Genomic DNA, 81,705 nt, shown 5'->3' on the forward strand with positions numbered 1-81,705 from the left:
CAACGTCGGAGGAAGCAAAGGGCCAGAGGCCGGTCTCTTTCTCATCACCGGGCCTGATTACCATGGCATGGTCCCGGCAGGCATGAAGCAGATCAAGGTCGGGACGAGACTCGCCGTGGTCGCCAACCGCGTGTTCGTCAACGGAGACGCCGACCTGCCGAGCGCCCGCGCCGTACAGGAAGGGTTCAATTTGCTCCCGCTGTCGGTATTCCAGAAGAACGGACTGAATTTCAAGCTTCCTGAGAAGGTCGACTACGAGCGTTTCGTGTTCACACCAACGGCTCCCGAGGCTTTGCAGCTATATGATCAGATCGGCTTTGGTATGCGCACGTTTCTCTCGGCGAGCGACGACTTCTCCGATTCCGATGTCGGAGCGGCGCAGCAAATCGGTCTGAGCGTCGCCAACGGTTTCGAGTGGCAAAACCTGGATGAACCTACCAAGCGGGGACTAGCCAGAGCGGCGCTGGCTGCGGACGCCATCATCGCGAACACCTATGCGAATGCGGCTGAAACCGCCAATGGCTGGAGGTATACGATGGGCGGAGGCAGAGCGGGCTTCAACTACGCCGTGAGGGCCGCATTCTCCGCCAATCTCACCGGAGCCAACGTGCCGGAGGAAATCCTCTATCCGAATACCCGTGTCGATGGAGCGGGCGCTTCGCTCACGGGCGAGCACAAATACGTCTTGCACTTCGATAAGGACAATCTTCCGCCTGTCTCGGTGTTCTGGAATATGAGCATGTACGATGACAAGGAGTTCTTCATCGAGAACGACTTCAAGCGCTACAGCATTGGCAGCACCACCGAGGGCCTGAAGATCGAGCCGGATGGTTCCGTGACAATTCTCATCCAGAACGAGCGTCCGGCCGACACGTCTAACTGGCTGCCCGCGCCAAAGGGGCCGTTCAATCTCACGATGCGGCTCTATGGATCGCAAACGCCAATCCTCAATGGCTCATATCGGTTGCCTGGTATCAAGCGAGTGGACTGATCGGATCGGCCCGAGCGGGAAATCCGTGAAGGAATTTCGGGTATGCAACGTTGGAGATATCCCATGCGAGCTTGGTTTCCTGCACTCATCGTCCTGCCGTTCCTCGTGTCCACAGCGGGGGCGGTGGATTTCACGCCAGACCAACTGCATGACAGAACGGTCGAACGCCGCGCCATCGAGGCCGTGAACTGGGGGATGCCCGTCGTCAATTTCGACCGGATGTTCCAGGCGTTCAAGGACAAGGGTGGCGACTTCAACCAGGTCGTCTACTGGTCGGGGCTTCCGGACTGGAAGAACCAGATGCTGACACCCAACCCGGATACGATCTATCTGCTGCCGTTCTACGACACCAAGAATGTCGGGCCGGTGGTCATCGAGATACCGCCTGCAGGGGATGCGGGATCGATTACCGGAACGCTAATGGATGTTTGGCAGGCTGCGCTGGAGGATGTGGGACCTGCGGGTGCTGACAAGGGCGAAGGTGGCAAATACCTCATCCTGCCGCCGGACTACAAGGAGGCCGTGCCGAAGGGATATATTGTCCTGCCATCATCGACTTACGAAGGCTACGGTCTTTTCCGTTCGACCGTGAAAGGTATCGGCCACGAAGCCATCAACAAGGCGGTGGACTACGGCCAGAGGATCAAGCTCTATCCCCTGTCGCAGGCCGCCAAACCAGACAGGACGACGTTCGTCGACGTGTTGGGTGTCGAGTTCGACTCGACGATTCGTTACGATCTGAGCCTCTATCGTTCGCTCGACCGCGTTGTGCAGTACGAGCCATGGCTTCCACGCGACAAGGTCATGGTCGATATGCTTCGCTCAATAGGCATTGAGAAAGGCAAGAAATTCGATCCGGATCAGAAGACCACGGACATTCTCGAAGCAGCGGTAGCGGAGGCCCACGCCTGGATCGACAGCCGTTACGAAACGGCGTTTGAACCGTATTTTGACAATGCGCATTGGTCGGTTCCTGCACCGCTGGACATGGTCAAGACGTCGGCGACATTTTACGAGACGTCAGACACCTATCCCGTTGATTCCAGGGGGCTGACCAACTTTTGGGGGTTTTCCACCGTCAAACACCTTGGGACCGGTCAGTTCTATCTGATGTCGACGCAGGACAAGGCAGGGCAGCCACTTGACGGAAGCAAAAACTACAAATTAACAGTGCCTGCCCATGTTCCCGCGAGCCAGTATTGGTCTGCCGTTGTCTATGACAGGGCAACTCAGTCCCTCGTCAGAGACGTCCCATCTCCAGGCAAATCGTCCATGAGTGAGCGGCTAGCAGTAAATGCAGACGGCACAGTCGATCTCTTCTTTGGTCCTGCATCGCCAGCAGGCAAGGAAACGAACTGGACGCCGACCAAGCCAGGAGATCGGTTCGAAGTGCTGTTTCGGTTTTATGGGCCTCAGAAGCCGCTGTTTGAAAAAACCTGGAGCCTCCCGGATATCGAGCATGCAGAGTGAACGATTTGTTTATTGTGAATAGGCTGTGATCCCGTCGTGGCGGCAGTCCTTCGAACGACATAAGTCATGGCCAAGGTGCTGGTATGCCATCGCTTACCTTCCGTCAACGAAATGGTCATGTAATGTGGCGCGCGGCAGCAGCAATTGGCCGGAGACCTTATGACCGTCCCCAAGTTTGAGAAGCAAAACCATCACTATGTACCGCAACACTGGCAGCGGGGATTTAGATCGAGTGGTGGACATCTCTTCTGTCGGTGTGGGGACGACGTCTCAATCGTGTCGACACGTACGACGATGCAGGAGGACTATCTCTACACTGTCTTCGACCAGCAATGGCGACCATCGGATGCGCTGGAGGATACGTTTTCTGTCGTCGAAGGGAAGGATGCGTTACTCTTCAAGAGGTTGATGACCCCTGGGTATACGCTGACATCTGATGATCATGAGCATCTTTGCACGGTGCTCGCCATGCAGGCATCTCGTCATCCCGATATCCTTAAGCGCGGAAACACTCTAAGCCGTGAATTTGGCACCGTGTTGGCAAGCGTCCACAAGTATTCGGAAGCAGAATTCGTGCAGACTTTGGTTGATTACGGCTTCCCTGAGGAGGAGTCGGGCAATTTCTACATTGCTCTCAGCAGAGTGCCAGCGGAACAACTCGCCAATGAACTAGCTGAACTCCGTAGTCTCTCACCGCAGTCGCCCGATCTGCCGATGCAGGAAGCAGTCAAGGCGTGGGTGGAAATCAGAAAGGTTATCCTCACGATGGAGATGTCCCTTATCGATGCGATCTCTCCACTTGCATTCGTGCTGGGCGACACTCCGATCCCTCAGGACAATCTAGGGCAAGGGTTTACCGTGCCGCTGTCGCAGACACTGGCCGTTAGGGTCACGCCATCTCAAACCGGCTGTCATCCGTCGATCACTCGACGTCTCGCGACGCAAAATGACGTCGACGAGATCAACAGATGGCAATGGGAAAATTCTGCCCAGATCATCGTCGGATCATCCGTCAAGCTTTTGAAGAGCTTTTGACGATTTCGACCTCCAACGCGAGACGACTATTTGATGCCGTTCGCCTCCGACAGAAAGTTTGCACCGTCCAGAATGTCGTAGAATCGAGCCAATCTCAGACGAGGGTAGGAAATACGCTCTGTTTTGACCGCGAACGAGCTAAGTGGGAGCACTTCGATATCTCAGCCGAACGGGCAGAGTCCGAGCCATCGCAAACAGCAGGCTTACATGTAGTCCTACTTCCTCCCTGAATGGGAGGTGAAAAGATCACCCTGCTCAATGTCTGAAGCAATATAGCCGCCCAGAATTGCCTCTAGCGCATTTTCGTTTAATGCTTCTGACAGAAGATCGCCGTTGAATTCGAGGACGCGCAAGACCCTGATGTTCTTTGGCGATGTTGCTTTCCCTTGGAACGCCCACTGTACCTTGATCGTATCCATAATGTGGATATTCAAACGTTCCGCCTTCACCAATCCCCAAAACTGTTCGTCTTCAATGCGGAAAAGTCGCTCGCGGCCCTTCAAATCCTTGCCTTTCCAGGAACGTTGACGATCTTCTCTGTCCCAGTTTGGGGACGTTACCTTAAGATCGACAATCCCAGTCGACCAAGGCTCATCGTCTTCGTCTTCTCGGGGTGGAAGCGAAACCTGTAGACGGAGGAAATCGCTTCGGCCGACTGGGAAAACAGGCTCGTCTTCAAATCCCACTCCCCATATTTCGGGTGTGTCAGCACAAGCTTCGTAAAACTCATTCCGCGCGGCAAAGCCATCCCGGAAACGCGTCGTGGTTATCCCGACAGACTCTAATTCAGAGACATCCGTTTGCAGGAAGGATTTTGTCGTTTCGACAAGGAATTCAGCAGCGGCACGGCTCTTCACTTCGCCATCCGCTGGCGCTTCGTCGGAATCCTCGATAGCCTCATTATCGTCATCGGAAACCATCTGCTCCCTGATTGCCGCACCTGCTTGCTCCGCCCAATGCGCCGGGTCCTGCAGTGTCAAGCCACGGATGAATGCCTGACCGACATCACTTTCTGTAAATGACCAAACGGCAAGCCACCCCCCAACCAGATAGACACCTATCCTGCTTTTGAAGGAGCCCTCCTGTGGGGCAAGCACCAGGATTTCATATTTCAGTTTTCCATCGAACAGCTCACTATTCAGTGACGCGATGATGGCTTCCGCCTGTTCGGCGGTGCGAACAAACGTATCGAGGGGTATGGCGTGTGCTGGCAAATCAAAATGAATCGGCAGGATGGCGAGTGCGCCATCCTCACTTGATTTCAACTGACCCATCCCTGCGCCCCTCCCGACGTAGCAAACGACGGCCGCCTACATTTGCATTGGCCTTAGCATCGACACATGAGCCGCCCTAGGTTTACCTGAGGCCGTTTCGTTTAGTCACGCTACCATGTCTGGATGCTTCCAAAAGGGATAGGTTTCGAAACACATTTCAGCAATTTATGTATGAGCGGCGTATCGGTCCTATCTCCGATGAAGGTAGGCGCTACGTGCTTTCTTTGAACTTGAATGAGCCGTTGACACTGGGTACCCGCAAGGGATCCGTCCTGTGTCTAAAGTTATGTCATCGAAGGTATCCATCGGCGACCTATGATCGCCCCCAGAATGCCTGGTAGCGAGGGCCATGAGACTCGGGCTGCTGCCCCTTCTCAGGGCGGTCAACCAAAATAGGTAGCGGAGCGGGTAACTCGGGTCCGACGATGATCGCCTCGCCCTGAGCAAGCGATGGGATGAATGCTGCGGCGTCGCGGTCCAGATCGCCGCATGCTCGCTCGATGGTCTCGCGATCACGGTCGTTGGTCAGTCGGTGGACGAAGAGAGTACCGAGCTGGCTTAGAACGTCTGGAGGCACATCTCTGGGGCGTTGCGTGGCTATAGCTGTTGTCAGTCCGTACTTTCGACCTTCCTTCGCGATAAGACCAAAGGCATCCAGCAACACATGATTTGTATCATCACCTATGGAGCGACCGATAAATTGATGAGCTTCATCGAGGAAACAGACGAGCGGGCATTGCTGAAACACGTTCTGCCGCGCCAAGCCGAGCAGGTAACGGCCAAGTGTGTTCAATAACAGTTCTCGGGTGTTGTACTTGAAGCTGACATGCTCGAACGAAAGAACGAGAGCGTGTTGGTTAGGGTCTGAAATGAAATCTTGGATCTCCATGCAGATGTCCGTCCCTTCGTCGGAGAAGAGGCATCTCATTTCTGGAGAAGAAAGATAATTCTCAATGCGAACGTTCAACGAGTTGCAGGTCCCTAACGCAAAATCGTCGTGTAGCCCGTAAGAACCCATGCCGTCGTTTGTATGCTGCTTAACGCACTCTTCTTTGATCTGGTCGGAGAGGAGGTGGATGTCGAAATCGCAAAGGTGCGAATCTAGTTCGCTCGACAATTCGATGAGCGCCAATGACAGCGCATGACGACTGTTTCCGGCCTTTCTCACAACCCCGCTTGGGCGAAGCTCGACAAAACCACGCTGCCCAACCGCATAGCGTTCACTGCCATCTTCCATGGCTTTGATCGTGTACCGTAAGGGTTTTCGCCGCAGTGCCGTTGCCAACCTAAGGCTTTTGATCGCGCTACGGAGATTTGGCCCCTGCATCTGCACCGATGGCGTCAAAAGAGCATACAGATCGATCTCTGACAATTGTCGGTAAGGAAATCTCGCAAGCGGTTGCTTCTTGTTTGCTTTGGAGAACGAAAACTCCTTCGCACCAGACACCCTGCCTGCAAATTCCCCGGTTGGATCGAAGAGTATGCACTTGCCGCCCAGCCGGACTACTTCATTCAGAAGCTTTGACAACGTCCAACTTTTACCGCCTCCGGTAGCCCCGAATATTCCACAGTGCCGCCCAAACAATTTTTCCGGCGGCATGGCAATCGAAGCATCCGTAATGCCGGACAGCGTGCCGAGGTTCACTAACAAACGCTCGTCTTTTCCTTGCTCGATCTCTCCCTGAAGGGCGTCTCGAATAGCGGCCGCGAGTGCTCCACCATCAGCCAGATAAATTCCGTCGCCTACACGCGGCTTTACGTTGATTCCACGCGTCACCTTGTGCGTGGCCTTGTTGACTGTCGCAAGAAGCTGGGCCCGACCTTGTGGTTCGACACTCGCATCACGTTCCATCTGGCGCTCGAGCACAGCACGCTGGCGCTCTGGGACGAAGACGTCTGTTATCCGGCCAAGGATCGTCTCATGATCGCAATCGACGAACACGAAGTCTCCGGTTGCGCCTCTCGCCAAGCCTCGTTGCCCGCTGGCAGCTAACGCCTTTGGAATAGTCAGCTCAATCGAAGACGCGCTCACCCTCGTCACGGTGCCAACACGCTTATCTGGATCGATCAGCGCGATTATTCGGTCGGTCATACCGCGTCGCCTCTAATCTGATCCAGGCGCATCTGGAGGCGTTGCCGATCTGACTCGCCGGGAATCGCGGGAACAGCATCCACCAAATCTTCAAACCGACCATTCAGCAGGGTGACACGCGGATCACCTTCCACGACTAGGCGCGCTATCTTGTTTTGGTATTTCCTTGTCGGCAGCCCGACGTCGAGGAGGTGTTGGGGCGCTGGATGCGCATCCAGCTTCCAAGCGGGAATGAATGATGGGTCGACCAAGATTAGTCGGAGGGAGAGGTTTGATTCCAACGCAGACCAAATCGGAGCGCTGATATGGTCGTCGGCGAACCCGAAGCCTGCAACCAAAAGTGCGGTGTCAGGTTCACGAAGAGCTGCTTGAAATGCCGCGAACATGTCAAGGTATGGAGTTTCGAAAGCTTCCTGATATTTGGTCGACCTTGGATAGATCAGTACGGGTTTCAGGGCCGGATCGTTGGCTTGGGAACGTATGACGACGCCATCGGAGCGGCGTCGCCAGTCAATCGAGCCGTGAAGCTTGTAAAGGTGAAAGACGCCATCGATGTAATCGGCCTTCGTACCGGACGTCTGCCGCCGTACAATATCATGCTGGAAGTAGTCTCGATTGAAACGCTGTTCTGCGCTATGTGAAAAGCCATCTACGAGTACGACACCCAGTCGAGATGCAGCCTCTTCGACGCAGAGATCGTAGTTGGTCGTGAAGACCTTTACGCGAGGCTTATCTATAGCGCGCTTCGCGAATTTCTGGATTAACCCTCTGTGGGCGAGCAAATCGGTCGTCTGATCCACAAAATCGACCTTCTCAAGGATTGCACCTTCGGCTTCCTTGATGAAGGTCTTCAATTTTCTGATCGGACCTTCGGGATCGGATTTCTCGCTCTCCTGGGCCCGAGCCTCCATCAATTCAAGTTTCATCTTGCAGAGGCTTAGGAGATTTTCGATGTCGCCAGCTCGTTGCTTACCATTTTCCTCCTGCGGTAAGGTGCCGATGACATCCAGGACGACATTGTCGAAATCTGAGTGGTCTACTAAATTCTCCTCGCAGACCTTTGATCTGGCCGCGTGCCACAGATCGCTCATGCCGGGCGCTTGCTGTGGGCCAGCGTTTTTCGCGCAGAAGGAAGCACCTGCCCCAAGGAGGGTCAAAACGTTGGTCGCGTGGACAGCCTGGGTAAGGACCTCGTTTACGCGCCCTTTTGCGCCCGCGATCCTTTTACTATTGGCGTCGTCAGGATCAGCCTCCTGATCTTCCCAAGCGAGCCATTTTCCTTCCCGAGTTAAGAGGCGGAGATTCTCCGCCGCGCCGGGCTTATCCGTCCAAAAGTCGCTCAAGCTTTACTCCCGACGCCAAAATCAACATACAACTGGAAGAACTAGCAACGTATTGTCGGGCGACGCAACAATGCTTCATTAAAATCCGGGATCGAACATCTAGCGGCAGTCACGCAGATAGCTGCTGTTCTGCAGCCGACCCCAAGTCAGTCGTTCACGCTGGACTGCGGAGTGCTCGAAACCTGCCGTTCGTTGAGCGCTTGCATCAGCCATCCAAACGCTCAGCATAGCAAACGCCACTTCTATCGATTGGCCGCCGCGTGTCCTCATATCTCACGTCAACGATGATGTTGCACTTCAGCATGAGCCTACGATCTCGACAAAGTGCGGGTTCTTGGAGCACGGTTCCTCGCGACCATGCCATCGCAGAAGCATCCTTTGTCACTGGCTTTTGCAGTACGCCGAAATCGTGACCCACAAGGAGGTCGCTGGCAACGAAAGTTAGAAACGACGTTCTGTTTCTGATCATGTGTGGCTGCTATGAAGCAGCGCATGACACCGACCCGCAAAGCATACGATCTTTCTGCCATCGTCGATAAGCTCGAAGCAGGGCGATACAAGCCGCTGGTAAGAGCCATCAAGGCATTTCACGCGGCTGAGTCGGTCGGAATCGACCTCGCGGCTGCGGCGGAGTCCGTCAAACTTCTGAAGGGTCTCGACAAGGCAATTTCAGACGAGACATCTCACATGGGAAGCGCCTTGCTCGTCCACGCTGTTGTTGTCTACTCGCGCGCTACCCACTCGAAGGCAATCTCCCGGTTCAACGTTGGAGTCACGAGCGCGTACGACAACTTGCTGAAAGCGAAACACCGAGAAGTCGTGGATCTGCGCGACAAGTGCATTGCGCATTTTGGGCCTGGCAAGGACGGATGGCATGTGGAGCATGTCATTTACCTAGAAACCCCGAAAGGGAATGGCCTGACGATGACGCATCGGCGAACAAATTTTAGTTTGAGGACAATTGAAGACCTTGATGCCCTGCTGAGCGTCGCAATTCCGCATGTGACTAAGCTACAGCGGGATCGCGCGAACGACCTCAACGCTGCCTTGAACGGGAATGACAAAGAGCTTTGGAAGCTTATCGACGGGCACGGATTCGATTTGGATGGATTCCTTGCGCCTGCGGGAACGTCCGACAAAGCCTGGGACGACGGCGCGTTTTCGCAGAACCTCTGGGAACGCAAAAGCAGCTAGCGAGCTACACGGCGCAGCTATGATCCTTCCAACGTTTAGTGTTTGCGAAGGAGAACCATCAGCATGGGTCGCATCAAGCGCCAGGGTCTGGCGTCGCTACGGATGGCAAATCCGCAGCGGCCTTTCTCCGACCCTCGACGTACGCCCTGCGACGTCGCCTCTTCGAGGCACCAACACGCCAAGTTGTCGACTTTACGATATCACGATAAGTCTCAAACGCTTCTATCGCGGCTTCGCTACGCTCTTCTGCATAAAACTCGTCAACACGTCCGGGGAGGACTGCGGTAGCTCCGTTCTCCAGAGAGCAGTTGAAGATGTCGATCTCACCTGCAGGCTCGCGGGTCTTGTCGGCATTGAGCGTAAAACCAGCTTCGGCAACTGCCGCAACCAGACCGTCAAACGCCACCTTCAGCTCAGCCTGATCGTTTCCGGACAGGCAGAGATCGTCCATGTAGACCGAGCATGAAATCGATGCCGGCAAGCTCCGTAGGAATGTGCCGACAGGCGACTCCGCCAGAACCAGAGTTGCGAGAATGGGCGACTGGACAAACCCATAGGGCAGGACGTAGCCGCCGCCCTCGAAAGGGTTCTTCACGCACGACCACTTCGCATAATGCTCAGGTTTCGGAACGCCGATAGCTTTCAGAACACGTTTCACGCGGTTTCTTCTGACGCTGTAGAAGAAGCGATTTATGTCAACGCGACAGAAAAATCCGTTCTTGCGGTGGAGATGAAGGGCCGCGACGTGGGAGCCCTCCTTGAAGTGATAGATGTAGCGGTCGAACTTATACTTCTTGGCTACCTTCCGTTTGAGCTTGTTTCCAAGCTCAATGCTAAATTCGTTAGGCGCGAAGATCGGTTTGCCGTTCTTCCAATACGAATGCAGGAAATTTTCGAATGCCCCGGGCATAGTTGACAACCTTGCTGACCAGCTCAATCAGGATATTCACATTCTTCAGGAGAAGAAGCGATACCGTCAAGGCCGATGCAGCAAGGTTCAGGCGCTTATGAATGTTCTTCATATGCCTCTCCATTGCTATCCTTCGGCACGCCAGCAACCTCATCTTCACGATGGAGTTGTCAACTGAGAGAACGGGAGTTCCCGAAGCCCAAGACTCGAGGTGCTTCCATCAGGTCGCCCCAAGAACCAAGGACCAGCGCGAGGTGCAGCCTAACGCCGAAGTCAACGCACATATACGATTGCCGTCGCGACTCTTCAATGCCTTCGCCCCAACCGCGCGCCATCATGTTACCCGCCCAACCTCACGTTACCGTCGGGACGGACCGGTCGACTGGAACGGCCGCTTGCGTCTACACGGCGGCTACTAGTTGCCATGCCGCTTTCCACCCCATTGCCGCCAGGCGCATCATGCCATCGCAGTCCGTTGCGGATCACGAAGTTGATGCCGCTGATAATCCGACGATTATCGACCCGCGGCACGCCGTGCGACAGTGGAAACACCTAGATCGGTGATCTTGACCCCAAACCTTCGAAGACCGATTTCAGCAACTCGCCTTCCAGCGTGCCATTAGTTAGCAGCGTATCCACGACTATCTCAATCTCAGCATTATTGCGCGATATCAGGTTCCGCGCTTCCATCTCGGCGTCACAGAGTCTAGCGTTTACCCGCTGCGCGAGTTCTTTGTGTGAAAGGAGCGTCCAGGCGATGTCCTTGACGTCCAAGTAAACCAACGACAAGTCGCCACCAAAGCCGAACTTGGTCTCCATGTCGACCGCCAGTCGGGTAGCCATGGCCAGATCGCTCCGTGCATCTCCGCCAGAACCGGCAACCACATTGCCTAGGATTTGCTCTTCCGCCACCCGACCAGCAAGGTAGATCACAAGCATTTTTTCGAGGTGATCTTCGGTGGCCTCCTGTTCCAGCGGCTGCTCCATTCTCATCCAGCCTCCGCCGCCCATCGTCTCGATGGATATTGCGGAGATGCGCCCAACTCCCAATGTCAGATGCGCAACGAAATGCCCTGCCTCATGGATTGCCAATCGTCTGCGAACATGAGCGGGGAGAGGCGGCTTGGCTTGCCCCAATGCCTGAAGCAGATCATTGAACTCAAGAGTGCGATCAGCGCGGCGAGCCGCTTGCCTGCTTTCGCGCACAATGCGTTCGACATCTGCTGGGCTTAGCCCAGCTGCGCGGCGTCCGAGTTCGCGCAGAACCTGATCTGTATGTGACTGTGTATTCATGGTATCTCCGATCAATTCAGCCATGAACGGAAAGGTTTCCCTGTCGAGCTGCTGTGGTCATACATATCTCCGCTTTTCGTCTCATTTGCCGACAGGATCGGCAGTGCCGACATGACGACGCGGCTGATGTCCTGCCCCAGGTGAGTGCGGAAAATTCCCGAAAGGGCCTCGATATCGGGAAGCGGGATGTCGAACCGCTTTTCCAATCGGCCCGAGCGCAGCAGAGCCGCATCGATGTTGTCTACGCGATTTGTGGCCCCCAGCACGATGACCCCTTCTGTTTTGGCGATGCCGTCGAGAAGCTCCAAAGCCCTGTTGACGACGTTGTTCCAGTAGTCGCTGTATTCTCCGCGTGCGTGCCGATGTCCGAGACCGTCAGTCTCGTCAATGAACAGGATGCAGGGTGCGAGATCACGGGCTTCCTCGAAGACGTTAGACATCCTTTCCAACACATCCCCGAGATGACCGCGCTGGAGCCAGGTGGCCGCAGAAGTGGCCACCAATGGGATTTGTAGCGTGTTGGACAGCGCCCTGGCGAACGTGGTTTTGCCCGTTCCGGGCCGGCCGACGAGCAGGACCTTGCTCTGCACATCACGCCATGCAATTCGATGTTCCTTGTAGTGGCCCAGATCGATTTGCAGATCGAGACCCCAGTCTCGTGCTTTGCCGTAGCCACTCAGGGTCGACAGATCATCGGCGAACACGCCCAATGCCTGGCGATCTTCCGGCTTTGCGGGCATGATTATGTCGCTTCCGGTAGGCTTACCTTTCTTCGTTTTACGGTCCTTGAGCGCGTCCCGCTGCTTGTCGACCGGACCTGCCCGCTCGACTTGTCGCTGTTTCTTGAAAAAGCTGATCTCCGAGATCTTGTACGCCATCTGCTTCGCAGAGAGATCAGGCCTGATTGCTATCGCAATGTCCGATAAGGATACAGCCGACAGGTCGAGAGCCCCGTCCAGGTCGGGAAGCTCCACGCTGGTCGCGTTCCGTGCTACCAGCCTGATCATTTCGTAATCCAGTGGACCACAGTCCAGCATCAAATGCGCCGCAGCACCCAGCTCTTCCGGAAACTGGTCGATTGTCCCGGCCAGCCCAAACATCGGATATCCCGTCATCAGCGAATACCCGATTTGCGATGATGTTTCGGAACGCTTCTGGTGACGGGAGAATAGAATGATTTTCCAATCGGTGGCTGGAAGTCTGGCGAAGGTGGGATGCTCCTTCGGGCCGTCAAGTGCATAACCATCGGCGAATTTCGCCATTCTCCCGAACAGGAGACCCTCTTCAAATAGCTGCTGGAAAATCCGGTCAAACTCCAGTGCCTGGCAAGCTATGGCGATGATCGGCTGGTCCTTTTTGAAGATGTCGAGCAACTGCCTTGCTGAGAGGCCCGACCTTTGCGCAGCGCGTTCCAACAGGAATATCGCCGCCAAATGGACCGGGCTGAGAGCTTCGGTCAGTTGGCAAAGAAGACGACGCGCTTTCGGATCTGAGGCCGACCAGATTTCTCTACGCTCGATCTCAGACCTTTGCAGATACGGCGTTGGATCTGAAGACTGGGCGTCGTCGAGTGCATCGAACCTATACTCACCTGGACGGTCCAGTTCGGTTGCACGAAGCACATTCTTCATTTTCCTGACCGTAAGCACCTGGTCACCCCACCGGACAAGACGTTGCACGTCTCGGCCATTGACAGCCGTCGAGGACACTTCAAACATGCCAGCCAGGATGGCTTTTTGAATAGCGGCATCACGCGCGGCGCGCTTCGCCTGGCGGATAAGGAACCTTGAAAGTACGGATATCATGGCGACGCACATCAATTGGATGACATGATGTGTGCTCTTTGACCCAGGCGATACCACCTCGACCGCGTACGCGCCCAGCTGAGCTCTTCGCTAAAAGCAACTATGTCGGATGTTACGATCTCACGTCGGTCGCCATGCAGAATTGGATGGCCAGATGAGAGCCCTGTTAGACAAGAGGTTCGGCGAAACCCTAAACCCCAGAATTCAAGAACTGGTGCCTCGTTAGGGAAAAGGGCGTCCGAGGGTCCGAGTTTTTCACGCCTGGCTATCTCAGCCAAATCCGCCGCTAATGCAAATAATCGTGCTGCCTCGAATTTCAGGATATTTCGAACCCGCTCATCAGTCTCCGGACCAAATACCAGCATGTTTCCTCCTCTGATTCGCATTTGTGAAAGGGAGGCTGCAAAGGCTTCGCCCCTGGCCCGCGCATACAGAATGCATTCACGTGCATTTAAAATGCACCACAATGCATTTCAAGTGCATTTTTAGGAAAATTTGGCGGAAAAAGATCGATTGGAATAAACATGAAAAAATGGAAGTTCCCGCCGAATTGTTACGCGCTTCAAGGATCGCGCTTGGCATGAGCCAGGCAGAGCTAGCTCAGGAAGCTGGGGTGGCGCTGAGAACTGTTGCAAAAATGGAAACCAGCGGCACGGTCCGATGGGAAACCCTCCGGAAAATCCAAAAAGCATTGGAAGCGAAAGGCATAAGATTCTTGGATCGCGATGAGAAAAATGGCTTCGGATTAAGGTTGCCATCGGATTGGCCCAAGGCTCCCTGAGCATAAATCACGGAGACCATCCGACCAACACCGAGATTGAAGATTTCTTATCGCAACCGAAGGCCAAAACGGCCGATACCACTACCCTCAAAGCCCCTCCCTGGCGGTCGGGGTCCGAGGCGGCTAACGCCGATAATGACGGCCTTCGGCCGCCTTCCTTTGAATAAAGGCTGGGCCTTGGCTTTAGTTTGATGCAACGCCAGGCCAGCCTTTATTCATCAAACGGAATTCGCCTATCGGCGAATGAGTTTGTGCCAGCATTCACTCGGTCCACAACTCTAGGTCTAGAACGGATATCGAATTTGTGAATGTGGCAGAAGCAGCCACTACGACCTGCCCATCGCCCTTGGACTGATGGCCGCTCTCGGTGCCGTGCCGGGCGATGCGCTCGCCGCCTATGTCGTGCTCGGCGAGCTCTCGCTTGACGGCACCATAACGGCCGTGGCCGGCGCGCTTCCCGCGGCAATCGGGGCGAATGCCGAAGGCAAGGGGTTGATCTGTCCGGCGGCCAGCGGGCCGGAGGCCGCTTGGGCCGGCGCCGACATCGACATTCTCGCACCACGCAGCCTGATCGCCATCGCCAACCACTTCCGTGGCACCCAGGTTCTGTCGCGGCCCGAGCCCGGCATTCGTGCCACGGCGCGCGACCTGCCCGACCTTGCCGACATCAAGGGCCAGGAAAGCGCCAAGCGCGCGCTCGAGGTGGCTGCTGCCGGCGGCCACAACCTGATGATGGTCGGGCCCCCGGGTGCCGGCAAATCGATGCTGGCGGCGCGCCTGCCCTCGATCCTGCCGCCACTTTCGCCCAAGGAACTGCTCGAAGTCTCGATGATCGCCTCGGTCGCCGGCGAACTGGCCGAGGGCAAGCTCACCGACAGGCGGCCGTTCCGTGCGCCGCATCATTCGGCTTCCATGGCCGCGATGGTCGGAGGTGGCCTCAGGGCGCGGCCTGGCGAAGTGTCGCTCGCCCATCATGGCGTGCTGTTTCTCGACGAACTTCCGGAGTTCACGCCTCAGGTGCTCGATTCCCTGCGCCAGCCGCTCGAAACCGGTGAATGCATGATCGCTCGTGTCAATCACCGCATTACCTATCCCGCGCGCATCCAGCTCGTCGCGGCGATGAACCCGTGCCGCTGCGGTATGGCCGGCGAGCCCGGCTATCGCTGCCTGCGCGGCACGCGCTGCCAGAGCGACTACCAGGCGCGCATCTCGGGCCCGCTGCTCGACCGTATCGACCTGCGCATCGAGGTGCCGGCGGTGTCGGCGGCGGACCTGATCCGAACCGGCAAGTCGGAGGCAAGTGCCGATGTCGCCGCGCGTGTCGCGCGGGCGCGCACCATCCAGCGCGAGCGGCTGGAGCGCCATGGCGTCACTGGCGCGACCACCAATGCGCAATGCGCGGCCGGTTTGATCGAAGACATCGCCACGCCCGATGCAGCGGGGCTCTCGCTGCTGAAAGATGCCAGCGAAAAGCTCAACTTTTCCGCCCGCGCCTATCACCGCGTGCTCAAGGTGGCGCGTACGCTTGCCGATCTCGACGGCAGTGACACCGTCGGCCGCATCCATCTTGCCGAGGCGATTTCGTACCGCATCAGCGCGGAGCGCGTGGCGCAGGCAGCGTAAGGGGGGCTGACACACGGCAGGGGCACGGATCGCCGGACTGCGGCGGCGGGCAAAGTCCAAGGGCAGGAGGGAAGACCGCCCCTAACCAGGCGCGGCCTAAGTCGTCGCGCCGGTACTGCAAGCCAGTTGGCCAAGGAACAATCGGACGAACCAAATCACGCGCTTTGGCGCGCCTGTTTGCCAACACTCATGCCGGGAGCGGCGACGCCAGGCATTGCGGCCGGGGAAACCTTACTTGACCGAGCCGACCAGCGTTGTCTGGCCTTCGCGGATGGTCACCCAGCGGCCGGTGTTTTCAGCCGACTGACGCTTCAGGTAATTGTAGCCGGTTTCGTCCCACTGGCGCACGGCGTCGGTCAGGTTGTCGAGGATGAAATCACCCTTGGAAGTGCGCACGGTCAGCACGGCGTGGCCTTCGCCGTCGGGCTTGCGCACCACGGTTATCAGCAGGTCGGACAGCGGCAGGCCTTCGCGGTTCAGCATACGGCGCTTTTCGAGCACATAGTCCTCGCAGTCGCCTTCGCCATTGGCCGGGTAGGTCCAGACCTCTTCGCGGCCATAGATGTCGATATCGTTCATCGGCTTGATCGCCGCGTTGACGGAGACATTGACGGCAACGATCTTGCGCCACAGCGCACCAGTCAGCTGTTCCGGCCCCGCGTCGCGCGACTTGATCGAGCATTCAGCCGGGTTGAGGCGGCAGAAATCATAATGGCCGATCGGCTGCGAGGTCAGACCGCCGGTGACCATCGGCTCGGACGCCATTGCGGCTCCAGCAGACAATACAACGCCTGCCATCAGCCCGAAAAACAAACCAGCACGCCCCGCCGCGCACCGTACGCCTGCTGCGGAAATCATTTGCCCCGCTCGCCCCTTTACATCGTTAACAAAACGTTAAGGTCGAGAGGCGTGCGGAGTCAATCAAAGCTCGCGGGAGATTGCAGACATGGTTACCGCGAGCGTCGAGGAGCGATAATTGTGCAACAAAACAAGGAAGGCCCGGCGTTTCGCGCCGGGCCTCTTGTGGAAAAGTCAGATGCCGATGCCGAACGGGTCAGGCTTCGCGCACCAGCCTCGGCTTTGTTGCCTTGCGCGCGGTGGCGCCATAGCTGGCCATGAAGTCGACGATGCGCGGCACGATCTCGGCGCGGAAGCGCGAGCCGTTGAAGACGCCGTAATGGCCGACCGCCGGCTGCATGTAATGCGCTTTCATGTCGTCGGGTAGGTTGACGCAAAGATCGTGCGCGGCCTGGGTCTGGCCAAGGCCCGAAATATCGTCGTTTTCACCCTCGACGGTGAATAGCGCGACGTTGCGGATCGCCGAGGTGTCGACCGGCTGGCCGCGATGGGTCATCTCGCCCTTGGGCAAGGCGTGGCGCACGAACACCGTGTCGACGGTTTGCAGGTAGAACTCGGCCGTCAGGTCCATCACCGCCAGATACTCGTCGTAGAAGTCGCGATGCTTCTCGGCGCCGTCGCCATCGTTCTTCACCAGCTGCATGAAGAAGTCCTTGTGAGCGATGATGTGGCGGTCGAGGTTCATGCTCATGAAGCCCGACAGCTGCAGGAAGCCTGGATAGACATCGCGGGTGAAGCCGGGTGCGGGCCACGGCACCTGCATGATGACGTTGTCGCGGAACCAGTCGATGCTTTTTTGTTCGGCGAGTTCGTTGACGGCGGTCGGATTGCGGCGCGTATCGATCGGCCCGCCCATCAGCGTCATGGTCGCAGGCGCAAAACGGTCGCCGCGCGCTTCCATGACTGCCACTGCCGCCAATACCGGCACCGAGGGCTGGCAAACCGCCATCACATGGGTATCCGGCCCAAGGGCATGGAACATGTCGATGACATAGTCGATGTAGTCGTCGAGGTCGAACTTGCCTTCGGTCACCGGAACCATGCGGGCGTCGGCCCAGTCGGTGATGTAGACGTCCGCATGCGGCAGCATCGCCTCGACAGTGCCGCGCAGCAGTGTCGCATAATGTCCCGACATCGGTGCGACGATCAAAAGCTTGGGGTCGGGGCGGCGTCCCGTAGGCAGCGCGCGTTCGAAGCGGATCAGGTTGCAAAATGGCCGCGACCAGGCGACTTTTTCGGTAACCGCCACCGGCTGGAAGTCGATTGTTGTCTTTTCCAGACCGAATTGCGGCTTGCCATAGCGGCGAGTGGTGCGCTCGAACAGTTCGGCCATCGCCGCCACGGAGCGGCCCAGCGGCATGTGCGAAAACGGGTTCAGGGGGTTGGAGTAGAAAAGTTTGACCGCGTCGGCATAGGCGCGTGCCGGCTGGAAAGCGGCGTGGGTCGATTCATAAAGCTGGTAAAACATGAAGTCCTCATACGGCCATGCGGGAAGGCGAGCCGGCCGGAGGCCCGTCATGCGATGCAGCGAAGGTAACAAACATCTGCTGCGATGCAATATCTCACTTGGCGTGAAACAGGGTCATTCTTTAGTCCAAGCTGTTGAAAAACCGTTTCCATCAGCGCCGCCGGCTCAGCATTGGCCAGCCTTGACGTTGTGCGCCGCGGTAGTTCGGCGAGTCGGTCCTTCCGGACGCGTGCAAGCCCGCATCCGGGCCAAAGTGGCCCGGAGTTCTTGCAACATCAGACGTGTCGGATTGGGCTAGATACCCTCGACCAGCATGATCTCGCCGTCGGCGAATTGCTGGCGGATTGACTTGGCGTGCTGGTATTCCGGCGAGAAATAGCAGTTGCGCGCGTCCTTCATCGAGGCGAACTCGATGATGACGTTGCGGGCGCGGCCCGGACCCTCGACCGCTTCATGGGCGCCGCCGCGGGCGATGAACTTCGCGCCGAAGCGCTCGAAGGCAGGCTTTGCGGCGGCAACGTAACCCTTGTAGCCCTCGGGGTCGCGGACATCGACGCGCGCGATCCAGTATGCCTTGGTCATGATTTTCTCCCCGACACCAGGTTTTCAGGCCGAAGCCATTTCTTCGAGGATAGCCTGTGCGGCGGCCCGCCTGTCAACCGCGCCGACGATCGGGCGGGCGACAACGAGGTGGCTCGAGCCGTTGCGGATGGCGTCGGCGGGGGTGACGACGCGCTTCTGGTCGCCATGGTCGCTGCCAGCCGGACGGATACCCGGCGTGACCACGGCCATGTTGTGCCCAACGATACGGCGCACGGCGGACGCTTCGCTGGCCGAACAGACGATGCCGCCCATGCCGGCGTTGAGCGCTTGCTCGGCGCGGTGCAGCACCAGCGTATGCGGGTCGAACTCGTAACCCGCCTCGATCATGTCCTTGTCGTCCATCGAGGTCAGCACCGTCACCGCGAGCAGGCGCAGTTCGCTGCCCTCGGCAGCCTTGACCGCCGCCTTCATTGCCTTGGGATAGGCGTGCAGGGTCAGCATGGTCATGCCCATCTTGACGATGTTTTCGACGCCCTTGGCCACCGTGTTGTCGATGTCCAGAAGCTTCATGTCGAGGAAGACTTTCGTGCCCCCGCTCGCCAGTTCACGCGCGAAATCGAGCCCGCCGGCAAAGGCGAGCTGGTAGCCGATCTTGTAGAAATTGGCTGTGCCTTCGAGGTCGCGCACTGCCTTTTCCGCTTCCTTCACGGTCGGCAGGTCGAGCCCGACGATCAGCCGGTCGCGCATCGCTTCGATTGTCATGGTTCGTGTCTCCTCGACAGCAGTGCCGCCCGTTCGATCAGGGGCCGGCACGGCCGTCCCGTGCCCTCTTGCAGGCTGTCGCACCCTCACAGGGTGCGCCAACATCGTGGCGACGGGTATAGGGGCGATCAGCCTGTCAAATCAAGCACGCCGCTCAGTGCTTTGCGCGGCGATAGACCCAGAGCTGCGTCGGCGGAATATTGCGGATGATGAAGTCGAAATGCTCGACCGTGTAGTTGCCCAGCCCCGGGGGGATTGGCGATTTCGGTCCATAAGTAAGCTGTATCACCGGCCTGCCTGCCGGAATGCGCCTGAGCAGGCCTTCGAGATAGGCCACGCGGCTGGCGACAGGAAAATTGAGCAGCGGCACGCCCGATATGACTGAGTCGAAGACTACGTCGCTCTTGTCGCCGAGCGTCTTGTCGAGGTCGAAGGCATCGCCCTCGATGACGTTGACGCGCGGATACAGGCGACGCAGGTGCTGGACGAAATCAGATGAATATTCAACGGTGTAGAGATGCTCAGGCTTCACGCCGTGAGCCAGGATCGCCTTGGTGATGACGCCGGTGCCGGGGCCGACCTCCAGCACTGGCAAGCCCGACTTGGTGTCGATGACCGAAGCCATGCGCTTTGCGGTGACCGAACTCGTCGGCACGATCGAACCAACGGCCTTCGGCTTGTCGATCCAGCCCTTGAAGAACTTCAGTTCGTCGTCGAACTTGGCCGCAAGGGTTTTACGCAATCCGGAACCGCGTGGCATCGCTTCGATCTCCTCACCGTTGCTGCGGGAGAAATAACAGCAACCCAGCCCAGCGCAAGCGGAAAGCTAACTCAATTTCCGTTACGGCAGAAACAATTCTCACTTATCCCCGAAGGACTCGAAAAAGTCCTTCATGCGCGAGAAGAAGCCGCTCGATTGCGGCGAATTCTCGGTCGAGGACAGCTTCTCGAACTCTTCGAGCAATTCACGCTGGCGCCTAGTCAGGCTTTGCGGCGTCTCGACCGCGGTCTGGATGTAGAGATCGCCGACCTGCGGCTGGCGCAGGATCGGCATGCCCTTGCCCTTGAGGCGGAACTGGCGCCCGTTCTGGGTGCCTTCGGGTACCTTGACGCGTGTCTGGGTGCCATCGAGCGTCGCCACCTCGAACGAGCCGCCAAGGGCTGCCGTGGTCATCGAGATCGGCACCTTGCAGTAGAGGTCGGCACCGTCGCGCTGGAAGAATTCATGCGGCTTGACCGACAAGAAGATGTAGAGGTCGCCCGAAGGGCCGCCGCGCAGCCCGGCTTCGCCTTCGTTGGCTAGGCGGATGCGGGTGCCGTCCTCGATGCCCGAGGGAATGTTGACCGACAGCGAGCGCTCTTCGGTGACGCGGCCCTGGCCAGCGCACTTGCCGCACGGATCCTTGATGGTCTGGCCGCGGCCCTGGCACTGAGGGCAGGTGCGTTCGATCGAGAAGAAGCCCTGGCTCGCGCGCACCTTGCCGTGGCCCTGGCACATCGAGCAGGTCACTGGCTGCGTGCCGGCCTTGGCGCCGGAACCGGCGCATTCGGTGCACAGGATCGAGGTTGGCACGCGGATCTGCGCGGTCTTGCCGGCGAAGGCTTCCTCGAGCGTGATTTCCATGTTGTAGCGCAGGTCGGCACCGCGCTCGCGCCCGCCTGACGAGCGGCGGCGGCCGCCGCCCATCATGTCGCCGAAGATATCCTCGAATATGTCGGCGAAGCCGCCGGCGCCAAAGCCCTGGCCACCGCCATTGCCCATGCCGCCATTTTCGAAGGCGGCATGGCCGAATCGATCATAGGCGGCGCGCTTCTGGGGGTCCTTCAGCGTCTCGTAGGCTTCGTTGATTTCCTTGAACTTGTGCTCGCACGCATCGTCGCCCGGATTGCGGTCGGGATGGAACTGCATGGCGAGCTTGCGGAAGGCCGACTTGAGCTCCTTGTCGTCAGCACCCTTCTGGACGCCCAGCGTTTCGTAGAAATCAGCTTTCATGTTTTCTCGCTGCCCGGCTGCTCAATGTCTCTGCGTGGTCTTGCATGGCATTGCTTTGCCGGTTCTTTTCTCGGCGACAGGCCTTCGATTTAGTAAGTCGAAGCCCGCTACGCCAGAGTTGGTGCGGCCTGGGCCGCATTTTTTCGGTTCGGGTTGCAAAAAAGCCCGGCCAAACCGCCGGGCTTTTTTGTCAGAGCCTTGAAATGGGCACTTAGGCCGACTTCTTCTTGTCGTCGTTGTCGTCGATTTCTTCGAAATCGGCATCGACCACGTCGCTGTCCTTGGCCGCGTCAGCTGCGGCATCGGATTCGGCCGCTTCCTTCTGCGAAGCCTCGTACATCGCCTGGCCGAGCTTCATCGAAGCTTCGGCGAGTGCCTGCGCCTTGGCGTTGATCGCCTCGGCATCGTCGCCTTCGGTCGCGGTCTTGAGCGCTGCGATCGCATCGGAAATCGCGGTGCGGTCGGCTTCCGTGACCTTGTCGCCATACTCCTTCAGCGACTTCTCGCTGCTGTTGAGCAGGCTTTCGGCCTGGTTGCGCGCCTCGACCAGCGCCTTGCGCTTCTTGTCGGCCTCGGCATTCACCTCGGCGTCCTTGACCATCTTTTCGATGTCGGCGTCGGAGAGACCGCCAGATGCCTGGATGCGGATCTGGTGCTCCTTGCCGGTGCCCTTGTCCTTGGCCGAGACGTTGACGATGCCGTTGGCGTCGATGTCGAAGGTCACTTCGATCTGCGGCACGCCGCGCGGTGCCGGCGGAATGCCGACAAGATCGAACTGGCCGAGCATCTTGTTGTCCTGCGCCATTTCACGCTCGCCCTGGAAGACGCGGATGGTCACCGCCGACTGGGAATCCTCAGCCGTCGAGAAGACCTGGCTCTTCTTGGTCGGGATCGTGGTGTTGCGCTCGATCAGGCGGGTGAACACGCCGCCCAGCGTCTCGATGCCCAGCGACAGCGGGGTCACGTCGAGCAGCAGCACGTCCTTGACGTCGCCCTGCAGCACGCCGGCCTGGATGGCGGCACCGAGAGCAACCACCTCATCGGGGTTGACGCCCTTGTGCGGCTCCTTGCCGAAGAACTGCTTCACGATCTCCTGGATCTTGGGCATGCGGGTCATGCCGCCGACAAGAACCACTTCGTCGATCTCGCCTGCCTTGAGGCCGGCATCCTTGAGCGCTGCCTTGCACGGCTCGATCGTGCGCTGGACAAGGTCGTCGACCAGCTGCTCGAACTTGGCGCGCGAAAGCTTCAGCGTCAGGTGCTTGGGACCGGTCGCGTCCGCGGTGATGAAGGGCAGGTTGATCTCGGTCTGGGTCGTCGACGACAGCTCGATCTTGGCCTTTTCCGCAGCTTCCTTGAGGCGCTGCAGGGCAAGCTTGTCGTTCTTCAGGTCGATGCCCTGTTCCTTCTTGAACTCAGCAGCCAGGTATTCGACGAGACGCATGTCGAAGTCTTCGCCGCCGAGGAAGGTGTCGCCGTTCGTCGACTTCACCTCGAACACGCCGTCGCCGATTTCAAGCACGGAAATGTCGAACGTACCGCCGCCAAGGTCATAGACCGCAATGGTCTTGCCTTCGGTCTTGTCGAGACCGTAGGCGAGGGCGGCCGCAGTCGGCTCGTTGATGATGCGCAGCACTTCCAGGCCGGCGATCTTGCCGGCATCCTTGGTGGCCTGGCGCTGGGCGTCGTTGAAATAGGCCGGAACGGTGATGACGGCCTTTTCGACCTTCTCGCCGAGATAGGCTTCCGCCGTTTCCTTCATCTTCTGCAGGATCATCGCCGAGATCTGGCTGGGCGACTGCTTCTTGCCGCCGGCCTCGACCCAGGCGTCGCCATTGTCGCCATTGACGATCTCGTAGGGGACAAGCTTCTTGTCCTTTGCGGTGACCGGATCGTCATAGCGGCGGCCGATCAGGCGCTTGACCGCAAAGACCGTATTTTCAGGATTGGTGACCGCCTGGCGCTTGGCCGGCTGGCCGACGAGACGCTCGCCGTCACCGGAAAAGGCGACGATGGAAGGGGTCGTGCGCGCACCCTCCGCGTTCTCGATGACTTTCGCGTCCTTGCCGTCCATGACGGCGACGCAGGAATTGGTCGTTCCCAGGTCGATGCCGATAACTTTTGCCATTTTTGTATCTTCTCTCCGCTAAGCAGGCTCTCTGGACCCATGAAGGCGTTCCGACGAAAGCCCCTGTTCACTCGAAATACCGCTCCGGACACCGGTTTTCCGGGCCGAAGCGGTGTTGCGGCGTATATAAGAACAGGCTTCTGGCAGCGCAAGCGTTCTGCAACTTTCCTTGCGCAGGACTCGGCAAAAGCCTGTGGCAAGCTCATATTCCATACATGAGTGAGCCGCATTCCATCAATCTCCTCGAGCACCGGCGCAATCATGCGGTCAATGCGCTGCAGACATGGCTGCTCGGTGCCGGCAGCCTGCTTTTGCTCGGCGTCACCGCCTGGGCCTTCGCCGGTAGCACCGGCATCCTGTATGCCATTGTCTTTGGCGCGCTCTCCATGTGGGCGGTCCGGCGCATTAGCCCGCAAATGGTCCTGTCGATGTACAAGGCACGACAGGTCACCCCGGCAGATTTTCCGGCCGGCTTCCGCATCGTCGAGGAACTTGCCCGCCGCGCCGAACTGCCGGCCACGCCGAAACTCTACGTCATACCGTCCAAGATGATGAACGCCTTCGCCGTCGGTCGCCGCAACGACGCGGCGATCGCCGTCACCGATGCGCTCGCCCGCACGCTGACGCCGCGCGAACTGGCCGGCGTTCTCGCCCATGAGATCAGCCACATCGCCCATGAGGACGTGAAGGTGATGGCCTTTGCCGACATGGTGTCGCGCTTCACCTCCTTCATGTCGACGGTCGGACTGGTGTCGTTGTTCTTCAATCTGTTCGGTTTTGCCGGGGGCTTCCGCACCCAGGTACCGTGGCTGGCTGTTGTGGTGCTGCTTGCCGCGCCAACTGTCGGCGGCCTGCTGCAGATGGCGCTTTCGCGCACCCGTGAATTCGAAGCCGATCTCGGTGCGGCAGCCCTCACCGGCGACCCCGACGGTCTAGCCTCGGCGCTGACCAAGCTCGAGCGCGCTCAGGGCCGATTGTGGGAAAACATCCTTCTGCCGAGCGGGCGCATTCCCGATCCCTCGGTGCTGCGCCCCCATCCGCTGACGGCGACACGCATAGCCCGGCTCAGGGCGCTCAGAACCGCCGAGATACCCGACGAGTTGGTGGCAGGTAGCACTGCCGGGCGGCGACATGTTCCGCGACCTTCGATAATCCCGAAAATCCGCGCGCATCCCGGTACCTATCTCCCGCGTGGCGCGCGCGGTTTCATCAATGCCGCCAACACCGATTTCGCCGACGACACCCGACCAGCCAGCGACGCCCCGCTCAACCCGCCTGCCAGCGCACCACGTATCCGCGTGACGCGCGGCGGGGTGTGGTGGTGATTTTGTGAGGTCGAGCGTGAATAGATTTTCCACGGGTTGGCAAGTTTTTTGTTGGGGCGCGTTGCCCCGGCTGTGATGATTGCGGCTGTTGCGACCACGGTTGCCGTTTCGAGGCATCCAGAGATCTGGGCCATCGATGTAGCTTCGTCGTCGAGGCAGCTGCCGCCGGGGTCCAAAGCTACCACGTCCAGGAGCTGTCACCCTCTGTCAGTTACCAGCGTGGATAGCCGAGCCCCTTCCACCACGCCCTCCGGAGCCATCGTATAATCATGCCAGTTCCTCCCATGGGAACGCCGGTCGCGACGGTGATCTGTGGGGAGGAACCGGCGCCTCCGGTGACGAGCCAACGTAGCTCGCTACCCGGCGAGGTTCCGTCCAATGGTTCCCCTCCTGGGACTACGCCCGGGGTGCGCTGGACGAGCGCTAGTGGGGCCGACGATGGGCGAAAATGCCTGGAGACGGCCTGCGGAAGCGGAACGGGCGGGAACAGAAATCGCCGGCGGGACGCGAGGTTCGCGCCACATAATTGTTATCGGAAGGCACGGCCTCGCGCCCCGCTTCCCGAACCACCTCCCTTTGACGGGAGTGCTCTTTGACAATGGCCAGGCGCAAAAGCGAGCGTGGCGGTGAAGAAGTGTGTTGGCCGAAGCGGGAACCTGCTCCGAAAAAGCTGGGTGATGGCCTTGCTTACAGAAACTCCATGAGTCCGCGCCGCACAAGATCGAGCGCCAGTACGGTAATCGCGATCTTGAACCACTTGCGAAAACTTTCCTCCGGCATGCGTTCGAGCAGCTTGGTGCCGTAGACGGTGCCGAAATAGCCGGAGACGATCATCGCGGCTATCAGCGGCAGCCAATCCCAGAAGGCGAAGCCGGCGAGACCGAAGACGATGATCTTGAGACCGTGCTGGGCCACCATGCCGGCGGCATGGGTTGCCACCAGGGCCTTGCGGTCGTTGGCGAAGAATTGCGCGAACAGCACCGAAACCAGCGGCCCGGTGGCACCGACCAGCATTCCCACGAGGGCCACCGCGACGCTCGCCACGGCAAGGCCGGCGCGGGTCAGCTTTTCGATGCCGGGAATCTTGGCCCACGTAATGGAGATGACGAAGGCGCCGAGCACCAGTTTAAGCAGAGCGTCGGGCAGCTGGATGACGACAAATGCGCCGATGACGGCACCCACCATGCTGCCCGCGATGAAGGGCGCTGCGACATCCATGCGCACATTGACGCGCTGGTGCCAGGCGCGGCCGGTATTGGAGCCGAGCTGGACAGCACCATGGACCGGGATGAGCGCGGCCACGGGCACGAACAGCCCCATCAGCGTCAGCATGGCAATGCCCCCGCCGACGCCGAAAGCTGCGGTCAGCGCCGAGGTGAAGGCGCTGGCGACGACGAGTGTTGCCGCGACAAGCGGCTCGAGTCCCTGGGGCAGGAGAGTGGCGAGGGCGTCCATGCGCCCTCGGTCCGCGCTCAGGCCTCCCGGCGCGTGAACTGGCCGGCGTAGCGGTAGCGCCAGAGGTAGCTCGGCAGGATCGAGGCGGTGGACTTGGGCGAAATGCCGATAGCAGCGATGGCGCGGCCCTCGTCCTGCGCGGCCTTCGACACGACATTGTCGGAGCGCAGCAGCATGACCTGGTCCTTGGTCAGCAGCGGGTTGGGCAGCAGGCCGAGCACGGAGGCCTGCAGGTTCGCGGCCCACCACGACATCGGCAACAGTATGCGCTTGCGGTCGATGACCTCGAGCATTTCTTCCATGCACTGCTTGAAGCTCAGGACCTGCGGACCGCCAAGCTCATAGACCGAACCGCCCTTGACCTTGCCGTCTACTGCGCGGGCAACGGCCTCGGCGACGTCGCCGACATAGATCGGCTGGAAGCGGGTTTCCCCGCCGCCGATGAGCGGCAGAACCGGCGAGAAACGGGCCATGTTGGCGAAGCGGTTGAAGAAGCCATCCTCAGGTCCGAAGACGATCGACGGCCGATAGATGACGGCATCGGGCATGGTGTCCAGGACGGCCTTTTCGCCACGCGCCTTGGTCTGGGCGTATACGGACTCGGAGTGCGCATTGGCGCCGAGTGCCGAGACGTGGGTCAGCGAAGCACCGACAGCGCGGGCGGCTTCGGCAACGGCGCGGGCGCCGAATTCATGCACCGTCGAGAATCGCTGGCGTCCGCTTTCATGCAGGATGCCGACGAGATTGATGACATGCGATGCGCCCTGTACCGCGCGGTCGACCGACCAGCGCACGCGCAGATTGGCCTGAACCGGTTGGATCTGGCCGACATTGCCCAGCGGCTGCAGGTGGAAAGCGAGATCGGGGCGGCGGCAGGCGACGCGTACCAGATACCCGCGCTGCGCCAGCGCCCGCACGACATGGCGGCCGAGGAAGCCGGATCCGCCAAATACGGTCACGAGTTGCGGGGTCTGCAGTATTTCGGTCATCGCTGGCTCCGGTCGCCAAAAGGGGCATGCCAAAAAGGGCACGGATGTAGCGTTTCTTAGCCCGTTTCGCGAAAAAGGCAATCATCGACAGACTGCGCGGAGCGGCCCGCGCCGATGTGGCGCGGGCTTGTGGTTTGCCTTGGGAGGCGAGCTCTAGAATTCGCGGCCGAGACGCGCGTCGACCGAGTGTCGGTTGCCGCCGCGCACGGCGAAGAACAGGAAGATCGCGGCCCAGATGATCGACTTTTCCGCGCCCTGGTAGCCCTGGCCCATGGTGATCCAGTGGAACCAGACGGTGACGAGAAGAACGAACATGGCGGCGAATGCGGCCGGGCGCGTGAACAGGCCGATGACGATCAGAGTGCCGCCGAAGAACTCGGTGCAGGACAACAGCAGCGACCAGAAGGCGCCGGGGTAGAAGCCGAGGCCTTCGACCATGCCGGCAGCGCCGAACGGGTCGGAGATCTTGCCGAGGCCGTGGGTGACAAGGGCTGCGCCGGCGACGACGCGCAGGATCGTCTCGGCGGCATCATGCAGGTTTGAATAGAGGCCACGAAGTGCGGGAATGAAGAGTCGGCGGCCGGAATTTTCGGTCGTCAGGGTCAAGGACATGTCTCCGTTTGCGGGGCTACGCATGATCGAATGTTGCAACGCACCAACGCAGCAAAGGTTACGTCACGGTCAAGTCAACAAGGTTTGATATAAATATGATTGACAAAGTCAACTTTGAAAAATGTTGGAACCTGTCGGCAGCGGGAGGCGTTCACCCCTCAGTGCGGCGGACCTGTCGTGCCTATTCCAAAAGGAGAAATGCAATGAATTGGAACCAGATCGAAGGCAATTGGGAGCAGTTCAAGGGCAAGATTCAGAGCCAGTGGGGCAAGCTCACCGATGACGATCTCGACGTCATCAAGGGCAAGCGCAAGGAACTCGCCGGCCGTCTCCAGGCACGCTACGGCAAGGCCCAGGAAGATGCCGAGAAAGACATCGACACCTGGCTGTCGCGCCACTGAACCGTTACTTGCAACATCGCTTGTTCAAAGCCCCGCCGCGTGCGGGGCTTTCTCGTTCACCCGGACTGCCGCGCTGAGAACTCGGCAATGCGCGCATGCACCGGCGCCGGCACGGTGATGCCTTCGGCTTCCGATCGGGCGCGTGCGGCGGCTTTTGCCGGGCCGGGAATGTGGACGCCGTAACGGCCCGACAGCCGATCGAGCTGGACGCGCATGCGGATATCGAACCCGGGGTCAAAAAGCTTGGGGTCGAGCGCCACAATAAACAGGCCTGTATCAGGCGACTGGTGACCCTCGGTGATCGAGGGAGCGTCGAGCGACCAGTTGGCGCCCGATACGCCGGCGGCAAGCACCTCGACCATCAACGCGATGTTGGCGCCGCGTGCGCCGCCGAAAGCCAGCAGCACGCCCTTCATCGCCTTCTTGGCGTCGGTCGTCGGTTTGCCCCTTGCATCGAGCGCCCAGCCCTCGGGAATGGGCTCGCCGTCATGGGCTGCCTTGCGGACATTGACGAACGCCGTGGCGCTCGACGACTGGTCGATGATGAGCGGCGGGCCGTCGACGACCGGGGCCGCCAGCGATATCGGATTGGTGCAAAAGACCGGCTTGGTCGATCCGGAGCCGGCGACCAATGCCGGCCCGTTGGTTGCGGCCAGCGCCACCAGGCCCGCTTCGGCGAGGCGGCCGGTGAAATAGCCGAGCGCGCCGCAGGTATAGGTATTCTTTTGCGAGAAGATGGTGACGCCGAACAGGTGCGCCGCCTTGGCGATGTCGTTGAAGCTGCGGTCGAAGCCGGTATGCGCTGCGCCGCCTTGCCCGTCGGACAGGTAGATGGCGAGAGCGGGCCGATGGATGACCGGTTCTGCCTTGCCATCGATACGCCCGGCCTGAAGGGCCTCGAGATAATCGATGTAGTGGGCAAGTCCGACGCTCGGCTGGCCGTCGGCCTCGGCGGCGACGGCGGCAAGCGCGATGGAACGCGCCGTTTCTTCGCTGGCGCCGGCACCGATGGCTGCCGAGATGCACAGCGAACGTGCCTCGTCGAGGCTGAGTGTGACAGTCTTGGTATGCGGCATGGGCGTTATCCCAGTCTGGCCGGAATCCGCGCCTCCAGTTTTCGGAAGGCGAAGACGAGAATGCCGGTGATGATCAGATAGATAAGCGCGAGCAGCAAGAGCGGCTCGTAGACGATGAAGGTGTCCTGGCGAACGCGTGAAGCGACGGCATAGATGTCGATCACCGTGATGGTGGCGACCAGCGGTGTCGCCTTGAGCTGGAGTACGGTTTCGCCGGCCAATGTAGGCAGCGCGCGGCTGACCGCCTGCGGCAGCCAGATCCGGCGGAAACGCTTCCAAGGGCTCATGCCGAACGCGCGGGCAGCCTCCAATTGACCCCGTGGCACGCCGGCAAAGGCACCGCGCATGACCTCGCCCTCATAGGCGGCATAAGACAAGGTCAGCGCCACGACTGCATAGGGCCAAGCTTGCCGCAGGATCGGCCATAGATCGGACTGCCTTATCCATGGATATTGCGGAAACAGCGATCCGAGGCCGTAGTAGAGCAACCAGAGCTGGAGCAGCAGCGGGGTGCCGCGGATGACCGTGCAGAACGCCTTCGCCGGCCAGGCGAGCCAGAACGGGCCGGCGGCCTGGGCAAGTCCGAGCGGGATGGCGAGCATGAAGCCGAGCGTGCAGGTCACCACCAGGATCCAGATGGTGCGCCAGATGCCGAGCAGCGCGAGGTCGAAATAGTTGGGCAGCCAGTCCCAGCGCATGAAGAAGATGGCCGAGAGTACCAGTGCAACGGCGATAGCGATCAGCACGATCCGGTGCGGCTGCAGCCATTCGGACCGCCCCGTGGAAGTTGATTCTGCTCGGGCTGCGGCGCTCATTGGCCGCTCTCCGTCACCGGAGGCATGCCGCGCCGGGCCCAGCGTTCGATGCGGCCGATGATGACGTTGGAAAACAGCGTCAGCAGCAGATAGAGCACGCCCGCGGCGACGAAGAAGGTAAAATAGGCCTTGGTCGTGGCGCCGGCCTGGCGGGTTTCCTGGGTCAGCTCATTGAAGCCGACGACGGCCAGAAGCGCGGTGTCCTTGGTGGCGATGAGCCAGAGATTGGCGAGGCCGGGAATGGCGAAGGGCAGCATCGCCGGCAAGGTGATGCGGCGCAGCATCTTGCCGGGCGGCATGCCATAGGCGCGGGCAGCCTCGATCTGGCCTTGCGGGATGGCAAGGATGGCACCGCGGATGACTTCTGTGGCATAGGCGCCCTGGACGACGCCGAGCACGCAGATGCCGGCGACAAGGCCGGATATGTCGATGGGCGCATAGCCGAAGCTGTCGAGCGCGCGGTTGATGAGGTCGGTGCCGGCATAATAGAGCAAGAGGATCAGCACCAGTTCCGGCACGGCGCGCACGACCGTGGTGTAGATCTCCATCAGGTCGCGCACCATCGGGCTGCCATAAAGTTTGCCCCAGGCGCCGGCGATTCCGATCGCGAGACCTAGGCCGAAGGCCCCGACAGCGATCTGGATGGAGTTGGCGAGCCCGCGCAAGAGATTGGCGCCCCAGCCGGGCGGCGAGATCGACAGCAGCTCGATGGTGGCTGATTGCAGCATCGGGTTCAGGAGGTTCTCGATCGGCATGCTCCTCGATGGCGCCTCAGGAAAACGATGAGCGGCGGTGACAAAAAACCTCGCCCCGGCTTGCGGGGCGAGGGTGGCTATGTGGCGTCAGCGGACGTCACTTGCCGTAAATGTCGAAGTCGAAATATTTCTTGGTGATCTCGGCATATTTGCCATTGTCGCGCAGGGCCTTGATGGCGGCGTTGAACTTTGCCTTCAGCGCCTCGTCGCCCTTGCGCAGGCCAACGCCGACGCCAGGTCCGAGCACTTCGAGGTCTTCGGCGACGTCCCCCTTCATGTCGCAGCAGGCCTTGCCCGCGTCGGTGTCAAGGTAGGTCTTGAGCGACAGCGAATCCGCTTGCACCGCGTCGATGCGGCCGGCGGCGAGGTCCGCCTGTGCCTCATCCTGCGTCTGGTAGATCTTGATCTCGGCGGCGCCTTCGCCGAAGTGCTTCTTGGCGTATGCCTCATGCACGGTCGACACCTGCACGCCGATGATCTTGCCCTTCAGCCCTTCCGGCGTGGCGTCGAACTTGGCGTCCTTGGCGCCGATAATGCCGGTGGGTGTGTTGTAATATTTGTCGGAGAAGTCGATCGACTTCTTGCGCTCGTCGGTGATCGACATCGAGTTGATGATGGCGTCGATCTTTTTGGAATTGAGCGCCGGAATGAGGCCGTCCCACGCTGTCATGGTGATGGTGCATTCAAGCTTGGCCTCGGCGCAGAGCGCTTCGATCATGTCGATCTCCCAGCCGCCCCATTTACCGGAAGCGTCGGGCGATTCGAAGGGCGGGTAGGGTTCGGGCGCCATGCCGACCTTGATCGCCTCGGCGCTGGCGCCTCCCGCGCTCAAGCCAAGAACCAAGGCCAGGGCCGCTGTAGCAAGCAGTGCTTTCATGCTGTCACTCCCGTTTGTCGTCGTTTCGGATGTTCCCCTGATTTCGTCCGCGCTATCCGATGCTGCGGATGAATTGCTTGAGGCGCTCCGATTTCGGAGCGCCGAATATCTGTTCGGGCGGGCCTTCTTCCTCGACCACGCCGTTCCAGAGATAGATCACATGTGTCGCAACCTCGCGGGCGAACTTCATCTCATGGGTTACCAACACCATGGTGCGGCCCTCGCGGGCGAGGTCGCCGATGACCTTGAGCACTTCGCCGACCAGTTCAGGATCGAGTGCAGAGGTCGGTTCGTCGAACAGCATGACGCGCGGCTGGACGGCAAGCGCTCGCGCGATCGCCGCGCGCTGCTGCTGGCCACCTGAGAGATAGGCGGGATAAACATCGCGCTTTTCGGCGAGGCCGACACGGGCCAGGAGCTTTTCGGCTTCGACGATGGCGTCACTGCGCTTGACGCCCAAAACATGCACCGGCACCTCGATGACGTTTTCGATCAGCGTCATGTGGCTCCACAGATTGAAGCTCTGGAACACCATGCCAAGCCGCGAGCGGATGCGCTCGATCTGGCGCCGGTCGGCCGGCACGCTGTCGCCCAGGCTGTTGGGCTTGAGCCGGATCTGCTCGCCATTGACGCGGATGATGCCGCTGGTGGGGTTTTCCAGGCAGTTGATGCAGCGCAGCAGCGTCGACTTGCCCGAGCCCGAGCCGCCGATGATCGCCACCACCTCGCCGTCGCGGGCAGACAGCGAAACGCCCTTCAGCACATGCAACTGGCCGAACTTCTTGTGCAGGTTTTCGACATGGATGGCTTCGGCGGCGACGCCGTCTGTGGGGGCAGGGCGTTGGGCTGCAACAACTGCAGCCATCAGCGATGGCCCCAGTGCGTGAACGTTTTCCCGTCAGCGTGCAATCGGCTGCTCATGGTTCGCGTCGCGATGTCCCCGGGCGGTGAGGATGGACCTTCAAGCCTTGCGGCGTCAACGGCACCATTCCCGCTTCTTGTCGCCATTACGGCACTTGCGACGTTGTTATGCAAGTGTATAAATATTGGTACGATCAAACTTTCTCCGGAAGATGCGAAGGTGATGGCACACGGCTCACTGCCCATGGCGCCGTCGCGCCAGGTAATTGCGCGATGACGGTCGCTGGCCGGCGAAAATTCCGTCGCGAAGGCGAGGAGCGCCGGCGGCAGGATCTGATCGAGGCGACCCTCGATTGTGTCGCTGAACACGGGCTGCAGGGTGCTACCGTCAGGGCGATAGCATCGCGCGCCGGCGTGACAGCCGGGCTGATACGGCACTATTTCCCCGGCAAGGAAGAGCTTCTGCAGGCATCCTATGCGACGATCATGGGGCGCATGACCGAGCTTGCGAAGACGGCACTCGCGACCGTCGAGCAGGATCCGCGGCGGCGCCTCGCGGCATTCCTCGAGGCAAGCCTAGTGCCTCCGGTCATCGATGTCAGGACATTTTCCATCTGGGGGAGCTTCATCGGCCGGGCAGGGTCGGACCCGGCGCTGGGCGTCGCTCACCGGGCTGGCTATCTCGGTTTCCGCGACGAGGTCGAAACGTTGGTCGCCGAGGTGTTCTCGGGCTCGGGGCGGCTGGCGAGTGCAGGCGAACTGCGCAGGCACGCTATCGCCATCAACGCCATCATCGACGGATTGTGGGTCGAAGGCTGCCTGGCCGGCGACATGTTCGAGAACGGCGAACTGGCCGAAATCGGGATCGGCTCGGTCGAAGCGATGCTCGGCTTGAGATTGCGGCGGGAGGAACTGGCATGACGACGATCGGCGAAGCTCTCATCGAGTTGCTCGAGGCCTATGGCGTCGACACGGTATTCGGTATCCCTGGCGTGCATACCATCGAACTCTATCGCGGGCTGGCGCGGTCGAAGATCCGCCATATCACGCCGCGCCACGAGCAGGGCGCCGGCTTCATGGCCGATGGTTATGCTCGAGCGTCAGGGCGGCCAGGCGTCGCCTTCGTCATCACCGGTCCGGGGCTGACCAACACCATCACGGCGATGGCCCAGGCGCGGGCCGACTCCGTGCCGATGCTGGTGATTTCAGGCGTCAACGCCACACCGACGCTCGGCAAGGGGCTCGGCTATCTGCACGAACTGCCGGATCAGCTGGGCATGATGGCAAAGGTGGCGTTGTCGTCGAAGCGGGTGACTGAGGCAGCGGAACTGCCTGGAGCTGTATCAGAGGCCTTCGAGATTTTTGCGACCCGGCGGCCCGGCCCGGTGCATATCGAGATCCCGCTCGATGTGATGGGCAGGCCGGCGGATGGGCTGAAACCGTTGCCGAAGCGCGAGATTGCGCAAGTCGTTGACGAGACGGCGATTGCCGAGGCCGTTCACCTGATCCGCGAGGCGAAGCGACCGCTGATCCTCGCTGGCGGTGGCGCGAAAGGCGCTGAAGCGGCGCTTTTTGGGCTGGCCGAGAAACTCGATGCGCCGGTCGTGACCACGGCCAACGGTCGCGGTTTGCTGCACGGCCGCGGCCTCAGCGTGCCCGCGAGCCCCAGCCTGAAAGCGGTGCGGTGCCTGATCGCCAATGCCGATCTGGTGATTGCCGCCGGCACCGAGTTCGGTCCGACCGACTACGACATGTATGGCGATGGCGATTTTGTGCTGCCGAAAAACCTCATCCGGATCGACATCGATGGCGCGCAGCTTGGACGGCGACCGGCCGCCGTTTCGATCCTGGCCGATGCGGTTGAGGCTCTTGAGAGACTGAAAGCCGGACTTGGAAGCGAGGGGCGATCGGCTGAAGGTGCCGCACGCGCCAAGGCAGCGCGGGAGGCTGCGTGGGAAGAGATCGGCCCAACCATGCGCGAGCAGGTCAAAGCCGTCGAGACGATCCGGGCCGCACTGCCCGGCTCGATCATCGTTGGCGACTCCACCCAGCCGGTCTACGCCGCCAATCTCTACTACGACCATGACCGTCCGGGCGGCTGGTTCAACGCCGCGACGGGCTATGGCGCGCTCGGCTATGGCCCGCCGGCGGCGATAGGCGCTGCTTTGGCTGTACCCGATGCGCCAGTCGTTTGCCTGAGCGGCGATGGCGGTTTCCAGTTCACGCTGCCGGAACTGGGAGCAGCGCTCGATGCGAATGCGCCCGTCATCTTCGTCGTGTGGAACAATCGCGGCTATCGCGAGATTGAAACCTCGATGCTCGATGCCGGCATCGAACCTGTCGGCGTGTCGCCGGTGCCACCGGACGTGCTGCTGGTTGCGCAAGCCTATGGCCTCCAGGCAGAGCGCCTGTCTGACATCGGAGCGCTTGACGGTGCGCTGAAGAAAGCACGCTCGACGGCAAAACCCTGTCTGATAGAAATTACCGTCGAATAGGCCGCGCTGCGCGGCCGGTCGCGGGAGTTGAGCATGACGAGAAGTTTCGAAGGCCGGCACGTCGTTGTATCAGGCGCAACCGGTTCGCTGGGAGCTGCGGTAACCAGGCACTTGCTTGGCGAAGGTGCTGTCTGCCATCTGCCCGTCAGCCGGGCGAAAGCGCCGGAGGGTTTCGAATTCGCCGGTCATGAACGCGTGCATATCGCCACCGGCGTCGACCTGACCGACGCCAGGGCCGTCGATGCCTTCTATAAGGCCGTCCCCAGCCTCTGGGCCTCGATCCATTCAGCCGGCGGCTTCGACATGGCGCCGATCGACAAGGTCGATCCCGACCAGTTCGGCCAGATGATGGACATTAACGCCAAGACCGCCTTCTTGTGCTGCCGTGCTGCTGCCCGCTCGATGCTTGCCGGCAAGGCCGGCGGCCGCATCGTCAACGTCTCCGCGCGTGCCGGCATCGAACCGCGCAAGGGTGGCGGAATGGCCGCTTATGCGGCGAGCAAGGCCGCCGTTGCGGCGCTTACCTTTGCCTTAGCCGAGGAGCTGAAGGGCGCTGACATATTGGTCAACGCCGTGGCGCCGTCCACGCTCGACACGCGGGCGAACCGCGCCGACATGCCCAAGGCGGATTTCGCCAAATGGGTCAGCCTGGAAGCTGCGGCGGCTGCCATCGCGCATCTCGCTTCGCCTGCCAACCTGGTCACCAGCGGCACGGTGGCGGCCCTTTACGGACGAGCCTAGCGGGCCGCTGGCGCAGGAAAACTGCGATCGGCTGACCGGTCGGACGCAGGGGCGCTTTAGTGCGCGAGCCCGCCACTTGCGACGCCGAGCAGCCTTGCCGGCAGGTAGATGACCAGCGAGGCAGCCCCGGTGATGATGTTGGTGCTGTCGGCGAGAAGGGTCTCGCCCTGGGCGCCTTCTCCGCGCACGCCGATGTCACGGTTCAGGGCCCCGCTGGCAGCCAGCGCCATGAGTGTTGGCGAGCTGGCGAAGACGTCGTGGCTGCCGCCATCGAGATCGGAAGTGTCGAGAACGGTGATGTTTTCGTCCTGCAGCGCCTGGATGTCAGCTCCGCTGCCTACGCGGGGGTGCCCCCCCGTAAGCCTGCCCGAAACGCCGAGCGCCTTGTCCTTGCGCGACACCAGGATGGTGAAGGGACGCGGCAACGGGTCGATGTCGCGCACCTGGCTCTGGAACACGTCGATGTCGATGTCGGGCGCAGCCAGGATCACCCCGCCGAGACGGTTGATGTATTGTTGGCGTCCACTGAGTGCCAGGCTGCGCAGCGCCTCCATCACCACATATGTGCCCATCGAATGGCCGACCAGGACGATGCGCTTGGCCTTGGTGCGGGTCGCGATCTCGATGGTTTCGGCAAGCCCGTCGCGGCTGTAGGCGGCACTGTCGCGATCATAGACGTAGAGCGGCAGCGAACCGCCCGAGGGCCAGGCGTAGTGTAGTGCCACCGCCTTGACGTGGTAGTCGTTCATGATTTGCGCGTTGCGGAAGACGCTGTCGGCGAAATTGTTGTTGTAGCCGTGGACGAAAATGGCGATTTCGCGCTCATTTGCCGGGCGCTTCGCCAGCGCCGCGTCCAGCGCGTCGACGAATTGCTGCTTGTCGTCATAGGGCTGGAAGCTGCGGGCGAGGAAATCGCGCGCCGGATTGGGCGCGCGGTCGCTCTTTTCGACCTTGCCTGGGACGTGGGTCTTGGGGATGCCGATCTCGAACTTGGCGAAGTTGAGCGATTTCGCCCGGGCAGCCGAAAAAGGCGCTGCGAGGTCATCGGAGCGCGCACGCATAGTCGAGACGTAGACCGGCACCACAACCGCCGACTCGCCCTCCCGGCTGTCGCCGAGGCCGAGTACGGCTCTGCCGGCACAGCCGGACACCACCAGCAACACGAGAAAGAACGTCAGAAAACGCAACTTGGTCATGGCCGGGCTCGGGATGCTGGGCAGGGCTTGCTGACTTAAGAGCAGCAAATCCTACCCACGGCAAGCTTGAAGCGGCCGATCCATTTTCTTTGGATGCATTCGGATGCTCTGTGAAGCATTCTGGCATCACTCATGGCTTTTCTGGTCGTTCAGGCGGGGCCATAAGCGACGTTTCAGCTCGCGGCTACATACGCATAGCCCGTGCCCTTCTTCTCGGCATAACCAATTCCCGGATAAGGCCAGTGGAAGCCAAGCATCTTGATCTTGTCGGTGGCAGCCCGGTCGAGAAACGTCTTGCGGGTCTGGATGGCAAGGTCGGGAATGCTGTCAAAGCCGAAACGCCATTCTGGGTGCGGGAAGGCTATCGGTACCGCAACGATGGCGTCGCCGACGATGATCAGCATTTCATCGCCGGGGATCTCGAACGAGACGTGGCCGGGTGTATGGCCGGGCGTGTCGAGCACCCGGATGCCGGCATGGACCTCGTCGCCCGGCTTGAACATCGTCACCTTCTCTTTTACCGCCGTGAGGTTGTTCTGCGCACCGAGAACGAAGGGCTGCATGGCCTCGGGCACCTTGGTGACAAGGTCCTTGTCCATCCAGAAGTTCCATTCGGCGGCGGCCGCATAGTAGGCAGCCTTCGGGAAGGTGAGGTTCCCGTCCGTGCCAAGCGTTCCCCAGATATGGTCGGGATGCGCGTGGGTGAACACGACCTTGGTGATGCTGTCGGGTTGGATGCCCGCTAGTGCGAGGTTTGCAACCAGCTTGCCTGCAGTGGGTTGGAAGTTCGCGCCAGACCCTGTGTCGAACAGGATCGTGTCGGCTCCCGAGCGGATCACAGCGACATTGGCGTCGGGCTTGATTTCGGTGCCGGTGATGCCGGCGGCGTCGAGCAACTGCTTGAGCGCGTCCGGCGGCGCGTCGGGCGCGAGGATGCTGGTGGGAAAGACCAGGTGGCCGTCGCTCACCACCGTGATGTCGAGCGCACCCCGCTTGAAGCTGTATGGCCCGGCCAGCGCAAGCGCCCGAAGTGGCAAAACACCGACAGTGACAAGGGTGGCCGCGGCTGTGAGAAAGCGCCGGCGGCTGTGCCCGTGCCAATCACGATCGACGAGGGGGAGGCTCTCATGGCCGGCGCCCAAGAAAAAACCCGCCGGATCGCTCCGGCGGGTCTTTCAGTTCACGACAATGAGCGGATGGCTCAGTTGTTGCGGTTCTTCAGGGCTGCGCCCAGGATGTCGCCGAGCGAAGCGCCGGAGTCGGTCGAGCCGTACTGAGCGACTGCTTCCTTCTCTTCAGCGATTTCCAGCGCCTTGATCGAGACCTGCAGCTTGCGGGTCTTCTTGTCGAAGGCGATGATGCGGGCGTCAACCTTCTGGCCGACGACGAAGCGCTCGGGGCGCTGCTCGTCACGGTCACGCGACAGGTCGGAACGCTTGATGAAGGTCTCGATGCCGCTCTCGACGAGACGGACTTCGAGGCCACCATCCTTGATGCCGATGACTTCGCAGGTGACGACGGCGTTCTTGCGCAGTTCGCCCGAGGTCGCGGCTTCGGTCACGGTGTCGCGGCCGAGCTGCTTGATGCCGAGCGAGATGCGCTCCTTGTCGATGTCGACGTCGAGAACCTGAGCCTTGACCATGTCGCCACGGTTGTACTCTTCGATGACCTGCTCGCCCGGACGGTTCCAGTCGAGGTCGGACAGGTGCACCATGCCGTCGACGTCGCCGTCGAGACCGATGAACAGGCCGAATTCGGTCTTGTTCTTGACTTCGCCTTCAACTTCGGTGCCGACCGGGTGGTTACGGGCGAATGCTTCCCACGGATTCTCGAGCGTCTGCTTGAGGCCGAGCGAGATGCGGCGCTTGGCCGGATCCACTTCGAGCACGACCACGTCGACCTGCTGGGTGGTCGACAGGATCTTGCCGGGGTGCACGTTCTTCTTGGTCCACGACATTTCCGAAACGTGGATGAGGCCTTCGATGCCCGGCTCGAGTTCGACGAACGCACCGTAGTCGGTGATGTTCGTGACGGTGCCGGTGATCTTCTTGCCGATCGGGAACTTGGTGCCGATGTCCGACCACGGATCCGACTCGAGCTGCTTCATGCCGAGCGAGATGCGGTGGGTTTCCTGGTTGATGCGGATGATCTGCACCTTGACCGTCTGACCGATGTTGAGGATTTCGGTCGGATGGTTGACGCGGCGCCAGGCCATGTCGGTAACGTGCAGCAGGCCGTCGATGCCGCCGAGGTCAACGAACGCGCCGTAGTCGGTGATGTTCTTGACCACGCCCTCGACAACCTGACCCTCTTCGAGGTTCTGGACGATCTCGGAGCGCTGCTCTGCACGGCTCTCTTCGAGAACGGTGCGGCGCGACACGACGATGTTGCCACGACGGCGATCCATCTTGAGGATCTCGAAGGGCTGCGGGTTGTGCATGAGCGGGGTGACGTCGCGGATCGGACGGATGTCGACCTGCGAACGCGGCAGGAAAGCAACGGCGCCGTCGAGATCGACGGTGAAGCCGCCCTTGACCTGGTTGAAGATGACGCCTTCGACGCGCTCACCCTTGGTGAACTTCTCTTCGAGCTTGACCCAGCTCTCTTCGCGGCGAGCCTTGTCGCGCGACAGCATGGCTTCGCCAAGCGCGTTTTCGATGCGCTCGACATAGACCTCGACGGTGTCGCCAACCTTGAGCGAGCCGTCCTTGGCCTTGGCGCCGAATTCCTTAAGCGGAACGCGACCTTCGACCTTCAGGCCGACGTCGATGATGGCCATGTCTTTTTCGATGGCCGTGACGATACCCTTGACGACCTGGCCTTCGCCCGAATGACCGTCCGAGAAGGACTCTTCGAGCAGGCTCGCGAAATCGTCGCGGGAGGGATTAGCTTGTGACATTGGATCTCCTGGTGCGTCCCGTCTTGCGGGAGCGGCGCCGTGGGTTAGCGTTGCGTTGACCTGTCAACATCCCGGGCCAAAGGCCCTTGGCCGCCTGAAGCGGCAAATCGGCGCAAGAAGAATGCGGACAGGTCGGTTAAGTGGCGAAATCCGGGGATTTCTGCCTGCTCTCAGCTTCCGAGGACACGATCGACGATATCCCTGGCTGCAGAAAACGCGGCTTCTATATCCATTTCTGACGTATCGAGCAAGTGTGCGTCGTCGGCGGGCCGCAATGGAGAGTCGGCGCGGCCTGTGTCGCGCTCGTCGCGGCGCACGATATCGGCCAGGATGCCGGTGAAATCGGCGGTGCCGCCATTGGCCTCGATCTCGGCGAGGCGGCGCTGGGCGCGAACCTCGGCACTTGCGGTGACATAGAGCTTCACGTCGGCGTCGGGGCAGACCACGGTGCCGATGTCGCGCCCGTCGAGCACCGCACCTTGCGGCGCGCGCGCGAATTCACGCTGCTTGTCGACCAGGATTTTTCTCACTTCGGGGATCACCGCAACCCTGGATGCCGCTTCGCCGACGGCGTGCGCCGACAGCACTTTGCGGTCGAGATGGCCAAGCTCGACGAGCCTTGCGGCCTCGATGGCGTGGGCGACGTCGTCGAGCGGCCAACCCTTTTCGATCAGCATGTGGGCGACGGCGCGATAGGTCAGCCCGGTGTCGAGCAGCGCCAGATGGTAGTAGTCGGCGAGGCGACGGGCGAGGGTGCCCTTGCCGGCGCCTGCCGGGCCGTCGATGGCAATGGTTATGGAGGTCGACATGTCTTCGCGCGGATCCTTGGTCAGACGCCGCGCATCAGGCCGCCATCGACCTTCAGGCTCTGGCCGGTGATGTAGGCAGCCCCCTCGGAGGCAAGGAATGCGATGGTGGCGGCGATCTCTTCCGCCGTGCCGTAGCGCTGCATCGGCACGCCGTCGCGGCGCTCGTCGGTCTGCGGCAGGCTGTCGATCCAGCCCGGCAACACGTTGTTCATGCGGACATTGTGCGGGGCGTACTGATCGGCGAAGAGTTTGGTGTAGGCGGCGAGGCCGGCGCGGGCGACCGCCGAAGTCGGAAACATCGCCGCCGGTTCGCCGACCCATGCGGTCGAAATGTTGACGATGGCGCCGCCCTTCTGGTCGACCATGATCGGCGCCACCAGCCGCGTCGCGCGCACCACGTTCATGAAATAGACGTCGATGCCGGTATGCCACTGCTCGTCGGTGATCTCGAGCAGCGGGGCGCGTGGGCCATGGCCGGCGCCGTTGACCAAAACGTCGATGCGACCCCACTTGTCCATGGTCAGGCCGACGAAGCGCTTGAGGTCGTCGTTCGACTGGTTGGAGCCGGTGAAGCCGAGCCCGCCGAGCTCCTTGGCAAGTGCTTCGCCCTTGCCTGACGAGGACAGTACGGCGACGGAATAACCGTCCGCCGCCAGCCTGCGCGCCGCCGCAGCCCCCATGCCGCTGCCGCCGCCGACGATCATAGCCACTTTATCAGACACGCAATTCTCCCTGTTCCTGACCGGCCTCGAACTGTTAGCGCCTGGGCGCTTTCGGGAGGCCTTTTGACTGCTTCACCAAATCCGCGATGGTCCGGTCGGCCGCTTCCTGGCGGGCCAGCTTTCGTGCCTGATCGAACCTTCCATATTCCGCCTCGGCGAATTGTCTAGCGGCCGAGGCACTCACCGAGCCGCCCGTTCGCAGCACAGTTCGCCCCAAATTGGCAAGCTGCCTGTCGAGCAGATCTTGTGCGTCCAGCATGACAACGAGGCGCCCAAGGTCGAGCTGATCCTCGAAGATGTCGAGGAGGATCGTCGTCAGCCGATTCAGCTCACGTATTTCTGTCTCGCCGAGATAGTTCTTGGAGACGGTTACGTCTGCCTTGCGAATACTGTCGCCTTGCCAGGACATAAGTCCCATGTTTGCCACAGCGTGGTCGGCCCTCTCCGAGATGATCTCGGCCGGCGTGTGCGAGGTTACCGCGTAGACGAGCTTGGCCTGGGTCCTCTGATAGAACTCGCGGGCAGCTTCCTTGTTGGCGTCATAGTCCTGGCACATGGCGCAGATCTGGCGAAGTTCCCGGTAGATGTTGGCTTCGTCCGACCGGATGTCACGGATGATCTCGCGAAGCTCGGAAACGCGGTCCCTTGCCTCGGCCTGCTTGAGACGGGGTGCGTCGACCACAAAGCCTTTCTTTGCGAACTGGACGAGAATGCCAGTGGCCCAGCGCCTGAAGATCGTGGCTTGCGCCGAAGAGACGCGGTAGCCGACGGAGATCACTACATCGAGATTGTAGAGTGTGGCTGGTCTGCCGCTAGTTGTTTGCGTTTTCCGCAAAGAACTAGGCTCGTCCAGCTCTCCCTCCTCAAACACGTTCGTGATGTGTCGCGAGATGGTCGATACGTCTTTGCCAAATAGCTGCGCAATCTGGGCCTGGGGCATCCACAGGGTCTCGCCTTCGTAGCGAATGTCCAGGCGAAGGCCCTTTTCGGAATCATAAACCAGAAAGCGATCGCCGGATTCTGCATCCTCAACCAGACGAACCGGCCCCGCGTTTTCCTTGCTCATATAGCCACCTGTCCTGCGCGAGAACATATTGGCAACGTTGCTATGACAGTCCGCGCTCGGACTCAAGTAGGCTTGCGCCTATTCGATCGCCGCGCCCAGCTCAGCCATCAGGCCCATGAATTCCGGAAAGCTCGTCGCGATCATCGCCTGGTCATCGACGGTAACAGGTTTTTCCGAAGCCAGGCCCATGACCAGGAAGCTCATGGCGATGCGGTGGTCGAGATGGGTCTTGACCACACCGCCACCGAGACCCTTGCCGCCGGGGACGCCGCGGACCGAAAGCGTCGCATGACCTTCGGTGCATTCGACGCCGTTGGCTTCGAGGCCGCGCGCGACAGCCGCCAGCCGGTCGGATTCCTTGACGCGCAGCTCTTCCAGCCCCTGCATCAGGGTCTCACCCTCGGCGAAGCAGGCGGCCACCGCCAGCACCGGGTATTCATCGATCATCGACGGCGCGCGGTCGGCCGGGACCTTGACGCCCTTGAGTTCGGAGCCGCGCACGCGCAGGTCCGCGACGTCCTCGCCGCCGGCGTTGCGCGGGTTGAGGATGTCGATCTTGCCGCCCATTTCGATCAGAGTGGTGATCAGGCCGGTGCGGGTCGGGTTCATCAACACGTTTTCGATGGTGATTTCGGAGCCCGGCACGATGAGCGCTGCAACCAGCGGGAAGCCGGCCGACGAGGGATCGCCGGGAACGGCGATGATCTGGCCCGTCAGCTTGCCCTGGCCTTCGATGAAGATGTGGCGCACGCCCTGCTCGTCGGTCTGGACTTCGATGTTGGCGCCGAAGCCCTTGAGCATCTTTTCGGTGTGGTCGCGCGTCATCACGGGCTCGATGACGGTGGTGATGCCCGGCGTGTTGAGGCCGGCGAGCAGGACCGCCGACTTGACCTGGGCGGAGGCCATGGGCACCCGATAGGTGATGGGGGCCGCCTGGCGCGGACCTCGAAGGGTCAGCGGCATGCGGTCGCCGGGAGCGGCGTTGATCACTTGAACGCCCATCTGGCGCAGTGGATCGAGCACGCGGCCCATCGGCCGGCCCGACAGCGAGGCGTCGCCGATGAAGGTGGTTTCCATGTCATAGGTGCCGACCAGGCCCATTGTCAGGCGCGAGCCGGTGCCGGCATTGCCGAAGTCGAGCGGCGCCTCGGCCTGCAGAAGGGCGCCATTGCCGGTGCCCTGGATGATCCATTCGCCGTTGCGCTTTTCGATATGCGCGCCCATCGCCTTCATCGCATCGCCGGTGCGCATCACGTCTTCGCCTTCGAGCAGTCCGGTGATGCGGGTTTCGCCGGAGGCCAAGCCGCCAAACATGAAGGAGCGGTGCGAAATCGACTTGTCGCCTGGCACGCGGGCGGTTCCAGACAGGGATTTTGACTTCCGGGCGACGGCCGGCTGTGGCACAGCTTGATGCGACATGGTGTTCCTCGTGCGGGATGACCCGAGAAACCGGGCTTTCCCAATGATTGCGGCGGTGTCGTAGCATCGATTGCTGTAACGGTCATCCCCCATTGCCCCTGCCGGGGGATTTGGCTTTGACAGCGCCACAAACTGCGGCTAAGGGGACGAAAATCTAGAAAACGAGGCCTGACGTGGCAAAATCCGAGCTTGGCACAAAGCGCATCGACCCTGAGACGGGTCGCAAATTCTACGACCTGAACAAAGACCCGATCGTCTCGCCCTATACCGGCAAGACCTATCCGCGCTCCTATTTCGAAGACAGCAAGGCTTCGGCCGTTCTGGAAGAGGACGAGGAAGTCGAGACCAAGGAGCTCGATCCGGAAGAGGAAGGCGCAGAAGTCGTGTCGCTCGAGGATGCCGACGATGAGGCGAAGGGCGGCGACGACCTGCCGGATCTCGATGACGACGATGTCGATCTCGGCGACGATGACGACGACACCTTCCTTGCCGACGAGGAAGAGGAAGACGACGACGTCTCCGACATGATCGGCGTCGGCGACGACGAAGACGAGATCTGATCAAGCTTTTCGGGAAACCGAAAAAAGGTTTCGATCAAGGCTTGCCAATGGTCGAATGCGGCGCTAGAAGCCGCCAACAAATGCGGTGCGGACGACAAATTCGCACCGACCTCTTCGCCGGAAACGGCGCCGGCTGACTGCCGGGTGTGGGGCCATAGCTCAGCTGGGAGAGCGCCTGCATGGCATGCAGGAGGTCAGCGGTTCGATCCCGCTTGGCTCCACCAAATCAGTCTTTCTAATTCCTGAAATCATCGTTTGCTTGATTGCCGGCTCTTGCCGCAACGCGCGTCGGCGATTCGCTATGCGAACATCAGGCCACAATTGGCTTTGCGGGCACGTTGGTTGCCGTCGCTCCCCCGGCAACGATGGCGAAAGCGGTCATTGGCCTTTTCACGCTTCGCGCACGCCGGTCAAACGACCGTCAAACGCTGGGATCACGCCTGCGTGGCAATCTACCGTCCGCAGGGTCCAGAGGGCGCCAGGTTGAACACCAGCTCTCCGATCGTCTGCGAAGCAACAACGGAGGCTTACATGACCAGGATAATTCTTGCGTGGATAGCAGCCCTCACAACCGTCACGCTGGTTTACGCTGGCGGCATTGCGGGAAGAGAATGCCATGAAGTCAACGGTCATCAATCTTGCGTTAAGATGAATGACACTGACGGACGTTGAGAAGGCTTAAAGCCCCACTCTGGCCATCGCGCCGCCGATAGTACGGTTGTCGATCCGCGCGGCGGATGGCCGAGAGATGCGAAGGCCTACGACTCAGTAGGCCTTCACAAGACGCGACCTGGGCGCGTAGCTGTTTTTCCCGGCATCGTCAGGGTGACCCCTATGTTTTGTCGTTCCCCGGCAGACCGGCACGGGGGCATTCAACCCCTCATCAACGGGATGGCCGCCGGACCGCGCGGCGCAGCCGGATGATTCGACGCAGCTTGCCTCGGCCCGAACTGCTTTTGACCGCGCCTTCACTGGTCGTGGCCGGGTTGGCGCAGATCATCAGCATCAGTTGGCTGGCAGGCTATCCCGAAGCTGTCATGTCTGGCAGCTGCGGGCGTCGACCGGCAGTGTCTGGGCTTCGCCGCCTTCGCTGCGAAGCGTAAAGCTGTCGAAATTGGCGATCGTGGCGCAGGAATGATTGGGGAATACCCGGACGCGGCTGCCGAGCGGCAAGCCGCGGCCCGACACCGGCACGAAGCCATGCTCCTCCGACATTCTTTCGAGCGTCCACACGCCGGCGTCGCTGCCGCCATCGGCGCCGATGACAATGCCGAAGCTGTTGCCGCCCATACCATGCGCGCCGCGGTCTGAACTCATGGTCTTCGACCCGGCATCGATGATGAAATGTTTGTCATTCGAGGCGACGACCCGGGCAACGACGGAAAGCGCCAGATCGTCGGCGCTGCAGATGCCGAGCCTGAGCGCGGTGCCATCAAGAAAGACATAGTTGCCCGGCCTGACGCAGTCGACCGCCTGAAGCGGTGCGCCTACACATGTCGGAGTTGCCCCCACCGAGATGCAGGCTACCTCGATGCCGTGGCTTTTCAGCTCGGTCGCGAGGCCCGTCATGGCCGCTGCCTCGTCACGGGCGACTCGGGCAATACCGCCAGCATCGGTAGCGGCATAGGAGTGACCGGCGTGCGACAGCAGGCCGGCGAAACGCAGGCCCTCCGCTTCGACGATGCGCACGCAGACATCGAGCGCCGCTGGATCATGCGGCTTCAGGCCGACACGGCCGAGGCCGACATCGACCTTGAGGAACACACCGATTTCGACGCCGTGGCGCGTCGCAGCCGCGGACAGCGCATCGACGCCGGTTTCGCTTGCCGCGATGGTGCGCAGCTCGGTTCCACGTGCCTTCACAGCCGGCAGCAGGCGGTCGAGCGATTCGGGGCTTACGATCGGGTAGGCAAGAATGATCGACGGGATGCCCGCCTCGACGAAGACCATCGCTTCGCTCGGTTTGGACGCGGTGATGCCGCGTGCGCCCAAAGCCAGCTGCTGTTGCGCCAGATAGATGCTCTTGTGCGTCTTGACGTGGGGAAACATGTCCAGGCCGGCCGCGTCGACGCGGCTTTGCATGGACCGCATGTTGCGCTTCACCCGCATCTCGTCGACCTCGACATAGGGCGTCGGCAAAACGGCGGCGGCTGGCCGCCGCAGGCCATCAATCTTGAACTGGGACACCGTGTCAATATGGGCCGTTGCGCTGCCAGCCGCGGAGGCGTGCGCCAGCGACACTTTTGAAGTGGACATTTGGGAATGCTCTGATTTTGGAAGAGGAACTCTTGATGGAACCGCCGTCAGCCTGTCGCGACCTGGCGCACGAAATGGGTCGATGAGATTTGATGCATCGGCAGCTCGACAGGCACGAAATCAGGCGCGCGCATGGCGCTCGGGATTTCGTCTGACATCGGCTGGCGTCCCTGCGGGCGGCGCGTCGGATCGGCGATGGGCACCGTCGACAACAGCTTGCGGGTATAGGGATGTTGCGGATTGTTAAAGACCGAGCGGCGATCGCCGATCTCGACGATTTCGCCGAGATACATGACCGCGACGCGATGGGCGATGCGCTCGACCACCGCCATGTCGTGGCTGATGAACAAAAGCGAAATCTGCATGTCGCGCTGTAAATCCATCAGCAGATTGATGACCTGCGCCTGGATCGTAACGTCGAGCGACGCAACGGCCTCGTCGGCGACGATGAGACGGGGATTGAGCGCCAATGCGCGTGCGATGCAGATGCGCTGGCGCTGGCCGCCGGAAAACGCATGCGGATAGCGCTCGAGAAGCTCAGGCGCGAGCTCGACCTTGGCCATCAGTTCGGCGGCGCGGGCCCGCATGGTCTTCAGCGAGCCAAGCTTGTGAACCCTCATCGGGTCCATCAGCGATTGCTCGATGGTCATCCTCGGGTTGAGCGAGGAGAACGGATCCTGGAAGACCATCTGCGCCTCGCGGCGAAACCGCGCCACGACCTGGCGCGGCGCGCCGATCAATTCGGTGCCGTCGAAGCGGATCGATCCTGAACGCGGCTTGTCCAACTGCATGAGCGAACGCGCGACGGTGGATTTGCCACAGCCCGACTCGCCGACCAGCGCCAGCGTCTCACCGGGGAAGATATCGAAGGAAACATTTTCCACGGCATGGACGCGGCCGGAGACATGGCCGAACAGGCCCGCCTTGAGGTCGAACCTCGTCACCAGGTTGCGGACTTCGACGAGCGGCTGGCGGGTGTCCTTGCGCGGGACGGATGCGTTCATTTGCTTACCTCGGCGAGCTGACGCTCGGGCTCAAACACCAGCAACGGGAATTTTTCCGGAGCATGTTTGTCGGCCATGCTGCCGAGCCGCGGCACTGCCGAAATCAGGGCGCGGGTATAGGCATGTTTCGGTTTGGCGAAGACGTCATAGACAGAGCCGGTCTCGACGATCTCGCCTTTCAGCATGACGCAGACCTTGTCGGCGACTTCGGCGACGACGCCCATGTCGTGGGTGATGAACAGCACCGACATGCCGATCTCATTCTGCAGGGCGCGAACAAGATCGAGGATCTGCGCCTGGATCGTCACGTCGAGCGCCGTCGTCGGCTCGTCGAGGATCATCAGCGAGGGCCTGCATGCGAGCGCGATGGCGATCATGACGCGTTGGCGCATGCCGCCCGAAAGCTGATGCGGATACTGGTCGAGCCGGCGTTCGGCGTCGGGAACGCGGACAAGCTTGAGCGTGTTTAGGGCAATCTGACGTGCTTGCTCCGGCGTCTTGTCCTGATGGTGGATCACCGCCTCGGCAATCTGGTCGCCAACGGTGAAGACCGGATTGAGGCTCGACATCGGATCCTGGAAGACGATCGAAACCTCGGCGCCCCTCAGGGCCTCAACGCGTTTTTCGGAAAGGGTGGCGAGGTCGGTGACCTTGCCGTCCTTGAAGCGCATCAGCACCCGGCCGCCGGTTATGGCGGCCCCGTCGTATTCTGTCAGCCGCATGATTGTCATCGCCGTCACCGACTTGCCCGACCCGGACTCGCCCACCAGCGCCACCGTCTCGCCGCGCGAGATGGTGAAGGAGATGCCGCGGACAGCGCGCACGTTCGCCTTGGAGCGGACCGCGAAGGAGACTTCGAGGTCCTCGACCGAAAGAACCACGTCCTCGGGCAGTGCAAGTGGTGTGGTCTTGGCAGGGATCATCGGCACATGGACCCAGTTTCAACGATGGACGTCGCGGGGCATCGAACGCAACGGTGCTGCAATCTGTCAATAGGGCGCAAAGGGGCGACCGACGCTTGCCAAGGGACGGTCGGCGCGGTTTGGTGCGGACGATACGGCGGACCACCGGGTCAAAACCAGCGAAATCAACGTGTAGCGATGGGCACGGCCAAAACTATGCATGTCATGCATTGCGCCACCTGTCTTCGCATATCGTGTCCGACAGGCAATTCGAGGCGCTTGGACGGTCAGGCCGCGTCCAGGGTGGGCTCGAAACCGCTCTTGTACTGGGGCAGCTCGGCACATTCCTTGAGATGCTGCCACAGCGCGTCGCCGTCATGGCTGCCGCCGCCAATGCGCCGGAAGATTCGGATCTCGATTTCGAGCGACATTTGCGGACCGCCGATCTGGACGAGCTGGCCGTGCTTCATCGCCTCGGCGACGCAAATCTGCGGCAGCCAGGCTACACCGCGTCCGGCAACGGCCATGTGCTTCAAGCCGTCTGCAAGCGCCGACTGGTAGACCGTGCTGAGATTGAGCGGGCGGCGCCAGCGCGACTGGATCAGCGTCGCCAGCTTGCCGATATAGCCGTCGCTCCAGGAGTAGGCGAGGTAAGGAATTTCGGTGCTTTCCGGCACGTCGATGTCGAACAGCGCGCGGCCGTTCTCGTCGGTCCCCGACACCAGGATCAGTCGGTCCTTGCCGATCTGTAACGATTCGAATGGCCCACCTTCGAGAACTGGCGGGCCGTCTGGATGGACATAGGTGATGGCGAAATCGCATTGGCCCGAGCACAAATGGTCGACGCTCTCGAGGAAATCCGCCGCATGCATGCTGGTGCGCAACGGCATGCGCGAGATCAGAGGCGAACTGATCCATTTCGGGAAGAAATACATCGCCAGCGTATGCAGCGACGTGAAGGTCAGCATCGCCGAGCTCTCGCCGGCGACATTTCGGCAGTCAGTGCGCAGGCGATAGGCCTCGCGCACCAACCGCTGGCAGCCCGGCAGAAACATGTTGCCGGCCCGGGTCAGCTGCACCGGGTAGGTGCTGCGGTCGATCAGGTCGGCGCCTATCCAGCTTTCAAGCGACTTGATGCGGCGGCTGAAGGCAGGTTGGGAGATGTTCCGTGCCGTTGCGGCCGTCGAGAAATTCCGCGTCGCGGCGATTTCCAGAAAATCTTCAAGCCATTGCAGTTCCATGCCGGCCCTCATGCGTGTTTTGCATAGTCCATCCTATCTACACATTGGACAGACCGGCAAGCGCTCTTCTAGCCTTTCCCTAACGAGAAGAAGAAAACTTCCTCCGCCATCAGAAGGGAACGATGATGAAACTTGCCTTAGCGCTGGCTGTGGGTATGGGGCTTGCCGTCGCGGCGGCACCTGCCATGGCCGAGACAAAGAACCCCGGCACATTCGTCTTCATGTGGACCGACGACATCCAGTCGTTCGATCCGGCCTACATTGCCAATACGCCGAGCTCCTATGGCGCGCTGAACATCTACAGCCGGCTGCTGAATTTCAATGGCTCGAAGATCTCCGAATTCGTGCCGTCGCTGTCGACGGAGGTGCCGTCGCTGGAGAACGGCCTGATCAAGCAGGGCGACGACGGCTCGGTGAGCTACACCTTCCCGATCCGCAAGGGCGTCTTCGCCCACAAGGTTGGCGTCAAGGGCGCCGACGGCAAGGTCAGCTGGGAGTACTACGACAAGCTGACCGATGCCCAGAAGGCAACGATCGAGCCGGGTTATGGCCAGATCACGCCCGAAGACGTGCGCTATTCGCTGCTGCGCGCCATCCTCCAAGGCCAATCCTGGATGTCGAACGCGATCACCGAGGTGATCACCGCAGGCAAATACACCGACATCGCCAAGTGGGTGGAGACGGAAGGCAAGGTCAAGACGTTCGCCGAGGCCAGCCCCGAAACACTGCGCAAGGTCTATGACCAGCTTTCGGAGCAGATCGTCGTCGACGGCGACAACGTCACGCTCAAGCTGCCGAAGTCGTTCCCGGCGACGCTCGGCGTCATTGCGCTGCCCTTCGGCACCTCGATCCTCGACAAGGAATGGGTTGCTTCGGTCGGCGGCTGGGATGGTTCGGGCGACACGTGGAAGGCGCATTATCGCCCCGAGCTCGGCGCCAACCCGCTATTTGCAGAGGAAAACGGCACCGGTCCGTTCATGCTCGAGGAGTGGGACCGCACCGACCGCCGCATCACGCTGAAGCGTTTCGACAACTACTTCCAGGGCCCGGCCAAGCTGGAGCGCGTGGTCATGCGCACCGTGCCGGAATGGACGACGCGGCGCCTGCAGCTCTTGTCGGGCGACGCCGATTTCGTCACCGCACCCGTCGAGTTCATCGACGAGCTCAGCAAGACCGACGGCGTGAAGGTCATCGACGGCCTGCAGAAGGTGTTCTCGCGCGGCATCTTCTTCGCATGGCCGCTCGACGACAACGACAACCCGGCGATCGGCAGCGGCAAGCTGGACGGTCAGGGCATCCCGCCTGATTTCTTCGCCGACATCGACGTGCGCAAGGGCTTCAACTATGCCCAGAACTACGATGCGCTGATCAACCAGGTGCTACTCGGCAAGACGGTGCAGTCGCGCGGTCCGACGGTGCGCGGCATCATGGGCTATCGCGCGGATTCGCCTGTTTACAGCTACGATCCCGCCAAGGCCGAAGAGCACTTCAGGAAGGCCTTCGGCGGCAAGCTGTGGGACACCGGCTTCACCTTCACCGCCTATGTGACGGAAGGCTACCCGCAGCTGACCGCGGCGCTCTCGGCGCTGCAGATGGGCCTGTCGCGCATCAATCCGAAGTTCAAGATGCAGATCCAGGCACTGCCCTGGGCGTCGGTTTCCGACAAGCTCAACAACCGCGAAAAGCCTGCGGCTCCGCTGACTGTCATGGGCTGGGGTCCCGACTATTCCGATCCGGGTGGCCCGCTCGGTGCGGCAAGCTACTATCTCTCGCCCACCGGTCTGGTCGGCGGCATGGTCGGCCAGGGCTACCGCGATCTCATGGCGGAGAAATTCAAGCCGCTATTGGATGAAGCGTGGGCCTCGAGCGATCCGGCCGTGCGCGAGCCGATCTACGCCAAGCTGCAGGAAATGTCCTACGACTACGCCACCACGCAGTTCCTGTGGGAGGACTTCGGCTACGTCGTCACCCGCAGCAACATCGACGGCTATGTCGACAACATGATCCTCTACGGCGCCTGGGACTTCTACCCGGTGACCAAGGCCAACAACTGATTGGCAGCCGGTAAGCCGGGCGATCCCATTCGCCCGGCTTACCGCTCGTTTATCCGAAACCGGAATCCGTGCACCCGTGCTGACCTACGCCCTCAGACGACTGATGATGCTGCCCATCGTCCTGTTCGCTCTGTCATTGATGATCTTTGCGCTGCAGATGTCGCTGTCGCCGACGCAGCGCCTGGCAGCCTACGCGCCGTCGCCCGACTACCTCAAGGGTGGCCAGGAGAGCATCCGCAGAATGATCGAGCAGTACGGGCTGAACGATCCTTTCTACATCCAGTACGGCCGCTGGATCGGCGGCGTGCTGACCGGCAATCTCGGCTGGTCGGAGACCGCCCGCCAGCCGGTGTCGACGGCGTTGATGTCGCTGTTTCCGGCGACGGTGGAACTGGTGGTACTGGCCTTCATTCCCTGCCTGCTGATCGCAATCTTCCTTGGTTCCCGCGCTGGCATCCATCTCAATCGCTGGCCCGACCACCTCATCCGCATCTTCACCATCCTCGGCTGGTCGTTCCCGGTCTATGTCTTCGGCCTGCTGATGCTGCTGGTGTTTTACTCCGCGCTCGACTGGTTCCCGCCCGGCCGGCTCAGCCAGTGGGCGCAGACAACCGTCAGCTCGGGCGATTTCGTGCGCTACACCGGCGCCAACACCGTCGATGCGCTGCTGAACGGCAACCTGGCGATCTTCTGGGATTCGCTGCGCCATCTCGCGGCGCCGGTCATCACGCTGACCTATGTCAACGTCGCCAGCATGACGCGGGTGATGCGCACCTCGATGCTCGAGACGTTGCGCCAGGACTATGTCCGCACCGCCCGCGCCAAGGGCCTGCCGCGCCGCGTCGTCGAGCTCAAGCATGCCCGGCGCAACGCGCTGTTGCCGGTGGCCACCATTGCCGGCATGGAACTGGCCGTCATGATGGGCGGCGTCGTCATCACCGAGACCATCTTCGACTATGCCGGGCTCGGCCAGTTTGCCGCAAAGACCGCGGCCAATCTCGATTTCCCGGCGGTCCTGGGCTTCGGGCTCTACTTCGCGGTCGTGCTGGTGTTGATGAACCTGATCGTCGACCTGATCTATCCGCTGCTCGATCCGAGGGTGAAGACGCAATGAAGGCCCTTCGCTACCTCGCGCGCAATCCGGTCTCACTCCTGGGTGTCGTGATCCTTCTGGCCTTCGTGCTGGTCGCAGTCTTCGCGCCGATGCTGGCGCCCCCGCAGAGCTTCCAGCTTTCGCCCTATGACACGCCGCGTGCCGGCTTTCTGGCAACGCCAATGCCGCCGTCGCGCGATGCGCTGTTCGGCACCACGCAAGGCCAGTACGACATCTTCTACGGCGTCGTCTGGGGCACCCGCACGGCGTTCAAGATCGGGCTCGGCGTCGTTGCGATCTCGGTACTGATCGGCACCGTGGTCGGTGCAGTCGCCGCCTATTATGGCGGGCTCGCCGAAGAAATCCTGATGCGCATCGTCGACGTGTTTATGGCGGTACCGTTCCTGATCGCCGCGATGGTGCTGACGGCGCTGCTGGGCAAGGGCATCTGGCCGATCACGATTGCGCTGACCACTTTCGGCTGGATGAGCTATGCCCGCATCGTGCGCAGCGAAATCCTGAGAATCCGCGAGATGGATTACATCCACGCGGCCAGGAGCTACGGCGCGAGCGATCTCAGGCTGATCGTGCTCCACATCCTGCCCAACGCCATGTTCCCGGTGCTGGTGCTGGCGACGATGGCCACCGGCTCGATGGTGCTGTCGGCTTCGGCGCTCAGCTTCCTCGGCGTCGGGACCGAAGAAGGTTACGCCGACTGGGGCCAGTTCATCGCCTATTCGCGCAACTGGATCGTCGGCCAGCCCGGTAACCCGTTCCAGTTCTGGTATACGCTGGCTTTCCCGGGTGCCGCTGTCTTCCTGTTCGTGTTGTCGTGGAACCTCGTCGGCGACGCGCTGCGCGACATGCTCGACCCACGCCATTCCCATTGAAATCCCCCAAGGAGCATTTGCCATGCCTTCCCTGTCCGCCGCTTCGATCGAGCTGTTCGAGGACCTGATCCGCTACGAGGTCGAGGACAAGGCGATCCCGTCGATCTCATATGCGCTCGTCGACCGCGACGGCGTTTTGGCCGAGGGACATATCCAGCGCCACGACCGCCATTTCGACATGCGCGAGGACACCTGCTTCCGCATCGGCTCGATCACCAAGACCTTCACCTCGCTGGCGATGATGCAGCTTGTCGAAAAGGGGCTCGTCGACATCGACGTCGACGTTTCGACCTACCTGCCCGGCTTCCATCCAATCAATCCGTTCGCCGGTGCCGAGGGCGGCCCGCATGGTTCCGTGATCAGCCTGCGCAAGCTGATGACCCACACCTCCGGTCTCGTGCGCGAGCCGAAGAGCGGCCACTATCTCGACGCCACCCGGCCGCCGCTGGAGGACACGGTCAACGAACTTGCCACTTCGACGCTCAAGCAGGATCCGAGCATCGGCATCATGCACTACTCCAATGCCGGCATCGCCGTCGTCGGCAGGGTCATGGAGGTGGTGACAGGCCAGAGCTATTCCGACTATGTCGCCGAAAACATCATGAAGCCGCTCGGCATGAACCAGTCCTCCTGCGGCATGGCGCCAGGCATCCGCGAGCGGCTTGCGCCGGCCGACATGTGGACGCTGGACGGCGACACGCCGGCCCCGGTGTTCAGCCTCGGCGGCTCGCCGGCGGGCAACATCTTCTCCACCACCGGCGACATGGCGCGTTACGCCCAGTGCCTGCTGCGCGGCGGCTTCAACGCCGAGGGCCAGTCGATCATCTCGCCGGCCTCGCTGCGCGAGATGTGGACGCCATTCGGCAAGCGCCCCGACAGCCTGGACAAGTCGATGGCCGGATACGGCCTGTGCTACGGCGCCGGCGAGGTCGACGGCTGGGAGTCGGTCGGCCATGGCGGCGCGGTCTACGGCTATGCCTCGCACATGTTGATCCTGCCAGGTGCTGGCATCGGCGTGCTGATGTTCGCGACGTTAGACTTCGCCAACCAGATCGCCTCGCGGCTCGGCGTCGACGGCCTGCGCATAGCACTTGCCGAGCGCAAGATGGGCAAGCCGCTGCAGCGCATGCAGCGTCCGCCCGTCATCGCCGAGGAGCAGTTCAGGACCCTGCCCGGCTATTACAGCGACGACGCCACCAAGGAGGTCGTCGAGGTCAAGGCGAAGGACGGCAAGCTCTATTTGATGGGTGACGGCGTGCCGCTGCAGATCCGCCCGGTATCAGGCAACGACTTCGTCATCGACGGCCGCATCTACGGACGCGGCGCCGGTTATGCCCACATGAACCTGTCTTTCCCCGAAGCGGGCAAGCTTGTGTGGAAGGACGCCAGCTGGACGCGCATCGAGGCGCCGGCCGACGAGACGGTGCCGGACGAGATCGCGCCGCATCTCGGCGAATACGGACCTGACTTCAACATCACCTATCTCAGCTACAGCCATGGCGGGCTGAAGTGCCTCATCGAGTACTTCTGCACTCATGCTTGCGAGCCTGTCGAAGAAGGGCGGTTCCGCATGCACGGCAAGCTCTATGAGGACGAGATGCTCGAGCTCGACGCCGTCGACGACCATGGCAAGCGCGGCATCCGCGTCGGCCCGATGTTCCTCGAGCGGCGTCCCCTTTCGCGGGCAGAGGCGGCCTGAGCAGGAGCATGACCGCACCCTTCAAGATGGAATCGCCCATCGGCGCCCGCATGGTGATCGGTGGGCGCGAGGTCGACTATTTTTGCGGCACCTCGTATTTCTGCCTGCACGGCCACCCCGAGGTGATCGAGGCGGCATGTGCTGCGACCAGGCAGTATGGCATGGGGCCGGGCACGCTGGCCCATATGCAGGTCTATGCCGACCTGCAGGAGCGGCTGCGCCAGTGGTTCGGCACCGAAGAGGTCGTCTACATGATCTCCGGCTATGCCAGCCCGCTGGTATTGCTGCAGGGGCTGCGCGAGGATTTCGACCTCGTCTTCATCGATGCCGCGACGCACTACAGCACGCGCGATGCGATCCCGACGCTCGGCAAGCCGATCCGCGAGTTCCGCCATGGTGACGCCGGCGACCTGGCCGAGCAGATGTCGTGCCATGTCTTGCCGAAACAACGGCCGGCGGTGCTGACCGACGGTGTGTTCCCGTCCTCCGGCAGGCTGGCTCCTCTTAACGACTACCGGCAGGCGATGGCGCCCTATGAGGGTGCGCTTCTGTGCATCGACGATTCGCACGGCGTCGGCGTGCTCGGCGAAACCGGACGCGGTTCGCTGCAGCATGCCGGGCTCGAAGGCGCGGGCAATTTCCTTGCCGGCACCATGAGCAAGGCGTTCGGCGCCCTCGGCGGGGTTGTTCCCGGCGACCAGGCACTTGCCGAAAAGATCACGCGCAATGCGATGATCATGCGTGGTGCTTCGCCAGCACCGCCCGGGCTCGCTGCTGCTGCGGCCGCTTCGCTGAGGATACTACAGACAACGGACAAGCGCGCCAGGCTGGCGCGCAATGTCAGCCACATGCGCAACGGTCTGCGCGGTCTCGGATTCGAGGTTGTCGACACGCCGGTACCCATCGTCACCATCAAGGGTGTCACTGATCTCGAGCTTCTGCGCGACCGTCTTGCCGAGCGCGACATCATCGTCAGGGTGCAACAGCCGGGTGGCTACTCCGATGCGTCCGCCGTGCCGACCATGAGGCTCGCGGTGTTTTCCGAGCATTCGTCCACCCAGATCGACAGGCTTTTGCAGTCGATGGCCGAGCTTATTTGAAACGACAGGATACGATCATGAAGGTTTTCATCAGCGCCGATATCGAGGGCACCGCCGGCATTACCGCCTGGGACGAGGCCAAGAAGGGGCACCCCGAATATGAGGAGTTCCGCGAATACATGACCGACGAGCTGGTCGCCGCCTGCGAAGGCGCGCGGGCTGCCGGTGCCAAGGAAGTGGTAGTCAAGGACGCGCACTCCACCGCCCGCAACCTGATCCTGTCTAAGCTGCCGGCCTATGTCAGCATCTTCAGGGGTTGGAGCGGCCACCCCGACATCATGATGTTCGGTATCGACAAGAGCTTTTCGGCGGCACTTTACACCGGCTACCACAACAAGGCCGGCACCGACACCAACCCGCTGGCGCATACGCTCACCGGCACGGTATCCAGGCTGCTGATCAATGGCGAGGTGGCGTCGGAGTTCACGCTGAACGCGTTCTGCGCCGCGCGCTATGGCGTGCCGTCGGCGTTTCTTTCGGGCGATGCCGGCATGTGCGCCGAAGCCAAGGCGATCGTCTCGGGCATCGGAACCGTGGCCACCAGCGAAGGCTTTGGCCCTGCGACCAGGTCGCTGACGCCGAAAGCCTCGGTGGCGGCCATCCGCGAAGGCGTGGAGAAAGCTCTGTCGGGCGATCTCAAGGGCTGCCTCCCCAAGCTTGCCGACCGCTTCGAACTGGTCGTCGAATACACCAATCCGATCGAGGCCTATCGCGGCAGCTGGTACCCTGGAGTCGAACACGTGGCAGCGCGCACGCTGCGCTTTACGGCGAGCGACTTCTTCGAAATCCAGCGCGCAATACGCTTCATCGTCTAGATGCGCGGAATGACCCGGTGTTGGTCAGTTGGACGCCTTGGCTTCCGACACCAGCACCGGGTCGCTGCGGTAGCGGTCGGGAAACAGCCGCCTGAGATTTTCGATCTTCGGCAGGTCGTTGTAGACGATGTAGGGATAGGTCGGGTTCAGGGCGAGAAAGTCCTGGTGATACGCCTCGGCCGGATAGAAGGCGTGGCCGGGTTCGATGCTGGTGGCGATCGCAGCATCATAGATCCTGGCCTTGTCGAGCTGCGCGATATAGGCCTTGGCAACCGCCGCCTGTTCAGCGTTGGCCGGAAATATCGCCGAGCGATATTGCGTGCCAGTGTCAGGTCCCTGGCGGTTCAACTCGGTCGGGTCATGCGCGACCGAGAAATAGATCTGCAGGATCCGGCCATAGCTGATCTTGTGCGGGTCGAAGGTGATCTTCACCGACTCCGCATGGCCGGTCGAGCCGGTACTGACCGTGTTGTATTGCGCGGTGCTGCTGTCGCCGCCGGAGTAGCCTGAGACGGCATCCTTGACACCCGAGACATGCTGGAAGACGCCTTGCACCCCCCAGAAGCAGCCGCCTGCCAGTACCGCCACTTCCGAGCTGGCTTGCGCCGGCTCGTCGAGTGCCGGGGCCGGGATCCGTATCCCCTCCTGGGCCGCGCTCGGTGCTGCGACAAAAGCCCAAGCGCCGACTGCAGCAGCAGCTGCTGAAAGCCAGAATGCCTTGCGGTGCCGGGTGGCGATCTTCGCTCTTGAAAGTGCCTTGGTCATCGGTGTTCTCCCTATGCCGGGCCGTTGCACAAGATACGAAGGCTGAGTGGGTTTTGTTATGGGGAACAAGCGAGGTCACGCGCAAGTGAATGGGCCTCGGCAAATCAGTGCAAGGCCCCCTGCTCACGAAGCAAGGGCCCCTCGCTCAAATGCGCGATGCTACCTTGCCGCCATATGGTCTGCGCATTACGGATTGGTAGGCCAACGCCACTATCTGGTCACGGTGACGCCCATAAAAAGGCCGACCCCAGGGCAACCGCAGGGTCGGCCTGGAACAGCTTGCCGGCTCAGTTGGACTGGCGGTGACGCGGATAGCTGCCGGCGTCGGGCGCGTTGGCGAAGCTCTGCAAGGTCTGCCCGCCGTCTATCAGCCAGTCGACGCCGGTGATGTGGCGCGCCTCGTCGGAGGCGAGGAAGGCGACGGCCGCCGCCACGTCCTCAGGCTGACCGATGCGGCGCAGCGGAATGCGGTCGGCAAAGCGCTGGATGCCGGTAACATAGGCCTCGCGGTCGTTTGACGGCACGCCAAGCGTTGTTTCGATGACGCCGGGGCAGATGGCGTTGACGCGGATGCCGTAGGCGGCTGCGTCGAGCGCGGCGACCCGGGTGAGCCCAACGACGCCATGCTTGGTCGAGGCATAACCGGCGCCACCCGACAGCACGTCCCAGCCGGCCATCGACGAACCCATATTGACGATCGAGCCTTCGATGCCGGCGGAAATCATCGCCTTGAGCGAGGCCTGGAGCACCAGGAACATGCCGCGCAGATTGATCCGCACGATGCGGTCCCACTCCTCGACGGGCAGTTCGTGGACAGGCGCTACCTTTCCGGATATGCCGGCATTGTTGAACACCGCATCAAGCCGGCCAAAGGCCTCAACAGTCGTTGCGACGGCCTGTTGCGCCGCAGTCTCGTCGGAAACATCCGCCGTGACGGCAATCGCCTTGTTGCCGAATGCCGAGGCGACTAGCGCGGCGCGTTCACCGTCGAGGTCGACGACCGACACGCGGCCACCCTCATCGATGAAGCGGCGCACCGCAGCGCTGCCGATCGCGCCGCCACCGCCGGTGACCAGAACGACCTTGCCTTCGAAACGCATCATCTTCGTCTCCTGTCTTTATTTGCCGTAAGCGCGCCAGGAATGGCGCGGCGCAAAGCCGAGCGTTTCCAGCGCATGCGTATTGTCGATGACCGTGTCATGGCTCGAAAGCGGGCGCTTCAGCGGCGATGCCGGGAAGGCGCGCTTGACCAAAGCTTCCGTCTCTTCCTGCGAATAGGTGTCGGCAGCGCTGAGGAAGGTGCGCAGATGGCCCTCGCCCTGCCAGGCCAGAGCCTTGACGAAGGCATCGGCGGCGTCGCGCGCATCGAGATAGCTCCACAAGTCACGGGCCGCTTCCGCGAGATTGCGGCGCGGACCGACGCTGTCGAAGAAGCTTTCCGGCGTCTGGATCCAGGGCATACGTAGGCTGACCGCCGAAAACGCGCCCCGGCGGACAGCCGCTTCGACGATCTCTTCGCCGAGCCATTTCGACAGGCCATAGGCGTCCTGCGCACCGATCGGGTGGTTGTGGTCTATCGGCAGATAGGCAGGATCGACGAAGTTTTCCGCAAAGGGATAACCGAGCACGCTGAAGGACGAGGCGTAGATGAAGCGCTTTGCCCTCGAAAGCGCGGCCGCTTCGATGACATTGTAGGCGATCGCCATGTTGGTCTTGAATACTTCAGCCGGCGCCTTGCCGAGCGGGCGCGGGATCGCCGCGATATGGGCGATCGCATCGCAGTCGCGGACCAACTGCAGTGTCAGGCCGAGATCGGTGAGGTCGGCGCTGACATGAGCCCATGCGCCTTCGGCAGGCGCGACCGTGTCGATGCCGAGCACGTCGTGGCCGGCGGCGACAAAGGCTGAGGCGACGTGGCGGCCAAGCAGTCCGCTTGATCCGGTAATGACGATTTTCATCTCAGGCTCCTCTTGTCGGTCAGGCGTGCCGCGGGCAAATATTGTTGATGGTCAAACAATCGGACACCGCAAACGGTTCCGCTTGTCAATGCATTTCTTGCCGGGGATAAGCGCCGGATGAAGTCGCAAGTCGGTTGGCGATGCGCGCCGGCCCGCCATATTGTGACAAGCTGCCAGCTCAAGGATTGACTTGGAAGTCGTCACGGTTTTTTGTATGACCACCAACAATCGGCAGTTTCGCTGAAGAGGTAGGATCATGTCACTGGACAGCTTTTCGTCACATCGCCAGGACGCAGGGGTCAAGATCGATCCGGCGCGCGTGGCGGTGATCGTCGTCGACATGATCAATGATTTCTGCAAGCCGGGTGGCGCCATGGTGTTGCCGGGCTACGAGACGCTCGTCGGTCCGCAACTGAGCGTGATCGAAGCGGCACGTGCCGCGGGTGCGCCGGTTGTCTGGGTCCATGATGCGCATCGCCGCAACATGCGCCGCGACCGCGAGTGGCTGAAGCGCGCGCCGCATTGCGTCGAGGGCACCTGGGGAACCGAGGTCATCGACGATCTCGGCGCTCAAGATGACGAGATCCACGTCATCAAGCGCCGCTACTCGTCGTTCTTCCAGACCGACCTCGACATGACGCTGAAGGATATGATGGTCGACCAGATCATCGTCTTCGGCGTGGTCACCAACATCTGCGTGCGGTCGACCGTGCATGACGCGTTCTTCAATGGTTATGAAGTCGTGGTGCCCGCCGACTGCTGTGCCGCCACTGGTCCGCGCGAGCAGGAAAGCACGCTCTATGATATCTCGACCCATTTCGGCGTCGTCAGCGATGCGGCAAGTGTTGTGAGAGCGCTGCGTGACGGCGCTTTCGTCGAAAATACCACCATCGCCGCATAACCGTTGGGGTCGGCGAATCTCAGGTTTCAAGCCAGGAGTTGGAAGCGCCGTGACAACCCTCGACGAAGCCCAGAAATTCAAGCGCCAGACGGCGCGGGCGGCCAATCAGCCGCTGAGCCGCGAAGAGACGATGACCCAATACACCAAGACCGGTTACGACCTGGACGCCCATCCCGCCTACGTCGTGCGCCGCGCCCATCAGCGCGCCACGCTTTGCTTCCAGCAGGTTATGGCGGGCGAGGACCTGTCGCCGACACAGTTTGCGGCCCTTGCCACCGTCCTCAAGCATGGCGAAGTTTCGCAGAACCATCTCGGTCGCATGACGGCGATGGATCCCTCAACTATCAGCCTGGTGGTGCGCAAGCTCCTGAAGCAGGGGCTGATCAAGCGCAGCGCCTCCGACACCGACCAGCGTCTGACGATCATCACCCTGACGGACGAAGGCACGCGTTATACGCTGGAGCGGCTCGCACGCAGTGTCGAAGTCGGCCAGAGACTGCTTTCGCCGCTGACGGCGGCCGAACAGGCGACGCTGCTCAGACTGCTCCAACGTATCAGCGGCGACGAACCGGGCGGCGTGGAAGGCAAATGACAGGCTGACCTGGCACCTCTTCAAACCATTCTCCGAAGCGACCGATTGCCGGCCTTGGGCCGGATCGACCGCCTCATGCCCCCAAACAGACGCAAGGAACGCCATCGATGTCGCCTGAACCGCAAAACAAGGCTGCCGCCGCAGACAAGCTCGTCATTCGCAACGTCGGCCTGATGCTCAGCGGCGACCTCGCCCAACCGATCCTCGATGCCGACACCATTGTCGTCGCAGAAGGTCGCATCGCGGCGCTAGGCAAGGCTGGCGACCTCGATCTCGGGGGCGCGACCCGTAGCATCGATGCTCAGGGCTGTGTCGTAACACCAGGTCTGATCGACAACCACGTCCACCCCGTTGCAGGTGACTGGACACCGCGCCAGAACCAGATCGGCTGGATCGATTCGACGCTCCATGGCGGTGTCACCACCATCATCTCGGCCGGCGAGGCGCATTTTCCGGGCCGGCCGCGCGATATCGTCGGCATAAAGGCGCTGGGCATCGCCGCACAGCGAACCTTTGCAAATTTCCGTCCTAGCGGCATGAAGATCATCGCGGGCGCGCCGGTGCTCGAACCCGGCATGACCGAGAACGATTTCCGCGAACTGGCCGAGGCAGGCGTGACGTTGATCGGCGAAGTCGGCCTCGGCGGCGTCAAGGACGGCCCGACCGGCAAGCAGATGATCGCCTGGGCTCGCAAATACGGCATGACCTCGATGACCCACACCGGCGGCCCTTCGATCCCCGGTTCGGGCCGCATCGGCGCCGATGTCGTGCTCGAAGTCGATGCCGACGTCGTGGCGCATGTGAATGGCGGTCCGACGGCACTGCCCGATGAAGAGATCCGCCGCATCTGCGAAGAAGGCACGCGCGCGCTGGAGATCGTGCATAACGGCAACCTGCGCACCGGCCTGTTCGTGCTCTCCATCGCCAAGGAGCGCGACGAGCTCGACCGGGTCATCCTGGGTACCGATGGGCCGGCAGGATCGGGCGTTCAGCCGCTCGGCATCCTGCGCACCATCTGCCACCTCGCCTCGCTGGGCGACGTGCCGACGGAAGTGGCCTTCTGCTTTGCGACTGGTAATACTGCGCGGGTGCGCAAGCTCGATGACCGTGGCTTGATCGCCGCCGGCCGCGCTGCCGACCTGGTGTTCATGGATCAGGCAGCAGGCGGCATAGGCAAGGATTTCCTCGAAAGCCTGGCGCGTGGCAACCTGCCCGGCATCGGCATGATCATGGTCGACGGTGTGGTGCGCACGGCCCGCAGCCGCAACACGCCGCCGGCGATCCGCGTGCCGGAAATCGTCGCGGTCTGATCGCCAGGCACCTGAGGAAAAGAGGTGATCCTGATCGCTGAAGCCGCTCGCAGCAGGCCGTTGCGGGTGGTTTTCCTTGCCGCATCTTTTAGCGGTATCGGAAGTCGCTGCCACGAGAGCTCGCCTTAGTATCGAGTATCGAAATGCGGGGAGATTGAGAATTTCGCAATCTCGAAGGAGCTGACGGCACTATTCCAACGTAGGAAAACTATTTGGAATATTGACCCAATATTTGGATTGCCAAACGAAGCTACAATAAGAAACATCAACCCGTTCATTTTGGATGGCCAATTCATTGCGCACCGCAACATTGACGCGATCGATGTCGGCAAGCGATTGGGGGCAACTCCTGCTCCTCGGCCTACTTTGGGGTGGCTCTTTCTTCTTTGCGCGCATTGCGGTGGCGGAGATTCCGCCGCTGGCCCTCGTGTTTTATCGGGTGACAATTGCGGCGTTGGTCCTGCACCTCTGGCTGAGGATGCGCCGCATTTCCTTCTCCCCTGTTTTGGCTCGGCCAGGTTCCTTCCTGGTCCTCGCGTTGCTCAACAATGTGATCCCGTTTTCTCTGATCTTCACGGGGCAAACGGAAGTTGGGGCTGGCCTTGCTTCCGTGTTCTACGCCACGACGCCGCTTTGGACGATCCTTGTCGCAAACCTGCTGACGGCGGATGAAAAGCTGACGGCTACCAGGCTCGGTGGCGTGGGGCTTGGGCTCGTCGGAGCGGCGGTCATGGTCGGTCCCGGCCTTCAGTCCAGCATGGGCGGCCCAGTGTGGGCCAAGCTCGCCATCGTGGGGGCAGCGGTGTCCTATGCCTTTGCCGTCGTCTATGCGAAGCGGTTTCGAGATATCAAGCCATCGGTCGTGGCGACCGGCCAGCTCACTGGCGCTGCCGCACTCATGGTGCCAATTGTTTTGTGGCTCCACGAGCCCCGCGATCTCGTGACGGCGAGCTTTCCGATATGGATGACCGTGCTGGCTCTCGCTGTCTTCACGACGGCCTTCGCCTTCATCTTGTATTTCAACCTCATCGCCTCGGTGGGAGCGACCAACGCATCATTGGTGACGCTTCTTGTCCCTGTCAGCGCGATCCTGCTTGGTGCACTGTTCCTGGGCGAGAGATTGGAGCCGTTGGAGTACGCAGGCGTTGCGTTGATTTTGGCTAGCCTGGTCATCATCGACGGCAGGCTGTTTCGACGCTGAATCGTGGCCAGGCAGATAAAAGGCGGTCGCAGACGTTCAATCTCTGCGGCCAGCCTTTGTGGCAATACGTATTTCATTTGGGCCGCCCCGAGGGCAGCCTTTTTCAGCTCATGCCGTCCTTGCCGACGATCTGGTCTTTGGTCAGCCCGCCGACACGCGGATGCGGGCGGCCCGAATCGGTGACGGCGATCGCCACCACGATCTCGTCGGCGCGCGGCGCGTCGGAAATGCGCACTTCCATGCCGTCGAAGTGGCTGCGCACCTTGGCAGCGTCCTTGTGGCCCAACGGAATGTCGAGCGGGATGCCGAGGCCACCACGCTTCTTGGACGACGGGATCAGCGCTGCCCCTTTGCCGAGAATGTCGCGGAACGGGGCGCCGAGCTTGGGGTGCAGGATGGCGGCTGCGTGTTCCAGTTCGCCATCGGCACCGACCGCTGCTGCCTTGCCGAAACTCTCGACCTGGTCGCCCGCAATGCCGAGTGCTGCCACCGCGCGGCGCGGCAGAATGTCGCCGAGTTCGGCACCGATGTCGCTGAGTGCTTCGAGGTCGTCGACGAAGGTGCCGACATAGGGATTGCGGATGACCGCAACCGCCGCAGCGCGGCGCGTCGGCGGATTAACCGCCTTGCCGCCTTCGGTGCGCGTTTCCTCGACGATGGTGATGATTCGCCTGATTTCGGCGCTCATCGCAAGCCGTCCTCGCCCTTGATGTCCTTGGCGTCGAGGCCGCCGACGCGGGCATGCACGCGCGAACCCGTTGTCATCGCGAGCACGAACACCAGTTCGTTGTTGCGCGGCGCGTCGTTGATGCCGACCTCGATCGCGTCGAAATGGCTGCGCACGTAGGAGGCATTGACGTGAGTGACCGGAATGTCGATGCGAACGCCGGGGCCGCCGACCTTCTTGCTCGACGGCACGATGGCCTTGGCCCCGCCCAGAAGCTCACGCATCGCGTAGCCGCCCGGATTGTGCCAAAGCGCACCGTGTTCGAGTTCGCCGCCGCCGCCGACGATGGAGCCTTTGCCGTAGCTCTCGATATCAGATGCATCGCCACCGAGCGCTTCGAGCAGGCGCGTCGCCATCTCCAGTCCGAGCGGCTTCAAATCTTCCATGAATGGGGTGATGTCTTCGACATAACGCCCGGCATAAGGGTTTTCGACAACCGCAAGCACCGTGCCGCGCTTGATCGGCTCGGCGCGCACCGGCCCGCCTTCATGAAAAATCTCTTCGACCTGTACGACAAACTTTCTGACGACCACGTCCGGCATCGACTGCTCCACATTCTGGCGGGCTGAAAAAACTTGTTAGAGTAGCAACAATTATCGGTTCGGCATTTTTGTCAAGCCGGATGCGTGAAACCGCCGCCGCGTCGATTGCTCACATCGATTTTGGCTGCTCGCTGGCCGATTGACAGTTTGTTTGACCACCCATAAAGTCATATGACCACCAACAAGTTTTGCGGGCGTCGAGGAAGAGGCCGGCACTTGCTGCCAGGTGTCTATTGGGGAGTTGAGATGAAAAGCGTATTCCGTAAATGCATTATCGCCGGCGCGGCTCTTGCGGCCTCGATCGGCTCCGCCGCGGCCCAGGACAAGGTGTCCGTTGCGGCGATCTCCGGCTATTTCGCGCAAGGCTTCGGCATCACCATTGTTGACGGACTCAACAAGGCCAAGAGCGAATTCGGCATTGACCTGAAGCTGGTCGACACCGGTAACCGCGCGCTCGACTATGAAGAGCAGTTCGCTAACCTCGCCAAGGGCGGCCAGTACGACCTCATCTTCGTCATGGGCTGGGAACTGGTCGACGCACTGACCAAGGCGAGCGAAGCCTATCCGAACCAGCGTTTCGTCTTCATCGACGGCGTGCTCGATTCAGACAAGATCATCTATGCCAACTTCGCCGAGGAGCAGGGCTCCTTCGTTGCAGGCGCGCTTGCCGGCATGATCGAGAATCAGGGAAGCAGCTTCGACAAGATCGGCGACGGCAAGGCTATCGGCTTTGTCGGCGGCCGCGATATCCCGGTCATCCGCAACTTCCTTGGCGGATATGAGGAAGGTTCGAAATATGCAGCCCCCGACGTCAAGGTGAACCCGGTTTTCGCCGGCACCTTTGATGATCCGGCAAAGGGCAGCGAGTTGGCCCTCGCGCTCTACGGGCAGGGTGCCGACATCGTCTACAACGTCGCCGGCCCGACGGGTGAAGGCGTCATGCAGGCGAGCGCTGCCGCCGACAAGTATTCGATCGGCGTCGACATCGACATGTGCGGTTCGGCTCCGGGCAACGTACTGGCCTCGATGCTGAAGCGCGGAGATATTGCCGTCTACTCCCTGATCAAGGACGAGGTCGAAGGCCGCAAGATCACCCCGGGCACCCGCACGTTCGACCTCGCCGCAGGTGGCGTCGAAGTGAAGATCTGCGACGACATCGCGCCGTCCATTCCAGCCGACGTGACGGCCAAGCTTGACGAGATCAAGAAGGGCATCGCCGACGGCTCGATCAAGGTCACCCGGCACAAGTAAGGGTCGGCCTTTCTCCGCGGGCCGCCCCCACGGCTCGCGGCACCATTTCTCCCAAGACCAGGTACGACGTATCCGTTTCGTCTGACGGAACGGATACGTCTGAAGCTGCGAGGCTCCCGTGTCGACCACGTCGCCAGCTACGGCACAAACCGCCGTCGAATTGATCGGTATCACCAAGCGTTTCGGCGCCTTCGTTGCCAATGAGGATGTCAATCTCACCGTCAAGCGCGGCGAGATCCACGCCATCATTGGCGAAAACGGCGCCGGCAAGACAACGTTGATGAACATCCTGTTCGGGCTGCTGCAGCCCGACGAAGGCAAGATTCGCCTGAACGGCCAAGACACCGTGGTCGGCGACCCTGCCACGGCGATTTCAGCCGGCCTCGGCATGGTGCATCAGCACTTCAAGCTGGTGCCGTCGCTGTCGGTCGCCGACAATGTCTTCCTTGGCATGGAAATCCGCCGCAACGGCTTGATCGACCACGCTACACAGATCGCGAAGACCCGCGAGTTGTCCGAGCGCTTTGGCCTCAAGGTCGAGCCGGAAGAACGCGTCTCGCTTCTCTCCGTGGGCATCGAACAGCGCATTGAAATCCTGAAGGTGCTGGCGCGCGGCGCCCGTACCATCATCCTCGACGAGCCGACCGCTGTGCTGACGCCGCAGGAAAGCCGCGAGCTGTTCCAGACGCTGCGCGGCTTCGTTGCCGGCGGCATGACCGTCATTTTCATCTCGCATCACCTTGAAGAGGTGATGGAGGTTTCAGACACCGTGACCGTGCTGCGCCATGGCAAGCATGTCGCGACGCGACCGACCGCCGAGCTGACCAAGGCCGATATGGTGCGCATGATGGTCGGCCGCGATGTCAGCTTCGATCGGCGCCCGCGCGAAAAGACCGACGGCCAGGTCGTGCTCGACGTCAAGAACCTGTGGGCGCGCGACGACCGCCGCCTGCCGGCTTTGCGCGACGCAACCTTCACCGTGCGCGGCGGCGAGATCGTCGGTATCGCCGGTGTCGCCGGCAACGGCCAAACCGAGCTTGCCGAAGTGCTGTCGGGCCTGCGCCCTGCCAGCCATGGCTCGGCGATGCTCAAGGGCAGCGATCTGACGGCGCTTTCGACCGCGGCGATTCGCGAGGCCGGTCTTGCTCACGTGCCTGGCGACCGTCTGGTGCGTGGCGTCGACGGCAGTGCCTCGATCTCCTCCAATCTCCTGATGGGCCGGCAAAACAAGGCGCCGTGGAGCCGCAACGGCATCCTCGACTGGCGCGCCGCGGGCAATCAGGCCGTCGAGATGATCAAGCGTTTCGACATACGCGCCCGTGGCCCCGAAGACACCGTCAAGCGGTTGTCGGGCGGCAATATCCAGAAGGTCGTTCTGGCGCGCGAATTCACCAATGATGCGGACTTCCTGCTGATCGATCAGCCGACACGGGGCGTCGACATCGGTGCGCAGGAATCCATTCACGACGAGATCATGCGCCAGCGCGCTAGCGGCCGCGCCGTGCTCGTCATTTCGGTGCAGCTCGACGAACTACTCACCCTGGCCGATCGCATCCTGGTGATGTTCAACGGTCGGATCATGGGCGAGGTCGACGGCGGCAGCGCCGACAGCGAAAGGATCGGCATGATGATGGCAGGTCTCGAACCCGGCATCGTTTCGGACGAGGTGGCGTCGTGAACGACAAATTGCGTGCATTCTCCGGCCAGATCGTCGCCGTTGTGATCGCGCTCGCCATTGGCGCCGTGATCATCATGCTGATCGACGAAAGTCCCACCAAGGTGTTCATGACCTTGATGCGCGGTGCCTTCGGCGACCAGGCCAAGATCGCCGGCACCTTGTTGCAGACCACGCCCATCCTGATCTGCGGCATTGCCGCGTGCATCGGCTTGCGTGGCGGCATGTTCAATGTCGGTATCGAGGGCCAGCTGTTTCTCGGTGGCTTCGCCGCCGCCTGGGTCGGTTTCGCCATGCCACTCCCCCCCGGCCTGCACGTCGTGGTCGCAATGACAGTAGCGGTGATCGCGGGTGCCGCCTGGGTTTCGATCCCTGCTTTCTTTCGTACACGCTACGGTACAAACGAGGTCGTCTCGACGATCCTGTCCAACTACGTCGCTGTGTTGCTGACCTCCTACCTCACCATTTTCCTGTTCAAGCGTCCTGGCGGCTGGTCGGAGACCCCACCGATCTTGGCAACTGCCTATCTGCCCGAGCTGTTTGCCTTCTCGCGGCTCAACTGGGGCCTGATCATCGGCCTTGCACTGGCGCTATTCGTTGCGTGGTTCTTCCGCTCCACGGCCAAGGGCTACTCGATCTCCATGGTCGGCTCGGCGCCGAAATTCGCCGAATATGGCGGCATCGACGTCAAGCGTCAGGGTTTCATGGTGCTGCTGGCGTCGGGTGCGGTCGGCGGCCTTGCCGGCGGCATCGAAACGCTCGGCGTGCACCACCGCTTCATGGAAGGTTTCGCCCCCGGCTTCGGCTTCGACGGCTTGATCGCGGCACTGCTCGCCAACGGTTCGCCGATCGGCACGATCGTGACCGCGCTGTTCTTCGGCGCGCTGCGCAACGGCTCGCTGCTGCTTGAGACCGACACCAACGCTTCGCGCGAAATCATCACCGTGATCCAGGCACTGATCATCCTGAGCGTCTCGGCCCAGGTGCTGATGAAACGTCGCGGCGACAGCACGGCAGGAGAGCGCCGATGGAAATTCTAAGCCTTTTCAACGTCGCCCTGCTCGTCGCAACGTTGCGGATGACAGCCCCCATCCTGCTCGTCGCGCTTGGCGGCTCGTTCACCACCAAGGCCGGCATCTTCAATATCGGCCTTGAGGGCCAGATGCTGGTCGGCGCCTTCTTTGCCGTGCTCGGTTCGATCTGGTCTGGATCGGCACTGGTGGGCGTTGCCTGCGGTGTCGCGGCGGCACTGGTGTTCGCGCTCGCTTTCGCGGTGCTTGTCGTCAGCTTCCGCGCCAATGAAGTGGTGGTCGGCCTCGCGCTCAACATCCTGGCCGGCGGCATGACCATTTCGCTGATGAAGGCGATCTTCGGTACCCGCGGCTCGATCGTCGGCAAGGGCATCGTCGGCCTGCCCAAGGTACAGATTCCTGGCGCGCGCGATCTTTTGGGTTCGTGGGCGCCGCTGATCAACGGCTTCACGCCGATGGTCTATGTCGCCTTCATCGCCGTGCCGCTTCTGGTGCTGTTTTACAAGCGCACCCGCCTTGGCCTCTATATCCGTGTCGTCGGCGAAAAGCCTGAGGCCGCGGAGGCGCTCGGCATCTCGATCACGCGTGTTCGCTACATAGCCTCGTTGCTGTGCGGCCTGCTGGCCGGCCTCGCCGGCGCGCACCTGTCGCTTGGCTACATCACCATGTTCACCGAAAACATGTCCTCGGGTCGTGGCTTCATGGCGGTCGCCATCTTGATTTTCTCCAACGGCAGTCCGTTGAAGGTGCTGGCGGGCTGCCTGCTCTTTGGTTTCGCCGACGCGTTTTCGCTCCGGCTGCAGACCTTCGGCTTCCCGTCCTACCTGATCCTGGCGGTGCCTTATCTGGTGGCGCTCACGGCACTGTTCGCGCTGTCTTACCGCAGCCGCCCGAAGATCATTCGCGAGACCCTGGAGAGCATGCGCAAGCTGCTTTCGGTCGACAACAAGCCGGCCGAGACCGGCAAGCAACCTCTTACGTGAAGGGCTGTACCAAGGAATGGAACGCATAATTCTCGACGTGGATTCGGCCGGCGACGACATTCTCGCCGTGCTGTTTGCCGCGGCAAATCCGAACGTGAAGCTGGAGGCGGTGACCACCTGCACCGGTGCGGCTGGCCCCATCGAGCAGGTCACCAATGTCGTGCTCAATACGCTGTCGCTCGCCGGCCGCGACGACATCCCGGTCTATGCCGGTGCATGGCGGCCGATCGTCGGCCATTCCAAGGCCGACATGGAAGCGCCGGTTCATTTCGAAAAGACGCTCACCGCACGGTTCGGCGATCGCCTCAAGCAGTTCAACCCACCGGCTCCCACGCCCAAGCGCGCGGCGACGCCGGGTCACGCCGTCGACTTCATCATCAACACGGTGATGTCCAATCCGGGCGAGATCACGCTTGTCACCACCGGCCCATTGACCAATGCAGCCATGGCGCTGCTGCAGGAGCCCAGGCTGACCACGGCGCTCAAGCGCCTGATCGTTCTCGGTGGCACCTTCACCACGCCGGGCAACATCACGCCGGTGACGGAATACAACATCTGGGCCGACCCGGAGGCCTCGCGCATCGTGCTCAATGCCGATGTCGCCAAGATCCTCGTTCCGCTCGATATCTGCGAGGACAACCGCGTCGCAACCTCCATGCTGACGCGTGACGATATCGCCGACATGCAGGCGATAGCCAAGAACAACCCGGTGCTCGACATGATCGCCGAGGTGTTCCCGATCTATATCGACATCTGGCGCGAGTTCTTCGGTCTCGTTGGCTTCCCGCTCGATGACGTCATTACCGTAGCACTCGCCTTCGATCCGGAACTGGCGACGCTGACCGAGCCGCTGTTCGTCGACGTGCTGCTCGACGGGCGGGTGGCGCGCGGCCAGACCGTTGCCTATCGCGGCTTCCAGATCCTGCCCGGCGGCGGACCCAAGACCACCCGTATCGGCACCGATCTCGAAGGTCGCCGCTTCCTCGAAATGTTCAAGAAAACCATCGCGCGCTACGAGCGGGCAGCGTGAGGGGCGAGATCATGACAGCTACACCCATCCTCTTCGACTGCGATCCCGGCCACGACGACGCCATTGCGCTGGTGATGGCGCATCGTTCGCCCGATATCGAGCTGCTCGGCGTGACCACAACCTGCGGCAACTCGGAACTCGAAAAGACGACGACCAACGCGCTGCGCATCCTGGAATATATCGGCGCCGGCAACGTGCCCGTCGCAGCCGGCTGCCATCGCCCGCTGGCGCGTCCGCTGGTGCTCGGCACAGCCGACGGTCCGAGCGGCCTCGAAGGCTCGCCCTACCTGCCGCAGGCGACCATCAAGCCTGTCGATCAGCACGCGGTCGACTTCCTTGCCGAGAAGCTGCTTGCCTCGGCCGAGCCGATTTTGGTGGTCGCCACCGGCCCGCTCAGCAACATCGGCCTGTTGATCCTCAAGCACCCCGAGGTGCTGCCCAAGATCAAGGAACTGCTCTGGATGGGCGGCGTGTTCTACCGCAAGAGCGAGATCATCACGCCGACCGAATTCAACGCCTTCTGCGATCCCGAAGCGCTGCGCATCGTTCTCGATTCAGGCGTGCCGATCACCATGGTCGGGCTCGACGTGACGATGCAGGTTCTGGTCGAGGCGCCGCAATATGCGGAGCTTGCCACGATCGACACGCCGCTCGGCAAGCTCGTCAACGACTGGCTGCTGTACTACGAGAAGCTGCACCGCAATTCGATGGGTGTCGGCGGAGCCATGCACGATCCGCTGGTGCTGGCGCTGGCGATCGATCCGACCCTCGTCAAGACCCGTCCGGCCCACATTGGTGTCGACCTCTCGGGCACATTTACCTTCGGCGCCACGGTTGCCGACTTCTGGGGCGAGCGCGGCGAAAAAGACAACGCCAAGATCGCCTATGAGGTCGATGCCGACCGCTTCTTCAAGCTGATGTTCGATCTCCTCAGGGATTGAACGTCGCTCATGAAGTGACGTCGAAGGAGGGCGGCGGACATTCCTGGCCCGCGCCGCCGCCCAAACTCTTGATCGCTAGCGCTGGCCGCGATGCCAGCGCAGCGACATGCAGGACAGGCCTGCGTCGATCTTGCCGATCTCGGTGGTCTTGAGCGCAGCCACCTTGTAGCCAAGCTTGTCGAGCATCTCGATGGTTCTGGGATAGTCCGCGCCAACCATCACCACGTCGTTGACGCGCAACGCATTGGCGGCAGGCTCCTCGCCTTCGGGGATCAGCACTTCGCGAAAACCCTTGAACACCCCCGAGCGCGCGAGCCGCTTCGTCGACAACATGGTCTCGCTGTCGAGCAGCGAGCAGTCGCTCTTGAAATGCAGCACGCCTTCGGGGGTCTGCACCGTTTCGGCCTTGCGGCCAAGCCTGGAGAGGCTTGATATCAGCCCCTCCGCGCCGGTCCGGTCGGTTCGGGCCGACAGCCCGATCATCACGCTTTTGGGTGTCGTCAAAACGTCGCCGCCGTCGGCGAAACCGGGCGACGGCAGGTCGAGAACGGTTTCAAACATTTGTCTGAGCGTTGGCGCAATCTCGGATGTTTCGTTAACGCGGGTCTCAGCGCCCGGTCGCAGCAGGATCGCACCTTCAGGAAAGACCAAAGCCGGATCTTCGACAAAGATCGAATCCGGAAAGTCTTCAAGCGCCGGCAGCACGGTTACCTCGACACCTGCCGCGCGCATGGCGGCGATGTAGGCGGAGTGCTCGGCCTTGACGCCGTCAAAGGTCGGGTTGCCGCGATCGTCGGCGCGCAGGCCATTGGTCACCGACCGCGCCGGTTCGCGCACGATGGCCGCATTGAACTCGTAGACCGCAGGCTTGGATGTCATGTCGGTGTGCTCGCATTCGGGGGTCGGGCGGATTTGCCTCAACGTGCCCGAATTGGCCGGGTCTGTCGACGGGTGACACGCGGGCGAGCTATTGCCCTTGCGCGCGTCGAAACTCGCTCGGCGACTGTCCGGCTATACGGCGGAAATCGCGGCTGAAATGATAGGGGTCGGCATAACCACAGGCGAGCGCCACGGTGGCGATCTTGGCTCCGGGCTCCGTCAGTAGGCGCTTGGCCAGGTTCATGCGCTCGTGGCGAATCCAGTCCATCGGTGTCGTGCCGGTCTTTTCCTTGAACTGCCGGTGAAGCTGCGAAGCGCTGAGGCTGGAGATTGCGGCCAGTTCCTCAATCCGCCAGTTGCTGGCGATTTCGGTCCGCACCTCGCGCATGACGCGCAAAACGCGTTCGCCCCGGTCCTCGGAGCTGTGGTGCTCTCCCCGCTCGGCGACAAGCGTCTCGACAAGCTGGGCAACGATGGTGCTTGAAATGGCGTCGGTCGTCTGCCCGCGTCGATCGAGGTTGTCGATGGCACGCTCGAAGCTGCCGGCGCTGACCTCGCCGATTGCAGCAAACAGCGGGTTGTTGGCAACGCGCAAGAACGAGAAGACGGCGTCGAGCCCATAACCCTCGATGCTCATCCAGAGATAGTGCCAGTGGCTGGCCTCGGGATGGCAGCCATGGGCATACTGCATCGATGTGTCGAGCCAGGTGATGGTTTGCGGTCCAGCCGTGACGTTGTTGCCGCTGACTTCGATCAGGCCAAGTCCCGACAAGGTGTAGATCAGCGTGTGGTGATGGAATCGCCGGGTGACGAAACCGTCGCTATGGGAAAAGCGGGTGCGGCCCGCGACCAGGATCTTGTAGGGATAAGCGTTCGCATGCCGACCTGGCGTGTGGAAGAAGATTTCGTTGCTTGCATCCGGAGTCATGGTCATTTTTGGGCAGGTGTTGCTCTCAATGAGTTCGGCTCTTTGTATCCTCCCAAGATGGGGGATGCGAGTTTTATCCAGCATCGTGCGACTGCGATGCATTCATTTTGCCGCCCTTGCCATTAGGCTGAACGCAGCCAGCCGTATTGCGGCGGCATTCCATGGATTGGAGCGTTGGATGACCGCTAACCTGTTGGCAAGCGATGGTCAGGCTTTCGAGCCTTTGACGGATGCCTTCGCCCAGAACCCCTACCCCGCCTACGCCGCACTGCGCGACAAGGGTACGCCCCAGTTCTTCGCCGATTTCGATATGTGGCTGGTGACGCGCTTCGACGATGTCGCGGCGATCGCGCGCGATATCTCGATGGTGCGCTCGCCCGAATTCTTCATGTCGGAAGAAGAGATCACCGAGCAGAAGCGCCTGCAGAACTGGCTCGACATGCCGCACCACCAGCGCTTCGTGCAGTTCTCGATGCTCGACAGCGACGGCGAGGTGCACGACCGGTTGCGCAAGCAGGTGTTCCGCGAGTTCACGCCCGCCTTCATCGCTCGCCAGCGCGGCATGATCGAGCGCTTCGTCGAAAAGCTGGTCGACAGCCTGATCGGCAAGGGCGAGATCGATTTCGTCGAGGAGCTTGCCGCCCAGGTTCCCGGACACATCATCGGCCGCGTGCTCGGCGTGCCTGACGAGGATTGCCCGCAGCTGCGTGTCTGGTCGGAAAGGGTTGTCCAGTTCTTCGACATCGACCGCTCCGACGAGCGCAAGGCGCTGGCCGAGCAGGCGACGACCGAGTTCTACCACTATCTGCTCAAGCTGATGGCCGAGCGCCGCAGGGCGCCTCAGGAAGACCTCATCACCCGGCTGATGGCGGCACAGGATGCCGGCGCGCTCAACGAGGACGAGCTGGTCTCGACCTGCATGCTGATCCTGATGGCCGGCCATGGCTCGACCATCGACGTGCTCGGCTCCGGCATGCACGCGCTGCTGCGCTTTCCCGACCAGATGGAGCGGCTGAAGGCGGACCCTGGTCTGATCCACACCGCGATCCAGGAGATGTTTCGCTTCGAATCGCCGCTGCCCTTCTTCCATCGCTATTCGACCACCGATTGCGTGGTTGGCGGCCAGGGCTTCCCGCGCGGCACCAAGTTTGGCCTGCTCTATGGCGCTGCCAACCGTGACCCTGCCCAGTTCGAGAACCCTGACACCTTCGACGTTGGCCGCAACCCGAACCGCCACCTCGCCTTTGGCGGCGGCGCTCATTTCTGTCTCGGCAACCATCTGGCGCGGCTCGACATGGAGGTGATTTTCACCACGCTGCTCAAGCGCCTGTCGTCGATCTCGCTGGTCGACGCCGAACCACAATACAAGCGCGGCCTGTCCGTGCGCGGCCCCAAGGTCCTGCGCCTGGCCCTGACGCCCGCCTGATTCCGGAGTTTTCTAGATGTACCGCGTAACCTTCATCGATGCCGACGGTCAGGTGACCGAGCTTACCGCCCAGCAAGGGCAGAGTGTCATGTCCGTGGCAGTCGCCAACGGCATCGACCAGATCCTCGCCGAATGCGGTGGCTCCTGCGCCTGCGGCACCTGCCATTGTTATGTCGATGACGCCTGGATCGGCCGTCTGGCTCCGCCCGATGATTCCGAGCAGGGCATGATCGAGTGCCTGATGAACCCGACGACACGCAGCCGGCTGAGCTGCCAGCTCAAGATGTCGGACGCGCTTGACGGCCTGGTGGTGCATCTGCCGCGCGAGCAGTATTGAGGCCAGCCTTCCCGCTTAAGCCGAGGGCGTGACGCGCGCTGCGATCCAAGCCCCGACGATTTCGACATCGCCGGCGTCGAAACCATGGCCCGAAGATATGGTGCGGGCGTCGACTTGGGCGGCGGCGTCGCGCAACAGGCCGGCGAGGTCGGGACCAAAACTGCTGAACACGTCGACGTCGCCGGCAATGAGCAGCGCATCGACATCGGACAGATCGGCTGTGGGCGGCTGTTCGAGCACCATCGCGGCGCGAAGCAGGGCAGCGCGGCGGATCAGATGCGGATGCAAAAGCATCGTTGCCGCCAGCATGTTGGCGCCATTGGAATGGCCAAGGAAAAAGAGTTTTTCCGCATTGATGCGATAGGCTTCGATGGCCCCCTCGATGAAGGCGGCGAGTGCCGCCGCCTCGGACTTGATGTCCGCCTGATCGAACTTGTTGGCCGAAAGCCTGCGGAACCAGCGTGGCGTGCCTTCGTCGGTGGCGCGGCCACGCAAGGCGAGCAGCGTCGCGCGCGGTGCCGCTTTCGCCGCGAACGGGAACAGGGAGGTCTCGTTGCCGCCCGAACCATGCAACAGGACGAGAACGCTGCCGTCGGCATTCTCAGGCGTGTAGAAGCGGTGGACGAAGGGCAGGTCGCGATAGATCACGCGTTCTTCGCCCGGCCAGGAGAATTGCGGCAGCATCGTACGGAGTTCATCGATCTTGTCGGCACGCTCCGGCGGCACGAACAGATGCGTTCCGAGCTCGCTGGCGGGTTCGTCGACTGCCATTCCAGGGCCGTCCGTCGCCAGCTCGAACAATGTCCCGCCGGGCTCTCGGACATAAAGCGAGTAGAAATACTTGCGGTCGTGGACATTGGTAATGGTGGAGTTGCTGGAAGCAAGCTCGCCATGCACCCGCTCGACCTCATCGGTGTCTTTGGCGCGGAAAGCGATGTGGTCGATGGTGCCGGTGCCTGGCGCGCTGGTCCAGAAACCCTTGGCGTCCCTGATGTCGATGATGTCGCCGGTATCGGAGACAAGGCGCCTGATGAACTCGGTGGTTTGCGCCGGCCGGTAGCCGAAGTGGCGCACAAGAAAGCTTTCGGTGAGTTCGGGCACTTCACTGAGGATCGTCGCCCCGCGGATGCGGCGGATCGCCTGCTTGGCCGGTACGTCGCTGTCTTCCCAGACGACAGGCTCCGGAAAACCGCTGACGCCGACGAGCTTGACGATGACCCCGTCGGGATCCTTGAGCCGCAAGGTCGGTTCGCCCATCTCCTCTGAAGGGCCTGATATCTCGATGTGATGAGACAGTGCCCGCGTCAGCCAGAAACCGATGCTCGATGGTTCGATGGCGAGCGAAATCTCGCTTGGCTGGCCATGGCCGACACGCCCTCGGGCGCCGTCTTCCCAGACCAGGAAGGTGATCAGCGTGCCCGGGTTGGCGGCACCGTCGCCATAAAACAGATGCAGCTGCGTGGCGTCTTCATAACCGCCGGTCTGCTTGACCAGGCGCAAGCCGAGAAAGCCGACGTAAAAATCGACATTGGCCTGCACCTTGCGAGTGATGAGCGTGATGTGGTGGATCCCGGCGCCCATGACGCACCTCCTGCAGATTTGCTTCAATGTCGACAATCCATCAGCGGGCGGAGCTACGCAACCCGAGGTTCGACCGGGCCCAATGCAGGGTCGATCGGTCGCGCAGCACTTGTCGCGTGGTTGACACAGGCCTTAGGTAGACGGGCGCATCACATTTTGCCGCCGACTTTTTTGGATACCTCTTTTAGAGACCGATTTTACAACGCCGCTCCCATTCAACGGCGTGAGATCCAGACTGCCCATTTTTCGCGCGGCCGGCGACCGCGCACCATCCGCCGCAAACAAAAAGGCCGCGCTTTCGGCGCGGCCTTCATTGTCGGTGCGCCGAGGCTACAAGCCTACCACTCCAAAACGATCTTGCCGGCCTCGCCATTGGCCGCGTTGTGGAAGGCCGCCTGGTAGTCGTCGGCCTTCATGCGGCTGGTGATGACCTTGCGGATGTCGAGGCCGCTTTCCAGCATCGCCAGCATCTTGTGCCAGGTCTCGAACATCTCGCGGCCATAGATGCCCTTGAGCGTGATCATCTTGAACACGATCTTGGCGAGGTCGATGGGGAAGGGATTGGCCGGCACGCCGAGCAGTGCGATGCGGCCGCCCATCAGCGTATGCTCGATCAGCTGGTCGAAGGCGGCCGGCGAGCCGCTCATCTCGAAGCCGACGTCGAAGCCTTCGCGCATGCGCAGCCGCGCCATGGCGTCGCGCAGATCTTCCTGGGCGACGTTGACCGGGGTAACGTCGGCAACCTGGGTGGCGAGTTCGAGCCGCTTGGGGTTGACGTCGGTGATGACGACATGGCGGGCACCGCAATGACGCGCGACCGCAGCACCCATGATGCCGATGGGGCCTGCGCCGGTGATCAGCACGTCTTCGCCGGCGACGTCGAAGGAGAGTGCGGTGTGCACCGCATTGCCGAGCGGGTCGAGGATCGCGCCAAGCTCGTCGTCGATCGAATCGGGCAGCGGCACCACGTTGAAGGCCGGGATGCGGACATATTCGGCGAAGGCGCCGGGCAGGTTGACGCCGATGCCCTGTGTTTCGGGATCGAGATGGTATTTGCCGGCACGGCTGGCGCGGCTGCGCATGCCGATGACGTGGCCCTCGCCCGACACGCGCTGACCGACCTTGAAGCCGCGCACATGCGAGCCGAGTTCGACGATCACGCCGGCATATTCATGGCCGGTGACCATCGGCACCGGCACCGTCTTTGCCGCCCATTCGTCCCACTTGTAGATATGGATGTCGGTGCCGCAGATCCCTGTCTTGTTGACCTTGATCAGCACGTCATCCGGGCCGACCTCGGGCACCGGGCGTTCTTCCATCCAGATGCCTGGCTCTGCCTTGGCCTTGACGAGTGCGCGCATGGGAAACTCCTGACTGTCAGATGATGCCGAGCGTCTTGCCGGCGTCGGCAAAGGCGTCGATGGCAAGGGTGATATCGGCGTCGTCGAGGGCCGCCGACATCTGGGTGCGGATGCGCGCCTTGCCCTGGGGGACGACGGGATAGAAGAAGCCGGCGACATAGACGCCGCGCTCGTCGAGCGCCTTGGCCATGCGCTGGGCCAGCACCGCGTCGCCCAGCATAACCGGAATGATCGGCGTCTCGCCGGGCAGAAGCGTGAAGCCTGCCTGGGTCAGGCCATCTCGGAAACGCTTCGTGTGGCGGTTGAGTTTTGCACGCAGATCGTCGGCGCCGCGCGCGATCTCGATGGCTTTCAGCGAGCCGGCGGCAACTGCCGGTGCCAGCGAATTGGAAAACAGATAGGGCCGGGCGCGCTGGCGCAGCAGGTCGATGACAGGCTGCGATGCGGCGATGAAGCCGCCCATCGCGCCGCCCAGCGTCTTGCCGAAAGTGCCGGTCACGATGTCGACCCGGTTGCCGGCACCTGTCAGCGCGGGCGTGCCGCGGCCTTCCTCGCCGATATGGCCGGTGGCATGGCAATCGTCGACGGCGACGATCGCGCCGTAGCGCTCGGCGAGATCGCAGATGTCCTTCAGCTTGGCGATGTGGCCGTCCATCGAAAACACGCCGTCGGTGACCACCAGCTTGAAGCGCGCGCCGTCGGCATTGGCCTGCTTGAGCTGGGCTTCGAGGTCGTCCATGTCGCCCTGGGCGTAGCGGAAGCGCTTGGCCTTGGAGAGCCTGACGCCGTCGATGATCGAGGCGTGATTCAGGCTGTCGGAGATGATCGCGTCCTCGGCGCCGAGCAGCGGTTCGAACAGCGCGCCATTGGCGTCGAAGCAGGCGGCGAACAGGATCGCGTCGTCCTTGCCGAGATAGTCCGATATGGCGTGTTCGAGTTCGCGGTGCAGGTCCTGGGTGCCACAGATGAAGCGCACCGAGGCCATGCCGAAGCCGTAGTTTTCGAGCGCCTTTTTGGCGGCATCGCGAATTGCGGCATTGTCGGCAAGGCCGAGATAGTTGTTGGCGCAGAGATTGACCATCTGGCGTTCGCCGGCCGGACCCTTCACCTTGATGCGGCCCGACTGGGGGCCGGTGATTTCACGCTCGCGCTTGTACAGGCCGTCGGCCTCGATGCCCTGGAGAACGCTTGATATGTGGGAAAGGAAATCTTGGCTCATGGTCTCGCCATTCCGTTAAGATGGAAATTCCGGTATATCGGATAATAGGTCAAGTCTAGTGGAATTCGCTTGTGCCAGCGGGTCCAGTCGCAAATGCCTCGCAGTACGGGCGACGTGGTGCTATCAGTGAGCCGGCTTTGGGGGAGGCGACATGGACCTGAATGACGCGCCGAAGATCGGCCCGGTAATCCAGAAGGAACGCAAGGAGCGCCATCTGACGCTCGACCGGCTTGCGGCGATTTCAGGCGTATCGCGCTCCATGCTGTCGCAGATCGAACGTGGCGAGGCCAATCCGACCTTTGCTGTTCTGTGGTCGCTGACCCAGGCGCTCGGCATCGACTTCGCCGACCTGATCGCTGGCGGTGTGACGCATCACAAAGTCACCAACGCCATCGATCTGGTGAGCCTGGCGCTGACGCCCGAGATCAAGAGCCCGGAAGGTGCGTGGCGCCTGCGCATCCTGAGCCCGCCGGCGCTGGCCGGCCGGGTCGAGTGGTACGAGGTCGAGATCGCGCCCGGCTGCAAGCTTCAGAGCGCACCGCACGCTCCCGGCACATTCGAGCACCTGACCGCTCACACCGACGGCCTTTGGGTGGAAACCGAGCATGGGCGCCAGGCGCTCAAGACAGGCGAGACCGCGCGTTATCGCGCCGATGTCGGCCACGAGATCTCCAACTCGGGCGAGAGGCTGGCCAAGGCACTGATGGTGGTTCTTTACGACCAGGATGCCTGAACCAGGCTGCCGGGTTTTTCTCCCGGGTGAGAGCGGATGCCTAGGTCGGCGGCCTCCGCCGGTTCGTTCAAGCGGTGGCCCACTTATATAGAGGGGACTTTATATAGAGGGGCTCGGCATGCCGTAGACACCGCGCGGCGTGCCGGATGAGGCCCGCAATCAAGGTGTAGGGTCCGCACCTATTATATGGGGCCGCAGGTGCGGTGCTGGCGCCGGCCGATCGCCATGCTGTTTCCTTACGTTTCGACGCTGATGCCGTGTTCGGCGTCATGAGCGCAGCTGATAGCCACTCGTGAATCACCGCTGCATGGTTTTCGCCCGCTGCTTCGCTCTGTTCCGCATCGGTTTGTCCGTTTTTGGGTTTTCGATTCTTCCGGTTTGGGTGGTGTTCGCGTTTTGCGGGGTGTTGGGGCTGGCGGTTTTCGCGTTGGGATTGAAGCTGTTGGCTGGTTGTGGCGGGGCGGGCGGGTTGGTTCTGGATTGTTTTGGCTTGGCGGGATGATGGCTTCCGCAGGGTCTTCCATGTGTTTGGGTTTGTGGTTTGGTTTGTGTCGCAAAAAATTCGCAAAAGTTGGAAAGGGTCGTTGACAGTGTGAGAGGGTGGCGACTATATACGCCTCAACAACGAGGGCGGCGCGCCGCTG

The 81,705-nt window shown here is 61.6% G+C and carries 75 protein-coding genes, 1 tRNA gene and 1 pseudogene; 33 read left to right on the forward strand and 44 right to left on the reverse strand.

Annotated elements, in window-relative coordinates; translation table 11 throughout:
- From C8K44_RS21815 to C8K44_RS21825, 3 genes are all read left to right on the forward strand, one after another.
- Positions 1-991 (forward strand): DUF1214 domain-containing protein (locus tag C8K44_RS21815; RefSeq protein WP_109577883.1); only part of this gene is annotated, 991 nt, incomplete at its 5' end.
- A 63-nt stretch (positions 992-1,054) separates the two neighbouring features.
- A complete protein-coding gene (locus C8K44_RS21820; protein ID WP_109577884.1) occupies positions 1,055-2,461 on the forward strand; it encodes a DUF1254 domain-containing protein in 1,407 nt (468 codons plus the stop codon).
- Between the two features lie 159 nt (positions 2,462-2,620).
- The gene (locus C8K44_RS21825; RefSeq protein WP_109577885.1) at positions 2,621-3,496 is read left to right on the forward strand and encodes a DUF4238 domain-containing protein; all 876 of its coding nucleotides are present in this window, start codon (positions 2,621-2,623) and stop codon (positions 3,494-3,496) included.
- Positions 3,497-3,711: 215 nt separating this feature from the next.
- Here the strand turns inward: C8K44_RS21825 and C8K44_RS21830 are convergent, their stop codons facing one another.
- The 3 genes from C8K44_RS21830 to C8K44_RS21840 form a co-directional block, all read right to left on the reverse strand.
- A complete protein-coding gene (locus C8K44_RS21830; RefSeq protein WP_109577886.1) occupies positions 3,712-4,770 on the reverse strand; it encodes a hypothetical protein in 1,059 nt (352 codons plus the stop codon).
- A gap of 313 nt (positions 4,771-5,083) precedes the next feature.
- A complete protein-coding gene (locus tag C8K44_RS21835) occupies positions 5,084-6,862 on the reverse strand; it encodes an ATP-binding protein (RefSeq protein ID WP_109577887.1) in 1,779 nt (592 codons plus the stop codon).
- Entirely contained in the window at positions 6,859-8,205 is a 1,347-nt protein-coding gene (locus tag C8K44_RS21840; protein ID WP_109577888.1) for an SIR2 family protein, read from the reverse strand. The genes C8K44_RS21835 and C8K44_RS21840 overlap by 4 nt, the downstream gene beginning before the upstream one ends.
- 492 nt (positions 8,206-8,697) lie before the next feature.
- On the opposite strand from C8K44_RS21840, the gene C8K44_RS21845 reads away from it, so the two are divergent.
- On the forward strand, positions 8,698-9,399 hold the full coding sequence (locus C8K44_RS21845; RefSeq protein ID WP_146203987.1) for a hypothetical protein: 702 nt from the start codon (positions 8,698-8,700) through the stop codon (positions 9,397-9,399).
- Positions 9,400-9,472: 73 nt separating this feature from the next.
- Here the strand turns inward: C8K44_RS21845 and C8K44_RS21850 are convergent, their stop codons facing one another.
- The 5 genes and pseudogenes from C8K44_RS21850 to C8K44_RS21865 form a co-directional block, all read right to left on the reverse strand.
- Entirely contained in the window at positions 9,473-10,309 is an 837-nt protein-coding gene (locus C8K44_RS21850) for a reverse transcriptase domain-containing protein (RefSeq protein WP_109577890.1), read from the reverse strand.
- Positions 10,242-10,421, reverse strand: coding sequence for a hypothetical protein (locus C8K44_RS27575; protein ID WP_158282773.1), 180 nt, complete (start codon positions 10,419-10,421; stop codon positions 10,242-10,244). Before C8K44_RS27575 ends, C8K44_RS21850 begins: the two co-directional genes overlap by 68 nt.
- A gap of 338 nt (positions 10,422-10,759) precedes the next feature.
- Positions 10,760-10,861: pseudogene (locus tag C8K44_RS21855) on the reverse strand (IS5/IS1182 family transposase); the annotation flags it as partial.
- On the reverse strand, positions 10,862-11,626 hold the full coding sequence (locus C8K44_RS21860) for an ATP-dependent Zn protease (RefSeq protein ID WP_109577891.1): 765 nt from the start codon (positions 11,624-11,626) through the stop codon (positions 10,862-10,864).
- Positions 11,614-13,407 carry an ATP-binding protein gene (locus C8K44_RS21865; protein ID WP_158282774.1) on the reverse strand — a complete coding sequence of 598 codons (1,794 nt, stop codon included), beginning with the start codon at positions 13,405-13,407 and terminating at the stop codon, positions 11,614-11,616. Before C8K44_RS21865 ends, C8K44_RS21860 begins: the two co-directional genes overlap by 13 nt.
- 466 nt (positions 13,408-13,873) lie before the next feature.
- Here C8K44_RS21865 and C8K44_RS21870 point away from each other — a divergent pair, with 466 nt between their 5' ends.
- Together C8K44_RS21870 and C8K44_RS21875 are read left to right on the forward strand one after the other, a co-directional pair.
- The gene (locus tag C8K44_RS21870; protein WP_109577893.1) at positions 13,874-14,188 is read left to right on the forward strand and encodes a helix-turn-helix transcriptional regulator; all 315 of its coding nucleotides are present in this window, start codon (positions 13,874-13,876) and stop codon (positions 14,186-14,188) included.
- A 300-nt stretch (positions 14,189-14,488) separates the two neighbouring features.
- Positions 14,489-15,811, forward strand: coding sequence for a YifB family Mg chelatase-like AAA ATPase (locus tag C8K44_RS21875; RefSeq protein ID WP_281063008.1), 1,323 nt, complete (start codon positions 14,489-14,491; stop codon positions 15,809-15,811).
- A gap of 231 nt (positions 15,812-16,042) precedes the next feature.
- Here C8K44_RS21875 and C8K44_RS21880 read toward each other — a convergent pair whose 3' ends face one another.
- The 7 genes from C8K44_RS21880 to dnaK form a co-directional block, all read right to left on the reverse strand.
- Positions 16,043-16,609: a transglutaminase-like cysteine peptidase gene (locus C8K44_RS21880; protein WP_109577895.1), complete on the reverse strand. Its 567-nt coding sequence runs from the start codon at positions 16,607-16,609 to the stop codon at positions 16,043-16,045.
- A 256-nt stretch (positions 16,610-16,865) separates the two neighbouring features.
- On the reverse strand, positions 16,866-18,137 hold the full coding sequence (locus C8K44_RS21885) for a polyhydroxyalkanoate depolymerase (protein ID WP_109577896.1): 1,272 nt from the start codon (positions 18,135-18,137) through the stop codon (positions 16,866-16,868).
- A 294-nt stretch (positions 18,138-18,431) separates the two neighbouring features.
- Positions 18,432-18,719 (reverse strand): DUF1330 domain-containing protein, encoded by a 288-nt coding sequence (locus tag C8K44_RS21890; protein ID WP_109577897.1) that lies wholly within the window; start codon positions 18,717-18,719, stop codon positions 18,432-18,434.
- Between the two features lie 24 nt (positions 18,720-18,743).
- Entirely contained in the window at positions 18,744-19,442 is a 699-nt protein-coding gene (pyrF, locus tag C8K44_RS21895) for an orotidine-5'-phosphate decarboxylase (RefSeq protein ID WP_109577898.1), read from the reverse strand.
- Positions 19,443-19,596: 154 nt separating this feature from the next.
- A complete protein-coding gene (gene pmtA / locus C8K44_RS21900; protein ID WP_109577899.1) occupies positions 19,597-20,202 on the reverse strand; it encodes a phospholipid N-methyltransferase PmtA in 606 nt (201 codons plus the stop codon).
- Positions 20,203-20,301: 99 nt separating this feature from the next.
- On the reverse strand, positions 20,302-21,435 hold the full coding sequence (gene dnaJ / locus C8K44_RS21905) for a molecular chaperone DnaJ (RefSeq protein ID WP_109577900.1): 1,134 nt from the start codon (positions 21,433-21,435) through the stop codon (positions 20,302-20,304).
- Between the two features lie 211 nt (positions 21,436-21,646).
- Entirely contained in the window at positions 21,647-23,563 is a 1,917-nt protein-coding gene (dnaK, locus tag C8K44_RS21910) for a molecular chaperone DnaK (RefSeq protein WP_109577901.1), read from the reverse strand.
- A 215-nt stretch (positions 23,564-23,778) separates the two neighbouring features.
- Between dnaK and C8K44_RS21915 the strand changes: the two genes are divergently transcribed.
- The gene (locus C8K44_RS21915) at positions 23,779-24,888 is read left to right on the forward strand and encodes a zinc metalloprotease HtpX (RefSeq protein ID WP_109577902.1); all 1,110 of its coding nucleotides are present in this window, start codon (positions 23,779-23,781) and stop codon (positions 24,886-24,888) included.
- Between the two features lie 687 nt (positions 24,889-25,575).
- Here the strand turns inward: C8K44_RS21915 and C8K44_RS21920 are convergent.
- The 3 genes from C8K44_RS21920 to C8K44_RS21930 all read right to left on the reverse strand — a co-directional run bounded on the left by C8K44_RS21920 (position 25,576) and on the right by C8K44_RS21930 (position 27,944).
- Positions 25,576-26,343, reverse strand: coding sequence for a sulfite exporter TauE/SafE family protein (locus tag C8K44_RS21920; RefSeq protein ID WP_109577903.1), 768 nt, complete (start codon positions 26,341-26,343; stop codon positions 25,576-25,578).
- A 17-nt stretch (positions 26,344-26,360) separates the two neighbouring features.
- Positions 26,361-27,332 (reverse strand): complex I NDUFA9 subunit family protein, encoded by a 972-nt coding sequence (locus C8K44_RS21925; protein WP_109577904.1) that lies wholly within the window; start codon positions 27,330-27,332, stop codon positions 26,361-26,363.
- 153 nt (positions 27,333-27,485) lie between these two features.
- Positions 27,486-27,944, reverse strand: a complete 459-nt coding sequence (locus tag C8K44_RS21930) for a DoxX family protein (RefSeq protein ID WP_199227173.1) — start codon at positions 27,942-27,944, stop codon at positions 27,486-27,488.
- Between the two features lie 203 nt (positions 27,945-28,147).
- Between C8K44_RS21930 and C8K44_RS21935 the strand changes: the two genes are divergently transcribed.
- Positions 28,148-28,345, forward strand: a complete 198-nt coding sequence (locus C8K44_RS21935; protein ID WP_109577905.1) for a CsbD family protein — start codon at positions 28,148-28,150, stop codon at positions 28,343-28,345.
- Positions 28,346-28,401: 56 nt separating this feature from the next.
- Here C8K44_RS21935 and C8K44_RS21940 read toward each other — a convergent pair whose 3' ends face one another.
- The 5 genes from C8K44_RS21940 to C8K44_RS21960 form a co-directional block, all read right to left on the reverse strand.
- Positions 28,402-29,421, reverse strand: a complete 1,020-nt coding sequence (locus C8K44_RS21940) for an Ldh family oxidoreductase (protein WP_109577906.1) — start codon at positions 29,419-29,421, stop codon at positions 28,402-28,404.
- Between the two features lie 5 nt (positions 29,422-29,426).
- Entirely contained in the window at positions 29,427-30,236 is an 810-nt protein-coding gene (locus C8K44_RS21945) for an ABC transporter permease subunit (RefSeq protein ID WP_109577907.1), read from the reverse strand.
- A complete protein-coding gene (locus tag C8K44_RS21950) occupies positions 30,233-30,991 on the reverse strand; it encodes an ABC transporter permease (RefSeq protein ID WP_109577908.1) in 759 nt (252 codons plus the stop codon). The genes C8K44_RS21945 and C8K44_RS21950 overlap by 4 nt, the downstream gene beginning before the upstream one ends.
- A gap of 97 nt (positions 30,992-31,088) precedes the next feature.
- On the reverse strand, positions 31,089-31,868 hold the full coding sequence (locus C8K44_RS21955) for a transporter substrate-binding domain-containing protein (RefSeq protein WP_109577909.1): 780 nt from the start codon (positions 31,866-31,868) through the stop codon (positions 31,089-31,091).
- A gap of 52 nt (positions 31,869-31,920) precedes the next feature.
- Complete coding sequence (locus C8K44_RS21960; protein ID WP_109577910.1) at positions 31,921-32,733, reverse strand: ABC transporter ATP-binding protein; 813 nt, start codon at positions 32,731-32,733, stop codon at positions 31,921-31,923.
- A gap of 269 nt (positions 32,734-33,002) precedes the next feature.
- On the opposite strand from C8K44_RS21960, the gene C8K44_RS21965 reads away from it, so the two are divergent.
- The 3 genes from C8K44_RS21965 to C8K44_RS21975 are packed head-to-tail and all read left to right on the forward strand — an operon-like array spanning position 33,003 to position 35,965.
- The gene (locus tag C8K44_RS21965; protein ID WP_109577911.1) at positions 33,003-33,650 is read left to right on the forward strand and encodes a TetR family transcriptional regulator C-terminal domain-containing protein; all 648 of its coding nucleotides are present in this window, start codon (positions 33,003-33,005) and stop codon (positions 33,648-33,650) included.
- Positions 33,647-35,224: a 5-guanidino-2-oxopentanoate decarboxylase gene (locus C8K44_RS21970; protein ID WP_109577912.1), complete on the forward strand. Its 1,578-nt coding sequence runs from the start codon at positions 33,647-33,649 to the stop codon at positions 35,222-35,224. The genes C8K44_RS21965 and C8K44_RS21970 overlap by 4 nt, the downstream gene beginning before the upstream one ends.
- 33 nt (positions 35,225-35,257) lie before the next feature.
- Entirely contained in the window at positions 35,258-35,965 is a 708-nt protein-coding gene (locus C8K44_RS21975) for an SDR family NAD(P)-dependent oxidoreductase (RefSeq protein ID WP_109577913.1), read from the forward strand.
- 56 nt (positions 35,966-36,021) lie between these two features.
- Here the strand turns inward: C8K44_RS21975 and C8K44_RS21980 are convergent, their stop codons facing one another.
- From C8K44_RS21980 to aroA, 7 genes are all read right to left on the reverse strand, one after another.
- The gene (locus C8K44_RS21980; RefSeq protein WP_109577914.1) at positions 36,022-37,161 is read right to left on the reverse strand and encodes an alpha/beta fold hydrolase; all 1,140 of its coding nucleotides are present in this window, start codon (positions 37,159-37,161) and stop codon (positions 36,022-36,024) included.
- 173 nt (positions 37,162-37,334) lie between these two features.
- Positions 37,335-38,303, reverse strand: a complete 969-nt coding sequence (locus C8K44_RS21985; protein WP_109577915.1) for an MBL fold metallo-hydrolase — start codon at positions 38,301-38,303, stop codon at positions 37,335-37,337.
- A 59-nt stretch (positions 38,304-38,362) separates the two neighbouring features.
- The gene (rpsA, locus tag C8K44_RS21990; protein ID WP_109577916.1) at positions 38,363-40,060 is read right to left on the reverse strand and encodes a 30S ribosomal protein S1; all 1,698 of its coding nucleotides are present in this window, start codon (positions 40,058-40,060) and stop codon (positions 38,363-38,365) included.
- A 170-nt stretch (positions 40,061-40,230) separates the two neighbouring features.
- The gene (gene cmk / locus C8K44_RS21995) at positions 40,231-40,869 is read right to left on the reverse strand and encodes a (d)CMP kinase (protein WP_109577917.1); all 639 of its coding nucleotides are present in this window, start codon (positions 40,867-40,869) and stop codon (positions 40,231-40,233) included.
- Positions 40,870-40,889: 20 nt separating this feature from the next.
- On the reverse strand, positions 40,890-41,573 hold the full coding sequence (locus C8K44_RS22000; protein ID WP_109577918.1) for an SDR family oxidoreductase: 684 nt from the start codon (positions 41,571-41,573) through the stop codon (positions 40,890-40,892).
- 52 nt (positions 41,574-41,625) lie between these two features.
- A complete protein-coding gene (gene rhuM, locus C8K44_RS22005; protein ID WP_109577919.1) occupies positions 41,626-42,657 on the reverse strand; it encodes a RhuM family protein in 1,032 nt (343 codons plus the stop codon).
- A 78-nt stretch (positions 42,658-42,735) separates the two neighbouring features.
- Positions 42,736-44,076, reverse strand: coding sequence for a 3-phosphoshikimate 1-carboxyvinyltransferase (gene aroA, locus C8K44_RS22010; protein WP_109577920.1), 1,341 nt, complete (start codon positions 44,074-44,076; stop codon positions 42,736-42,738).
- Between the two features lie 173 nt (positions 44,077-44,249).
- On the opposite strand from aroA, the gene C8K44_RS22015 reads away from it, so the two are divergent.
- Together C8K44_RS22015 and C8K44_RS22020 are read left to right on the forward strand one after the other, a co-directional pair.
- On the forward strand, positions 44,250-44,636 hold the full coding sequence (locus tag C8K44_RS22015; protein ID WP_109577921.1) for a TIGR02300 family protein: 387 nt from the start codon (positions 44,250-44,252) through the stop codon (positions 44,634-44,636).
- A 148-nt stretch (positions 44,637-44,784) separates the two neighbouring features.
- Positions 44,785-44,860 (forward strand) — tRNA-Ala (locus tag C8K44_RS22020).
- Between the two features lie 811 nt (positions 44,861-45,671).
- Here the strand turns inward: C8K44_RS22020 and C8K44_RS22025 are convergent.
- The 4 genes from C8K44_RS22025 to C8K44_RS22040 all read right to left on the reverse strand — a co-directional run bounded on the left by C8K44_RS22025 (position 45,672) and on the right by C8K44_RS22040 (position 50,039).
- The gene (locus C8K44_RS22025; RefSeq protein WP_109577922.1) at positions 45,672-46,892 is read right to left on the reverse strand and encodes an alanine racemase; all 1,221 of its coding nucleotides are present in this window, start codon (positions 46,890-46,892) and stop codon (positions 45,672-45,674) included.
- Positions 46,893-46,939: 47 nt separating this feature from the next.
- Positions 46,940-47,896 carry an ATP-binding cassette domain-containing protein gene (locus C8K44_RS22030; protein ID WP_109577923.1) on the reverse strand — a complete coding sequence of 319 codons (957 nt, stop codon included), beginning with the start codon at positions 47,894-47,896 and terminating at the stop codon, positions 46,940-46,942.
- Positions 47,893-48,819, reverse strand: coding sequence for an ABC transporter ATP-binding protein (locus C8K44_RS22035; protein ID WP_109577924.1), 927 nt, complete (start codon positions 48,817-48,819; stop codon positions 47,893-47,895). Before C8K44_RS22035 ends, C8K44_RS22030 begins: the two co-directional genes overlap by 4 nt.
- Positions 48,820-49,085: 266 nt before the next feature.
- Positions 49,086-50,039 carry a LysR family transcriptional regulator gene (locus tag C8K44_RS22040; protein WP_109577951.1) on the reverse strand — a complete coding sequence of 318 codons (954 nt, stop codon included), beginning with the start codon at positions 50,037-50,039 and terminating at the stop codon, positions 49,086-49,088.
- Between the two features lie 122 nt (positions 50,040-50,161).
- On the opposite strand from C8K44_RS22040, the gene C8K44_RS22045 reads away from it, so the two are divergent.
- The 6 genes from C8K44_RS22045 (at position 50,162) to C8K44_RS22070 (ending at position 57,690) form a co-directional block, all read left to right on the forward strand.
- Complete coding sequence (locus C8K44_RS22045; RefSeq protein ID WP_245417585.1) at positions 50,162-52,093, forward strand: ABC transporter substrate-binding protein; 1,932 nt, start codon at positions 50,162-50,164, stop codon at positions 52,091-52,093.
- Positions 52,094-52,169: 76 nt separating this feature from the next.
- Positions 52,170-53,207, forward strand: coding sequence for an ABC transporter permease (locus C8K44_RS22050; protein ID WP_245417586.1), 1,038 nt, complete (start codon positions 52,170-52,172; stop codon positions 53,205-53,207).
- Positions 53,204-54,076 carry an ABC transporter permease gene (locus C8K44_RS22055; RefSeq protein ID WP_109577925.1) on the forward strand — a complete coding sequence of 291 codons (873 nt, stop codon included), beginning with the start codon at positions 53,204-53,206 and terminating at the stop codon, positions 54,074-54,076. The genes C8K44_RS22050 and C8K44_RS22055 overlap by 4 nt, the downstream gene beginning before the upstream one ends.
- 22 nt (positions 54,077-54,098) lie before the next feature.
- Complete coding sequence (locus C8K44_RS22060; protein WP_109577926.1) at positions 54,099-55,775, forward strand: serine hydrolase domain-containing protein; 1,677 nt, start codon at positions 54,099-54,101, stop codon at positions 55,773-55,775.
- An 8-nt stretch (positions 55,776-55,783) separates the two neighbouring features.
- Positions 55,784-56,875: a pyridoxal phosphate-dependent aminotransferase family protein gene (locus C8K44_RS22065; RefSeq protein WP_109577927.1), complete on the forward strand. Its 1,092-nt coding sequence runs from the start codon at positions 55,784-55,786 to the stop codon at positions 56,873-56,875.
- A gap of 17 nt (positions 56,876-56,892) precedes the next feature.
- Positions 56,893-57,690, forward strand: a complete 798-nt coding sequence (locus tag C8K44_RS22070) for a M55 family metallopeptidase (RefSeq protein ID WP_109577928.1) — start codon at positions 56,893-56,895, stop codon at positions 57,688-57,690.
- A 24-nt stretch (positions 57,691-57,714) separates the two neighbouring features.
- Here the strand turns inward: C8K44_RS22070 and msrA are convergent, their stop codons facing one another.
- From msrA to C8K44_RS22085, 3 genes are all read right to left on the reverse strand, one after another.
- Positions 57,715-58,455 carry a peptide-methionine (S)-S-oxide reductase MsrA gene (gene msrA, locus C8K44_RS22075; RefSeq protein ID WP_109577929.1) on the reverse strand — a complete coding sequence of 247 codons (741 nt, stop codon included), beginning with the start codon at positions 58,453-58,455 and terminating at the stop codon, positions 57,715-57,717.
- A 287-nt stretch (positions 58,456-58,742) separates the two neighbouring features.
- Positions 58,743-59,558, reverse strand: coding sequence for an SDR family NAD(P)-dependent oxidoreductase (locus C8K44_RS22080; RefSeq protein ID WP_109577930.1), 816 nt, complete (start codon positions 59,556-59,558; stop codon positions 58,743-58,745).
- Between the two features lie 15 nt (positions 59,559-59,573).
- Complete coding sequence (locus C8K44_RS22085; RefSeq protein WP_109577931.1) at positions 59,574-60,413, reverse strand: NAD(P)-dependent oxidoreductase; 840 nt, start codon at positions 60,411-60,413, stop codon at positions 59,574-59,576.
- Between the two features lie 256 nt (positions 60,414-60,669).
- Here C8K44_RS22085 and C8K44_RS22090 point away from each other — a divergent pair, with 256 nt between their 5' ends.
- The 4 genes from C8K44_RS22090 (at position 60,670) to C8K44_RS22105 (ending at position 64,417) form a co-directional block, all read left to right on the forward strand.
- The gene (locus tag C8K44_RS22090) at positions 60,670-61,314 is read left to right on the forward strand and encodes an isochorismatase family cysteine hydrolase (protein ID WP_109577932.1); all 645 of its coding nucleotides are present in this window, start codon (positions 60,670-60,672) and stop codon (positions 61,312-61,314) included.
- A 49-nt stretch (positions 61,315-61,363) separates the two neighbouring features.
- Positions 61,364-61,906 (forward strand): MarR family transcriptional regulator, encoded by a 543-nt coding sequence (locus C8K44_RS22095; RefSeq protein ID WP_245417587.1) that lies wholly within the window; start codon positions 61,364-61,366, stop codon positions 61,904-61,906.
- A gap of 107 nt (positions 61,907-62,013) precedes the next feature.
- A complete protein-coding gene (locus C8K44_RS22100; RefSeq protein WP_109577933.1) occupies positions 62,014-63,216 on the forward strand; it encodes an amidohydrolase family protein in 1,203 nt (400 codons plus the stop codon).
- Positions 63,217-63,538: 322 nt separating this feature from the next.
- Positions 63,539-64,417, forward strand: coding sequence for a DMT family transporter (locus C8K44_RS22105; protein ID WP_109577955.1), 879 nt, complete (start codon positions 63,539-63,541; stop codon positions 64,415-64,417).
- 103 nt (positions 64,418-64,520) lie between these two features.
- On the opposite strand, the gene C8K44_RS22110 is transcribed toward C8K44_RS22105, so the two are convergent.
- Complete coding sequence (locus tag C8K44_RS22110) at positions 64,521-65,105, reverse strand: amino acid synthesis family protein (RefSeq protein WP_109577934.1); 585 nt, start codon at positions 65,103-65,105, stop codon at positions 64,521-64,523.
- Complete coding sequence (locus C8K44_RS22115) at positions 65,102-65,686, reverse strand: amino acid synthesis family protein (RefSeq protein ID WP_109577935.1); 585 nt, start codon at positions 65,684-65,686, stop codon at positions 65,102-65,104. Before C8K44_RS22115 ends, C8K44_RS22110 begins: the two co-directional genes overlap by 4 nt.
- Positions 65,687-65,932: 246 nt before the next feature.
- On the opposite strand from C8K44_RS22115, the gene C8K44_RS22120 reads away from it, so the two are divergent.
- The 6 genes from C8K44_RS22120 to C8K44_RS22145 all read left to right on the forward strand — a co-directional run bounded on the left by C8K44_RS22120 (position 65,933) and on the right by C8K44_RS22145 (position 72,597).
- A complete protein-coding gene (locus tag C8K44_RS22120) occupies positions 65,933-66,937 on the forward strand; it encodes a BMP family ABC transporter substrate-binding protein (RefSeq protein WP_109577936.1) in 1,005 nt (334 codons plus the stop codon).
- A 118-nt stretch (positions 66,938-67,055) separates the two neighbouring features.
- A complete protein-coding gene (locus tag C8K44_RS22125; protein WP_109577937.1) occupies positions 67,056-68,615 on the forward strand; it encodes an ABC transporter ATP-binding protein in 1,560 nt (519 codons plus the stop codon).
- The gene (locus C8K44_RS22130; RefSeq protein ID WP_109577938.1) at positions 68,612-69,652 is read left to right on the forward strand and encodes an ABC transporter permease; all 1,041 of its coding nucleotides are present in this window, start codon (positions 68,612-68,614) and stop codon (positions 69,650-69,652) included. The genes C8K44_RS22125 and C8K44_RS22130 overlap by 4 nt, the downstream gene beginning before the upstream one ends.
- A complete protein-coding gene (locus C8K44_RS22135) occupies positions 69,640-70,626 on the forward strand; it encodes an ABC transporter permease (protein WP_109577939.1) in 987 nt (328 codons plus the stop codon). Before C8K44_RS22130 ends, C8K44_RS22135 begins: the two co-directional genes overlap by 13 nt.
- A gap of 16 nt (positions 70,627-70,642) precedes the next feature.
- The gene (locus C8K44_RS22140; protein WP_109577940.1) at positions 70,643-71,656 is read left to right on the forward strand and encodes a nucleoside hydrolase; all 1,014 of its coding nucleotides are present in this window, start codon (positions 70,643-70,645) and stop codon (positions 71,654-71,656) included.
- 11 nt (positions 71,657-71,667) lie between these two features.
- Entirely contained in the window at positions 71,668-72,597 is a 930-nt protein-coding gene (locus C8K44_RS22145; RefSeq protein ID WP_245417588.1) for a nucleoside hydrolase, read from the forward strand.
- Between the two features lie 75 nt (positions 72,598-72,672).
- Here the strand turns inward: C8K44_RS22145 and C8K44_RS22150 are convergent, their stop codons facing one another.
- Entirely contained in the window at positions 72,673-73,476 is an 804-nt protein-coding gene (locus C8K44_RS22150) for an arginine deiminase family protein (protein WP_109577941.1), read from the reverse strand.
- 88 nt (positions 73,477-73,564) lie between these two features.
- Positions 73,565-74,410 carry an AraC family transcriptional regulator gene (locus tag C8K44_RS22155; protein WP_158282775.1) on the reverse strand — a complete coding sequence of 282 codons (846 nt, stop codon included), beginning with the start codon at positions 74,408-74,410 and terminating at the stop codon, positions 73,565-73,567.
- Between the two features lie 172 nt (positions 74,411-74,582).
- Here C8K44_RS22155 and C8K44_RS22160 point away from each other — a divergent pair, with 172 nt between their 5' ends.
- Positions 74,583-75,830 (forward strand): cytochrome P450, encoded by a 1,248-nt coding sequence (locus C8K44_RS22160; protein WP_109577943.1) that lies wholly within the window; start codon positions 74,583-74,585, stop codon positions 75,828-75,830.
- 16 nt (positions 75,831-75,846) lie between these two features.
- Positions 75,847-76,167, forward strand: coding sequence for a 2Fe-2S iron-sulfur cluster-binding protein (locus C8K44_RS22165; protein WP_109577944.1), 321 nt, complete (start codon positions 75,847-75,849; stop codon positions 76,165-76,167).
- Positions 76,168-76,182: 15 nt separating this feature from the next.
- On the opposite strand, the gene C8K44_RS22170 is transcribed toward C8K44_RS22165, so the two are convergent.
- The 3 genes from C8K44_RS22170 to C8K44_RS22180 form a co-directional block, all read right to left on the reverse strand.
- Positions 76,183-77,748, reverse strand: coding sequence for a VOC family protein (locus C8K44_RS22170; protein ID WP_109577945.1), 1,566 nt, complete (start codon positions 77,746-77,748; stop codon positions 76,183-76,185).
- Positions 77,749-78,086: 338 nt separating this feature from the next.
- A complete protein-coding gene (tdh, locus tag C8K44_RS22175; RefSeq protein WP_109577946.1) occupies positions 78,087-79,109 on the reverse strand; it encodes an L-threonine 3-dehydrogenase in 1,023 nt (340 codons plus the stop codon).
- A 16-nt stretch (positions 79,110-79,125) separates the two neighbouring features.
- On the reverse strand, positions 79,126-80,328 hold the full coding sequence (locus C8K44_RS22180) for a glycine C-acetyltransferase (protein ID WP_109577947.1): 1,203 nt from the start codon (positions 80,326-80,328) through the stop codon (positions 79,126-79,128).
- Between the two features lie 151 nt (positions 80,329-80,479).
- Between C8K44_RS22180 and C8K44_RS22185 the strand changes: the two genes are divergently transcribed.
- A complete protein-coding gene (locus C8K44_RS22185) occupies positions 80,480-81,061 on the forward strand; it encodes an XRE family transcriptional regulator (protein ID WP_109577948.1) in 582 nt (193 codons plus the stop codon).
- A 307-nt stretch (positions 81,062-81,368) separates the two neighbouring features.
- Positions 81,369-81,563 (forward strand): hypothetical protein, encoded by a 195-nt coding sequence (locus C8K44_RS27810; protein ID WP_109577949.1) that lies wholly within the window; start codon positions 81,369-81,371, stop codon positions 81,561-81,563.
- Positions 81,564-81,705: the final 142 nt, after the last annotated feature.

This window comes from Aminobacter sp. AP02 (genome assembly GCF_003148805.1).
Taxonomy (GTDB): Bacteria; Pseudomonadota; Alphaproteobacteria; order Rhizobiales; family Rhizobiaceae; genus Aminobacter.

Coding starts and splice junctions, on each gene's coding strand:
- C8K44_RS21830 (WP_109577886.1), bottom strand. CDS start 4,770: ATGGGTCAGTTGAAATCAAGTGAGGATGGCGCACTCGCCATCCTGCCG.
- C8K44_RS22000 (WP_109577918.1), bottom strand. CDS start 41,573: ATGATCGTCGGCGGCGGCAGCGGCATGGGGGCTGCGGCGGCGCGCAGG.
- C8K44_RS22080 (WP_109577930.1), bottom strand. CDS start 59,558: ATGATGCGTTTCGAAGGCAAGGTCGTTCTGGTCACCGGCGGTGGCGGC.
- C8K44_RS21945 (WP_109577907.1), bottom strand. CDS start 30,236: ATGAGCGCCGCAGCCCGAGCAGAATCAACTTCCACGGGGCGGTCCGAA.
- C8K44_RS27810 (WP_109577949.1), top strand. CDS start 81,369: ATGGTTTTCGCCCGCTGCTTCGCTCTGTTCCGCATCGGTTTGTCCGTT.
- dnaJ (WP_109577900.1), bottom strand. CDS start 21,435: ATGAAAGCTGATTTCTACGAAACGCTGGGCGTCCAGAAGGGTGCTGAC.
- C8K44_RS21880 (WP_109577895.1), bottom strand. CDS start 16,609: ATGGCAGGCGTTGTATTGTCTGCTGGAGCCGCAATGGCGTCCGAGCCG.
- tdh (WP_109577946.1), bottom strand. CDS start 79,109: ATGCGCGCACTCGTCAAGGCCAAGGCAGAGCCAGGCATCTGGATGGAA.
- C8K44_RS22140 (WP_109577940.1), top strand. CDS start 70,643: ATGGAACGCATAATTCTCGACGTGGATTCGGCCGGCGACGACATTCTC.
- C8K44_RS22035 (WP_109577924.1), bottom strand. CDS start 48,819: ATGATCCCTGCCAAGACCACACCACTTGCACTGCCCGAGGACGTGGTT.
- C8K44_RS21845 (WP_146203987.1), top strand. CDS start 8,698: ATGACACCGACCCGCAAAGCATACGATCTTTCTGCCATCGTCGATAAG.
- C8K44_RS21965 (WP_109577911.1), top strand. CDS start 33,003: ATGACGGTCGCTGGCCGGCGAAAATTCCGTCGCGAAGGCGAGGAGCGC.
- C8K44_RS22170 (WP_109577945.1), bottom strand. CDS start 77,748: ATGGGCGCCGGGATCCACCACATCACGCTCATCACTCGCAAGGTGCAG.
- C8K44_RS21825 (WP_109577885.1), top strand. CDS start 2,621: ATGACCGTCCCCAAGTTTGAGAAGCAAAACCATCACTATGTACCGCAA.
- C8K44_RS22185 (WP_109577948.1), top strand. CDS start 80,480: ATGGACCTGAATGACGCGCCGAAGATCGGCCCGGTAATCCAGAAGGAA.
- C8K44_RS22090 (WP_109577932.1), top strand. CDS start 60,670: ATGTCACTGGACAGCTTTTCGTCACATCGCCAGGACGCAGGGGTCAAG.
- C8K44_RS21960 (WP_109577910.1), bottom strand. CDS start 32,733: ATGGCTGCAGTTGTTGCAGCCCAACGCCCTGCCCCCACAGACGGCGTC.
- rhuM (WP_109577919.1), bottom strand. CDS start 42,657: ATGAGCAAGGAAAACGCGGGGCCGGTTCGTCTGGTTGAGGATGCAGAA.
- C8K44_RS22145 (WP_245417588.1), top strand. CDS start 71,668: ATGACAGCTACACCCATCCTCTTCGACTGCGATCCCGGCCACGACGAC.
- C8K44_RS22120 (WP_109577936.1), top strand. CDS start 65,933: ATGAAAAGCGTATTCCGTAAATGCATTATCGCCGGCGCGGCTCTTGCG.
- pmtA (WP_109577899.1), bottom strand. CDS start 20,202: ATGCCACGCGGTTCCGGATTGCGTAAAACCCTTGCGGCCAAGTTCGAC.
- C8K44_RS21850 (WP_109577890.1), bottom strand. CDS start 10,309: ATGCCCGGGGCATTCGAAAATTTCCTGCATTCGTATTGGAAGAACGGC.
- C8K44_RS22180 (WP_109577947.1), bottom strand. CDS start 80,328: ATGAGCCAAGATTTCCTTTCCCACATATCAAGCGTTCTCCAGGGCATC.
- C8K44_RS21975 (WP_109577913.1), top strand. CDS start 35,258: ATGACGAGAAGTTTCGAAGGCCGGCACGTCGTTGTATCAGGCGCAACC.
- rpsA (WP_109577916.1), bottom strand. CDS start 40,060: ATGTCACAAGCTAATCCCTCCCGCGACGATTTCGCGAGCCTGCTCGAA.
- C8K44_RS27575 (WP_158282773.1), bottom strand. CDS start 10,421: ATGAAGAACATTCATAAGCGCCTGAACCTTGCTGCATCGGCCTTGACG.
- pyrF (WP_109577898.1), bottom strand. CDS start 19,442: ATGACAATCGAAGCGATGCGCGACCGGCTGATCGTCGGGCTCGACCTG.
- C8K44_RS22055 (WP_109577925.1), top strand. CDS start 53,204: ATGAAGGCCCTTCGCTACCTCGCGCGCAATCCGGTCTCACTCCTGGGT.
- C8K44_RS21980 (WP_109577914.1), bottom strand. CDS start 37,161: ATGACCAAGTTGCGTTTTCTGACGTTCTTTCTCGTGTTGCTGGTGGTG.
- C8K44_RS22060 (WP_109577926.1), top strand. CDS start 54,099: ATGCCTTCCCTGTCCGCCGCTTCGATCGAGCTGTTCGAGGACCTGATC.
- C8K44_RS22100 (WP_109577933.1), top strand. CDS start 62,014: ATGTCGCCTGAACCGCAAAACAAGGCTGCCGCCGCAGACAAGCTCGTC.
- C8K44_RS22155 (WP_158282775.1), bottom strand. CDS start 74,410: ATGACCATGACTCCGGATGCAAGCAACGAAATCTTCTTCCACACGCCA.
- C8K44_RS22105 (WP_109577955.1), top strand. CDS start 63,539: ATGTCGGCAAGCGATTGGGGGCAACTCCTGCTCCTCGGCCTACTTTGG.
- cmk (WP_109577917.1), bottom strand. CDS start 40,869: ATGTCGACCTCCATAACCATTGCCATCGACGGCCCGGCAGGCGCCGGC.
- C8K44_RS21860 (WP_109577891.1), bottom strand. CDS start 11,626: ATGGCTGAATTGATCGGAGATACCATGAATACACAGTCACATACAGAT.
- C8K44_RS22110 (WP_109577934.1), bottom strand. CDS start 65,105: ATGAGCGCCGAAATCAGGCGAATCATCACCATCGTCGAGGAAACGCGC.
- C8K44_RS22115 (WP_109577935.1), bottom strand. CDS start 65,686: ATGCCGGACGTGGTCGTCAGAAAGTTTGTCGTACAGGTCGAAGAGATT.
- C8K44_RS21885 (WP_109577896.1), bottom strand. CDS start 18,137: ATGTTTTACCAGCTTTATGAATCGACCCACGCCGCTTTCCAGCCGGCA.
- C8K44_RS22070 (WP_109577928.1), top strand. CDS start 56,893: ATGAAGGTTTTCATCAGCGCCGATATCGAGGGCACCGCCGGCATTACC.
- C8K44_RS21940 (WP_109577906.1), bottom strand. CDS start 29,421: ATGCCGCATACCAAGACTGTCACACTCAGCCTCGACGAGGCACGTTCG.
- C8K44_RS21930 (WP_199227173.1), bottom strand. CDS start 27,944: ATGTCCTTGACCCTGACGACCGAAAATTCCGGCCGCCGACTCTTCATT.
- C8K44_RS21890 (WP_109577897.1), bottom strand. CDS start 18,719: ATGACCAAGGCATACTGGATCGCGCGCGTCGATGTCCGCGACCCCGAG.
- C8K44_RS21970 (WP_109577912.1), top strand. CDS start 33,647: ATGACGACGATCGGCGAAGCTCTCATCGAGTTGCTCGAGGCCTATGGC.
- dnaK (WP_109577901.1), bottom strand. CDS start 23,563: ATGGCAAAAGTTATCGGCATCGACCTGGGAACGACCAATTCCTGCGTC.
- C8K44_RS22025 (WP_109577922.1), bottom strand. CDS start 46,892: ATGTCCACTTCAAAAGTGTCGCTGGCGCACGCCTCCGCGGCTGGCAGC.
- C8K44_RS22030 (WP_109577923.1), bottom strand. CDS start 47,896: ATGAACGCATCCGTCCCGCGCAAGGACACCCGCCAGCCGCTCGTCGAA.
- msrA (WP_109577929.1), bottom strand. CDS start 58,455: ATGACCAAGGCACTTTCAAGAGCGAAGATCGCCACCCGGCACCGCAAG.
- C8K44_RS22150 (WP_109577941.1), bottom strand. CDS start 73,476: ATGACATCCAAGCCTGCGGTCTACGAGTTCAATGCGGCCATCGTGCGC.
- C8K44_RS22065 (WP_109577927.1), top strand. CDS start 55,784: ATGACCGCACCCTTCAAGATGGAATCGCCCATCGGCGCCCGCATGGTG.
- C8K44_RS22160 (WP_109577943.1), top strand. CDS start 74,583: ATGACCGCTAACCTGTTGGCAAGCGATGGTCAGGCTTTCGAGCCTTTG.
- C8K44_RS21955 (WP_109577909.1), bottom strand. CDS start 31,868: ATGAAAGCACTGCTTGCTACAGCGGCCCTGGCCTTGGTTCTTGGCTTG.
- C8K44_RS21920 (WP_109577903.1), bottom strand. CDS start 26,343: ATGGACGCCCTCGCCACTCTCCTGCCCCAGGGACTCGAGCCGCTTGTC.
- C8K44_RS21950 (WP_109577908.1), bottom strand. CDS start 30,991: ATGCCGATCGAGAACCTCCTGAACCCGATGCTGCAATCAGCCACCATC.
- C8K44_RS22165 (WP_109577944.1), top strand. CDS start 75,847: ATGTACCGCGTAACCTTCATCGATGCCGACGGTCAGGTGACCGAGCTT.
- C8K44_RS22045 (WP_245417585.1), top strand. CDS start 50,162: ATGATGAAACTTGCCTTAGCGCTGGCTGTGGGTATGGGGCTTGCCGTC.
- C8K44_RS21870 (WP_109577893.1), top strand. CDS start 13,874: ATGCATTTCAAGTGCATTTTTAGGAAAATTTGGCGGAAAAAGATCGAT.
- C8K44_RS22135 (WP_109577939.1), top strand. CDS start 69,640: ATGGAAATTCTAAGCCTTTTCAACGTCGCCCTGCTCGTCGCAACGTTG.
- C8K44_RS21820 (WP_109577884.1), top strand. CDS start 1,055: ATGCGAGCTTGGTTTCCTGCACTCATCGTCCTGCCGTTCCTCGTGTCC.
- aroA (WP_109577920.1), bottom strand. CDS start 44,076: ATGTCGCATCAAGCTGTGCCACAGCCGGCCGTCGCCCGGAAGTCAAAA.
- C8K44_RS22040 (WP_109577951.1), bottom strand. CDS start 50,039: ATGGAACTGCAATGGCTTGAAGATTTTCTGGAAATCGCCGCGACGCGG.
- C8K44_RS21835 (WP_109577887.1), bottom strand. CDS start 6,862: ATGACCGACCGAATAATCGCGCTGATCGATCCAGATAAGCGTGTTGGC.
- C8K44_RS21915 (WP_109577902.1), top strand. CDS start 23,779: ATGAGTGAGCCGCATTCCATCAATCTCCTCGAGCACCGGCGCAATCAT.
- C8K44_RS22085 (WP_109577931.1), bottom strand. CDS start 60,413: ATGAAAATCGTCATTACCGGATCAAGCGGACTGCTTGGCCGCCACGTC.
- C8K44_RS21935 (WP_109577905.1), top strand. CDS start 28,148: ATGAATTGGAACCAGATCGAAGGCAATTGGGAGCAGTTCAAGGGCAAG.
- C8K44_RS21925 (WP_109577904.1), bottom strand. CDS start 27,332: ATGACCGAAATACTGCAGACCCCGCAACTCGTGACCGTATTTGGCGGA.
- C8K44_RS21865 (WP_158282774.1), bottom strand. CDS start 13,407: ATGATATCCGTACTTTCAAGGTTCCTTATCCGCCAGGCGAAGCGCGCC.